General features: G+C 72.0%; 98 protein-coding genes, 1 tRNA gene, 1 other RNA gene, 1 pseudogene and 1 riboswitch (1 of these 102 only partly in view). Of the genes and pseudogenes, 52 read left to right on the plus strand and 49 right to left on the minus strand.

The window, feature by feature from the left end; translation table 11 throughout:
- The first annotated feature begins 175 nt into the window (after positions 1-175).
- The 6 genes from ACE1OC_RS27975 to ACE1OC_RS28000 all read left to right on the plus strand — a co-directional run bounded on the left by ACE1OC_RS27975 (position 176) and on the right by ACE1OC_RS28000 (position 4,727).
- Positions 176-601, plus strand: coding sequence for a DUF3052 domain-containing protein (locus tag ACE1OC_RS27975; protein ID WP_250745561.1), 426 nt, complete (start codon positions 176-178; stop codon positions 599-601).
- Between the two features lie 171 nt (positions 602-772).
- Positions 773-1,231, plus strand: coding sequence for a peroxiredoxin (locus ACE1OC_RS27980; RefSeq protein WP_250745560.1), 459 nt, complete (start codon positions 773-775; stop codon positions 1,229-1,231).
- Positions 1,232-1,392: 161 nt separating this feature from the next.
- Entirely contained in the window at positions 1,393-1,968 is a 576-nt protein-coding gene (locus tag ACE1OC_RS27985; RefSeq protein ID WP_112446263.1) for a TerD family protein, read from the plus strand.
- A gap of 161 nt (positions 1,969-2,129) precedes the next feature.
- Positions 2,130-2,705, plus strand: coding sequence for a TerD family protein (locus ACE1OC_RS27990; RefSeq protein ID WP_250745559.1), 576 nt, complete (start codon positions 2,130-2,132; stop codon positions 2,703-2,705).
- Positions 2,706-2,730: 25 nt separating this feature from the next.
- Entirely contained in the window at positions 2,731-3,846 is a 1,116-nt protein-coding gene (locus ACE1OC_RS27995; RefSeq protein ID WP_407841698.1) for a DUF475 domain-containing protein, read from the plus strand.
- A 140-nt stretch (positions 3,847-3,986) separates the two neighbouring features.
- A complete protein-coding gene (locus ACE1OC_RS28000) occupies positions 3,987-4,727 on the plus strand; it encodes a TerD family protein (protein ID WP_267039314.1) in 741 nt (246 codons plus the stop codon).
- A gap of 75 nt (positions 4,728-4,802) precedes the next feature.
- Here the strand turns inward: ACE1OC_RS28000 and ACE1OC_RS28005 are convergent, their stop codons facing one another.
- Entirely contained in the window at positions 4,803-5,543 is a 741-nt protein-coding gene (locus tag ACE1OC_RS28005; RefSeq protein ID WP_407841699.1) for a TerD family protein, read from the minus strand.
- A gap of 193 nt (positions 5,544-5,736) precedes the next feature.
- Here ACE1OC_RS28005 and ACE1OC_RS28010 point away from each other — a divergent pair, with 193 nt between their 5' ends.
- Genes ACE1OC_RS28010 through ACE1OC_RS28025 form a run of 4 tightly spaced genes read left to right on the plus strand, consistent with a single transcriptional unit; the run spans position 5,737 to position 10,937 of the window.
- On the plus strand, positions 5,737-6,903 hold the full coding sequence (locus ACE1OC_RS28010; RefSeq protein WP_407839331.1) for an HpcH/HpaI aldolase/citrate lyase family protein: 1,167 nt from the start codon (positions 5,737-5,739) through the stop codon (positions 6,901-6,903).
- A gap of 8 nt (positions 6,904-6,911) precedes the next feature.
- Positions 6,912-9,431 carry a phosphoribosyltransferase gene (locus ACE1OC_RS28015; protein WP_407839332.1) on the plus strand — a complete coding sequence of 840 codons (2,520 nt, stop codon included), beginning with the start codon at positions 6,912-6,914 and terminating at the stop codon, positions 9,429-9,431.
- A complete protein-coding gene (locus tag ACE1OC_RS28020) occupies positions 9,428-10,258 on the plus strand; it encodes an HAD family hydrolase (RefSeq protein ID WP_407839333.1) in 831 nt (276 codons plus the stop codon). Before ACE1OC_RS28015 ends, ACE1OC_RS28020 begins: the two co-directional genes overlap by 4 nt.
- A gap of 19 nt (positions 10,259-10,277) precedes the next feature.
- Entirely contained in the window at positions 10,278-10,937 is a 660-nt protein-coding gene (locus ACE1OC_RS28025) for an O-methyltransferase (RefSeq protein ID WP_407839334.1), read from the plus strand.
- Here ACE1OC_RS28025 and ACE1OC_RS28030 read toward each other — a convergent pair.
- From ACE1OC_RS28030 to ACE1OC_RS28060, 7 genes and pseudogenes are all read right to left on the minus strand, one after another.
- On the minus strand, positions 10,934-11,146 hold the full coding sequence (locus ACE1OC_RS28030; RefSeq protein ID WP_407839335.1) for an FmdB family zinc ribbon protein: 213 nt from the start codon (positions 11,144-11,146) through the stop codon (positions 10,934-10,936). The genes ACE1OC_RS28025 and ACE1OC_RS28030 overlap by 4 nt on opposite strands.
- Before the next feature lie 375 nt (positions 11,147-11,521).
- Positions 11,522-12,517: a sugar kinase gene (locus tag ACE1OC_RS28035; RefSeq protein WP_407841700.1), complete on the minus strand. Its 996-nt coding sequence runs from the start codon at positions 12,515-12,517 to the stop codon at positions 11,522-11,524.
- Positions 12,514-13,131: a bifunctional 4-hydroxy-2-oxoglutarate aldolase/2-dehydro-3-deoxy-phosphogluconate aldolase gene (locus ACE1OC_RS28040; RefSeq protein ID WP_407839336.1), complete on the minus strand. Its 618-nt coding sequence runs from the start codon at positions 13,129-13,131 to the stop codon at positions 12,514-12,516. Before ACE1OC_RS28040 ends, ACE1OC_RS28035 begins: the two co-directional genes overlap by 4 nt.
- Positions 13,132-13,426: 295 nt before the next feature.
- Positions 13,427-14,173, minus strand: a pseudogene (locus ACE1OC_RS28045) (enolase C-terminal domain-like protein); the annotation flags it as partial.
- Between the two features lie 183 nt (positions 14,174-14,356).
- Positions 14,357-15,049 (minus strand): FadR/GntR family transcriptional regulator, encoded by a 693-nt coding sequence (locus ACE1OC_RS28050; protein WP_407839337.1) that lies wholly within the window; start codon positions 15,047-15,049, stop codon positions 14,357-14,359.
- A 657-nt stretch (positions 15,050-15,706) separates the two neighbouring features.
- Entirely contained in the window at positions 15,707-16,252 is a 546-nt protein-coding gene (locus ACE1OC_RS28055) for a DUF4383 domain-containing protein (RefSeq protein ID WP_407841701.1), read from the minus strand.
- Between the two features lie 330 nt (positions 16,253-16,582).
- Positions 16,583-17,938: a hypothetical protein gene (locus ACE1OC_RS28060; RefSeq protein ID WP_407839338.1), complete on the minus strand. Its 1,356-nt coding sequence runs from the start codon at positions 17,936-17,938 to the stop codon at positions 16,583-16,585.
- A 4-nt stretch (positions 17,939-17,942) separates the two neighbouring features.
- Between ACE1OC_RS28060 and ACE1OC_RS28065 the strand changes: the two genes are divergently transcribed.
- A tRNA-Val gene (locus tag ACE1OC_RS28065) sits at positions 17,943-18,017 on the plus strand.
- 367 nt (positions 18,018-18,384) lie between these two features.
- On the opposite strand, the gene ACE1OC_RS28070 is transcribed toward ACE1OC_RS28065, so the two are convergent.
- Together ACE1OC_RS28070 and ACE1OC_RS28075 are read right to left on the minus strand one after the other, a co-directional pair.
- Positions 18,385-19,131, minus strand: a complete 747-nt coding sequence (locus ACE1OC_RS28070) for a nuclease-related domain-containing protein (RefSeq protein WP_407839339.1) — start codon at positions 19,129-19,131, stop codon at positions 18,385-18,387.
- Positions 19,132-19,475: 344 nt separating this feature from the next.
- On the minus strand, positions 19,476-20,048 hold the full coding sequence (locus tag ACE1OC_RS28075; RefSeq protein WP_407839340.1) for a response regulator: 573 nt from the start codon (positions 20,046-20,048) through the stop codon (positions 19,476-19,478).
- Positions 20,049-20,592: 544 nt separating this feature from the next.
- Between ACE1OC_RS28075 and ACE1OC_RS28080 the strand changes: the two genes are divergently transcribed.
- Positions 20,593-20,823, plus strand: coding sequence for a DUF2277 domain-containing protein (locus ACE1OC_RS28080; protein WP_407839341.1), 231 nt, complete (start codon positions 20,593-20,595; stop codon positions 20,821-20,823).
- A 17-nt stretch (positions 20,824-20,840) separates the two neighbouring features.
- Here the strand turns inward: ACE1OC_RS28080 and ACE1OC_RS28085 are convergent, their stop codons facing one another.
- The 6 genes from ACE1OC_RS28085 to ACE1OC_RS28110 form a co-directional block, all read right to left on the minus strand.
- The gene (locus ACE1OC_RS28085) at positions 20,841-21,743 is read right to left on the minus strand and encodes a universal stress protein (protein WP_407839342.1); all 903 of its coding nucleotides are present in this window, start codon (positions 21,741-21,743) and stop codon (positions 20,841-20,843) included.
- Between the two features lie 177 nt (positions 21,744-21,920).
- Positions 21,921-22,436 carry a hypothetical protein gene (locus tag ACE1OC_RS28090; protein WP_407839343.1) on the minus strand — a complete coding sequence of 172 codons (516 nt, stop codon included), beginning with the start codon at positions 22,434-22,436 and terminating at the stop codon, positions 21,921-21,923.
- 1,364 nt (positions 22,437-23,800) lie between these two features.
- Entirely contained in the window at positions 23,801-24,433 is a 633-nt protein-coding gene (locus ACE1OC_RS28095; RefSeq protein ID WP_407839344.1) for a DedA family protein, read from the minus strand.
- 158 nt (positions 24,434-24,591) lie between these two features.
- Positions 24,592-26,244 carry an alkaline phosphatase D family protein gene (locus ACE1OC_RS28100; protein ID WP_407839345.1) on the minus strand — a complete coding sequence of 551 codons (1,653 nt, stop codon included), beginning with the start codon at positions 26,242-26,244 and terminating at the stop codon, positions 24,592-24,594.
- 149 nt (positions 26,245-26,393) lie between these two features.
- Positions 26,394-27,065: an HNH endonuclease family protein gene (locus ACE1OC_RS28105; protein ID WP_407839346.1), complete on the minus strand. Its 672-nt coding sequence runs from the start codon at positions 27,063-27,065 to the stop codon at positions 26,394-26,396.
- Positions 27,066-27,501: 436 nt separating this feature from the next.
- A complete protein-coding gene (locus ACE1OC_RS28110; RefSeq protein WP_407839347.1) occupies positions 27,502-27,708 on the minus strand; it encodes a hypothetical protein in 207 nt (68 codons plus the stop codon).
- Positions 27,709-27,821: 113 nt separating this feature from the next.
- Here ACE1OC_RS28110 and ACE1OC_RS28115 point away from each other — a divergent pair, with 113 nt between their 5' ends.
- Positions 27,822-28,274 (plus strand): VOC family protein, encoded by a 453-nt coding sequence (locus tag ACE1OC_RS28115; RefSeq protein ID WP_407839348.1) that lies wholly within the window; start codon positions 27,822-27,824, stop codon positions 28,272-28,274.
- A 1,020-nt stretch (positions 28,275-29,294) separates the two neighbouring features.
- Here ACE1OC_RS28115 and ACE1OC_RS28120 read toward each other — a convergent pair.
- A complete protein-coding gene (locus ACE1OC_RS28120; RefSeq protein WP_407839349.1) occupies positions 29,295-29,975 on the minus strand; it encodes an HAD-IA family hydrolase in 681 nt (226 codons plus the stop codon).
- Positions 29,976-30,108: 133 nt separating this feature from the next.
- On the minus strand, positions 30,109-31,314 hold the full coding sequence (locus tag ACE1OC_RS28125) for a peptidoglycan-binding domain-containing protein (RefSeq protein ID WP_407839350.1): 1,206 nt from the start codon (positions 31,312-31,314) through the stop codon (positions 30,109-30,111).
- A 911-nt stretch (positions 31,315-32,225) separates the two neighbouring features.
- Between ACE1OC_RS28125 and ACE1OC_RS28130 the strand changes: the two genes are divergently transcribed.
- Positions 32,226-34,286: an MDR family MFS transporter gene (locus ACE1OC_RS28130; protein ID WP_407841702.1), complete on the plus strand. Its 2,061-nt coding sequence runs from the start codon at positions 32,226-32,228 to the stop codon at positions 34,284-34,286.
- Positions 34,287-34,349: 63 nt separating this feature from the next.
- Here ACE1OC_RS28130 and ACE1OC_RS28135 read toward each other — a convergent pair whose 3' ends face one another.
- Complete coding sequence (locus tag ACE1OC_RS28135; RefSeq protein ID WP_407839351.1) at positions 34,350-34,907, minus strand: GNAT family N-acetyltransferase; 558 nt, start codon at positions 34,905-34,907, stop codon at positions 34,350-34,352.
- A gap of 105 nt (positions 34,908-35,012) precedes the next feature.
- Between ACE1OC_RS28135 and ACE1OC_RS28140 the strand changes: the two genes are divergently transcribed.
- On the plus strand, positions 35,013-35,408 hold the full coding sequence (locus ACE1OC_RS28140) for a nuclear transport factor 2 family protein (protein WP_250745528.1): 396 nt from the start codon (positions 35,013-35,015) through the stop codon (positions 35,406-35,408).
- Positions 35,409-35,499: 91 nt separating this feature from the next.
- Here the strand turns inward: ACE1OC_RS28140 and ACE1OC_RS28145 are convergent, their stop codons facing one another.
- The gene (locus ACE1OC_RS28145; RefSeq protein WP_407839352.1) at positions 35,500-35,862 is read right to left on the minus strand and encodes an antibiotic biosynthesis monooxygenase family protein; all 363 of its coding nucleotides are present in this window, start codon (positions 35,860-35,862) and stop codon (positions 35,500-35,502) included.
- A gap of 221 nt (positions 35,863-36,083) precedes the next feature.
- Here ACE1OC_RS28145 and ACE1OC_RS28150 point away from each other — a divergent pair, with 221 nt between their 5' ends.
- The gene (locus ACE1OC_RS28150; protein ID WP_407839353.1) at positions 36,084-38,024 is read left to right on the plus strand and encodes a bifunctional glycosyltransferase 87/phosphatase PAP2 family protein; all 1,941 of its coding nucleotides are present in this window, start codon (positions 36,084-36,086) and stop codon (positions 38,022-38,024) included.
- A gap of 458 nt (positions 38,025-38,482) precedes the next feature.
- Here ACE1OC_RS28150 and ACE1OC_RS28155 read toward each other — a convergent pair whose 3' ends face one another.
- On the minus strand, positions 38,483-38,833 hold the full coding sequence (locus ACE1OC_RS28155; RefSeq protein WP_407839354.1) for a DUF6193 family natural product biosynthesis protein: 351 nt from the start codon (positions 38,831-38,833) through the stop codon (positions 38,483-38,485).
- Between the two features lie 180 nt (positions 38,834-39,013).
- Positions 39,014-40,258 (minus strand): cytochrome P450, encoded by a 1,245-nt coding sequence (locus ACE1OC_RS28160; RefSeq protein ID WP_407839355.1) that lies wholly within the window; start codon positions 40,256-40,258, stop codon positions 39,014-39,016.
- A gap of 275 nt (positions 40,259-40,533) precedes the next feature.
- Between ACE1OC_RS28160 and ACE1OC_RS28165 the strand changes: the two genes are divergently transcribed.
- Positions 40,534-41,703, plus strand: coding sequence for a steroid 3-ketoacyl-CoA thiolase (locus tag ACE1OC_RS28165; RefSeq protein WP_250745683.1), 1,170 nt, complete (start codon positions 40,534-40,536; stop codon positions 41,701-41,703).
- 186 nt (positions 41,704-41,889) lie between these two features.
- On the opposite strand, the gene ACE1OC_RS28170 is transcribed toward ACE1OC_RS28165, so the two are convergent.
- The 7 genes from ACE1OC_RS28170 to ACE1OC_RS28200 form a co-directional block, all read right to left on the minus strand.
- Entirely contained in the window at positions 41,890-42,294 is a 405-nt protein-coding gene (locus ACE1OC_RS28170) for a transglycosylase SLT domain-containing protein (protein ID WP_274551450.1), read from the minus strand.
- A 346-nt stretch (positions 42,295-42,640) separates the two neighbouring features.
- Positions 42,641-43,528 carry an ECF transporter S component gene (locus ACE1OC_RS28175; protein ID WP_407839356.1) on the minus strand — a complete coding sequence of 296 codons (888 nt, stop codon included), beginning with the start codon at positions 43,526-43,528 and terminating at the stop codon, positions 42,641-42,643.
- Positions 43,525-45,441 (minus strand): ABC transporter ATP-binding protein, encoded by a 1,917-nt coding sequence (locus ACE1OC_RS28180; RefSeq protein WP_407839357.1) that lies wholly within the window; start codon positions 45,439-45,441, stop codon positions 43,525-43,527. Before ACE1OC_RS28180 ends, ACE1OC_RS28175 begins: the two co-directional genes overlap by 4 nt.
- Before the next feature lie 9 nt (positions 45,442-45,450).
- The gene (locus tag ACE1OC_RS28185) at positions 45,451-46,773 is read right to left on the minus strand and encodes an energy-coupling factor transporter transmembrane component T (protein WP_407839358.1); all 1,323 of its coding nucleotides are present in this window, start codon (positions 46,771-46,773) and stop codon (positions 45,451-45,453) included.
- A complete protein-coding gene (locus ACE1OC_RS28190) occupies positions 46,770-47,495 on the minus strand; it encodes an SCO2322 family protein (protein ID WP_407841703.1) in 726 nt (241 codons plus the stop codon). Before ACE1OC_RS28190 ends, ACE1OC_RS28185 begins: the two co-directional genes overlap by 4 nt.
- Positions 47,492-48,760 (minus strand): prenyltransferase/squalene oxidase repeat-containing protein, encoded by a 1,269-nt coding sequence (locus ACE1OC_RS28195; RefSeq protein WP_407839359.1) that lies wholly within the window; start codon positions 48,758-48,760, stop codon positions 47,492-47,494. Before ACE1OC_RS28195 ends, ACE1OC_RS28190 begins: the two co-directional genes overlap by 4 nt.
- 142 nt (positions 48,761-48,902) lie before the next feature.
- Positions 48,903-48,983, minus strand: a riboswitch (cobalamin riboswitch).
- 79 nt (positions 48,984-49,062) lie between these two features.
- Positions 49,063-50,127: an MBL fold metallo-hydrolase gene (locus ACE1OC_RS28200; RefSeq protein WP_407839360.1), complete on the minus strand. Its 1,065-nt coding sequence runs from the start codon at positions 50,125-50,127 to the stop codon at positions 49,063-49,065.
- A gap of 181 nt (positions 50,128-50,308) precedes the next feature.
- Here ACE1OC_RS28200 and ACE1OC_RS28205 point away from each other — a divergent pair, with 181 nt between their 5' ends.
- From ACE1OC_RS28205 to ACE1OC_RS28215, 3 genes are all read left to right on the plus strand, one after another.
- On the plus strand, positions 50,309-51,787 hold the full coding sequence (locus ACE1OC_RS28205) for an aldehyde dehydrogenase (protein ID WP_407839361.1): 1,479 nt from the start codon (positions 50,309-50,311) through the stop codon (positions 51,785-51,787).
- Positions 51,787-52,020 (plus strand): ferredoxin, encoded by a 234-nt coding sequence (locus ACE1OC_RS28210; RefSeq protein WP_266958309.1) that lies wholly within the window; start codon positions 51,787-51,789, stop codon positions 52,018-52,020. Before ACE1OC_RS28205 ends, ACE1OC_RS28210 begins: the two co-directional genes overlap by 1 nt.
- A gap of 195 nt (positions 52,021-52,215) precedes the next feature.
- Complete coding sequence (locus tag ACE1OC_RS28215) at positions 52,216-52,590, plus strand: VOC family protein (protein WP_407839362.1); 375 nt, start codon at positions 52,216-52,218, stop codon at positions 52,588-52,590.
- A 31-nt stretch (positions 52,591-52,621) separates the two neighbouring features.
- Here the strand turns inward: ACE1OC_RS28215 and ACE1OC_RS28220 are convergent, their stop codons facing one another.
- The gene (locus tag ACE1OC_RS28220; RefSeq protein ID WP_407839363.1) at positions 52,622-53,311 is read right to left on the minus strand and encodes a TetR family transcriptional regulator; all 690 of its coding nucleotides are present in this window, start codon (positions 53,309-53,311) and stop codon (positions 52,622-52,624) included.
- Positions 53,312-53,585: 274 nt separating this feature from the next.
- Between ACE1OC_RS28220 and ACE1OC_RS28225 the strand changes: the two genes are divergently transcribed.
- The 3 genes from ACE1OC_RS28225 (at position 53,586) to ACE1OC_RS28235 (ending at position 56,867) form a co-directional block, all read left to right on the plus strand.
- A complete protein-coding gene (locus tag ACE1OC_RS28225; RefSeq protein WP_407839364.1) occupies positions 53,586-54,962 on the plus strand; it encodes a glycosyltransferase family 4 protein in 1,377 nt (458 codons plus the stop codon).
- A 61-nt stretch (positions 54,963-55,023) separates the two neighbouring features.
- Entirely contained in the window at positions 55,024-55,782 is a 759-nt protein-coding gene (locus tag ACE1OC_RS28230) for a class I SAM-dependent methyltransferase (RefSeq protein WP_338056963.1), read from the plus strand.
- Complete coding sequence (locus tag ACE1OC_RS28235; RefSeq protein WP_407839365.1) at positions 55,779-56,867, plus strand: prenyltransferase; 1,089 nt, start codon at positions 55,779-55,781, stop codon at positions 56,865-56,867. The genes ACE1OC_RS28230 and ACE1OC_RS28235 overlap by 4 nt, the downstream gene beginning before the upstream one ends.
- A gap of 71 nt (positions 56,868-56,938) precedes the next feature.
- Here the strand turns inward: ACE1OC_RS28235 and ACE1OC_RS28240 are convergent, their stop codons facing one another.
- The 4 genes from ACE1OC_RS28240 to ACE1OC_RS28255 form a co-directional block, all read right to left on the minus strand.
- The gene (locus ACE1OC_RS28240) at positions 56,939-58,627 is read right to left on the minus strand and encodes a hypothetical protein (protein WP_407839366.1); all 1,689 of its coding nucleotides are present in this window, start codon (positions 58,625-58,627) and stop codon (positions 56,939-56,941) included.
- Positions 58,628-58,659: 32 nt separating this feature from the next.
- Entirely contained in the window at positions 58,660-59,997 is a 1,338-nt protein-coding gene (locus tag ACE1OC_RS28245) for a hypothetical protein (protein WP_407839367.1), read from the minus strand.
- Between the two features lie 152 nt (positions 59,998-60,149).
- Entirely contained in the window at positions 60,150-60,344 is a 195-nt protein-coding gene (locus tag ACE1OC_RS28250; RefSeq protein ID WP_407839368.1) for a hypothetical protein, read from the minus strand.
- 213 nt (positions 60,345-60,557) lie between these two features.
- Positions 60,558-60,860: a hypothetical protein gene (locus ACE1OC_RS28255; RefSeq protein ID WP_274552129.1), complete on the minus strand. Its 303-nt coding sequence runs from the start codon at positions 60,858-60,860 to the stop codon at positions 60,558-60,560.
- Positions 60,861-61,133: 273 nt separating this feature from the next.
- On the opposite strand from ACE1OC_RS28255, the gene ACE1OC_RS28260 reads away from it, so the two are divergent.
- Both ACE1OC_RS28260 and ACE1OC_RS28265 read left to right on the plus strand, forming a co-directional pair.
- On the plus strand, positions 61,134-61,631 hold the full coding sequence (locus tag ACE1OC_RS28260; protein ID WP_375953430.1) for a hypothetical protein: 498 nt from the start codon (positions 61,134-61,136) through the stop codon (positions 61,629-61,631).
- A gap of 90 nt (positions 61,632-61,721) precedes the next feature.
- Positions 61,722-62,186: a hypothetical protein gene (locus tag ACE1OC_RS28265; RefSeq protein ID WP_407839369.1), complete on the plus strand. Its 465-nt coding sequence runs from the start codon at positions 61,722-61,724 to the stop codon at positions 62,184-62,186.
- 436 nt (positions 62,187-62,622) lie between these two features.
- On the opposite strand, the gene ACE1OC_RS28270 is transcribed toward ACE1OC_RS28265, so the two are convergent.
- The 4 genes from ACE1OC_RS28270 to ACE1OC_RS28285 form a co-directional block, all read right to left on the minus strand.
- Complete coding sequence (locus ACE1OC_RS28270) at positions 62,623-63,633, minus strand: LLM class F420-dependent oxidoreductase (protein ID WP_250745660.1); 1,011 nt, start codon at positions 63,631-63,633, stop codon at positions 62,623-62,625.
- 103 nt (positions 63,634-63,736) lie between these two features.
- On the minus strand, positions 63,737-64,549 hold the full coding sequence (locus ACE1OC_RS28275; protein WP_407839370.1) for a hypothetical protein: 813 nt from the start codon (positions 64,547-64,549) through the stop codon (positions 63,737-63,739).
- A 149-nt stretch (positions 64,550-64,698) separates the two neighbouring features.
- Positions 64,699-65,565 carry an N-acetylmuramoyl-L-alanine amidase gene (locus ACE1OC_RS28280; protein ID WP_407839371.1) on the minus strand — a complete coding sequence of 289 codons (867 nt, stop codon included), beginning with the start codon at positions 65,563-65,565 and terminating at the stop codon, positions 64,699-64,701.
- Positions 65,566-65,917: 352 nt separating this feature from the next.
- Positions 65,918-66,559 carry a class I SAM-dependent methyltransferase gene (locus tag ACE1OC_RS28285; RefSeq protein WP_407839372.1) on the minus strand — a complete coding sequence of 214 codons (642 nt, stop codon included), beginning with the start codon at positions 66,557-66,559 and terminating at the stop codon, positions 65,918-65,920.
- Between the two features lie 181 nt (positions 66,560-66,740).
- On the opposite strand from ACE1OC_RS28285, the gene ACE1OC_RS28290 reads away from it, so the two are divergent.
- Complete coding sequence (locus ACE1OC_RS28290) at positions 66,741-67,367, plus strand: hypothetical protein (protein ID WP_407839373.1); 627 nt, start codon at positions 66,741-66,743, stop codon at positions 67,365-67,367.
- Positions 67,368-67,641: 274 nt separating this feature from the next.
- Here ACE1OC_RS28290 and ACE1OC_RS28295 read toward each other — a convergent pair whose 3' ends face one another.
- Entirely contained in the window at positions 67,642-68,235 is a 594-nt protein-coding gene (locus ACE1OC_RS28295) for an AAA family ATPase (RefSeq protein ID WP_407839374.1), read from the minus strand.
- A gap of 320 nt (positions 68,236-68,555) precedes the next feature.
- Positions 68,556-69,440: a LysR family transcriptional regulator gene (locus tag ACE1OC_RS28300; protein WP_407839375.1), complete on the minus strand. Its 885-nt coding sequence runs from the start codon at positions 69,438-69,440 to the stop codon at positions 68,556-68,558.
- Between the two features lie 94 nt (positions 69,441-69,534).
- On the opposite strand from ACE1OC_RS28300, the gene ACE1OC_RS28305 reads away from it, so the two are divergent.
- Positions 69,535-70,332 carry a glutamine amidotransferase-related protein gene (locus ACE1OC_RS28305; RefSeq protein ID WP_407839376.1) on the plus strand — a complete coding sequence of 266 codons (798 nt, stop codon included), beginning with the start codon at positions 69,535-69,537 and terminating at the stop codon, positions 70,330-70,332.
- A gap of 30 nt (positions 70,333-70,362) precedes the next feature.
- Positions 70,363-72,030: a hypothetical protein gene (locus ACE1OC_RS28310; RefSeq protein ID WP_407839377.1), complete on the plus strand. Its 1,668-nt coding sequence runs from the start codon at positions 70,363-70,365 to the stop codon at positions 72,028-72,030.
- Positions 72,031-72,114: 84 nt separating this feature from the next.
- On the opposite strand, the gene ACE1OC_RS28315 is transcribed toward ACE1OC_RS28310, so the two are convergent.
- Positions 72,115-75,255: a DNRLRE domain-containing protein gene (locus tag ACE1OC_RS28315; RefSeq protein WP_407839378.1), complete on the minus strand. Its 3,141-nt coding sequence runs from the start codon at positions 75,253-75,255 to the stop codon at positions 72,115-72,117.
- Between the two features lie 600 nt (positions 75,256-75,855).
- Here ACE1OC_RS28315 and ACE1OC_RS28320 point away from each other — a divergent pair.
- Both ACE1OC_RS28320 and ACE1OC_RS28325 read left to right on the plus strand, forming a co-directional pair.
- Complete coding sequence (locus tag ACE1OC_RS28320) at positions 75,856-83,754, plus strand: polymorphic toxin-type HINT domain-containing protein (protein WP_407839379.1); 7,899 nt, start codon at positions 75,856-75,858, stop codon at positions 83,752-83,754.
- Positions 83,755-84,213, plus strand: a complete 459-nt coding sequence (locus ACE1OC_RS28325) for a hypothetical protein (RefSeq protein WP_407839380.1) — start codon at positions 83,755-83,757, stop codon at positions 84,211-84,213.
- A gap of 142 nt (positions 84,214-84,355) precedes the next feature.
- Here ACE1OC_RS28325 and ACE1OC_RS28330 read toward each other — a convergent pair whose 3' ends face one another.
- Positions 84,356-84,757 carry an ATP-binding protein gene (locus ACE1OC_RS28330; protein ID WP_407839381.1) on the minus strand — a complete coding sequence of 134 codons (402 nt, stop codon included), beginning with the start codon at positions 84,755-84,757 and terminating at the stop codon, positions 84,356-84,358.
- A 102-nt stretch (positions 84,758-84,859) separates the two neighbouring features.
- Between ACE1OC_RS28330 and ACE1OC_RS28335 the strand changes: the two genes are divergently transcribed.
- Both ACE1OC_RS28335 and ACE1OC_RS28340 read left to right on the plus strand, forming a co-directional pair.
- Complete coding sequence (locus ACE1OC_RS28335; RefSeq protein ID WP_407839382.1) at positions 84,860-85,255, plus strand: hypothetical protein; 396 nt, start codon at positions 84,860-84,862, stop codon at positions 85,253-85,255.
- A gap of 94 nt (positions 85,256-85,349) precedes the next feature.
- Positions 85,350-87,359 carry a serine/threonine-protein kinase gene (locus ACE1OC_RS28340; RefSeq protein ID WP_407839383.1) on the plus strand — a complete coding sequence of 670 codons (2,010 nt, stop codon included), beginning with the start codon at positions 85,350-85,352 and terminating at the stop codon, positions 87,357-87,359.
- Between the two features lie 41 nt (positions 87,360-87,400).
- Here the strand turns inward: ACE1OC_RS28340 and ACE1OC_RS28345 are convergent, their stop codons facing one another.
- Both ACE1OC_RS28345 and ACE1OC_RS28350 read right to left on the minus strand, forming a co-directional pair.
- Positions 87,401-88,087, minus strand: coding sequence for a response regulator (locus ACE1OC_RS28345; RefSeq protein ID WP_407839384.1), 687 nt, complete (start codon positions 88,085-88,087; stop codon positions 87,401-87,403).
- 4 nt (positions 88,088-88,091) lie between these two features.
- Positions 88,092-89,333 carry a sensor histidine kinase gene (locus ACE1OC_RS28350; protein WP_407839385.1) on the minus strand — a complete coding sequence of 414 codons (1,242 nt, stop codon included), beginning with the start codon at positions 89,331-89,333 and terminating at the stop codon, positions 88,092-88,094.
- A gap of 191 nt (positions 89,334-89,524) precedes the next feature.
- On the opposite strand from ACE1OC_RS28350, the gene ACE1OC_RS28355 reads away from it, so the two are divergent.
- The 4 genes from ACE1OC_RS28355 (at position 89,525) to ACE1OC_RS28370 (ending at position 94,173) form a co-directional block, all read left to right on the plus strand.
- Positions 89,525-90,172 carry a hypothetical protein gene (locus tag ACE1OC_RS28355; RefSeq protein ID WP_407839386.1) on the plus strand — a complete coding sequence of 216 codons (648 nt, stop codon included), beginning with the start codon at positions 89,525-89,527 and terminating at the stop codon, positions 90,170-90,172.
- Entirely contained in the window at positions 90,169-90,717 is a 549-nt protein-coding gene (locus tag ACE1OC_RS28360) for a hypothetical protein (RefSeq protein ID WP_407839387.1), read from the plus strand. The genes ACE1OC_RS28355 and ACE1OC_RS28360 overlap by 4 nt, the downstream gene beginning before the upstream one ends.
- Before the next feature lie 96 nt (positions 90,718-90,813).
- A complete protein-coding gene (locus tag ACE1OC_RS28365; protein ID WP_407839388.1) occupies positions 90,814-92,943 on the plus strand; it encodes an acyl-CoA dehydrogenase in 2,130 nt (709 codons plus the stop codon).
- 42 nt (positions 92,944-92,985) lie between these two features.
- Positions 92,986-94,173, plus strand: coding sequence for a thiolase C-terminal domain-containing protein (locus ACE1OC_RS28370; protein WP_407839389.1), 1,188 nt, complete (start codon positions 92,986-92,988; stop codon positions 94,171-94,173).
- A 430-nt stretch (positions 94,174-94,603) separates the two neighbouring features.
- On the opposite strand, the gene ACE1OC_RS28375 is transcribed toward ACE1OC_RS28370, so the two are convergent.
- Positions 94,604-95,725, minus strand: coding sequence for an amidohydrolase family protein (locus ACE1OC_RS28375; protein ID WP_407839390.1), 1,122 nt, complete (start codon positions 95,723-95,725; stop codon positions 94,604-94,606).
- Positions 95,726-95,981: 256 nt separating this feature from the next.
- On the opposite strand from ACE1OC_RS28375, the gene ACE1OC_RS28380 reads away from it, so the two are divergent.
- A complete protein-coding gene (locus tag ACE1OC_RS28380; RefSeq protein WP_407841704.1) occupies positions 95,982-97,220 on the plus strand; it encodes a cytochrome P450 family protein in 1,239 nt (412 codons plus the stop codon).
- 121 nt (positions 97,221-97,341) lie between these two features.
- Here the strand turns inward: ACE1OC_RS28380 and ACE1OC_RS28385 are convergent, their stop codons facing one another.
- Positions 97,342-97,710 carry a DNA-binding response regulator gene (locus tag ACE1OC_RS28385; protein ID WP_407841705.1) on the minus strand — a complete coding sequence of 123 codons (369 nt, stop codon included), beginning with the start codon at positions 97,708-97,710 and terminating at the stop codon, positions 97,342-97,344.
- Positions 97,711-98,006: 296 nt separating this feature from the next.
- Between ACE1OC_RS28385 and ACE1OC_RS28390 the strand changes: the two genes are divergently transcribed.
- The 3 genes from ACE1OC_RS28390 (at position 98,007) to ACE1OC_RS28400 (ending at position 101,002) form a co-directional block, all read left to right on the plus strand.
- The gene (locus ACE1OC_RS28390) at positions 98,007-98,879 is read left to right on the plus strand and encodes a MaoC/PaaZ C-terminal domain-containing protein (protein WP_407839391.1); all 873 of its coding nucleotides are present in this window, start codon (positions 98,007-98,009) and stop codon (positions 98,877-98,879) included.
- Between the two features lie 77 nt (positions 98,880-98,956).
- Entirely contained in the window at positions 98,957-100,033 is a 1,077-nt protein-coding gene (locus ACE1OC_RS28395; RefSeq protein WP_351378642.1) for a Zn-dependent alcohol dehydrogenase, read from the plus strand.
- Positions 100,034-100,057: 24 nt separating this feature from the next.
- On the plus strand, positions 100,058-101,002 hold the full coding sequence (locus ACE1OC_RS28400; RefSeq protein WP_407839392.1) for a 3-oxoacyl-ACP reductase: 945 nt from the start codon (positions 100,058-100,060) through the stop codon (positions 101,000-101,002).
- Positions 101,003-101,075: 73 nt separating this feature from the next.
- Here ACE1OC_RS28400 and ACE1OC_RS28405 read toward each other — a convergent pair whose 3' ends face one another.
- Complete coding sequence (locus tag ACE1OC_RS28405; RefSeq protein ID WP_407839393.1) at positions 101,076-101,705, minus strand: HAD family hydrolase; 630 nt, start codon at positions 101,703-101,705, stop codon at positions 101,076-101,078.
- Positions 101,706-101,742: 37 nt separating this feature from the next.
- Positions 101,743-102,873, minus strand: a complete 1,131-nt coding sequence (locus tag ACE1OC_RS28410) for a hypothetical protein (protein ID WP_407839394.1) — start codon at positions 102,871-102,873, stop codon at positions 101,743-101,745.
- A 230-nt stretch (positions 102,874-103,103) separates the two neighbouring features.
- Between ACE1OC_RS28410 and ACE1OC_RS28415 the strand changes: the two genes are divergently transcribed.
- The 10 genes from ACE1OC_RS28415 (at position 103,104) to ACE1OC_RS28460 (ending at position 111,089) form a co-directional block, all read left to right on the plus strand.
- Positions 103,104-104,165 carry an ABC transporter substrate-binding protein gene (locus ACE1OC_RS28415; RefSeq protein WP_407839395.1) on the plus strand — a complete coding sequence of 354 codons (1,062 nt, stop codon included), beginning with the start codon at positions 103,104-103,106 and terminating at the stop codon, positions 104,163-104,165.
- 125 nt (positions 104,166-104,290) lie between these two features.
- Positions 104,291-105,148 (plus strand): Nif3-like dinuclear metal center hexameric protein, encoded by an 858-nt coding sequence (locus tag ACE1OC_RS28420; RefSeq protein WP_382971606.1) that lies wholly within the window; start codon positions 104,291-104,293, stop codon positions 105,146-105,148.
- A complete protein-coding gene (locus tag ACE1OC_RS28425) occupies positions 105,145-105,888 on the plus strand; it encodes a zinc ribbon domain-containing protein (protein WP_407841706.1) in 744 nt (247 codons plus the stop codon). The genes ACE1OC_RS28420 and ACE1OC_RS28425 overlap by 4 nt, the downstream gene beginning before the upstream one ends.
- Positions 105,888-107,303 carry a bifunctional RNase H/acid phosphatase gene (locus ACE1OC_RS28430; RefSeq protein ID WP_407839396.1) on the plus strand — a complete coding sequence of 472 codons (1,416 nt, stop codon included), beginning with the start codon at positions 105,888-105,890 and terminating at the stop codon, positions 107,301-107,303. Before ACE1OC_RS28425 ends, ACE1OC_RS28430 begins: the two co-directional genes overlap by 1 nt.
- A 214-nt stretch (positions 107,304-107,517) precedes the next feature.
- A complete protein-coding gene (locus ACE1OC_RS28435) occupies positions 107,518-107,895 on the plus strand; it encodes a hypothetical protein (RefSeq protein ID WP_407839397.1) in 378 nt (125 codons plus the stop codon).
- 436 nt (positions 107,896-108,331) lie between these two features.
- Positions 108,332-108,520 carry a hypothetical protein gene (locus tag ACE1OC_RS28440; RefSeq protein WP_407839398.1) on the plus strand — a complete coding sequence of 63 codons (189 nt, stop codon included), beginning with the start codon at positions 108,332-108,334 and terminating at the stop codon, positions 108,518-108,520.
- A gap of 230 nt (positions 108,521-108,750) precedes the next feature.
- The gene (locus ACE1OC_RS28445; RefSeq protein ID WP_407839399.1) at positions 108,751-109,578 is read left to right on the plus strand and encodes an excalibur calcium-binding domain-containing protein; all 828 of its coding nucleotides are present in this window, start codon (positions 108,751-108,753) and stop codon (positions 109,576-109,578) included.
- Positions 109,579-109,584: 6 nt separating this feature from the next.
- Complete coding sequence (locus tag ACE1OC_RS28450) at positions 109,585-109,851, plus strand: hypothetical protein (RefSeq protein WP_407839400.1); 267 nt, start codon at positions 109,585-109,587, stop codon at positions 109,849-109,851.
- A 213-nt stretch (positions 109,852-110,064) separates the two neighbouring features.
- Positions 110,065-110,778, plus strand: a complete 714-nt coding sequence (locus ACE1OC_RS28455) for a hypothetical protein (protein ID WP_407839401.1) — start codon at positions 110,065-110,067, stop codon at positions 110,776-110,778.
- Positions 110,775-111,089 carry a hypothetical protein gene (locus ACE1OC_RS28460; RefSeq protein ID WP_407839402.1) on the plus strand — a complete coding sequence of 105 codons (315 nt, stop codon included), beginning with the start codon at positions 110,775-110,777 and terminating at the stop codon, positions 111,087-111,089. The genes ACE1OC_RS28455 and ACE1OC_RS28460 overlap by 4 nt, the downstream gene beginning before the upstream one ends.
- A 343-nt stretch (positions 111,090-111,432) precedes the next feature.
- Here ACE1OC_RS28460 and rnpB read toward each other — a convergent pair.
- Positions 111,433-111,834, minus strand: an RNA gene (rnpB, locus tag ACE1OC_RS28465) — RNase P RNA component class A.
- A gap of 78 nt (positions 111,835-111,912) precedes the next feature.
- Between rnpB and ACE1OC_RS28470 the strand changes: the two genes are divergently transcribed.
- Positions 111,913-112,704 (plus strand): MerR family transcriptional regulator, encoded by a 792-nt coding sequence (locus ACE1OC_RS28470; protein ID WP_407839403.1) that lies wholly within the window; start codon positions 111,913-111,915, stop codon positions 112,702-112,704.
- Positions 112,701-113,040: the start of a hypothetical protein gene (locus ACE1OC_RS28475; protein ID WP_407839404.1), read on the plus strand. It continues 497 nt past the right edge of the window; the window shows 340 of its 837 coding nt (coding positions 1-340); its start codon is at positions 112,701-112,703; the stop codon falls past the right edge of the window. The genes ACE1OC_RS28470 and ACE1OC_RS28475 overlap by 4 nt, the downstream gene beginning before the upstream one ends.

Genomic DNA, 113,040 nt, shown 5'->3' on the forward strand with positions numbered 1-113,040 from the left:
AGGGGTACATGCAGAAGGGCTGAAAGTTGCGGCGAGACGGCCGCAATCGTCACCGTTTCGACGGTCTCGACGGCCTGGTACTTGCGCGATCCGCCGCGCCCGTGTGGACTACGCCCATGCTGCGCGTACGCGCGCCGCCGAAGAACATTCACCGAACATGAGCAGGAGGCACCCCGTGAGCGCGACCGCGGACCACGCGGAGAACCTGGCCGCCAGGCTGGGTTTCCAGTCCGAACAGGTGGTCCAGGAAATCGGCTTCGACGACGACGTCGATCAGGAATTCCGTGATGCCGTAGAGGATCACGTCACCGAACTCGTCGATGAGGACTACGACGATGTCGCAGACGCGGTTCTGCTGTGGTTCCGGGAGGACGACGGCGACCTGACGGACGCCCTGGTCGACGCGACCGAGCTGGTCGAGGACGGCGCACTGATCCTGCTGGTGACCCCCAAGACCGGCAAGGACGGTTTTGTCGAGGCCAGCGACATCAGCGAGGCCGCCGAGACGGCCGGCCTCTCGCTGGCCAAGGGAGCCCCCGTCGGCAAGGAGTGGACCGCCACCAAGCTGGCGACTCCGAAGACGGCCAAGTCCAAGCGCTGAGCCGCGCCCCGCAGTCATGCGGACACACGCACCCCGCCCGCCGGAAGCTTCCCGGTGGGCGGGGTGCGTGCGTTTCGCGGGCGGGCCGGAGCCGGACGCGCGCGCAGGAGCCATAAGGTGAGATCACCCGAACAGCCCAACGCAGGGATGCGGGACGAAGGGATGCGACAGATGGCGATCGAGGTCGGCAGCAAGGCCCCGGACTTCGAGCTCAAGGACAACCACGGCAGGGTCGTGCGGCTCTCCGACTTCCGGGGGGAGAAGGCCGTCGTGCTGCTCTTCTACCCCTTCGCCTTCACCGGCGTCTGCACCGGCGAACTCTGCGAGCTGCGCGACCAGCTGCCGCGCTTCCAGAACGACGACGTGCAGCTCCTGGCGGTCTCCAACGACTCCGTACCCACCCTGCGCGTCTTCGGCGAGCAGGAGGGGCTGGAGTACCCGCTGCTGTCGGACTTCTGGCCGCACGGGGAGGCCTCCCGCGCCTACGGGGTCTTCGACGAGGAGAAGGGCTGCGCGGTGCGCGGCACCTTCGTCATCGACCGCGACGGCATCGTGCGCTGGAGCGTCGTCAACGGGCTGCCCGACGCCCGTGACCTGAACGAGTACATCAAGGCCCTCGACAGCCTCTGAGTCCGTGCCGCAGGCTCGTGGGCACGGTGCCGACAGGCACACGGGCCCGTTCGCCTGGAATAAGCCCGTACAGGCGGGAACCCGTCACTAGGATCGAAACGTTGATCCGGTAGCAACCGCACGACGGGGCCCCGCCCCACACAAAACCTTATGGAGGACCCGTGGGAGTCAGCCTCAGCAAGGGCGGCAACGTCTCGCTGACCAAGGCCGCGCCGAACCTGACGGCGGTCATCGTCGGACTGGGCTGGGACGCTCGCACCACCACCGGTGTCGACTTCGACCTCGACGCCAGCGCGATCCTGACCAACGACCAGGGCAAGGTCGCCAGCGACGCGAACTTCGTCTTCTTCAACAACCTGAAGAGCCCCGACGGCTCGGTCGAGCACACCGGTGACAACACCACCGGTGAGGGCGAGGGCGACGACGAGGCGATCAAGGTCAACCTCGCCGGCGTGCCCGCCGACGTGGCCAAGATCGTCTTCCCGGTCTCGATCTACGAGGCCGAGAGCCGCCAGCAGAGCTTCGGCCAGGTCCGCAACGCGTACATCCGCGTCGTGAACCAGGCCGACAACGCCGAGCTCGCCCGCTACGACCTGTCGGAGGACGCCTCGACGGAGACCGCCATGGTCTTCGGCGAGCTCTACCGCAACGGTGCGGAGTGGAAGTTCCGCGCCATCGGCCAGGGCTACGCCTCGGGCCTGCGCGGCATCGCGCAGGACTTCGGCGTCAACGTCTGAGCCTGCTCCGCCAGAGCAGTCGTTCCATCCGTCCGGCGCCGTGCACTCGTGTGTACGGCGCCGGACCGGCTTTACGGCCACACCCGCCGTACCGTCGCACCGCCGTACGGTCGCACCGCCACTTCGCCACATCGCCATCGTCGTCCGGGGAGGACCACAACATGGGCGTCACACTCGCCAAGGGGGGCAATGTCTCCCTCTCCAAAGCCGCACCGAACCTCACCCGGGTTCTGATCGGCCTCGGATGGGACGCGCGCTCGACCACGGGCGCCGACTTCGACCTCGACGCCAGCGCACTGCTGTGCAGCAACGGCCGGGTGCTCGGGGACGAGTACTTCGTCTTCTACAACAACCTGAAGAGTCCCGAGGGCTCCGTCGAACACACGGGGGACAACCTCACCGGCGAGGGTGAAGGCGACGACGAGTCGATCATCGTCGACCTCAGCAAGGTCCCGGCCGGCGTGGACAAGATCGTCTTTCCCGTCTCGATCCACGAGGCCGAGGCCCGCAGGCAGAGCTTCGGCCAGGTCAGCAATGCCTTCATCCGCGTGGTGAACGAGGCGGACGGCCAGGAACTCGCCCGCTACGACCTCTCCGAGGACGCCTCCAGCGAGACCGCGATGATCTTCGGCGAGGTCTACAGGTACGGGGGTGAATGGAAGTTCCGCGCAGTGGGGCAGGGGTACGCGTCGGGGCTCCGCGGCATCGCTCTAGACTTCGGGGTCAACGTTTCGTAAAGCCGTACAACACGATGGGATGCCAGTGGTTCTGAAAACCTTCGGCTGGTCGTTCGCAGTCACTGCGCTCGGACTGGTCGCAGCGGTGCTCTACGGGGGGTGGGAGGCCTTCGGGATCGTTGCGATCCTGTCCATCCTGGAGATCTCGCTGTCCTTCGACAATGCGGTGGTCAACGCCGGAATCCTGAAGAAGATGAATGCCTTCTGGCAGAAGATCTTCCTCACCATCGGTGTTCTCATCGCCGTGTTCGGCATGCGCCTGGTCTTCCCGATCGTGATCGTGGCGATCAGCGCCAAGATCGGGCCGATCGAAGCCGTCGAACTCGCGGTGCGCGACCAGGACATGTACAAGCAGCTCGTGACGGACGCCCACCCGTCCATCGCCGCCTTCGGTGGCATGTTCCTGCTGATGATCTTCCTCGACTTCATTTTCGAGGACCGCGACATCAAGTGGCTCGCCTGGCTGGAACGCCCGCTCGCCAAGCTCGGCAAGATCGACATGCTGTCGGCGTGCATCGCGCTGATCGTCCTGGTCATCACCTCGATGACCTTCGCCGTCAACGCCCACCAGCACGGCGGCACGCACGTGGACAAGGCGCAGACGGTCCTGATCTCCGGCGTCCTCGGCCTGATCACCTACATGATCGTCGGCGGCCTCTCCGGCTACTTCGAGAACAAGCTGGAGGAAGAGGAAGAGCACGAACACGAGATCGAGGAGGAGGCCAAGAAGAGCGGCAAGCCCGTCTCGGCCGTCGCCATGGCCGGCAAGGCCGCGTTCTTCATGTTCCTCTACCTCGAAGTCCTCGACGCCTCCTTCTCCTTCGACGGGGTCATCGGCGCCTTCGCCATCACCAGCGACATCGTGATCATGGCCCTCGGCCTCGGTATCGGTGCCATGTACGTCCGGTCGCTGACGGTCTACCTGGTCCGCCAGGGCACCCTCGACGACTACGTCTACCTGGAGCACGGCGCGCACTACGCCATCGGCGCGCTCGCCGTCATCCTGCTCGTCACCATCCAGTACGAGATCAACGAGGTCATCACCGGCCTCGTCGGCGTCGTGCTGATCGGATGGTCCTTCTGGTCCTCGGTGCGCCGCAACAAGCGCCTGGAACTGGAGGGTTCCACCGCCGAGGCATGATCGCGGCGGTAATGCGGAACGCTCAAGTGCGGGGCGGTCCGGCGGGTCCACGGACCCACCGGGCCGCCCCGTCCGCATGCCGGGACGTCGGCGTGCCGGCAGGGGGCCGAGCGCGCCAAGGGACAAGGGGGGTTGTGGGGATGGGATTCTTCGACGGCATCAGGGGCAGTCGCGGTACGCAGTTCCAGTCGGGCAGTGCCTCGTCGAACGCGATCGAGCTGACCAAACGCCATCCGACGGTGTCGCTCACCAAACAGGGGGCGGTGCACGGCAATCTGCGCGTGAACCTCTCCTGGCGGATGCGCACCTCGGACATCGGCGGCCGCAGCACCGGCCAGAGCGGGCAGCTCTTCCGGCATCCGTTCAAGCTGTTCAAGCCGGACATGGTGCAGGCGCACACCCAGGGCATGGTCAACGTCGACCTCGACATCGGCTGCCTCTACGAACTGACCGACGGAACCCGGGGCGTCGTCCAGCCGCTGGGGAACCTGCACGGGGACATCAACAGCCCGCCGTACGTGAAGCTCAGCGGGGACGACCGGTTCGGAGCGCCCTCCGGCGAGACGATCTTCGTCAATCTCGACCACGCCGAGGAGATCAAACGGCTGCTGGTCTTCGTCTACATCTACGACCAGACCCCGGCCTTCGACCGGACGCACGCCCTGGTCACCCTCTACCCGATCACCGGGCCGCGCATCGAGATCCCCCTGGAGGAGCGCCACCCGCACGCCCGCTCCTGCGCGGTCGTCTCCCTGGAGAACGTCAAGGGAGAGCTGATCGTGCGGCGCGAGGTCACCTTCGTGTACGGGTTCCAGGCCGAGCTGGACCGGCTGTACGGGTGGGGCCTCCAGTGGGGCCGTGGCTACAAGACCAAGACCTGACGGGGCCGGCCGGGGGCCCGGTCAGGCGGTCCGGGCGGTCCAGGCGGTCCGCCCGGTCCGGCCGCCGGCCGCCGGTCACCGGCGGATGAACTGCGGGCCCTGCGCCGGCAGCCGGAAGGACGGGTCCCCGCCCGGAGCCGGCACCGGGGCCTGCGCCACCGGCTGCGGGTAGCCGTAGGCGGGCTGGGCTACCGGCGGGGCCTGGGTGGGCGGCGCCGGGGTCGCCGGGGAGCCCGACGGGCCCTGGACCTGTTCCTGGGCCTCGGGGGCGTTCTCGTCCACGGAGATCCCGTGGTCGGTGGCCAGGCCGACGAGCCCGTTGGAGTAGCCCTCGCCGAGCGCGCGGAACTTCCAGGCGTCCGCCCGCCGGTACAGCTCGCCGCAGATCAGCGCCGTCTCGGCGCCCGTCTCCGGCCGCACGTCGAAGTAGGCCAGCGGTTCGGAGCCGCCGGTCGCGGTGGCGTCGTAGAGGAGGATCCGCAGGTCGTGGACCCGCTCGAAGGGGACGTCCTCGGCGGAGGCGACGACGAGGATCCGGTCCACGGCCGGGGTGACGGCCCGCAGGTCCGCCTGGACGGCGTCGGTGATCCCGTCGCCGAGCTGCTTCTTCCCGAGCCGCCAGACGGCCCCGGAGGGGTGCCGGGGCTGGTTGTAGAAGACGAAGTCCTCGTCCGAGCGCACGCGCCCGTCAGCCCCCACGAGCAGCGCCGAGGCGTCCACGTCGGGTACGTCGGGCCCCGCGGTCCAGCGCAGCACCGCGCGGACCGCCAAGGCGGCCACGGGGATGTTGGAGCCCTTCTGCATCGCGTGCGTCATGCCGGTCATCCTGCCCTCCCGGGCGGGACCGGGACAATGCGGCCCCCCGTAGACCTTGTCCGGATCGCGAGACCTGGGCATGGTGCAAGAGGGTTACCTGGATTTCATGTGCTTGAGGAATTTTTGACTCACGTTCGTACGTACTATTACCGGCCACGCCAGATCGGCCGCAGAGCCTGTACGGGGGAAGCACATGCGTCACTTCGGGCACATTTCGCCCACCGTCCGCAAGGACCTCTTCCACCAGGAGCCGGCAGAGTTCACCGCCGCCTCTCCCTCCGCCACGCTCGCGGCCGCGCTGGGAGCCACGCTCTACAGCCCGGCCACCCGTCCCCAGCTCGCCCGTGACATCCGCAAGCAGGCCGGACTCGGGGTCGTCTCCATGGTCCTCTGCCTGGAGGATTCCATCAGCGACGCGGACGTCGTGGGCGGCGAGGAGAACCTCGTCCGGCAGTTCGCCGCCCTCCACGAGGACCCGGCGGAGCTCCCGCTGCTCTTCATCCGCGTCCGGGAACCCGAGCAGATCCCCGACCTCGTGCACCGGCTCGGCGGCTCGGCGGCGCGACTGGCCGGATTCGTCCTCCCCAAGTTCAGCGAGAGCCGGGGGATCGCCTTCCTCGACGCCGTCGCGCAGGCGGAAGCCGCGAGCGGCCTGCCCCGGCTGTACGCGATGCCCGTCCTGGAGACCCCCGAGCTGCTCCACCTGGAGACCCGGGTCGAGGCCCTCGCCGGGATCTCCCGCACGGTCAACAAGTACCGCGAGCGGGTCCTGGCGCTCCGCCTCGGCGTGACCGACTTCTGCTCCGCCTACGGGCTGCGCCGCACCCCCGACATGACCGCCTACGACGTCCAGATCGTCGCCGGGGTGATCGCCGACGTGGTCAACGTGCTCAGCCGCGCCGACGGCACCGGCTTCACCGTCACCGGGCCCGTGTGGGAGTACTTCCGCAGCCAGCAGAGACTCTTCAAGCCGCAGCTGCGCCGCAGCCCCTTCCTGGAGGAGGGCGTCGAGGAGCTGCGCACCGCGCTGATCGAGCACGACCTGGACGGGCTGCTGCGCGAGATCGAGCTCGACCGGGCCAACGGGCTGCTGGGCAAGACCTGCATCCACCCCGCCCACGTCACCCCGGTCCACGCGCTCTCGGTGGTGTCGCACGAGGAGTTCAGCGATGCTCAAGACATCCTGCGCCCCGAGCGCGGGGGCGGCGGCGTCATGCGTTCCGCCTACACGAACAAGATGAACGAGGTGAAGCCCCACCGGGCCTGGGCCGAGCGCACCATGCTGCGCGCCGAGGTCTTCGGTGTGGCGAAGGAGGAGGTCGGCTTCGTCGATCTCCTCACGGCCGGGCTCCAGGTGTGAGCGGGCCGTTGACTGCGAAGAAGGGCAAGACGATCGAAGCGGTGTGGTCGGGAACGTGGGTCGCGGACCGGCTGGGCGTGAGCCTGGAGGACGGGACGGGTACCGGAACCGGCGGGCCGGCGCTGGAAGAGCTCCTCGGGCTGGCGCTGCGGCGCAACCCCAAGCGGGCGCACCTGCTCGTGTCGCGGGTGCTGGGCAAGCACGTCCCGCAGTCCCCGGCGGCCGTGTACGCCGCCGGGTACGGGCTCGGCGAGCGGGTCCGGGAGCTGCTGGGCGACGAGGAGGCTGCCTCGGCGGTGGTCCTGGGATACGCGGAGACCGCGACCGGGCTGGGCCACTGCGTGGCCGACGGCCTGGGCAGCGCCCCGTACCTGCACTCCACCCGCCGCCCCGTGCACGGCGTGGAGGCCGCGGGCGGCTTCGAGGAGGCCCACTCGCACGCCACCTCGCACCTGCTGCTGCCCGAGGACCCGAAGCTGCTGGCGGGCTCGGGCCCGCTGGTCCTCGTCGACGACGAGTTCTCCACCGGCAACACCGTCCTGAACACCATCGCCGACCTCCACGCCCGCCACCCGCGCGGCCACTACGTGGTCGTCGCCCTGGTCGACATGCGCTCCCCGGCCGACCGCGACCGCCTCGTCGCGTTCGCGGAGGGGCTGGGCGCCCGCGTGGACCTCATAGCCCTGGCCTCGGGCACGGTCTCCCTCCCGGAGGGGGTCCTGGCGAAGGGGCAGGCACTGGTCGAGCAGTACGAGGCGGCTGCCGCCTCCCGGGGCTCCGCCCCGGACCCCGCTCCTCAAAGGCCGGAGGGGCTGAATCCGGGCTGGACGCGGGTGGATCTGGACTGGCCGGCCGGGATACCCGACGGCGGACGCCACGGCTTCACCCCGGCCCACCGGGCAGCCCTGGAGGCCGCCCTCCCGGACATGGCCGCCAGGCTCACCGCCGCGCTGGGGGACCGCCCGACGAGGGTCCTCGTACTCGGCAACGAGGAGCTGATGTACGCCCCGCTGCGCCTCGCGCAGGCCCTGGAGGCGTCCGGCGCGGCGTCAGCGCCGGTCGAGGTGCGCTTCTCCACCACCACCCGCTCGCCGGTGCTCGCCGTGGACGACCCCGGCTACGCCATCCGCACCCGGCTGGTCTTCCCCGCCCACGACGCCCCGGCCGACGGGCCGGGGGACCGGTACGCCTACAACGTCCACAGCACGGCCGGCGCCGGCTTCGACGCCGTGGTCGCCGTCGTGGACTCGGCCGGGGACACCGCGGAGCTCCGTACCGGCCTGCTCGCGGCCCTCGCCCCGCACACCGGCCGGGTCCTGCTGGCGGTCATACCTTCGTACGTACCCGACCGGCAGGAGCCGATCATGACCGAGCCCCAGCACGGGCCCCTGGGTGAACCACTGCGCGGCCCCGCCTTCTCCTCCTACGCCGCCGAGGACGTCGGCTGGCTGCTCCAGGACCTCTCCGACGTCGAGCTGGAGGCCCCGACCGAGGAGCGCGAGGAAGCCATCCAGGCGGGCGGCGCCCACTACGCGGAATCGCTGCCGGTGGAGTTCCAGCCGTCCCCGGAGTACCAGCAGCTCTACCAGAGCGCGCTGACCGCCTCCGCCGCCCGGATGGCCCGCGCCGTCGGCACCGTCACCGAGACGGTCCTCGCCGAGCGCTCACCGTCTCCCGTCCTCGTCTCGCTCGCCCGCGCCGGCACCCCCGTGGGCGTGCTCATGCGGCGCTGGGCGCAGGCCCGGCACGGCCTGGACCTGCCGCACTACGCCGTCTCCATCGTGCGCGGCCGCGGCATCGACGCCAACGCGCTGCGCTGGCTGGCCGCCCACCACGACCCGGCCGACGTGGTCTTCGTCGACGGCTGGACCGGCAAGGGCGCCATCACTCGCGAACTGCGCGAGGCCCTGGGCGAGTTCGAGGGCTTCAACCCGGAGATCGTGGTGCTCGCCGACCCCGGCTCGTGCGTGGAGACGTACGGCACGCGCGAGGACTTCCTGATCCCCTCCGCCTGTCTCAATTCCACCGTTTCCGGGCTCGTCTCGCGTACGGTTCTCAGGTCCGACCTGGTCGGGCCCGCCGATTTCCACGGCGCGAAGTTCTACCGCGAGCTCGCCGGGGCCGATGTCTCCGTCGCGTTCGTCGACACCGTCTCCGCCCACTTCGAGGAGGTGGCCGAGGCCGTGGACGCCGAAGTCAAGGAGCTCCTCGCCGCCGACCGCACGCCGACCTGGGTGGGCTGGCGGGCGGTGGAGCGGATCAGCGAGGAGTACGGCATCCACGACGTGAACCTCGTCAAGCCCGGCGTCGGCGAGACCACGCGGGTGCTCCTGCGCCGGGTGCCGTGGAAGATCCTGGCGCAGCGCGGCGCCGGGGCCGACCTGGACCACGTACGACTCCTCGCGGAGCAGCGGGGGGTGCCGGTGGAGGAGGTCGACGGGCTCCCCTACACCTGCGTAGGACTCATCCATCCCCGCTTCACGCGCGGCGCCACGGGCGCCGACGGAAAGGCTGTGGCCGCCAAGTGACCGTCCTCGTAGCCAGTGACCTCGACCGTACGCTCATCTACTCGACGGCCGCGCTCGGCCTGACCATGCCCGACCCGGTGGCCCCGCGGCTGCTGTGCGTGGAGGTGCACGAGAGCAAGCCGCTGTCGTACGTGACCGAGACGGCGGCGGGCCTGCTGGCGGAGCTGTCGGCCGACCCGGGAGCGGTGTTCGTCCCGACCACCACCCGGACCCGCAAGCAGTACCAGCGCATCCGCTTCCCCGGCCGGCCGGCGAAGTACGCGATCTGCGCCAACGGCGGCCAGCTGCTGGTGGACGGGGTCCCGGACCGGGACTGGCGCCGCCAGGTCGCGGCGCGGCTCGCCGCGGAGTCCGTGCCGCTGGAGGAGATGAACGCGCACCTGCTGTCCGTGGCCGACCCGGCGTGGCTGCGCAAGGCGCGGGTGGCCGAGGACCTGTTCGCGTACCTGGTCGTGGAGCGGGCGCTGGTCCCCGCGGAGTGGATCAAGGCGCTGACGGAATGGTCCGAGGCGCGCGGCTGGACCGTCTCGCTCCAGGGCCGGAAGATCTACGCCGTCCCGCGGCCGCTGACCAAGAGCGCGGCGATGCAGGAGGTGGCCCGGCGTACGGGGGCCACGAGCACGCTGGCCGCCGGCGACTCGCTGCTCGACGCGGACCTCCTGCTCGCGGCCGACACGGCCTGGCGGCCGGGCCACGGCGAGCTGGCCGACGCGGGCTGGACGGCGCCGCACGTGACGGCGCTGGCGCAGGCGGGCGTGCTGGCCGGTGAGGAGATCGTGCGCGCGTTCACCCGCGAAGTGGCGCGACTCGGCACACCCGCCGCCTGATCGTGGGCACACTGGGCCCATGACCAAGGGCAACAGCACCAAGATCACAGACGAGCTCTACCAGTACATGCTCGCGCACAACCCCCCGCTGGACGAGGTCCAGCGGGGGCTGGTGGCGACGACGTACGAGGTGTTCCCGGACGCGGCCGGAATGCAGTCGGCGGAGGAGCAGGGGCCGCTGCTGGCCTTCCTGGTCCGGCTGACCGGCGCGCGGCACATCGTGGAGATCGGCACCTTCACCGGCTTCTCCTCCCTGTCGATGGCGCAGGCCATGCCGGCGGACGGCCGCCTCATCGCCTGCGACGTCTCGGAGGAGTGGACGGCGTACGCGCGCGAGGCATGGGCGAAGGCCGGGGTCGCGGACCGCATCGACCTGCGGATCGCGCCCGCGCTGGAAACGCTGCGCGCGATGCCGGCGGAGCCGCACATCGACATGGCGTACATGGACGCGGACAAGCAGAGCCAGATCGCCTACTGGGAGGAGCTCGTCCCGCGGCTGCGCCCGGGCGGCCTCCTGGTCACGGACAACACGCTGTACCACGGCCAGGTGCTGGACCCGGCGGCGACCGGTGGGGCGGCGGGGGTCCAGGCCTACAACGACCACGTCGTGGCGGACCCCCGCATGGAGTCGGTGCTGCTGGCGATCTCCGACGGCATCACCCTGTCCCGCAAGCGCTAGCCGCAGCCGCCACCGCCGCAGCAGCCTCCGCCACCGCCCATGGGCGCGGCGGGGGCTGCGCTGGTCCCGCCGACGGCGACGGCGGAGAGCAGCTTGACGGTATCGGGGTGCCCGGCGGGGCAGTCGGCGGGCGCGGAGGACTCGGCCATGGGCCGGCTGACCTCGAAGACGTCTTCGCAGGTCCGGCAGCGGAATTCATAACGGGGCATGCGGACAGGCTACGCAGTCCCGCCCGGCCACCGGAATCCCCCGCGCGCCGGATCCGCGGCGCGGGTGGGCCGGCCCTGCGGGGCTGGGTCCCCTACCCGCCCTTCCACCGTTCCCCGGGCTCCGCCCGGACCCGTTGCCGGGGGCCGGCCCCCGGACCCCCGCTCCTCACACGCCGGAGGGGCTGGATTTTCGCCGGCGGCGGGCACATCCAGCCTCGCCGGCGTTTGAGGAGCGGGGTCTGGGGCGGAGCCCCAGGGGGTCCGGGCAGCGCCCGGGGAACGGGCGAAGGGCGGGTAGGGGACTCTGCCCCGCAGGGCCCCCGGAACCGGCGGAGCCGGGACACACCCCCGTGTCGCCCCGACCCCGCCGGGGTCTCAGCGGACCACCGTGCCCGCAGGGGCGGACAGGAGGCCGAGTTCCGCGCGGGTCGGCGCACCCTCCCAGTCGCCCCGCGAGGCCACCGCGAAGGCGCCCGTGGTGACCGCGCGGTCCAGGCGGGCCTCCGCGGTCGACCCGTCGAGGAACGCCGAGAGGTAGCCCGCGACGAACGCATCACCCGCACCGACCGTGTCGACCGCACGGACGGCCCGCGCCGGGGCGTGGACCGTCCGGCCGTCGTCCGTGTAGGCCGTCGCGCCGGCGGCGCCGAGTTTGACGACCACCTCGCCGACTCCGAGGGCGAGCAGCTCCTTCGCCCGGAGGGCCGGGTCGGCCGGGGTCTCCGCCGGGAGGCACAGGGGGAGTTCGTCGTCGGAGGCGATGAGCACGTCCACCGACGGCGCCCACCCGCGCAACACCTCCGCAGCCTCCTCCGAGGACCACAGCCGGGACCGGAAGTTCACGTCCAGGCAGACCAGCGCCGAGTGCTCGGCCGCGAGGCGCAGGGCGAGGGTGCAGGCCGAGCGGGCCGAGCGGGAGAGCGCCGGGGTGATCCCGGTCAGGTGCAGGACCTTCGGCGGGGCCGCCGTGAAGGCCCGCTCCAGGGAACACGCCTTGAGGCGGGAGCCCGCCGAGCCCGCGCGGTGGTAGTGCACCCGCGTGACCTCCGGCAGCCTGGGCTCCGCGATCATCAGCCCGGTCGGGGCGCCGCCGTCGTCGCGGGAGGCTCCGGAGACGTCGACGCCCTCGGCACGCAGGGTCCGTAGGACCAGCTCGCCGGCTTCGTCCTCGCCGACCGCACCCGCCCAGCGGACCGCGTGCCCGAGCCGGGCCAGGCCGATCGCGACGTTCGACTCGGCGCCGGCGACGGAGACCTCCATGGACCCGCCGAGGCGCAGCGGGCCGCTGCCGCGCAGGGCGAGCATCGTCTCCCCGAAGGTGAGGACCTCGGGTGCGGTGACGGTCCCGGTCCCGGTCACGGTCCCGGTCACGCGCAGGCCGCCTTGAACTCCGCCGCCCGGCGCCGCAGCGCGAGCAGGTCGCCGCCGTCGGCCGCGTCGCCGATCAGCGGGGAGCCCACGCCGACGGCCACCGCGCCGGAGGACAGGTACTCGGCCGCGGCGGCCGCGTCCACCCCGCCGACCGGTACGAACGGCAGGTCGGGGAAGGGGGCGCGCAGGGCCCGGAGGTACGCCGGTCCGCCGATCGTGCCCGGGAACAGCTTGAGGGCGGAGGCCCCCGCCGCGTCGGCCGCCATGACCTCGGTCGGGGTGATGACCCCGGCCAGTACCGGCAGCCCCTGCCGGACGGATTCGTCCACGCCGGCGCCGAGGCCCGGGGTGACCATCAGGTTGGCTCCGGCGTCGGCGGCCCGCTGGGCGTCCTCGGCGGTCAGGACCGTACCGGCCCCGAGCCAGGCCCCGTCGCCGAGCTCCTTGCGGGCCCGGCCGATGACGTCCAGCGCGTCGGTCCCGCTGAGGGAGACCTCGATGAGCGGGACGCCCTCCTCGACGAGGGTCATGACGGTGCGGAAGGACGCCTCCGCGTCCCGGCCGCGGACGATGGCGACGAGCCGCTCCTGTCGCAGCGCTGCGCCGAACTCCATGGGAATGCCTGCCTTCTGATGTGGGGGGTGGGGGGAAGCTGTCGGTGGTGGGGGAGCTGCCGGTGGTGGGGGAGGCTGCCGGGTGGTGGTGGGGGCTCACCACTGGGCGAAGGAACCGTCTTCGTGGCGCCACACCGGGTTGCGCCAGGCGTGGCCCTTCTTGTCGGCGGCGCGGACGGCCGCCTCGTCGACCTCGACGCCGAGGCCCGGCCGTTCGGTGCGGACCAGGGAGCCCGACCTCGGCGAGGGAGGCGATGCGGCGCAGTTCCGAGATGCCGCCGGCGTGCGAGATGTCGGGCTGCAGGATCGCCACGCCGGCCTGCAGGGGGGGGCGAGGAACTCCCGCCGGGAGAAGAGCCGTTCGCCCAGTGCGAGGAGGATGTTGGAGGCGTTCACCAGATCGGGGACGGCCTGCATGTGCTCGGAGAGGACCGGCTCCCTCCTCGACGAACACCGGGTCGTGCGGGGCCAGCAGGGGCAGGATCCGGCGGGCGTTGGCGGGGGAGACCCGGCCGTGGAAGTCGAGCCCGAAGTCGCGTTCGTCACCGAGGACTTCGCGGGCCGTCTCGGCGCGCCGGAGGCATTCGCGGAGCTCGGAGCGGGTCGCGAGGGGGCTCATGCGGCCGCAGCCGTTCATCTTGACGGCCGTGAAGCCCGCCTCGATCTGCCGGAGCAGCGCGTCCTCGATCTCGTGCGGCTCGTCGCCGCCGACCCAGGCGTAGGCGCGGATCCGGTCCCCCACCGGCCCGCCGAGGAGCTGGTGCACGGGCTTCCCGTACGCCTTGCCCTTGATGTCCCACAGTGCCTGGTCGAGCCCTGCGACGGCGGAGGACGGCACAGGGCCGCCGCGGTAGAAACCGCCCTTGGTCATGACCTGCCAGTGGTCCTCGATCCGCATCGGGTCCCGGCCGACGAGGTGCTCGGACAGCACCTCCACGGCCGCGCGCACCGGCTCGGCGCACCCTTCGACCACGGGTTCGCCCCAGCCGACGACGCCCTCGTCGGTCTCTGCGCGGACGAACATCCAGCGCGGCGGGGCCATGAACGTCTCGATGCGGGTGATCTTCACGGCTGACGGTGTCCTCTCCTTGTGGGGTGGCAGGAGGGGATCTGATCTGCGGTAGTGCCGGGGCGGCGGACGGCGCTGCGGGCGCCGGCCGATACCCCGGGTCCTACGGGTCTTACGGGTCTTACGGGTCCTGCGGTCTTACGGGTCCTTGGGGTCCTACGGGTGGTCGCGCTGCGCCATGTCGAGGAGGTCGAGCACGGCCCGCTGCGCCCCGTCCGGGTTCCCGGCCCGGACCTGGTCGACCACGGCCCGGTGCACCGCGTGCGGGTGCTCGAAGTCCCCCTTGTGCACCGCGCGGTCGCGCTCCACGAGGGCCGGGATGATCACCCGGTACATCTGAGCGAAGAACAGGTTGTGCGAGGCGGTCAGCAGCGCCAGGTGGAACGAGGCGTCCGCCCGCACGTGCGGCATCGGGTCGGAGTCGCTCGCCGCCATCGCGGTCAGCGCCGCGTCCAGTGCGGCGAGGTCCTGCTCGGTGGCCCGTACGGCGGCCAGCGCGGCGGCGGCCGGCTCGATCGAGCGGCGCAGTTCGAGCAGGTCCGAGAAGAAGCAGTCGGGCGCGCCGGCCGCGAGCTTCCAGCGCAGCACGTCGGCGTCGAAGAGGTTCCAGTCGGTGCGCGGGCGCACGAAGGTGCCGCGCTTCTGCCGGGCGTCGACCAGCCCCTTGGCCATGAGCACCTTGATGGCTTCGCGGAGCACCGTCTGGCTGACGTCGAGCTCCTCCATCAGGAGGGGGAGGTCGAGGGTGGCCCCCTCGTCGTACGTGCCGTCGAAGATCCGGCGGGCCAGCTCTTCCACCGCCGCCTTGTGGACCCCGCGGCCGGCGTACGCGGCCTCGCTGCTGCCCATTCCGGTTTCCCCTCTCCCCGTCGGGGCTTTGGTCCCTACTTGCTCCCCTACGTGCCCCCCGGCAAGGCAAAGACTTGCACAAGTAATCGTTAATTAGCAATTATCGAGTCGCACTACCGGAACATCTGATTCCGGCCGCTCCGCGCAGCTTCTCCGCGCTGCTGGGCGCTCCTCACAAGCCCCCGGGGGACACCGATGCCCCTCAGCCACGACCCGGCCGCCGCGACCACGCGGCCGGGCACCGGTGCCCGGCCCGTCCGCCCCGTCGTCCGGCCTGCCGAAGCGCCGGATCGGCAAGTACCGCTTCGCGATCCTCGCCGTGCTCTTCGTCAGTACCGCCATCAACTAGCTGGACCGCAGCGTCGATCGTGGCGCCGGACGTCTCCAGGGACCTCGGCATCTCGCCCGAGACGATGGGCTGGCTCTTCTCGGGCTTCGCCTGGAGGTCTTCAACGTCTTCGGCAACCTCGCCGGCATCGTCGTACCGATCGTCATCGGCTACATGATCGGCGGCGGCGACGGCTCCTTCGCCCTCCCGCTGATGCTGATCGGCGGCATCACGATCGGCGGCGCCCTGTCCTTCCTCTTCCTCGTGGACAAGGTCGAACGCATCGAGGCGTAGGCCGTCGCACCGCGCCTACGCAGGCCTCACCGCGCCTATGCAGGCCTGCCGACGGGCGGCCTCCCGCTCGCGCTCGTACGTGCCCGCTGCTCCCGAGCCGCCTGCTCGGGGTGGCGGGCGCGCCAGTACGGGTTGTCGTGCGGCAGGGCGCTGCCCACCCGCCCGTACATCCCGAACCACATCAGCATCACGCCGACCACGAAGCTGAACAGCACGTTGGGGATGTGGAAGGCCAGGAAGTTCATCTTGGTGTCGAGCAGCGCGAGGTTCACGAACCCGCTCGCGATGAACAGCACGCCCAGCACGATGTTGAGCGTCGAGGCGAACGTGCCGCCGATGACCATCCCGATGAACAGCAACAGCCCGATGCAGATCGACAGCACGCTCAGCGCGCCGTTGGTGTTCAGCGCGAGCACGGTGTCCCCGCCGGTGTCGAAGAACCCGATCCGGTCGATGAGCCCGAGGATCCCGAAGGCCACCAGCAGGAGTCCGGTCAGCCCGGCGCCGACCCGGTAGACCTTGCTGAGCCGGTGATCTCCGGGCAGGTGCTCGTCGAGGCTCGCGTTCACGGGACGCATCATGCGGTACAGGATCCCGGGGGAGCTCCGGGGCGGTGCCGCCGTCGCGTACGGCTCGTGGGCCACGTAGGGCGCGTAGTGCTCATGGGGCTCGTGGCACCCGTAGAGGGCGTGTGGCGCGTACGACTCCTGCGGCGCATGGGGCACGGAAGACGCCTGGGGCGAACGGGAAGCCCGGGACCAACGGGGTCTGTGCGGCCTGCGCAGTCCGTGAGTCCTGTGGTGGTGTCCCTGAGAAGCGTGGGCGGCCATGGCGCCCTCCTCTGCTCCGTTCGTGGCCCCTCCAGCATCCGCCGGTGCCCCCACCCGGACAAGTCCGGACCGGGAACCCCCTCAGGCGTGGCCGCGCTCGGTCCGGATGTCCGTCACGACCCGCTGCACGGACGACCGTACGGCCTCCATCTCCTGGAGGAAGGCCCAGTAGTCGGGGTGGCGGTCCTCCAGCGCGGACAGCGCCCGGGCGACCCGGGCCACCGCGTCGTCGAGCGGGCGCGCGTGCCGGGCCTCGGGGACCGTACGGCCCTCCATCGCCAGGCGCTGCGCGTCCCGGATCGCGAACCGGGTCCGCTGCACCTCCGCCTGCGGATCCCGTGCCACCGCCTCCAGCCGGGTCAGCCGGTCCTGCGCCGCCGACACCGCCTCGTCGGTGGCGTCCAGCGAAGCCCGCACCGCCTCGACCAGGGCCGCCACGACGGCCCACTGCTGCTGGTCGCGGGCCCGGCCGGCCTCCGCGAGCCGGTCCTCCGCCTGCGCGACGTCCCGTACCGCCTGCTCCGGGACCTGCTGGAGGTCCTGCCAGCAGGCCGCGCTGAAACGCCGGCGCAGCTCGCTGAGCACCGGATCCACCCGGTCCGCCCGGTTGCGCAGGGCCTGCGCCCGGGTCCGCAGGCTCACCAGCCGCCGGTCGATCTCCGCGGCCCGCTCCGGGAGCCGCGCCGCCTCGGCCCGTATCCCCTCGGCGTCGCGCAGGATCCGGTCGGCGCGCTGCACGGTCTCCTGCACGCCGTGCTGCGCGGCGCCCTGGTTCAGCTTGGTCAGCTCCGGCCCGAGCGCGGCCAGCCGGGCGGCCAGGTCGTCGGCCCGGATCCCCTTGCCGCGCACCTCGTCCAGCGCCGTGCTCGCCGCGAGCAGCGCGGCCCTGGCCCGCTCCCGTGCGGGCGCCACCCGGGCCAGCTGGGTCTCGGCCCGGTCCAGCAGCGGCTGCAGCCCGTGTGCGAACCGGTCGAGCTCGCCCTTGACCCGTACCAGCTCTTCCTTGGCCCGCGTCAGCTCGTCCCGGGCGCGCGTCGCGGCGGACGCATCCAACTCCACCCGATCGAGATCGTGCGCGTCGACGGCATCGATATAGACATGACTCACCTGGTCGATCCGCTGCCCGAGCGCGGCGAACCCCTCACCGACCCGACGCGCCTCCGGCGACCCGTCCGCGGCCGCGATCGTCTCGATCGAGATCCGCAGATCCCGCTGCGCGGTGTCCAGCTCGTAGAACGCCGCCGCGGCAGCGTCCTTCGCCGCCTGCGCGTCCGCCCGCCGACTCTCGTCCCGCCCGCCGCCGAACCACCGCCGGGGTGCCGTCGTCACAGTCGCCTCTCCCGTACCCGGTCCGCATGTCCCCTGCCCCGGTCCATTCTCCCCCACAGGAACGGGTTTGCGTGGGGGGTGTGCCCTGCATGTAGGCTGTCCACTCATCCACGGGTGCGTAGCTCAGGGGTAGAGCGCTGCTCTTACAAAGCAGATGTCGGCGGTTCGAAACCGTCCGCGCCCACCAGCACAAAGGCCCCCAACCGATCATGGTTGGGGGCCTTCGACGTCCCCATCCGACACCAACGGGGACGGCCGGGAACGACCGCGCGGCGGGTCCCGAGCAGCCGATCCACGAGCCCGACCGCCTCGCGCACGACGGCCTGCCGCACCCTGTGCCGACGCTGGGGGAGCGCCACGGATCCGCCTCGGCGAGGGTTCGTAGGGCCAGGCCCGCCTCCTCGTGGACCTCGGCCGTCCCACGCCCAACGACGCCACTTCGGAGACGCCTTGGACAGCTTCCTGCGCGCCGAGGAACTCGCTCCCGAGAGGTCCCCACACCCACGTAGCCGCCGGGGCAGTCGTACGCGACCTCATCCTCGTAGCCGGCCGACCTACGAACCCAGCCGGGCTCCGCGATGCCGGGCCACGGCGTAGACGGCCTCGACCTGCTCGTGCGTGAGCTTGCCGGTGAGCGGCCCCAGGACGGAGACCTCCCGCTCCCGGTAGATCCGGACACCGAGCTGAGTCGGGACCCGAGGCAAGTCCTGCGCGCCGACGAAGACGAGCACGGGCTCGACCGGAACGGGAAAGGCGCAGTAGCGCTCCAGCACCCCGCGCACGTACTTCGCTTCGGCCCGACTCTTGGCCGGGTACGGGCGGGCCGGGCCGTGGTCCACCTTGACCACGTCGTCACCGATCCACACGGACTTCCCTTGCAGGTTCTTGGTGTTGATCGTGAACACCCCGCCAGGCCCGATGAGCAGGTGGTCTACGTCCCCTCCGCGTGAGAGCCGGATCGAGTGCAACACCTTCCACCCGTGCCGGGTCAGCCGCCCGAGCTCGGCGCCGGTCTTCCGCTCACCGACCAGGCCCCTGGACCACGAGTCCCACCGGTTCTTCCTTCGCAACAACCGGTTGACCACCGGCTCCACCGGCCTGGGCCCCTGAGCCGCCAGCAGGTCGCGCACCTCAGCCCCGGGCCGGTTCCGGGCTAGATCGTTCTCCTTGGTCAGCACAGGAAGCTCCGCCACGACCCGCGCCCGCGCTCCATCCGGGCGGCGTGGAGGCGCCTCCGGCTCGGGCGACTTGCCCGGCTGCTCCGGCACCTTGGGCTGCTCGGCGAAGTGAGCCCGAAGCACGGCCACCGCCTCAGCCCGCCGCTCCTCCACCAATATGGTCACCTTGCCGGTCCGAACGTCCGCCCACGCGACGGCGGTCCCATCCGGGAGGTTCACGTACCACCGGTCATGACCAGGCTTGCGCCACCGTGAAACCTTCAGCTCGCCCATGCCGCCCCCTGACATCGCGCCCCGAAGCCAATGGGAACGGTCAGGCCCAAGGGCTGGCCGAGTTGCCGACCAGCGTGCGGCCCCCTAATCAGGCTCGACCCCAACCCGGGCATGGCACAGGACAAAGCCGCTCTGCCGACCTTGTGCCGCGTGCGCTCCGACATCACGCTAATGGCACTTAACGGCGAGAATGGTCATCCAAGACTCATTCTGGCCCGCTCCATTAGGTCGATCACATAGTGAACAACGTCGCGAGGATCGTTCGTGCCTCCAAAGATCCGGCGGTCGACACCCAGCTCCGGATTGAATGACATCGCGTAAATTACCACTGGGGTCGGGATCTTATGAAGCTCCAGTTCCCGCAGCATCTTGATTCCTGCCTGCGGGTCGCCATTCCGCTTTATGTCACTGAGGATGATGTCGTATCCACCCTGCTCTACGTACGCAAGGGCATCCTCGGTTGACGGGGCCGTGTCTACGGTCATGCCAGCCGAGCGGAACAGTTTGATCAGTTCGCTGTTCCCTGGAGGGTTATCGTCAACCCAGAGGATTCTGCCACCGCGTAGGGATTCTGCCGCGTGATCCCATCGCCGGATTTCTCCCTTCCCGCCTCCCCCGCCGACAGTCGTCTCCATGCTCTCTCTGGGGCGGTCGAGGAAGCGCCGAATGATCGGCTTCCGAAGTGTCAGAAAGGCAAGGGTGGCGAATGCCACCCACATGGTTTCTGGAATTATGCTGATCAGTTCACTCCAGAATGAATGGGACACCCAGACATCATGGAGGCCTGTCCGATATCCTGCAACTTGCCCCAAGATCTCAGCCAGTGGCGGGGAGCCGAGCGGGCTTCGCGCCGGTTCGGCCTGGTCGAACCGCGAGCGGGAGGGACGGGGCGGGGCGGGGCGACGCAACCGAGGTGCGGCGCGGTGACCAAGCGCGGAGGTCGGTGTCGAAACAAGGCGATCGTCGGGAGCGGCCAGTGCGCCAAGCACCAGGGGCGCTGGACTCGACAGGGGAACGCGCAGGCGGAGGCAAAGCAAGCCAAGGCCAAGATGCAGGGGCCGCGGAAGAAGAAATGGGGCTGGTGGTGAGTGGCCTCTGACGTCCATGGGTGACATCAACGCGGGTGCACACTGACGGTTCCGGGTGGTCATGCAGGGGGTTCACGACCTCGGATCGGTCGGTGCGGGGCGCCTGGGTGAGCTTGCAGAGCGAAGGAGGCGATCAGCGGGACGGACGGCCGGAACGGGGGGCTCGGATCCCTTTCATGTTGTTGTTGCTGTGGTGGTATTCGTGGGGCGGGATAGTGGAGGTATGTGCCGATCGATCAAGACGTTGCGTCCGCCCGCCATTCCGGAGAAGGCGACCGAGGAGGAGATCCGGGCCGCCGCCCTGCAGTTCGTGCGGAAGGTGTCCGGCTTCAGGGCGCCGGCCGCGCACAACCAGGAGGTCTTCGACGCCGCCGTCGACGCGGTCGCGGAGGCGACGAGGGACCTGCTGGACGGGCTTCACGTCAGGGGGGCGGGGGCGGCCGCGGCCGGGTGAGGGGTGCCGGGCGGACGTCAGGCGGCTGCCGGGACGGCGTCCTCCTCCAGGGGGACCACCGCGACCGGGCAGCCGGTGTGGAGCAGTACCGCGTTGGTGACGGAGCCCAGGCGCGGGGAGAGCGGGCGCTTGCGGTGGCGGCCGAGGACGATCAGGTCCGCGGCCTGGGAGGCGGCGACCAGGTGGCCGGCCGCGTCGCCGGGCGCCGACAGCTGCTCGATCTCCACCTCCGGGTACTGCTCGGCGTACGGGCGCAGGTGCGCGGCGGACAGGGCCGTGACCTCGTGGGCGTTGGCGGTCTCCTCGTGCGCAGCCGAGGCGATGGCGCCAGCGGCGGTGAAGGTCCGGCCGGGCCAGGCGTGCGCGACGACGACCTGGAGCCGGGCCCCGCGCCGGGCCGCCTCGCGGAAGGCGAAGGAGGTGGTGCTCGCGTCGGGGGCCGCGCTGTTGAGGCCGAGTACGACCTGACCGTACGGGTCGTGCAGGGGCGGCTCGGCGCGCGGGACGACCACCACGGGGCAGGCGGCCCGGCTCGCGCAGGCGATGCCGTTCGAGCCGAGGAGCAGGCTGGCGAAGCCGCCGCGGCCGCGTGAGCCGAGGACCATCACCTGGGCGTCCTCGCCCAGCCGTGGGAGTACCTGGTCGGGGGCGCCGGGGTGCGAGGCGTACTCGATCGGGGGGAGGCCGGCGCGGCCGTCGAGTGCCTCGCGGACCCGGATCAGTACGGGGTCGTCGTCGAGGCCCGGCTCGGTGAAGGCGCCGGACAGGGCTGCACCGATGGTGTTCATGTAGAGGCGGGCGTGCACGATGCGCAGCGGGGTGGAGGCCATCAGCGCTTGGGAGATGGCCCATTCCAGGGCCCGGTTGCCGTTCGCGGAGCCGTCTACGGCGGCGATCACGGGGCGCGGGCTCTGGTCCATGGCGGGCTCCTTGAGGGGCAGCGGTGCGTGGACTCAGCCTTGCGGGAGGGGGCTCCGGGCGGGAGTGGGGAAGGTCCCGAGTGCGGCGGGACCATCGGCCACTCCCGTCGGGGGGAGGGAGGGGGAGGGGGAGTACGGGTTCGGGGTGGGGCGCGGCGGGTGGGGCGGCGGGTCGGGTCAGGAGGCGTGGCCCGTGCGGCGGCGCAGGATCCAGGCGCCGGCACCCAGCGCACCGGCTACGAGGGCGCCGCCGATGGCGATCTGGCCCGGGCTCATGGAGTCGACGCTGCCGCCGAGTCCGCCGCGGGCGGCGCCCGGGGTGATGTTCAGCGCCACGGTGACGCGTTCGCCGCCTGGGCCGCCGCACTCGAAGGTGACGGGATGTGAGCCGGCGCTGATGTTCCGGGAGGTGGTGGCGGAGCCGAAGAGGTTGGTGGCCTCGGCGTTGCCTGGGGTCAGCCAGACGTCGCCGAAGGCGCGGGAGGTGGCCTTGCCGGTGCGGGTGCCGCAGCCGGTGACGTTGAGGCTGACCCGGTCCCCGGGGGCGACGTTGGTCGGGGAGACGCTGCCGGAGGGCTGGGCCTGGGCGAGGGTCGGCGGCGCGCCTGCGGCGAAGGCGACGGTCGCCGCGGCGACGGCGAGCAGGCGGGGGAGGGGGCGGTACCGGCGGGGGCTGTGGGGGGTGGCGGGCATGGAGAGGACTCCTCGGGCTCCGGGAACTGCGCGGCGCGGATTCGGGTGCGCACCGTTCTCTGGACGCTAGGAGCCCGGCGCGGCCGGGGCGATCGCTGCCGGGTGAACGGGTGAGCCACTGCTCCGCCCGGGGGAGGTGGGGCGGAGCGGGTGGGGCCGGAACCGGGTTGCGGGCGAGGGAGTCGGGGGGGATCGGGGTGGGGCCGGCCCCGGGCTGGCCCGGGGTGCGTGGCCGCGGGGACCGCTGCGGGGCGAATGGCTGAGCTACCGGTCCACCGGGGAGGCGGCGGGGAGGAGCGGCGGGGAGGAATGGACGAGGGAGCGGGGTCCGGTTCGGGCCTCGTGCCCGGGGCACCGAGGCGGCGCGCCGACGGCGTGAGGCCGGGGCGTAGGAGTGAGCCGGGGGTGGTCCCGGGGTGCACCGCCGTGGAAATTGCTGCGGGTGAACGGCTGAGCCGCCGGTCCCGCCGGTCCCGCCGGTCCCGCCGGTCCCGCCGGTCCCGCCGGGGGCGGCGGAAGGAGCGGGTGGGGCGGCGCGGGCGGGCCGGGCGTGGTGCCCGGGCGGAGGGGTGAGCCGGGGCTGGGTGGCTGGGTTGCACGGGGGTGCATGGCCGTGGCGATCGCTGCGGGGTGAACGGCTGAGCTACCGATCCGCTGGGGAGGCGGGAGGAGTGGGTGGGGCGGTCGGGCCCTGGGCCCGGGATCCCGAGGGGTGCGTAGAGGGCGTGATGCCCGGGCGGAGGGGTGAGCCGGGGCTGGGCGGCTGGGCGGCTGGGTGGCGCGGGGGTGCATGGCCGTGGCGATCGCTGCGGGGTGAACGGCTGAGCTACCGATCCGCTGGGGAGGCGGGAGTAGTGGGTGGGGCGGTGGGGGCGGTCGGGCCCTGGGCCCGGGATCCCGAGGGGGCCGTCGAGGGCGTGGTGCCGGGCCGAAGGGGTGAGCCGCGGGCTGGCCGCTCGGTTGGCTGGCGGGGTGGGCGCGGGCCGGTCGGGGAGGCCGGGCTGGAGGGGCGCGGCGGGCGGCCGGGGTCTGGGACGGCCGGGGGTCGGGCCGGAGGGGGGAGTGAGGGCCGGTCGGGGGCCGGGCCGATGGTGCGAGTGGGGGACCGGTCCGGGTCTGGGCCGATGGTGCGAGTGCGGGCCGGTCGGGTCTGGCCGAGGTGTGGGCGGGAGTGGTGGGCGCGGACCGGCCGGGGTGTGGGCGGGAGGGGTGAGTGTGGACCGGTCGGGGGCAGCACGACAGGCACACGTGTGGGGTGGGGTGTCGGCGGTGGCTGCGGTGAGGCGCGTCGTTCCGTGGGCGGGCAGGGCGGGGCGTGCTTCGGGGCTGGCGGTGGTTGGTGCAGCGGCTGGCGGCGCGGTGGGTCAGGTGGTGGCGGTGGGGGTCGGGGTGGGGCGGCGGACTACGAAGGCTGCCAGGGAGCCTGCTGCGAAGAGGGCGATCAGGGAGATCGCGGTGCCGAGCCAGGTGGTGCCCAGCCACTGGGTGCCGAAGTAGCCGAGGGCGATGCTGTAGCCGGCCCAGGTGATGGCGGCCAGGACCGACCAGGGCAGGAACTCCCGGACCTTGCGGTGGGTCTTGCCCGCGCCGAGGGAGACCACCGAGCGGCCGGCCGGGGCGAAGCGGGCGATCACCACCAGGGCGCCGCCGCCGCGCGCGAGAGCGGTGCCGAGGCGCTCGTGGGCCCGGGTGAGCCGGCGGGAACGGGCGATGGCGCGGTCGAGGCGGGCCCCGCCCCGGCGGGCCAGCCGGTACGCGGCCATGTCACCCAGTACCGAGGCGGTGACGGCCGTCACCAGCAGCGCCAGGATGTCCGGCACCTGGGACTGCACGGGCACGGGTCCCGCCGCTCCGGCTGCCGCAGCGGCCGCCGCCGCAGCGGTGACCACCAGCACCCCGCTCGGCAGCACCGGGAGGAACACGTCGAGCAGGATGGACAGCGCCACGAGGGCGTAGATCCACGGGCTCGAAGTCATCGAGCCCAGAGTCTCAAGCAAAACGGGACTCCCCAGTCCGGTTGACGTGCCTCGGCGTGAGGCGCCGCGACGTCGCGGGGAGCGGCAGGGGCGGCTGACAGCGGAACAGCGTACGCCGGGTGTCCACGGACCGGACGCCCGGGTCGGTGCTCCGGCGTGACGGGTCGCCCCGCCGTGCGTCAGCGCGGCGGCGTGAGGTCGCGGTCCAGGACCGTCACCAGGCGGGGCCCCTTGCGGGCCTGGTCCAGGCGCAGCCGCGCCGAGCGCCCCGACAGCGCGAGCGTCATGAGCTGGTTGCCGAAGAACGGGCCGCCCGTACGCCGCCAGCTCAGCGGAGGCCGGCCCGTCCGGCCGTGCCGGGAGAAACCCCGGCCCAGCCACCGGCCGAGTCGTGACCAGCCCAGCCGGAAGCCCCATTTCACGGCGGTGTGGATGGAGTTGTGGACCGGGGAGCACGTCAGCTGGAACACCTGCGCCGTGCTGGGTATTCGGGGCTCGGCCACATACGCGTGGTGCACGTCTCCCGAGAGCACGCACACCGTCGCCGGCGCCCGCGGGCCCGTGCCCACCTCCTCGATCAGGTCGCTGAGCATCGCGAACGAGGCCGGGAACGCCGCCCAGTGCTCGAGGTCGCTCCGCCGGCGCAGGTTCTCCCCGATCCGGGCCCACCTCGGGCCCCGCTCCCCGCGGCACAGCGCGGCATTCCACACCTCCGCGTCGTGCACGAGCGGCGGCATCAGCCAGGGCAGCGACGAGCCGATGAGGAGGTGGTCGTACGCCCCGTGTCCGTCCAGGGCGTTCTCGCGGAGCCACTGCTGCTCCGCCGGGTCGAGCATGGCCCGCCCGTCCTCGGCGAGCACCCGGGCGGCCCGGGTGTCCACCATCAGCAGCCGGGACCGGCCGAAGTCGCGGCGGTAGCTCCAGCGCACCGTGGTCGGGTCGGCGTCCGCCGAGGTGGCGAAGGCCCGTAGCACGTCGGTGCCGTCGGGGGTCGCCCGTACCGCCTCGAACACGGGGTCGGCCGCCAGCTCGGCGGGGGAGAGGTTGCCGAGGTGCTGGTACACCCAGTAGGTCATGAGGCCGCTGACCACCCGCTCCTGCCACCACGGGGTGGCGCGCATCTCCGCCAGCCACGCGGCGCTGGTGTTCCAGTCGTCGATGACGTCGTGGTCGTCGAACATGTGCAGGCTGGGGACGGTGGAGAGCAGCCAGCGGATCTCCGGATCGAGCCAGGACTCGTAGTAGAGCCGGGTGTACTCCTCGAAGTCCGCGACCTGGGCGCCGGGGGCCTCGCGGAGGTCCCGCCGGGCCGCCAGCCACTGGCGGGTGGAGCGGGAGAGCTGGTCCGCGTACACCTGGTCGCCGAGGAGGAGCAGGACGTCGGGCCGCACCGCCGCCGGGTCGGCGGCCAGATCGGCGGCGAGGGTGTCGAGCGCGTCGGGGCCGTGCGGTCCGCGCCGGTCGGCCGGCGGGGCGGCCTGGCGGCAGGAGCCGAAGGTCAGGCGCAGGTCGGGAGCGGTCGTGGAGCCGCGCCGTCCCGCGGGCGGGGTGGTGATGGTGCTCGCGGGGAACGGGCTGTCGGGCAGCGGCCAGACCCGCAGGCCGTCGAGGAGGACCTCGTAGGCCGTGGTGGAGTCCGGGGTGAGGCCGGTGACGGTGATCAGGGCGTAGTGGTGGCCGGCTATCTGGAAGGTGTGGACGCTCCCGCCGGAACCGTCGGCGCACCGCACCTCGGCGGTGCACGGGCGGTCCGCCTCGATCCACAGCGTGGCGGAGTCGCCCGCGTCCCAGTCGACGTGGCGCAGCAGTGGTCCCAGGCGCAATGCCCCCATGTAACTCCCCCTCCTTCGTCCGGCGTTCGTCCGGCGTTGCCGTTCGATCACCGTACGACGGGGAGGGGGTGGTCCACCTCCCCCTGGCGGGGGAAAGATCCATGGCCAGGGGTGGGGCGGGGTGGGGCGGAATGGGCGTGCGTGGGGCGTCAGCAGGCGTTGAGGACGTTGACCAGGGCCGTCTTCTCCGTTGAGTCCATGCTCAGGGCCCAGTACTGCTTGACCTCGACCCACATGCGCGCGTACGTGCAGCGGTAGGCGGTGCGCGGCGGCAGCCACTTGCCGGGGTCGAGGTCGCCCTTGGCCTGGTTCACGTTGTCGGTGACCGCGATGAGCTGGGGGCGCGTGAGGTCGTTGGCGAACTGCTGGCGCTTGGCGGTGGTCCAGGAGTTGGCGCCGGACCGCCAGGCCTCGGCGAGGGGGACCATGTGGTCGATGTCGATGTCGGAGGCGGCCGTCCAGGTGGCGCCGTCGTACTCGGAGTACCAACTGCCGCTGACGGCCGCGCAGGCGGAGTCCTGGACCACGCCCGAACCGTCGCGCTTGAGGACGGTCTCGCGGGTGTTGCAGGTACCGGAGACGGTGCTCCAGTGGGGGAAGAGGTCGCGGCTGTAACCGCTGGTGGAGCCTTCGGTCTTCGGGGTGACGGTGGCGAGGTACGAGCGGGCGGCCGCGGCGCTGATGGGGGTGGGAGGGGAGGCGGCGGCGGTGGGGGCGCTGAGGAGGGTGGTCAGGGAGGCTGCCGCGAGTATGGAGGCGAGCGTGCCGAGTCGACGCGCGTAGACGGAGGGCGTGGAAGTCCTGGAGGGCGTGGAGGACATGGGGGCTCCTGGGTGGGGGCAGGGGTGGTGGGCGCGGGAGGCGCTGAGCGTGCGGGTGCGGGTGCGGGTGCGGGTGCGGGTGTGTGGTGTGGGCGTGTGGTGCGGCGTGGCCATGCTGGCCGCGCCGGGTTTCGGGGGGATGGGCGCGAAGTGACAGTCTGGAGGCATGAGCATGTCATGGCGAGGTTGGTGACGGGCCTGGGGGTGGGGGGAGTTGGGGTTCCGGGGTGGGTTGGGTGGGGGTGGGGCTAATGTTCCGCGTCCGGATCGAGGCCCGGGTCTGGTTCGGGGCCCGGGTCCGGGTCTGGGGCGGGGGCAGGGTCTGATCCGGGGCCTGCTTCTGTGCTCGTCTCGGTGGTGGTGAAGGTGGTGGCGGGAGTGGGCATGGCAACGGCGCCGCGCCCGGTCGTTCCGGGGGCGGCGCCGTGATCTGGAATCAGAGTCCGGTGGTGAAGGGGTTGTTGTGGACCGCGTTGGAGTGGTAGGTGATCCGGTCCTTGCGGAGTTGCTCGGTGCGCTGCAGCTCGATCAGGATTCCCTCCGACGCCACCGAGCGGCGGCGGTTCTCCCGGCGTAGAACCTTGGCGATGAGGTACAGCGCTGCGAGCCCCATCAGGCTGAAAAGGACGATCAGTTCGGTCATGACGTTTCCCCCGTGGTCACGCTCTCGGCCTGCGTACTCCGGTGATCCGGCGATCCGGTGCGCCACGGTCGACCGTACCTCCCGTTGTCAGACCTTCCTGCGAGGGTGAGGTCATGGAGACCACCTTGCAACTGACGATCGACTGCGCCGATCCGGGGGTGATGGTGACGTTCTGGGTCGAAGCGCTCGGTTACGTGCCGGAGCCGGCGCCGGACGGGCATGCGACCTGGCGGGCGTACTGGGAGGGCATGGGGGTGCCGGCGGAGGAGCTGCCCGAGGGGGTGGGGGAGTTGCCGGAGTCGATCGTGGATCCGTCCGGGCGGGGGCCCCGGGTGTGGTTCCAGCAGGTCCCGGAGCCCAAGGCCGGCAAGAACCGGATGCACCTGGATCTGAAGGTCAGCGGTGGGCGCGGGGTTCCGATGGGGCTCCGGAGGCGGCGGGTCGACGAGACGGTGGAGCGGCTCACCGGTGCGGGGGCGACTGTGCTGCGCGTGCTGGACGAGTTGGAGACGCACTACGCGGTGGTGATGCAGGACCCCGAGGGGAACGAGTTCTGCGTCGCCTGAGCCCGGGACTCGGGGTGGCCCTTGCGGTGGGCCGCGGGGTGGGGCGGCCGAGTGGGTTCGGCTTGGCCTGGCTGGTCGTGCCCGTGGAGGTGGGCCCGAAGGGTGGGGAGGGGCTCGGCTGATGGGGCTCGGCCGGGCGGGTGGGCCTGGGTGCGCTGGCTGGGTTGGGGATGCTCGGGCAGGGCGGTTGGGTCGGTGCGCGTCCGGCTGTCGAGGTTCGGACACCCCCTAGGGCGGGCGGGGCGAGTTTGGCCGCTCGGGGCTGGTGGCCCGGATCTGACTCTGGGGTGGGCAGGTCCGCAAGGCGGGGGCGGGGGTGGTGCTTGGCCGGGTGGGCCCGGTCTGCCTCTGGGTGAGCCCGAAGGCGGGGCGGGGCCTGGCCGGCGGGTGGCCCGGTGTGCTTGGTGGGTCGGTCCGCCTCGGCGCACGTCGCTTGGAGTGCGTCCGGCTGCTGAGGGCTGGTCCGTCTGGGCGGGCGGGGCGAGTTCGGCGGCCGGAGCCTGCCCGGCTGGGGTGGGCGGGGCAAGTTCGGCAGCCGGGGCTTGCCTGACCGGGGTGGGTTGGGCGAGTTCGGCGGCCGGGGGTTGCGCGGCTGGGGTGGGCGGGGTGAGTTAGGTGGCGGGGGCCTACCTGGCCGGGGCGGGCTGCTGCGCCTGGCGCCTTGGGGGGTGGCTGCCTGGATTGGCTGCCGGATCTGGCCACCAGGTTTGGGGCATCTCGGTCCGGCCGCCTTTCGGGCGCCGCGGGCCGCCGCGACCCTGAACCTGACCGTCGTGGGGTGGGGCCGCCATGGGGTGGGCCGTCTGGAGGATTGTCCGAGCAGGCCGTTCGTCCGGTTGTCCCCGGGTGGGGTGCCGGTCGGGTTGCCCGGAGAGGCCATCCGCCAGGTTGTCTGGAGCGGGGCGTCTGGTCGGTTGTCCCGGGGTGGGTCGCCTCTCGGGTTGCTCCGAGAAGGCCGCCTGTCCGGTTGTCCCCGGGGGCCGTCCTGCGGGCTGTTGGCCGTCCGGTGGGTGGGCTTGGTCAGGCCGTTTCGAGGGTGAGGGTGATGGAGTCGTCGGGGGAGGTGGTGACGGCGACGGCGGTGAGGTCGAGGACGTGGGCGGTGGGGCCGTGAGCGGCGGCGCGGGGGCCGACGCCGATGACCCGCATGCCCGCGGCCTGGCCCGCGGCGATGCCGGCGGCGGAGTCCTCGAAGACGATGCAGTCGGCCGGGTCCACGCCGAGGGCGGCGGCGCCCATCAGGAAGCCCTCCGGGTCGGGCTTGCTGGCCTGCACGGACTCGGCGGTGACCCGGACCTCGGGCATCGGCAGGGCGGCGGCCGTCATCCGGGCCGTGGCCAGGGCCGCGTCGGCGGAGGTGACCAGGGCGTGCGGGAGGGTGCTGAGGGCGGCCATGAAGGCGGGAGCGCCGCCGATCGGGACCACGCCCTCGGTGTCGGCGGTCTCGCGGGCGAGCATCACCGCGTTCTCGGCGAGGTTCTCCTCCATCGGGCGGTCCGGGAGGAGGATCGCCATCGTGGCGTAGCCCTGGCGGCCGTGGACCACCTTGAGGGCTTCCTCCGGATCCAGGCCGTGGGCCACGGCCCAGTCGTGCCAGCAGCGCTCGACCACCGCGTCCGAGTTGACGATGGTGCCGTCCATGTCCAGGAGCAGGGCCTTGGCGCTCAGGACGGCGGGGGCGGTGGTGGTGCTGGCCGGCATCGGAGGGGCTCCAGACGGGACGGGAAAAGAGAACAAGTGGTTCCGTCCACCGGTCAGGGAGTGAGGACGGAACCACTTTGTTCCTGAACAATACAAAACGTGGAGGGGTGCTCGCCACCTGATGCGGTGTGTTCTATCCCTCCAAGGCGCGACGGGTCGCCGGACCGTAGACGCCCCAAGGGTCCTCATCGATGCCGTTGTACGCCTGGAACGTCGAGACCGCCGATTCCGTACGGGCTCCGTACCGCCCGTCGTACTTGCCGTGGTAGATGCCCTGCGCTGCCAGCAGGCGCTGGAGCTTCTCCACCTCGGGGCCCGAATCCCCGTACCGGAGGGTCGGTGCCTGTGTGGGGGGCCGCGTGGTCGGTCGGGAAGTGCGGCTCGGGGTGGGGGACGGGGCGGCCGACGGGGTCGACGAACGGCTCGGGGTGGGGGAGGGCGAGGGGGACGCCGAGGCGGAGGCGGAAGTGGACCGGGAGGGGCTGGTGGTGGGGGCTGGCGACGGGGTCGGGCCGGTGCTCGCGGGGGCCTGTGACGGGGCGACCTGGGTGAGGCTGGTCAGGGGGGAGGAGGGTTTCGCGTCGGCGAGGGTGGCCTCCGGCGCGGCGGGTCCCGAGGTGGCTCGCAGGGCGAGGACGGCCGCGCCGATCACCACGACGGCGGCGGCCGCGATGACTGCGAGCGGGCGGATGCGGCGACGCGGGGGTCTGGGGGAGTGCGCCCCGTCCGCCCCGTCCATCCCGTGTGCCCCGTACGGAGGGCCGCCCATGCCCCCGGGGTGGGCCGCGGGTGACCCGTACGAGCTGTGGGGCCCGGGCGTGGCGTACGGGTCGTACGGCGGGACCGGGCGCAGCTGCATCGTTTCTTCGGGCAGGGACGCTACGGGTGTCCCGTACGCGGGAGTCTCAGCCCCGGGCGGCAGCGGCGCGGCGCGGGTCGGGCTGGTGGCGGGTGAGTGCGGCGACGCGGGATCCGCCGGGCCGGGGTAGGCCGGGAAGACGGCCGTCGGGCCGGAGTGCGCGGCGGTGCCCGCGGCCTCCGTGTGGGACGAACCGGAGTGCGCAGCCGTGCCTGCCGGGCTGCCGGGGTAGGGCGGCAGGTCGGCTGTCTGGCCCTGGCGGGCAGCGGTGTCCGTCGGGCTGGTGTGCGCTGGCGGGGCGCCGGCCGGGCCGGAGCCCGCCGAGGTGGCGTCCTCCGGGTCGGTGGGGGGTGCGGGGGTGTTCGCCTGGCCGGGGTGTGAGGGCAGGCCGGGCGCCCGGCCCGGGTGCGGAGCGGACCCGGGTGAGTCTTGCCGCGCAGTGGAGCCGGTCGAGTCGGAGTACGGCGATGCGGTGCCCATCGGTCCCGGGTAGGCCGGCAGGCCGGTCGGTCGGCCTGGGTGCGGTGCGGGGTGTGGGGAGACAGGGTGCGCAGGGGTGCCCGCCGGGTGGGTGTGCGGTGGCAGGCCGGCCGTCGGGGGCGTGTCCGCAGCGGTGCCAGCCGGGCTGGTGTGCGCCGTCGAGGCGTCGGCCCGGCCGGGGCCCGCGGACGCGGCGCCCGTCCCGCCGGGGTGCGGTGGAGTGGTGCCCGGGTTCGGCTGCGGAGCGGTGTCTGCCGGGCCGTGCGGCGGCGGAGTGGTGCCCGGTCGGGCTGCATGGGGAGGTGTCGTGGCCGCATGGCCGGGGTGGCGCGCCGGGATGGCTGACGGGCCGGGGTGTGGCGGGGTGGTGCTCGCTGGGCCGGGCTGCGACGGAGCGGTGTCCGGTATGCCTGCGTGCGGTGGTGTCGTGCCCGCCAGGTCGGGGTGGTGCGCCGTGGTGGCTGACGGGCTGGTGTGCGTCGGCGGGGCGGCGGCCGGGCCGGGGCGTGCGGAGGTGGTGCCCGTCCAGCCGGGGTGAGGCGGAGTGGTGTCCGGGCGGGCTATGTGGGGCGGTGGTGTGCGCGGCGGGCCAGGAGGTGGCGGAGTGGTGTCCGGTCCGGGTGTGTGGGGTGGGGTCGTGCCCGCCGGGCCGGGGTGTGGCGGCGGGGGCGGGGTGGGGTTGGGGAGGGTGATGTACGGGCGGACGCGCAAGGGCTGGAAGCCTGGTGTGCAGTCGCAGGTTCCTTCCGTCGTGCCGCAATCCGGACAGTGCTCAGTGCTCACTCGAATCCCTCCGCTGGCCGCTGCCAGCGATTATGCAGACCCCCGGTAACCCGCCCAACCCGCCCGAGAGGCCATAACGGGACACACCGCTCAGGATGGAGGAGACGATCAGGCCCGAGGAGGAGCCGATGGTGCAGGACGTGACCACGGAGCCCGACCCGCGCAAGCGGACATCCGGCCCCAGCGCCGAACACGCCTCACGTGAGGTGCTCGTCTCCATCGGTGCGCTGCTGCTGGGGCTGCTCATCTCTTCGCTCGACCAGACGATCGTGTCGACGGCCCTGCCGACGATCGTCAGCGATCTCGGCGGGATGTCGCACCTGTCGTGGGTGGTCACGGCCTACATGCTCGCTTCGACGGCCGCCACACCGCTGTGGGGCAAGCTCGGGGACCAGTACGGGCGCAAGAAGCTCTTCCAGTCCGCCATTGTGATCTTTCTGATCGGGTCCGCCCTCTGCGGGCTGGCGCAGAACATGCCGCAGCTCATCGGCTTCCGCGCGCTGCAGGGGCTGGGCGGCGGCGGGCTGATGGTGCTGTCGATGGCGATCGTCGGGGACATCGTCCCGCCGCGTGAACGCGGCAAGTACCAGGGACTCTTCGGCGCGGTCTTCGGCGCCACCAGCGTGCTGGGTCCGCTGCTGGGCGGACTGTTCGTGGACCACCTGTCGTGGCGCTGGGTCTTCTACATCAACCTTCCCATTGGGCTCGTCGCCCTCGTCGTCATCGCCACGAGCCTGCGCATCCCGGTACGGACCGAGAAGCACACCATCGACTACCTCGGCACCTTCCTCATCGCCTCCGTCGCGACCTGCCTGGTGCTCGTGGCCTCGCTCGGGGGTACGTGGGGCTGGAGCTCGCCCGAGATCGTCGGGCTCGCGGTGCTCGGGCTCGTCCTGCTGGTCTGCTTCGTCCTCGTCGAGCGGCGGGCCGTGGAGCCGGTGCTCCCGCTCAAGCTGTTCCGGATCCGGACCTTCACCCTCTGCTCGCTCATTAGTTTCATCGTCGGTTTCGCGATGTTCGGTGCGATGGTCTATCTGCCGACCTTCCTCCAGGTGGTCCAGGGCGTCTCCCCGACCATGTCGGGCGTCCACATGCTGCCGATGGTGCTCGGACTGCTGATCACCTCCACGGTGTCCGGCCAGATCGTCAGCCGTACCGGGCGCTGGAAGGTCTTCCCGATCGCGGGTACGGCACTGACCGCGGTCGGGCTGCTGCTCCTGCACCAGCTGGAGCGCACCAGCTCCACCTGGGAGATGAGCCTCTACTTCTTCGTCTTCGGCGCCGGCCTCGGACTGGTCATGCAGGTGCTCGTCCTGGTGGTGCAGAACTCGGTCGGCTACGCCGACCTCGGTGTCGCCACCTCGGGTGCCACCTTCTTCCGCTCCATCGGCGCCTCCTTCGGCGTCGCCATCTTCGGCACGATCTTCACCAACCGGCTCGACGACAAGCTGGCCGGTGCGCTCAAGGGGATCCCGCTGCCGCCGGGGGTCGATGCGAGCCGGCTGGAGGCCGACCCGCGCGCCATCGGTGGGCTTCCCGCGGTGCTGCGACCGCGCGTGCTCGATGCCTACTCCACCTCCATCACGGACGTCTTCCTCTACGCGGCGCCCGTGGTGCTGGTGGCCTTCGTCGTGTCCTGGTTCCTGAAGGAGGACAAGCTGCGCGGTTCGGTGACGGCGCCCGATGTCACCGAGACCCTCGCCTCCAACCCCGTCCAGCGCTCCTCGCGGGAGGAGGTCGCCCGCGCCCTGACGGTGCTCGGGACCCTCCAGGGCCGCAAGCACGTCTACGAGAAGATCACCGCGAAGGCCGGCTACGACCTGCTGCCCGCCGCCAGCTGGATGCTGCTGCGGATCAACAAGTACGGAACCGTCGATCCGGCCGTGCTGGCGGAGAAGACCATGGTGCCGCTGCGGGCCATCACGGACGCGGGCCGCCAGATCGAGGAGCGGGGGCTGGCCGTCCGCGAGGGGCTGCCGCTGGTCCTGACGGAGAAGGGCCGTGAGAGCGCGCTGAAGCTGTCCGCCGCGCGGGAGGAGTCGCTCGCCGAGCTGCTCGGCGACTGGTGGACCGCGGACCGACCGACGGACCTGTCCGAGCTCGTTGCGGAGATCAACTCGGAGCTCTGCGGTTCTGTCGACGAGGAGCCCTACGAGACCTTGCCCCGACGGGACCATTCCGCCAGGTGAACGGCCCCGCCAGGTGAACGGCCCCGCCAGGACCGCGAGGTGAACGGTCCGCCGACCTGCCGGTCAGACCAGGCGCTTCTCGAACCAGTGCTCGGCGTAGGGGCCGGAGCTGTACGCGGGTATCTCCGCGTACCCGTGGCGCGCGTACAACGCGCGGGCCTCCACCAGGTCGGACCGGGTGTCGAGCCGGACCCGCTCGGCACCCAGCGCGCGGCCCGCGTCCTCCAGGACCCGGAGCAGGGCCGCCCCGCCGCCCGTACCGCGGGCGCGCGGGTCCACGTACACCCGGGTGAGCTCGGCGGTGGCGGGGTCCAGGAGGCGTATCCCCCCGCACGCGAGGGGGCGGCCGTCGAGTCGGCCGACCACGAACCGGCCCGTCCGCCCCGTGAGCTCGTCGTCCGGGAAGTCCAGGAGGCCCTGGTCGATCTCGGCCTCGGTGACGGACCGCCCCCAGTACCGGCCGGCGACCTCCGCGTAGTACGCGCGGCGCAGCAGCGTGGCGTCCGGGGTGGTGAACGGTTCGGTGGCGACCTGCCAGCTCCCGGCCGGGGGAGTGGTGGTGGGAGTGGGGGTGGAGGAGGGGGTGGTCGTGGGGGTGGGGAGCGTCTCTCTGGTGGTCATGGCGTCATTGTGGGGCGCCGTCCCGCTGCCCGCGTTGGAATATCCACAGGACCGGGCCGATGATAGGGAAAAGGGCAAAACGTACCCACGAAGGGCGTGACCGTCATGTCGGAGCATCCTGACTGTGCCCTGATCCGCCGCGGCTACGAGGCTTTCGGCCAGGGCGACATGGAGAAGCTGAGCACGATGATGACGGCCGACGTCATCCAGCACATGCCCGGGAGCGGCCCCCTCTCGGGGCACCACAAGGGGCGGGAAGCCGTCTTCGACCTCTATCGCCGGCTCGGCGAAGAGACGAACGGAACGTTCAACGTACATCTGGACAAACTGCTCGCCGACGGCCGCGGCCACGTCATGAGTTTCCACACAGCACGCGCCGACCGGGGCGACCGCGGGATCGAGATCCACGAGGGAATCTTCTTCACGATCGTCGCCGGAAAGATCAGCGACCTCGACGTCTGCACCGAGGACATCGAGGAGAGCGACAGCTTCTGGGCGTAAGGCCCGAGACCTGAGGGTCCAAAGGGGCCTGAGGGGGAGCAAGAGGAATGCGAGAAGGGCCCGGAGCCGCGGCTCCGGGCCCTTCCGACGCTCAGCCCTGCTTCGGCGCCGCCTGCTGCACGACCTCGAACGACCACACCGACGAGCCCGTGGCAGCGGGCTTCGGCCGCTCCGCGCCGCCTTCGGCACCCGCCGGACCGCCTGCCGCGCCCGCCTGACCGCCACCCTGGTGGGCCGCCTTCATGGGCCCCTCCATCCACGCCTGGAAGTCCTCCTCGGAACGCCACCGCGTGTACACGAGATACTGGTCCGTGCCCTCGACGGGCCGCAGCAGCTCGAACCATTCGAACCCGTCCGAGCTCTCCACGGAGCCCGCACGGGAGGCGAACCGCTGCTCCAGAACCTCTCGCTGCGCGTCCGGGACGGTGAGGGCGTTGATCTTCACGATGCTCATGCCCGCCATCCTAGGTATCGCGCGGGAGATATCGTCGTCCGGGTAAATGAAGCGCGCGGTATGAAACGCAGTACGAAACGCGGCAGCCAGGCGAAGTCAGGGTTGCAGTCAACAGGGCGGGAGGCCGGCGAGGCGTGGCTAACGCGGCGGAGCACAGTGGTGCGAACGGACATGCCGGGGTCATAGGCGGTAGCGGAAGCAGACTCGGGGCGGCACGCCTCATGCTGTGGGCGCTGGCCCTGCTGCTCGCCGTCAGGCAGGCCGCGGTCGTGCTGCGCGTGCCACCGGGCGAGTGGCTCAGCGGCTTCCACCTCCCGAGCGGCCTCGCGGGCTCGCTCTACACGAACGGCCAGTTCACCGGGACCCCCTTCGCGGGGCTGGTCCTCAAGCCGCTCCTGGGCCTCGCCGCGCCCTCCCTGGAGGTGGCCTGGACCTGCGTGACCCTGCTGCTCGTCGCCGCCGTCGGGCTGGTCGCCGCGCGCGCCCTGCCCGACCCCGTGCCGCGGCGCACCGCGCTGCTGGCCGCGCCCGTGCTGGTCGCGCTGATGATGGTCTCGCTGCCCGTTCGCGAGGCCGCGCTGCCCGGGCAGACCGCCGTGCTGCCGGTGCTGCTGGTGCTCCTCGCCGTGTTCCGGGTCCCGAGCGAGCGCCCCTCCGGGTTCCTGATCGGCCTGGCCGCAGCCCTCCAGCCCGCGCTGCTGCTCTTCGCGCCCCTGCTGTGGCTGTCCGGACGCCGGGCCACCGCGCGCTCCGCCGCCGTGACCTTCGCCGGCGCCACCGCCCTGTCCTGGGCGGCCCTGCCCAGCGACTCGTGGACGTACTGGGTCCAGCACCTGGCCGGCACCGGCCTCGGCGGCGCACCCGACGGGCTCGCCAACCAGTCCGTGCACGGCGCCCTGCTGCGCCTGGGCCTCTCCGGCCCCGGCGAGGTCCTGCTCTACGTCGCCCTCGCGGCCCCGATCGTCTGGATCGGCCTGCGCCGCGCCGCCCGCTACGCCCGCGACGGCCAGCTGCTGCTCGCCGTCGCGATCACCGGCTGCGTGGCCGTCGCCGTGTCCCCGACGGGCTGGCGCCACCAGCTGCTGTGGGTACTGCTGGCGGTCGCGGGCAAGGTCGGCAAGCGGGCCGCGGACCGGCCGGTGTGGCCGGTGGCCGTGGTGCTCGCCATGACCTTGCCGAGCGACGTACTGCTGCCCAACCTCGTCGCGCTGGCCCCCGTACGGGACAACGTGCTGCTGCTGGCCGCCCTCGCGGCGGCCTGCGCGGTGCCGTTCCTGCCGCGCTCCTCCCCGTACTGGCGCGAGCCGGTCCCCACCGCCTACGGGCGGCCCGCGCCAGCGCGGTGGGCGCGGGTCCCGCTGCTGCCGTTCTGGCGGCGCGTGCTGTCGCGTCCGAACCTGCTGCTGGAACTGCTCCTGATACGAGTCGGGTACTCGCTGTACTCGCACATCCGGGCCGCGGCACCCACCAGCCGGAGTCTGGCGGAGGGCAACGGGAGCCAGATCCACGGGATCGAGAAGGCGCTCGGCATCGACATCGAGCACGCCGTGAACCACGCGGTGGTGAACACGCCCTGGCTGGAGGCGTTCTTCAACTTCTACTACACCTCCTTCCACTTCGTGGTCCCGCTCGGGATCCTGGCGGTGCTGTACTGGCGCCGGCCCAAGGACTACCGGTGGGCCCGCGCCTCGCTGGGGCTGGCGACGGTGCTCGCGCTCATAGGCTTCTGGCTGTATCCGCTGGCGCCGCCGCGGCTGATGCCGGGGCTGGGCTTCGTCGACACCGTGCACGGGGTGCAGGACCTGGCGAACCCGAGCTACGGGGCCATGACGGCGATCTCCAACCAGTACGCGGCGATGCCCTCGCTGCACTTCGGCTGGTCGCTGTGGTGCGGGGTCGTGATCGTCACGCTCGCGCCGAAGGGGTGGCAGAAGCTGCTCGGTGCGCTGCATCCGACGATCACCGTGTGCGCGATCGTGGCGACGGCCAACCACTGGGTGCTCGACGCGGTCGGCGGCGCGGTGGTCGTCGGGGCCGGGTTCGGGCTCGTCTACGTGCTGTCGGGGCCCCGGGGCGATGCGGTGCCCGCCGGGGTGGCCGTGCCGCGGCCTCGGAGGCCGGAGCGGGTCGGAGCGGGGTCCGCGGAGCGGACGAGGGCCTGATCGGGGTGGCCTGGGCTGCCTAGGCGGCCTGCGCGGCCTGCGCGGCCTGCGCGGCCTGCGCGCGGTGACGAAGGGGTGCCGGGGCGGTGTAGCAGCCCGCCCCGGCACCCCTTCGCGATGGATCGCCGCGTTCTGCCAGGATCCGCCCGCGGGGTGGCTTCCGCCACTCGGGGCGGGGGCCGGCGGGGCGGTGGGGTGTGGTGGGCCCTGCGGGGCTGTCCCCTACCCGCCCTTCGCCCGTTCCCCGGGGCTGCGCCCCGGACCCCTTCGGGGCTGTGCCCCGGACCCCGTCCGTGCGGCGCCCCGGACTCCTTCGGGGCTGTGCCCCGGACCCCGTCCGTGCGGCGCCCCGGACCCCTTCGGGGCTGCGCCCCGGGCCCCGCCCGTCGGTGCCGTTGCCGGGGGCCTGCCCCCGGGCCCCCGCGCCTCAAACGTCGGCGGGGCTGGGTTTGGCCGGGCTATTCGGCCGGCAGGTTGGCCACGACCAGGGCTATGGCCGCGCGGGCCGTGTCGGCTTCGCCGAGGACGGTGGTTTGGCGGGGGCCTCGGACGCGGAAGCGACCGTCGGGGAGGGGTTCCACGGCCGGGGCGGTCACGGCGAAGGGGTGGCCCGTGGAGGCGCTGAACCACAGGGTGAAGTGGCTGGTGTACGGGTAGAGCCGGCGGAGTTCCGGCTCCTCGCGGGCGGCCTCGATGAGGGCCAGGACGCCCTGGCTCATGGGCTCGGACCCGCCGCTGAGATCGACCATCCGCTGCCACGTCGTGGGCAGTCGCTGCCACCGTCTCGCGCTGGGGTCATCGAGGTTCATCCGGGCAGTCTGGGGTCCGGCCCGCCGCCAAGGCAATGATCCCAAAGGCGGCGAGACGGTAACGACCGGTGACCGGCGAGTAACAACCGAGGGACGGCAGGGGCCGGGCGTGGGAGGTGAGGCCCCTGCCGTCCTGGATCGCGGGTCAGACGTCAGCCGGCGGGTGTCGGCTGGTGGGCGTCAGCCGTGGCTGACCCGCAGTTCCTTGATGCCGTTCAGCCAGGCCGCGCGCAGCCGGCGCGGGCCCTCGCCGACGAGGCGCAGGTCGGGCAGGGCGTCGGCCAGGGCGTTGAACATCAGGTCGATCTCCATGATGGCCAGCGACTTGCCGAGGCAGAAGTGCGGGCCGCCGCCGCCGAAGCCCAGATGCGGGTTCGGGTCGCGGGTGATGTCGAAGACGTCGGGGTTCTCGAAGACCTCGGGGTCGTGGTTGGCGGAGGAGTAGAACATGCCGACCCGGTCGCCCGCCTTGATCTTCTGCCCGCCCAGTTCGGTGTCCTGGGTGGCGGTGCGCTGGAAGGACACCACCGGGGTGGCCCAGCGCACGATCTCCTCGGCGGCGGTGGAGGGCCGGGTGCGCTTGTAGAGCTCCCACTGCTCGGGGTGGGTCAGGAAGGCGTGCATGCCGTGGCTGATGGCGTTGCGGGTGGTCTCGTTGCCCGCGACCGCCAGGAGGAGGACGAAGAAGCCGAACTCGTCGGAGCCCAGGTTGCCCTGGCCCTCGGCCGCCACGAGCTGCGTGACGATGTCCTTGGCCGGACACTCCTTGCGCTCCGCCGCCAGGTTCATCGAGTAGCCGATGATCTCGGCCGCCGCGTTGCCGCCGACCTCGGCGGTGATCGCGTACTCCGGGTCGTCGTACGCGATCATCTTGTTCGACCAGTCGAAGATCCGGGACCGGTCCTCCTGCGGTACGCCGATCAGCTCGGCGATGGCCTGGAGCGGCAGCTCGCACGCGACCTGGGTGACGAAGTCGAAGCTGCCGTCCGCCGAGGCTTCGAGGGCTTCCGCGACGATCTTGCGGGCCCGGTCGCGCAGGGCGTCCTCCAGTCCGCGGATGGCCCGCGGGGTGAAGCCGCGCTGCACGATCTGGCGTACGCGGGTGTGTTCCGGCGGATCCATGTTCAACATGATCAGTCGCTGGGCATCTATCGCTTCGCGCTGGATGTGCTCGTTGAAGCGGATGATCGCCGTGTTCGTGGTGGAGGAGAACAACTCCGGGTGCGTGGAGATGTACTTGACGTCCGCGTGCCGGGTGACGGCCCAGTACCCCTCGTCGTCGAAGCCGGTGACGCCCCGCGGCTGCGGGCACCACCACACGGGTGCGGTCTGCCGCAACTGCGCGAACTCGGGGTAGGGGACCCGGTCTTGGAGGACGTCCGGGTCGGTGGCGTCGAAGCCTTCGGGCAGCGCGGGGCAGGTCATCGGGCGACTCCAAAGTCTGACGGCCCATCAGAAGTTGGCTTGAAGGTAGTAACGAGTTCTAGAAGTGACAAGGGGCCCCGCGCCAACTGTTGCGTGTGGAATCCGTGTAAGCCGCGTGCAAGACCCTTGCGTACCGGGTGTTCTGGTCATAAGACTGCGGGGAGAACTAGAACGCGTACTAGTTCGGGTGGGGCGCCGGGACGGCCTGCCCGTCAGCTGAGGCGCGCTAGCCGATGCGCGCTGTGCGCTACGCAGGAGCAGGAGAGGACGAGCTCATGGCCGCGGAACCCGTCATCGTCGAAGCCGTACGCACCCCGATCGGCAAGCGCGGGGGCGCGCTCGCCAATCTTCACCCCGCCTACCTCCTCGGCGAGACCTACCGCGAACTCCTCGCCCGCACCGGAATCCAGCCCGACTGCGTGGAGCAGATCGTCGGCGGCACCGTCACCCACGCCGGCGAGCAGTCGATGAACCCGGCCCGCAACGCCTGGCTGGCCATGGGCCTCCCGTACGAGACCGCCGCGACCACCGTGGACTGTCAGTGCGGCAGCTCCCAGCAGGCCAACCACATGGTCGCCAACATGATCTCCGGCGGTGTCATGGACATCGGCATCGCCTGCGGGGTCGAGGCCATGACCCGCGTCCCGCTCGGCTCCGGCTCCAAGCACGGACCGGGCAAGCCCTTCCCGGACGAGTGGAACGTCGACCTCCCGAACCAGTTCGAGGCCGCCGAGCGCATCGCCCGCCGCCGGGGCCTGACCCGCGAGGACGTGGACCGCCTCGGAGTCCTGTCCCAGGAGCGGGCCGCCGCCGCGTGGGCCGAGGAGCGGTTCAAGCGGGAGACCTTCGCCGTGCAGGTGCCCACCACGGAGGCCGAGCAGGCCGCCGGCCAGGGCATGTGGAGGCTGGTCGACCGGGACGAGGGCCTGCGCGACACCTCCATGGAGGGCCTCGCCCGGCTCAAGCCGGTCATGCCGACCGCCGTGCACACCGCCGGGAACTCCTCGCAGATATCCGACGGCGCCGCCGCCGTGATGTGGGCCTCGCGCAAGATGGCCCGCGCGCTCAAGCTGCGGCCGCGCGCCCGGATCGTCGCCCAGACGCTGGTCGGCTCCGACCCGCACTTCCACCTGGACGGGCCGATCGACGCCACGCGGGCCGTACTGGGCAAGGCCGGCATGTCCCTCAAGGACATCGACCTCGTCGAGATCAACGAGGCCTTCGCCTCCGTCGTCCTCAGCTGGGCCCAGGTCTTCGACCAGGACCTGGAGAAGGTCAACGTCAACGGCGGCGGCATCGCGATCGGCCACCCCGTCGGCGCGACCGGCGCCCGCCTGATCACCACCGCCCTGCACGAGCTGGAGCGCCGGGACAAGGAGTTCGCGCTGATCACCATGTGCGCGGGCGGCGCGCTGGCGACGGGCACCATCATCCAGCGGCTGTAGCACTGCTGCGCCGCCTTCGAACCCTGTGGGATGGGATCGCAAAGGCCCCGGTGGCCGGACCTGGGGAGGTCGGCTGCCGGGGCCTTCGCATGTGCTGTTTCGGTACTGCTGCGGTGCTGCTCTGATCCTGCTCCGGTCCTGCTCCGGTCCTGCTCCGGTCCTGCTTCGTCTGGTTCCGCTGGTGGTTTAGTACCAGTGGTTGTTCTGCCAGAACGTCCAGGCGCCGGCGGGGCTGCCGTAGCGGGAGTTCATGTAGTCCAGGCCCCACTTGATCTGGGTGGCCGGGTTGGTCTTCCAGTCCGAGCCCGCCGAGGCCATCTTCGACGCCGGCAGGGCCTGGACCAGGCCGTACGCGCCGGAAGCGGAGTTCGTGGCGGTGTAGTCCCAGCCGGACTCGTGGGACACGATGTTGTTGAACGCCGCGAACTGCGCCGGGTCCTTGATCATCTGCTGGGCGATCGCCTTGGCACTCATCGGGGCGGCCTGCGCGGGAACCGCGGCCAGCATGGAACCGGCAACGCCCAGGGCGAGGACGGTACCCGCGAGGGTCTTCTTCGAAGCGGCGATGCGGCGGATGACGGCGTTGGACACGGACGAACCTTCCGAAGGGAACAAGGGCAGTCGCAGACACGCCGAAGACGTGCGTGAGCCACTCACGCGAGGGAGAGGGGATCGTCGGCGGGAGCGGGAGAACCCGGGGGAACTCCGTCCGCCTTGCGACACATCCAGTTCTACGGGGGCAGAGCCCGCCTGGCAACGACCCCTCTTACTAGTGGCCCTCGCAGCCGAGGCGCAACGACCCCTCTGGGGGCGGGAGGGTATCGGTGCAGGTGGGGGGTGGCGTGAGGGGGTGGGTAGGGGCCGTTTAAGGACTACTATCCCGCCTCGTATGTGACCAAGGTCCTGTGGGGCGGGTCACCGCCGACAGCCCCGAATCTCACTGTGCGTGGCGGGTCATGTCCCTCTCAGGGGAAGGCGGGCGGGTCGATTCCGTCCCCGGATCGAAGGCCACGGGGGCGTCGAACGCCGCTTTCCGAGTGGCCCGCCGCAATGCCTTCAGCAGGGTCGCGCCGAGCGTGAGGGTCAGTACGACGGTCAGCGCGGCCCGGCCCAGGTCCCAGCCCAGCGAGGTCGCCAGGCAGTACGAGACGAAGCGCGCGAGGTTCGCCGGGAGCGGCTCCCCGGGGTGGAAGGAGATCCCCTGGCCCATGCCCTGAATGATCACCCAGCCCTGCAGGTTCATGATCGTGCCGTACGCGAACGAGCCGAGGAACCCGTACAGCGCGAGCATCGTCAGCTCGGCCCGCCCCCGGATCCGGTCCGGACCCGGCAGCAGCCCGGCCCCCAGCGAGAACCAGCCCATGGCCAGCATCTGGAACGGCATCCACGGCCCGACACCGCCCGTGAGCAGGGCCGACGCGAACATCGTGACCGCGCCCAGGACGAAGCCGAAGCCCGGGCCGAGGACCCGGCCGCTCAGCACCAGCAGGAAGAACATGGGCTCCAGGCCGGCCGTACCGGCGCCCAGCGGGCGCAGCGCGGCCCCGACGGCGGCCAGTACGCCGAGCATGGCGACGGCCTTGGCGTCCATGCCGTCGTCGGCGATGGTCGCGACGACCACGCCGACGAGGAGCGGGAGCAGGGCGGCGAAGAGCCAGGGGGCGTCCTGGGCGTGCGCGAAGCCGGACTGGCGGTCGGCGAGGAGCGGCCAGCCGAAGGCGGCGATGCCGATGAGGGTGACGAGGACCAGGGCGGCGGCGGCGCGGGGGCCGATGCGGAGGGGGCGGGGGGTGCGGGGGGTGGCCGCGTCGCCGCGGGGGCTCATGAGGCGCCCCGGGCGGAGAGGGCCGCCTCGACCTGGGAGACCGTGAGCCAGTGGCCCGGGGCCAGGATCTTGGCCACCTGTGGAGCGAAGGCGGGGGAGGAGACGACGACCTCGGCGGTCGGGCCGTCCGCGACGATCTCGCCGCCGGCCAGGATCACCACGCGGTGGGCCAGCTCGGCGGCGAGCTCCACGTCGTGGGTGGCCAGGACGATGGCGTGGCCGTCGGCGGCGAGCCCGCGCAGGATCTCCACCAGGCGGGCCTTGGCGGCGTAGTCCAGCCCGCGGGTCGGCTCGTCGAGGAGCAGCAGGGCCGGGCGGCCGGTCAGGACCAGCGCCAGGGCGAGGGCCAGGCGCTGGCCCTCGGACAGGTCGCGCGGGTGGGTGTCGTCGGGGACGTCGGGGAGGAGCGCGGCGACGAGGGCACGGCAGGTGCCGGGCGCCTGGCCGGCGTCGTGGTCGGCGGCGGTGCACTCGGCTGCGACGGTGTCGGCGTAGAGGAGGTCGCGGGGCTCCTGGGGGACGAGGCCGACGCGGGTCACCATCTCGGCGGGCGGCGTGCGGTGGGGGGTGCGGCCGCTGACGGTCACCTGGCCGGTGGTGGGCTCCAGCGTGCCGATGAGGGTGGCGAGGAGGGTGGACTTTCCGGCGCCGTTGCGGCCCATCAGGGCGATGGTCTCGCCCTGCGCCACGCTGAGGTTGATGTCGCGGAGGACTTCGGCGCGGCCGCGGCGGAGGGAGACGGCCTTGACCGTGGCCGGGACCTTGACCGTGGCCGGGGCCTCGCCGATTGCCCGGGTCGGCTGGGTCGGCTGGGAGGTGGGGCGGCCTCGGCGGCGCAGCCGGGCGAGCAGGCCGGGGCGGTGCGTGGGGCCGGGGCCGGTGCGGGGGCCCTGCGGGCGGCCGTCCCCTACCCACCCTTCGCCCGTTCCCCGGGGCTCCGCCCCGGACCCCTCGCGGGGCTCCGCCCCGGACCCCGCCGGGGGCTGCGCTCCGGGACCGGTCTGGGGCTGTGCCCCGGAGCCCGCCGGGGGCTCCGCCCCGGGACCGGCCGGGGGCTCCGCTCCGGACCCCGCCGGGGGCTCCGCCCCGGACCCCGCCTGGGTCAGGCGGGTGAGGAGGGGGGCTGTGCGGCGGCGGGCGTCGCGGATGGAGAGGGGGAGGGGGGACCAGTTCGCCAGGCGGCCCAGGGCCACCACCGGGGGGTGGACCGGGGAGACGGCCATGATGTCGGAGGGGGTGCCCAGGACGGCGGGTGCGCCCGGGGAAGGCAGGAGCAGGACCCGGTCGGCGTACTGGACCACGCGCTCCAGGCGGTGCTCCGCCATCAGGACGGTCGTGCCCAGGTCGTGGACCAGGCGTTGCAGGACGGCCAGGACTTCCTCCGCCGCCGCAGGGTCGAGGGCGGAGGTCGGCTCGTCCAGGACCAGGACCTTCGGGTGCGGGGTCAGCACCGAACCGATCGCCACCCGCTGCTGCTGGCCCCCGGACAGGGTGGCGATCGGGCGGTCGCGCAGGTCGTTGAGGCCGAGGAGGTCGAGGGTTTCCTCGACGCGGCGGCGCATGACGGAGGGCGCCAGGCCCAGGGATTCCATGCCGTAGGCGAGCTCGTCCTCGACGACGTCCGTCACGAAATGGGCCAGTGGATCCTGGCCCACCGTGCCGACCACGTCCGCGAGTTCCCGCGGCTTGTGCGTGCGGGTGTCCCGGCCGGCGACCGTGACCCGGCCCTTGAGGGTGCCCCCGGTGAAGTGCGGGACCAGGCCCGAGACCGCCCCGAGGAGGGTGGACTTGCCGACGCCGGAGGGGCCGACCAGGAGGGTCAGCTCACCCTCCGGGAGGGCGAAGTCGGCGTGGGCGAGGGAGGGGGCGGCCGCGCCCTCGTACGTCACCGATACGTCTTCGAAGTGGATCATGGGGGCTGCTTACGCCTCCTGAGAGGGGAGCGAAGGGGGGAGCGGGGCCACCAGGGCCGGGAGGAGGCCGATCAGGATCGCCGCCGCCGGCCAGAGCGGGAGGGTCGGGGCGACGAGGGGGACGACGCCGGGGCGCAGGGCCTCCGGGTCCAGGGACGCGGCCCGGATCAGCAGCGCCGCGACCGCCGCGCCCGACCCGGCGACCAGCCAGGCCCGTACGCCCCACCGGTCCGGCCGGTACCGGGTCCGGATCGACCGGCGGCCGCCGAGGCGCAGCCCGGCCAGGGCCAGGAGGAGGGAGACGAGGAGGAGGGTGAGGCCGTAGCCGGCGCCCTCCGCCGCCAGCAGCCCGTACGTCCCCGCGCACATGCCGAGCAGCCCGCCGAGGGTGAGCACGTTGGTGGTGTGCCGGACGGCGGCGGGAACCCGTGCGGTGCGGCCGTAGCCGCGGGCGTCCATCGAGGCGGCGATGGCCACGGAACGTTCCAGCGCGCCCTCCAGGACCGGCAGGCCGATCTGGAGGACGGCCCGGATCCCGCCCGTGGGACGGCCGCGCAGCCGGCGGGCCGTACGGAGGCGGACCACGTCCGCGACCATGTTCGGCGCGAAGGTCATCGCGACGACCACGGCGACCCCGACCTCGTACAGGGCCGCGGGCAGCGACTTCAGCAGCCGCGCCGGGTTCGCGAGGGCATTGGCGGCGCCGACGCAGATGAGGAGCGTGGCCAGCTTCGCGCCGTCGTAGAAGGCGAAGACGAGCTGCTCCGCGGTGACCCGGCCACCGAGCCGGATGCCCTGCGCCCAGGCCGGGAGCGGGACCTCGGGGAGGGTGAAGAGGGTGTGCACGCCGGGGATGGGGGAGCCGAGGAGCATGGAGAAGACGAGGCGCAGGCCGATGACGAAGAGGCCGAGCTTCACGAACGCCCCGTAGGAACGCGCCCAGGGGGCGTCCGTACGGCGGGCCGCGACCACGTAACCGGCGACGCCGACGATCAGGCCGAGGAGGAGGGGGTTGGTGGTGCGGGAGGCGGCGGTCGCGAGCCCGAGGGCCCACAGCCACCAGGCACCCGCGTGCAGGGCGTTGCCACGCGTGGCCTCGGGAGCACGCCATCTTTTGTACGTCGGCACCCGCGGGCTCCCGGTTGCCCGGTCGGCGGCGTTCGGGCCGGCCGGGGTGGGGACGTCGCGTGCCGCGCCGTGGTGGGTGCGCCCGGCCTGCGGCCGGGCGGGGTTCCCACCCGTACCACCCGTGCGGGGGGAGGGGCGGGTGGCCCCGGTGGGCGGTTGCCCGCCGTCGGCGCCCGTCCCGCCGCTCCCGCCCACCACCGTCATCGGGTGCGGCGGCGGCGGGACTGCCAGAACGTGGCCGCGCCCAGGGCGGCCACCGCTGCGATGCCCGCGAGGAGGCCCGCCGACGGCCCGCCGCCGTCGGAGCCGGCGGCCGCGTCGGCGGCGGGCTCGGCCGGGGCGGTCGCCGTGCCCGTGGGCGTGACGGTGTCCGCGAGGGGCTCGCCGCAGCCCTGCTTCGGGTAGCCCGAGATCGCGCACAGCAGTGCCGCGCTGTTGTAGCGCAGCGGCTTGGCCACCTCCGCCAGCGCCTCGGCCGCCGTGGCGTCCGGGCCGACCTGCGCGCACGCCGTACGCGGAGCGTCCTGCGGCGGGGTTTCGCCCGCCTGGGCTTCGGCGGGCGTGCCGAAGTCGATGACGAGCGCGATCCGCTTCTTGCCCGCCGCCGGTGCGGTGGCCGAGCAGATGGACGCGAAGTCGGGAGCCGTGCGCGGCGGGGCGGCCTGGTCGGCCGCGTCCTTGCTCACCACGAAGTGGAAGCCCTGCACGGAGCCGTCCGCCGGACGCAGCGAGGAGGGGCCCTGGGTGGCGTACGCCCAGGTGCCGCCCGACCCGTCCCAGAACGACCAGTAGCGGTAGGTCGATGCCAGGGCGGGGGACGCGGCGAGCAGGGTCACGGCCAGGGCCAGGACGATGCCGATGACGCCGGCGACGGGGGCGGGCCGGGCCGACAGGGCCGGACGGACCGGGCGGGGACCGCGCATCAGAGCTGGTTCTTCTTCCGGCGGCCGCTCAGCACGATGCCGATGCCCATGCCGGCCGCCGCGCCCGCGAGGATCATCCACCAGACGTTGCCGCCGCCGGAGTCCTCGTCCTTCTTCTCGTCCTTCTTCTCCGCCGGCTGCTCCGACGCGCTCGCGGACGCGCCCTGCGGGGCCGGGCCCGTCGCGTTCAGCGCCGCCACCAGGTCGGTGCCGCCGAAGGACTTCGGGTCGGTGCCGGTCGCGTGCGCGGCCAGGATCAGGGTGGCGAGACCGGCCGGGTTGCCCTTGGACCACTCGGCGGAGTTGGTCTTCAGCCACTCCAGGGCGCCCGCCGCGGACTGCTTGTGCCCGGCCGCGGCCAGGGCGATGACCGCGTCGGCGGTGTTGCCGTGGTCCGCGGTCGACTGGTCGGCGCCCGGGGTCAGGGCGGTGAGGTGGCCGTCCTTCTTCAGGGCCTCCGCCAGGTACCCGGCGCCGCCCTGGGCCGCCGCCACCGGGTCGCCGGCGGTCGCCGGGCAGGCGAGCGGGGCCGCGGGGGTGTCCGTGCGGGAGGGGGCGACGACCGGGCCCATGCCGAGTCCGGCCACCACGACGGCGGCCGTCGCGTCGGCGCTGGCGGACAGCTTGCCGCCGGCCGGCTGGAACGCGAAGGCGCCCCGGTCGGCCGCCGGTTCGGCCGAGCAGCCCAGCTGGAAGGTGAGGAGGGCCTCGTACGGAGACTTGCCCGCCTTCGACTTGACCTCGGCCGGCTTCTCGCCGGCCGCCTCCAGGGCGCGGATCACGAGGGCGGTCGAGTTGGCGTCCGAACCGTTGTCCATGGCGCCGCCGGGGTTGCTGCTCCAGCCGCCGTCGTCCTTCTGTACGGACTTCAGCCAGCCGACCGCCTTCTTCACCGTGTCGGTGTGCCCGCCGACCGCGGCCAGGGCCTGCACGGCGACCGAGGTGGCGTTGGAGTCGATGTACGCCGAGGCGTCGCAGGGCTTGGCGGTGTCCGCGCGGAAGGCGGCGAAGGAGCCGTCGGCGCACTGCTGGCCGACCAGCCAGTCCACGGCCTGCAGGGCGGGCTTCTCGCCCACCGTGGTCTGGGCGAGCAGCGCGAACGACTGCCGCCACACCCCGTCGTACGTGGGGTCGCCCTTGCCGAAGAGACCGGAGGGGACGACGGGCGAAGGGGACGGCGTGGCGACATCGGCGAGGGCCGCGGGGGCCGAGCCCACGCAGAGCACGGCGGAGACGGCGAGCGTGGCGGCGCTGCGGCGGACGTTCATGCGGGGCGGGTGCCTCTCGTGCTGGGGAACCGGGAGGCAGGCAGCACAGCGATGGAGGCTGGTACCGGGCTCCGGCTCCGTTTACCTCGACGGTGCCGGCCGCCGGAGGACCCGGCGGCACGAGCCGCGCACCTCCGGCACGGGGCAATCCGGCTCCCCGCCCCCGATGCTGCCGGGGCGGGTCACGGTTGCGGGTCAGCGCCGGATTCGCACCGGCTTCCCCCCGTACGGAAGTGTGGACGACGCCCATACTCTACCGGCCCGTAGCTCCGGTGCCGGGTGGCGCCGCCCACCCGCGCCCCTTACACGGCGCGGTACGTCACGGGGTCGCTGCCCGGCACCGCCTCCGCGCGCCCCTGCTTCACCAGACGCCGCAGGTGGGCTTCCGCTTCGGAGACGGCGATGTTGCGGGAGCCGTACGGGATCTGCTCCCAGGGCCGGTTCCACTCCATCCGCTCCGCCAGCGCCCACGGGGTCAGCGGCTCGGCGGCGAGCAGTTCCCGCAGCCCGGTCAGCCGTTCCTCGTGGTGGTCCAGCAGTTCCCGTACGCGGCCCTGCGCGTCGGTGAAGGCGTACTGGTGGGCCGGGAGCACCTCGGCGGGCTGGAGGCGGCCGATGCGTTCGAGGGAGTCGAGGTAGTCGCCGAGGGGGTCGGTGACCCGCTCGGAGGAGGGGTCCTCGTAGAGGCCGATGTGGGGGGAGATCCCGGGCAGCAGGTGGTCCCCGGAGAAGAGGCGGCCGTTGCCGGGCAGGTTCCCCGGATGCTTCTCCTCCAGGTGCAGGCAGACGTGGCCGGGGGTGTGCCCGGGGGTCCAGATCGCCCGGAGCCGGCGCCCGGCCAGCGGCAGCAGCTCGGCGGGCACGATCTCCCGGTCGGGGACGGCGGCGCGCAGCCCGGGCAGGGTGCGCATGCGGCCGCTCGCGCGGGCGGCCCGCAGCGGGGCGATGTGCTCCTCGGGGGCTCCGGCGGTGGCCAGCTTCTCGCTCATGTAGTCGAACCAGACGCCGGGTTCGGAGGCCCGGGTCCGTACGACGACCTCGGTGTCGGCGGCGTGCATGGCGATCCAGGCGCCGGAGGCCTCGCGGACCTGGCCGGACAGGCCGTGGTGGTCGGGGTGGTGGTGGGTGATGACCACGCCGTGCACGTCGGCGATGGCGAGGGAGAGGGCGCCGAGGCCGGCGACGAGGGTGTCCCAGGACTCGGGGTCGTCCCAGCCGGTGTCGATGAGGACCGGGCCGCGGTCGGTGTCGAGGACGTGGACGAGGGTGTGGCCGAGCGGGTTGTCGGGGATGGGGACCTTGATGCCCCACACGCCGCCGCCGTGATCGGTGACGTGGGGGGTGCCCTGTGTCGTGTCCTCTGCCATGAAGGGCTCCACTCTCACGAGAACGTGTTGCATTAGTAGCCCAAGTCGACCATCTTCGGGGCGATCTGACTAGTCGTTGGATCTTCGATGTGTTGTACGAGGCGGTTCGGTCAGCTCCGTGGACTCCTAGAACTAGAACTGGTATCAGTTCTGGAACGCCAAGCCGCAGGAGGCATCAGCCATGACCGAGCTCGTGGAACACGGAAAACTGTTCATCGGCGGTGAGTGGACGGATCCGCTGGGCACCGACACGATCAAGGTCGTCTCGCCCCACACCGGGCAGGTCATCGGCAGCGTCCCGCACGCCTCGAAGGCGGACGTGGACCGGGCCGTCGCCGTGGCCCGCAAGGCCTTCGACGAAGGCCCCTGGCCGCGCACCACGCTGGAAGAGCGGATCGCGGTGGTGACCAGGATCAAGGACGCCATAGCCGTCCGCCACGAGGAGATCGCCCGCTCGATCAGCTCCCAGAACGGCTCCCCGTACTCCTGGAGCATCCTCGCTCAGGCCCTCGGCCCGATGATGGTCTACGACGCCGCGATCACCGTGGCGCGCGACTACCCGTACGAGGAGTACCGCCAGGGCGTCCTCGGCCCGATCCTCGTCCGGCGCGAGGCCGTCGGCGTGGTCGCCGCCGTCATCCCGTGGAACGTCCCGCAGTTCGTCGCCGCCGCCAAGCTGGCGCCCGCGCTGCTCACCGGCTGCACGGTGATCCTCAAGCCGTCCCCCGAGGCGGTCCTCGACTCCTACATCCTCGCCGACATCGCCCGCGAGGCCGGGCTGCCCGAGGGCGTGCTGTCGATCCTGCCCGCCGACCGCGAGGTCAGCGAGTACCTCGTCGGCCACCCCGACGTGGACAAGGTCGCCTTCACCGGCTCCGTGGGCGCCGGCCGGCGGGTCATGGAGGTCGCCTCCAAGAACCTCACCCGCGTGACCCTCGAACTCGGCGGCAAGTCCGCGGCCGTCATCCTTCCCGACGCCGACCTCGACACCGCCATCGCCGGCATCGTCCCCGCGGCCTGGATGAACAACGGCCAGGCCTGCGTGGCCCAGACCCGCGTCCTCGCCCCGCGCAGCCGCTACGAGGAGATCGCCGAAGCGCTCGCCGCCGCGGCCTCGGCGCTGGTCGTCGGCGACCCGATGGACCCCGCCACGCAGCTCGGCCCGCTGGTGGCCAGGCGGCAGCAGCAGCGCTCGCTCGACTACATCCGGATCGGCCAGGAGGAGGGCGCCAAGGTCCTGTCCGGTGGCGGGCGTCCGGCCGCCTCGGACCTGGACCAGGGCTGGTACGTGGAGCCGACCCTCTTCGGCGACGTCGACAACTCGATGCGGATCGCCCGCGAGGAGATCTTCGGCCCGGTCGTCTGCCTGATCCCGTACGGGGACGAGGCGGAGGCCGTACGGGTCGCCAACGACTCGGAGTTCGGGCTCAGCGGCAGCGTCTGGACCGGCGACGTGGAGCACGGCATCGACTTCGCGCGACAGGTGCGGACCGGCACCTTCAACGTGAACACCTTCAGCCTGGACATGCTCGGGCCGTTCGGCGGCTACAAGAACAGCGGCGTCGGGCGGGAGTTCGGCCCGGAGGGGCTGAGCGAGTACCTGGAGCACAAGATGATCCACCTCCCGGCAGGGTACGTACCCCCCGCGGCCGGTGCGTGATGGGTGACCGCTGGCACGTCGAGGTGGACCGCGGCGTCTGCATCGGCTCGGGGATGTGCGTGAACCACGCCCCGGACGGCTTCGCCCTCGACTCGGCACGGCAGTCGCATCCGCGGGCGGCGGAGACGGACGCGAGCGAGCCGGTGCTCGCGGCGGCGGAGGGATGCCCGGTCGAAGCGATCGCGATCACCCTCCTGGGCAGCGGCGAGGCGGTGTTTCCTCCGGAGGAGTGAGCGGGCCGGACCGGCGTCGGGACCGGCGTCGGGACCGGCGTCGGGGCCGGGGGAGCGATCCCCGGCCCCGGCTCCGCGTGCGGTGCCGCTCCCGGGACCGCCCCGGACCTCTTCGAGGCCGTCGTGCTTGCGCCTTGCTCAGGCGGGTACGAGCAGGCACGTACGGGAGTGCCTCATGGCGGAGGAGTGGCGGAAGTGATTCGCAAGCTGCAGGCCGTCGCGTTGGACTGTGCCGATCCGGTGCGTCTCGCGCGGTTCTACGCCGATCTGCTCGGTGGCAGGATCGTCGTGGATGCCGAGGATTCCGGCTGGGTCGAGGTGCACGGCTTCGAGGGGATCCCGATCGCCTGTCAGCGGGTGGACGGCTACCGGCCGCCCGAATGGCCCGGCCGGGAGCGTCCGCAACAGCTCCACCTCGACTTCGACGTGGACGACCTCGACGGCGAAGAGGCGCGGGCGCTCGCCCTCGGGGCGACCGTGCTGGAGCGGACGGACCAGCTCCGTCCGGAGGCCAACTGGCGGGTCTACGCCGACCCGGCCGGGCATCCCTTCTGCCTCTGCGTGCACTGAGCCCGCAGGCCCTCCCGGGCGAACAGCCAGATCAGGACTTTTTCGCGGGCGGCGGAGGCGGCTGCGGAGAGGGCTCGGCCGGGGACTGCGGGGACTGCGGGGCCGTGAGGTCGATCAGGCGGCAGACCGTTTCGATGTCGATCTTCACCTGGGCGATCGAGGCGCGGCCCGACAGCCAGGTGATCAGGGCCGAGTGCCAGGTGTGCTCGATGACGCGGACCGCCGACAGCTGTTCCGCCGTCGGCGGGGCCTCCAGTCCCATCGCGTCCAGGATGATCGCCGTCGTGAGGCGGGACACCGTGTCCACCTCCGGGCTCACGCTGCGGTCCGCGAAGGTGAGGGCCCGGACCATCGCGTCCGCCAGGTGCGGCTCCCGCTGGAGCGCGCGGAAGGCGCGCATCAGGGTCTCCGCGACGCGGGCCGCGGGCTCGTCCCCGGCCGGCGGGCGCTTGCGCAGCGTTCCGTGCATGTGCTGGAGCTGGTCCTGCATGGTCGCGACGAGCAGGTGCACCTTGGAGGGGAAATACCGGTAGAGGGTGCCCAGGGCCACGCTGGAGGACTCCGCCACCTCCCGCATCTGCACCGCGTCGAAGCCGCCCCGGCTGGCCAGCTGGGCGCTGGCGTGCAGGATTCGCCTGCGCCGTGCCTCCTGGCGCTCCGTCAGGGGCGGAGACGCCGGTGTGGTGACGGCTGGGGGCACGGCCTTCGCTTCCGCTGTCATCTGTCCCGTTCCGGTTCCGAGGCGTTCCAGTTCCAAGGCGTTCATGTCTGTGGCGCTCATGTCTGTGCCGGGGCGGCCGCGGGAGTCGCCCCGGGCCGTCGCGCGCCCAGCATGGCAGGCGCCCGATCCGTGGCGCGAATCACCTGCCACCCCTCTTACGGTGTGGTTTCCGGCCGGTAGATTCAATGCTCTTCAGCGGATCAAGTCTGAAACTTGTTCTACATTATCCGAGCGGTTACGCTCCGGCGAAAGTGCAGGGAGAAGGGGGCCGAGAGTGACCGCAGAGGCCATGGTGACGAGCCCTCTCACGGGGTCCGAAGCCGACGACAGCCGCCCGTTGCGGATCGCACTCCTCACCTATAAGGGGAACCCGTTCTGCGGTGGCCAGGGCGTCTACGTCCGCCACCTCGCGCGCGAGCTCGTGAAGCTGGGCCACTCCGTCGAGGTCATCGGCGCGCAGCCCTACCCGGTGCTCGACACCGACGCCCTCACCGGCGCCGGCGCCACCCTCACCGAACTGCCCAGCCTGGACCTCTACCGCAGCCCCGACCCGTTCCGCACCCCCAAGCGCGACGAGTACCGCGACTGGATCGACGCCGTCGAGGTCGCCACCATGTGGACCGGCGGGTTTCCCGAACCGCTGACCTTCTCGCTGCGTGCGCGCAGGCATCTGGCGGCGCGGGCGGGCGAGTTCGACGTCATCCACGACAACCAGACGCTCGGCTACGGGCTGTTGGCCGACCTCGGCGCCCCGCTGGTCACCACCATCCACCACCCCATCACCGTCGACCGCAAGCTGGACCTGGCCGCCGCGAAGGACCGCAGGAAGCGGGCCTCCGTACGGCGTTGGTACGGGTTCACGCGCATGCAGGGCCGCGTCGCCCGGCGACTGGCCTCCGTGCTCACCGTCTCCGGCTCCTCCAAGAAGGAGATCGCCGAGCACCTCGGCGTGCGGGACGAGCGCATCCACGTCGTCCACATCGGCGCCGACACCGACCTCTGGTCGCCCGACGCCTCCGTGGCCGAGGTGCCCGGGCGGATCGTGACCACGTCGAGCGCCGACGTCCCGCTCAAGGGGCTCGTGCACCTCGTCGAGGCGCTCGCGAAGCTCCGTACCGAACAGCCCGACGCCCATCTCGTCGTCGTCGGCAAGCGCGCCGAACAGGGCCCGGTGGCCCGCGCGATCGAGACGTACGGACTCCAGGACGCCGTCCGCTTCGTCAAGGGCATCACCGACACCGAGCTCGTCGACCTGGTCCGCAGCGCCCAGATCGCCTGCGTCCCCTCCCTGTACGAGGGCTTCTCGCTCCCGGCGGCCGAGGCCATGGCCACCGGCACCCCGCTGGTCGCCACCACCGGCGGCGCGATTCCCGAGGTGACCGGTCCGGACGGCGAGTCCTGTCTCGCCGTGCCGCCCGGCGACGCGGGCGCGCTGGCCGCCGCGCTGGGCCGGCTGCTGGGCGACCCCGAACTGCGCACCCGGCTCGGCGCCGCCGGCCGCGAGCGGGTGCTGTCCCGCTTCACCTGGGCCAAGGCCGCCGAGGGCACCGTCGTCCACTACCGCGCCGCCATCGAGCGGGCGGCAGCGGCGGGCGGGAAGGCCCCGCGGAACCGGCAGACCCCGACGGCCGCAACGACCACGACCCGGTGACCTCCACCTTCCGTCCGATGCATTTCCCCTCCCCACCCCGCGACCGCGAAGGCAGGACCACGTGCTGACCGTCGATTTCTCCCGGTTCCCGCTCGCCGCAGGCGACCGCGTACTCGATCTGGGCTGCGGCGCAGGCCGGCACGCCTTCGAGTGCTACCGGCGCGGCGCCCAGGTGGTCGCCCTCGACCGCAACGGCGAGGAGATCCGCGAGGTCGCCAAGTGGTTCGCCGCGATGAAGGAGGCCGGCGAGGCCCCGGCCGGCGCCACCGCCACCGCGATGGAGGGCGACGCCCTCGCGCTGCCCTTCCCCGACGAGTCCTTCGACGTCGTCATCATCTCCGAGGTGATGGAGCACATCCCCGACGACAAGGGCGTCCTCGCCGAGATGGTCCGCGTCCTGAAGCCCGGCGGACGCATCGCCATCACCGTGCCGCGCTACGGCCCCGAGAAGATCTGCTGGGCGCTGTCCGACGCCTACCACGAGGTCGAGGGCGGCCACATCCGCATCTACAAGGCGGAGGAGCTCCTCGGCAAGATGGAGTCCGCGGGCCTCAAGCCGTACGGCACCCACCACGCGCACGGCCTGCACTCGCCGTACTGGTGGCTCAAGTGCGCCTTCGGCGTGGACAACGACAAGGCGCTGCCCGTCAAGGCGTACCACAAGCTCCTGGTCTGGGACATCATGAAGAAGCCGCTGGTCACGCGGCTCGCGGAGCAGGCCCTGAACCCGGTCATAGGCAAGAGCTTCGTCGCCTACGCCACCAAGCCGCACCTTCCCGTGGACGCGGCCGCGGCCGAGCCCGTGGGCGCCGCGCAGTGAGCTCTCCCGGGCGCACCGCACCCGAACACCTGGTCCTGGACGGTGTGCTGACCGCCGATCAGGCCGCCGCCACCGTCGCCGGGATCCTCGCCGCGCAGCGCGCCGACGGGGCCATACCCTGGTTCCGCGGGCACCACCTCGACCCGTGGGACCACACCGAGGCCGCGATGGCCCTCGACGCGGCCGGCGAGCACGAGGCCGCCGAGCGGGCCTACGACTGGCTGGTGCGCCACCAGAACGACGACGGCTCCTGGTACGCGGCCTACGCCGACCGCGAGGACGGCGTCGACACCCGCGAGCCGCAGGACGCGAGCCGGGAGACAAACTTCGTCGCCTACCTCGCCGTCGGCGTCTGGCACCACCACCTGTCCACCGGGGACGACGCCTTCCTCGACCGGATGTGGCCCGCCGTGTACGCGGCCGTCGAGTTCGTCCTGCGGCTCCAGCAGCCGGGCGGCGAGATCGGCTGGAAGCGCGAGGCCTCGGGCGAGGCCGTCGCCGACGCGCTGCTGACCGGCTCCTCCTCCATCCACCAGGCGCTGCGCTGCGCGCTGGCCATCGCCGAGTACCGGGGCGATCCGCAGCCGGACTGGGAACTGGCCGCGGGAGCCCTCGGGCACGCGATACGCCGGCACCCGGAGCGGTTCCTCGACAAGTCCCGCTACTCCATGGACTGGTACTACCCGGTCCTCGGCGGGGCGCTGACCGGCGCGGAGGCCAAAGCCCGGATCGAGGAGCGGTGGGAGGAGTTCGTCGTCCCCGACCTCGGCGTGCGGTGCGTGCTGCCGAACCCGTGGGTGACCGGCGGGGAGTCCTGCGAACTGGCGCTCGCGCTGTGGGCGACGGGGGAGTCCGACCGGGCCCTGGAGATCCTGCGCTCGATCGGCCACCTGCGGGCCGACAACGGCATGTACTGGACCGGGTACGTCTTCGACGACCGTCAGGTCTGGCCCGTGGAGCAGACCACCTGGACGGCGGGCTCGCTGCTCCTCGCGGTGGCCGCCCTGGGCGGCGACGAGGCCACGGGCACGGTCTTCGGCGGGCTGACCCTGCCGTCCGGCCTGGAACCGGACTGCTGCGGCTGACGGTTGAAGCTCAAAGGGAGTGGGCACGGGCGCCAACGCGGCCCGTGCCCACTCCCGTTTCACGACCTGCTCTACATCACTTCGACGTAGTCCTCGCGTCCGATGGCGACGTAGTACGGCGCGGTGACGTCGAGGTAGCGGATCTGCCAGGAGCCGTCGCTGCGGGCGGTGACCTTCGTGCTGAACGAGCCGTTCGCGGCGGTCGTCGCGGCGCCCTGGTAGGTCCAGGCGGAGCCGGGAGCCTTGGCCTTGAAGTAGACGCGGACCTTCTGGCCGGCGAGCGGCAGCCAGGCGGCGGTGATGGACTCCTGCTGGAGGACTCCGCTGGCAGTGATCCTGGTCCCGGCGGGGACCTGCTCGGGGGCCAGGTTGTCGCGGACGATCCGGGTCGTCTTGCGGGTCAGCCGGACCGTCGGGGCGGCGGGACCGATGTCGGCGGTGCCGGCGTAGCGCAGGCGGACGTAGTGGCCGTCCTGTTCGGGCGTGTGCTTCAGCTGCTGGCTGAAGGCCGTCCCGAAGGGGGTGGTGAAGGTCTTCACCGTCTTCCACCCGGTCTTGCCGTCCGCGGAGAGCTGCACGTCGACCGTGGCCTTGGCGCCGGCGGGGGCGGACCCCTGCTGGACGGCCAGCTGGCCGAGGACGGTGATCGTCCGGTTCTGGTCCGCAGTCACCTTCAACGGGGAGAAGAGGGTGGTGTGCGTGGCGTCCACGGACAGGCGGGTGGAGAGGCTGCCGGTGAACCACCCGTTGTTGGAGTCGGACGGCAGTTCCACGCGGGCGTATCCGTCCCGCTTGACGGAGTGGGGGACGTCGAAACCACCGGTGGTGTCACTGTTCCGGCTCAGCCCGCACCCGTACGCCTCACACCCCTCGGTGGACACGGTCACCCTTGCGTCCGGCAGCGGCCGGACGGTGCCGTCGGAGGCGGTCCAGGTCACCGCTCCCTTGACGGGTACCGTGCTGCCGTAACGCCCGACGATCCCTCCGGCGGGCTGCCGGACGGTGACCTGGGCGGGCGTCGCCCGCACGTCGAGGTCCAGTGTCCGTTGAGGCAGGACACCGGCCATGCTCCACTGAGGGTCGACCGTGACCTGGAGGTTGGGCTTCGGTTCGAAGCCCTCGTACTGGAAGAGGGCTGCGAAGCGGCCCGCGCCGTCGGTGGTCAGGCGCTCCGTCGCATGGCTGCCCCAGGCGGACCGGCGGACCAGGTGCACCGGGGCGTCCGCCAGCGGCTTCACCTCGTGGGTACGGGGGTGCTCGGCGAGCAGGGTGCCGGAGGCCTTCCCGCCGCGCCGCTCGTAGGAGAGCACCGGGTTGCTGGACTCCAGAGAGCTGAACCGGGGGTTGAGCGCGTAGGCGAAGTTCCGTCCGGCTTCCACGTACTCCTTCTCGTCCTCGCGTCCCTTGCGGAGGACGACGTCGAGGTCGTACATGCCCATGTCGTCGAGGACGAACGGGGCGGAGTCGTTCTGCACGGACGGGCAGGGGTACTCGTCGTCGGGTATGCACGTCCAGTCGCCGAACCCGCCGACCTCGGCCACGGCCGTCTCGCCGTTCTTGGGGCGGATCCGGACCACCGTGTCCCCTCCGGGCACCTGATCGGCCACGACCCGAACGCGGAACTCACCGCCGGACTGGATCACCCGGACCCAAGGCGGGGAGTCGGTGTCATCGGCCTGCGCCACGGACCCGAGCCCGAGGCCGGACGCGGCCGCGGTGACGGCCAGCGCGATGCCGAGCGACGTCATCAACTTGTTCAACGATCCCCCAGGAGGCGGCATGTGTGTGGGTGTCACGGGGTCACCACGGTGAAGGTGGGGCTGGTGACGGGCTCGAGTCCCTTGGCGCCCTCGAAGTGGATGCGCCAGGTTCCGCCCTCGGGGAAGGTGCCCGGCTCCAGCGTGCGAAGGATCGGCCCGGTGCGCCGGAGGAGGGAGCTCCGGTACGTCTTCCAGCCCGTCTTGCCGTCGGCCGAGTGCTGGATGCGGTACACGTCCTCCTCCATGTTCGTGCCGTACCCGAGCCGCTTGCTGCCCTCGATGGTCAGACGGCCCTTCGCGTCCTTGGTGGCCTTCAGACCCCAGAAGGCCACGGTCCGGTCGACCTTCACGGTGATGGGGGCCCGGGTGACACCGTCGAGCAGTGCTCCGGGCTGGTGGGTCACCGCCAGCACGGTGTCTCCGTGCAGGGTGTACCGGTCCCAGACGAACGTGCGTTCCCCATACGGCGTGACGATGCGTCCGCACTTCGAGCCGTTGACGTCCCAGCCTTCGCAGGGGTCCGCCGCTCCCATGAGGCCGCTGTCATCGAGGGGGTGCAGTTCGCCGTCCGCGCCCCGGTAGAAGACCTTGCCCGAGATGCGGAAACGGCTTTCGTATCCCGGCGCCACCGTGGACGGCGTGTCCAGGGCGATGACGACCTTGCGCTTTTCGACGGGAAGTTCCGTTGCGACCTGGGCGGCACCCGCGGCCTCCACCTTCACGGCCGTGCTGGTGTTCCGCGCGCCGTAGGTGAAGGAGGCGGAGAACGTGCCGTCGCTCCCGGCGACCACCCACCGCGGTATCTCCTGGAAGGAATGGCCGGCGAATGTGAGCTCCACTTGGCGGCCCTTGAGCGGGGTCTCGACGCGGGTGCGGGGATTGCGCAGGGTCAGCTTGCCGGTGACGGTCGCCGTCGGCTTCTCCAGGGAGACCGGTGCGGTCGCCGGGTCCAGGGCGATGACGGGGTGCGGCAGGTAGCGCAGCTCGCCGCTGTCGGCGCACGTGACGGCCTTGCCGGCGGCATCGGTGTACCGGACGTCGAGGGCGTAGCGGCCGAGGGACGCGAGTGCGGGCAGCGCGGCGGAGCGGTGTCGCACGCCGAAGCCGGGCCGCGCCGTGGACTCGAAGCCCCCCGCGGTGGCCAGCACCTGCGTGGTGCCCGGCGCGCGCACGTCGACCCGGAGGTCCTTCAGGGCGCCGAAGGCGTCGACCTGTACCCGGGCCGCGTCCGCGAGATCGGTCACGGCGACCACGTCACAGGCGTCGGCGGCCGTGGCGGCGACGCTTCCCGGTGCGGCGGCGACCATGGTCGCCGCGATGCCGAAGGCGGCAACGAGAGCCGTTGCCGTACGAGTTGTCCTGGCGGACATCGGTGGATGCCCTCCCGTCTCATGATGGTCCGAGGGCAGGGTCGGCTCGGCCCTGCCCGGTGTCCTGTTCTGTCTTCGCTTCTGCGGGGCGGGCATGGCGGGACCCCCGTACCGGCCTCGCCCGCCCCGCATCCGTCCGTGCGGCGCAGGAGTCAGCGCACGGGGGCGTAGTCCTCGCGGTGGTGCGTCCGCTCCTCGGTGGAGAGGGTGAACCGGAAGACGCCGCGGGGCTCACCCGGGGCCGCGGGCACCTGGGCCGGTGCGGCGGCTGAGCTGGCGGCGGGCGCCGCCAGATGGGGCGCGGAGTGGGCGGGCACAGCCGCCTGCGTCGCGGTGTTCGTGTTCAAAAGAGCCCCCCCGGGCGAAGTCCAATCGATCAACTCTCGCCCGTACGACCCGCGGCCGGCACGGATGGTTGCCCTCGCATGCCGGAATTTCTGAAAGAAGGAAGCGCACGGCCGCTGACGACATGGCGACGCTCGCCCTCCGGTCGACGGGAGGGCGAGCGATGGATGACGTGCGCGGGGCCCACCGGCCTCGGCGACTGACGGGAAGACGGCCTAGCGGCGGTAGAGGCGGCCCGCCACGGCGTGGCCGATGACCAGGTAGGCGACGGCCGCGATGCCGTAGCCGATCACCACCTGGACCCAGTCGCGGTGGAAGGTGAACAGGTCGTAGGACCAGCCGGCCAGCCAGCTCGCCGCGTCGTGGATGAAGTCGACCAGTGCGTTCCCCTGGTTGGCGTCCAGCAGGTACAGCAGGATCCACAGGCCGATCACGAAGGCCATGACGTCCGCCACGACCGCGACGGCGCGGCCCGCCTGGCTGCTTCCTCTGGTGCGTGCTCGCGTGTGTGTGGGCATGCCGCGCTTCTGGCCGCTTTCCGGCCGGATAAACCCACCGGGTAAACCCGAACGGGTCCCCCGGGTGGCGGAGCCGGATGACCGGGGTGAGGCTGCGGAGGACGCCTCAGTCCCCGGAGGAAACCCGTGTCCCTACCCACCACAGCCGTCCGCTTCCGCCGTGCCCTCACGGCGGTGCTCCTGTCCTGCGCCCTGCTCGGCGGTGCCACCGCCTGCGGCTCGGGCGGTGGCGACAAGGTCGCCGCCGGTCAGGCCGACGAGGTTTCGGTGGCCATGGCCGCGTTCGCCGAGGCCGACGCGGCGGCCTCCGCAGAGGACGCGGAAGCGGCCGCCGCCACTCCCTCGCCCAGTAGCCCGGAAGAGAAGCAGAAGTTCGCCAAGACCCGCTTCGTCGCCAACGCGGGGCTCGCGGCCGGAGCCACGTACCAGTGGATCATCAAGCCTTACCGCGACGGCAAGTTCAAGAAGGGCGCCAAGGGCCGCACCTTCGCCCTGGTCAAGGCGGGCCTGGCGGGCGCCTTCGCCTACAACCGGCTGAAGGCGGCCAGCGAGAACGCCAAGGGCGACCCGCTGCTGTCGAAGGCCGTGGGCCCGCTGACGGCGGGCATCGACTCCCTCAAGGGGCTCGGCACCAAGCTGCGCAAGGGCCAGGCCGGCGACGCCGACATCGGCGCCTTCGAGAACGTCATCAACAGCGTCAAGGAGGCCGGCAAGAGCGCGGGCGCCACGGTGACCGACAAGGTCCCGAGCGCGGGCCAGCTGACCGGTTGACCGGCTGAGACCCCTCTTCTCGCAGCAGGCCGGACCGGAGCATTCCGGTCCGGCCTGCTGCGTGCCCGTTTCACCTGTTTGAATGGGTGGGTGATCGAGTACGTGGTCCTCGCCGGCGCCGGCGCCGCAACCGCCTGGCTGATGCGCCGCAAGCACCGCAGCCGCCAGGCCGGCGCGCCCGTGCCCGGGATCCCGTGCATGGCGCGACGGCCCGCGGGCAGCGGCCGCTGGCGCAGCGGCCGGGTGTACGCCGACCAGGGCGCGGCCCGCTGGGTGCCCGGCCGGGGCGAGCCCGTGGCCTTGACCGGAGCCCGGGCCACCGGCGTACGGGCCCCCTCCGTGAAGGAGGGCATCTCCATCAACCCGGGCTCGCGGATCGTGACCTGCGAGTTCCCCGAGGGCAGCGGCGACGGCGGCGACGGCGCCGGCGGCGCCATGGAGATCGCCGTGATGCCACTGGACCTGCGGGAGCTGCTGGCGGCCCTCCCGGAGACGCCTCCGGCATCCCTCCCGGAGCCGCTTGCGGAGGAACCCCCGGGCGCCGAGCCGCGATAGCCCCGACGCACCCCGGCGGACCGGGCCGCGGGCCGCCGGTCCGGGGGCTCCGGGGTTCCAAGGGACGCGCCCTGCGCAAACCTTCGGCCCAGCCCGACAATGGGCGCCATGGCCGACAACACACTCTGGGTGGGCGTGCTCACCGCGGGCACGGCGGTGGTCGCGAGCTGGGTGACCAGCCGGGGTACGGCCCGGGCCGCCCGGATCCAGGCCGAGACGACCGCCGCCGTTCAATCGGGGGCGATGCCGACGCGATCCAGCGGTTCAACGAGTGCTACGCCCCGTTCTGGGCGGCGGTGGTCGCCCTCGTGGCCGTCGCGCGGGAGGTGCTCCAGGAGGGCGCCGTCCCCGTCCCCGTCCCCGCCCCGCGGACCCGGACGCGCCGGCCGGGAGTGCGGCGGCGGCCGGGGCCGGGGCCGGAGGGGGAGCGGGTCCGCTAGCTGTTCAGCTCCGCCAGGACCCGCAGGGTGTGCGGGTCGGGGGCGGTCAGCAGGAGGTCGGTCACCGGGCCCTTGCGCCACAGTTCGAGGCGCTCGGCGATCCGCTCCCGCGGCCCGACCAGGGAGATCTCGTCCGCGAACGCGTCCGGGACGGCCATGACGGCCTCTTCCTTGCGCCCGGCCAGGAACAGCTCCTGGATCCGGTGCGCCTCCTCCTCGTAGCCCATCCGGCCCATGAGGTCGGCGTGGAAGTTGCGTGCCGCGTGGCCCATGCCGCCGATGTAGAAGCCCAGCATCGCCTTCACCGGGAGGAGTCCCTCCGCGACGTCGTCGCAGACCTTCGCGCGCGCCATCGGGGCGATCATGAACCCCTCGGGGAGCTCGGACAGCGAGGCCTGGTAGACGTCCGTGCGGGTCGGCGACCAGTAGAGGGGGAGCCAGCCGTCCGCGATGCGGGTGGTCTGGGCGATGTTCTTGGGCCCCTCCGCGCCGAGCAGGACCGGCAGGTCGGCCCGCAGGGGGTGGGTGATGGGCTTGAGCGGCTTGCCGATGCCGGTGCCGTCCGCGCCCCGGTACGGGTGGCTGTGGAAGCGGCCGTCCAGCGCGACCGGCGCCTCGCGGCGCAGCACCTGGCGGATGACGTCCACGTACTCCCGGGTCGCCGTCAGGGGGCTGGAGGGGAAGGGGCGCCCGTACCAGCCTTCGACCACCTGCGGTCCGGACAGGCCGAGGCCGAGCATCATCCGGCCGCCGGACAGGTGGTCCAGGGTCAGGGCCTGCATGGCGGTGGCGGTCGGGGTGCGGGCGGCCATCTGCGCGATGGCGGTGCCCAGGCGGATGCGCGAGGTGTGCGCGGCGATCCAGGTGAGCGGGGTGAAGGCGTCCGAGCCCCAGGCTTCGGCGGTCCAGACGGAGTCGTAGCCGAGGTTCTCGGCTTCGGCGGCGAGGTCGAGGTGGTCCGGATTGGGGCCGCGGCCCCAGTAGCCGAGTGCGAGTCCGAGGCGCATGTGACGGTCCCCTCCACGAATCTGACGATGCGTCAGGTGACTGTAGGGCAACGGCCCCCCACCCGGAAGGGTGGGGGGCCGTTGTGCGTGAGCGTGCCCGGGATCAGCCGCGCTGGATGCCCGAGGTGTCGTTCAGGACGCCGCGGCGGCCGTCCTGGGTCTGGGCGATCAGGGTGGCCGGACCGCGCTGTTCCACGGCCAGGTACCAGGTGCCGGGCGCGAGTTCCGCGATCGGGGCGGGGCTGCCGTCCTCGGCGAAGAGGGGGCGGGCCACCGGAACGGCGAACCAGAACGGCGTGAAGTCCGCCGCCGGGGCCGGGGCCGGGGTCTGGTCCTGCGGAGCCTGGGCCTGCTCCTGGCCGCCGCCGTAGGGCGGGACCGGCTGCGGGGCGGCCCCGTACGGCTGCGGCTCCTGGCCGCCCGGGTATCCGTACCCGGCGCCCGGCTGCTGCTGGCCGTACGGCGGGACGGCGGTGGTGGCGGGCTTCGGGTCCGGCACGAGCTGCCCGGCGAGCGCCGGGACCTTCGCGCCGAAGAGGGTCACGCCGGCCAGCGCCGCGGTGGCGAGGAAGGCGATGACGGCGCCCGCGCCGAGGTCGGCCCCGGTCGGGCAGGTGATGAGTCCCCAGAGCGCGGACCAGGCGGCCGCGACGGAGAGGACCGTGCCCCAGGCCTGGAAGGGCAGGCCCAGGAGCTGGCGCCCGGCGGGCTGCAGGCGGGCGGCGACGAGCAGGCCGACGGCGATGAACGCGAGCAGGAAGATGCTCGGCAGCGCCAGCCGGTACACGTCGGTGTCCCATGCGCTCGGTGCGTCGACACCGGGCGCGGAGTAGAAATCGAGGAACGAGGCGATGAACAGCAACGCCGCTGCTCCGATCACCACGCCGTCGCCTCGAGTGAGGGATCGGATGTTCACGTCTTAGGTGTCCTTCTCGGTCTCGTCGTCTCGTGGTGCCGTGGGTGCCCGCCGTGACGCAGGTGGCGGGCGGGCACCATCGTACGGAGCTTCGCCGCGGCCGAGAGGATCGGGGCTGCGGGCCGTCCGGAGGGACGGTCCTGGTGGCCCTACCCGCCGAGGAAGCCGACGATGCCGTCCGCGATGCCCTGGGCCGCTTTCTGGCGCCACTCCGGACTCGACAGCTGTGCCGCGTCCTTGGCATCACGCATGTTGCCGCATTCGATGAACACCTTGGGGCGGGTCGAGAGGTTCAGTCCGCCCAGATCGTCGCGGACCACCAATCCGGTACCGCTGCCGAGGTAGTTGGCTGGGGCGGAACCGGTGGTCCGGGCGAAGTTCCCGGCGATCCGCTCGCCGAGCTGCCGGGACGGTTCGATGATCTTCGCGGTGTCGGCGCCGCCGCCCTTGACCTTGGCGGGGAGGATGACGTGGAAACCGCGGCTGCCGGCCGAGACCCCGTCCGCGTGGACGGAGACCACGGCGTCGGCGGCGGCCTCGTTGCCGATGCGCGCGCGCTCGTCGATGCAGGGGCCGAAGGGGCGTTCCTTGCCGGCCTCGTGCGTGAGGACCACCTTGAGGCCCTTGGCCTCCAGGACGGTGCGCAGGCGGCGGGACACGTCCATGCTGAACTCGGCTTCCATGTAGCCGGAGTTGGTGGTCGTGCCGGTGGTGTCGCACTCCTTGCGGTTGGTGCCGATGTCCACCTGGCGGTTGATCTCGGTGGTGTGCTTGAAGTTGCCCGTGTTGTGACCGGGGTCGATGACGACGGTACGGCCGGCGAGGGCGTTCGCCCCGGCGGGGGCGGTCCCTCCGGGGGTCGCGCCGGGGGTGGGGCCGGTCGGGCTCGCGGCGGGGTTCGCGGCCGTGTCGGCGCCGCGGAGGGCAGCTGTGCCGACGTCGAGAGCGGCATCACGATCCGGGGCGGCCGCGAGTCGTCGCTCGCGCCCCCGCCCAGCACCTCGGTCAGGACCCATCCGGCCAGGCAGGCCGGGGCGATCGCGGCCGCCGCGACGACCAGGGTCGACCGGCGGGCGTACCAGGGCCGGTCCGGACTGATGGAGCTCGCGGACTCGGGGAGCGGCGGGGAGCTTTCGTCGTAGCGCACCCGGCGATGCTAGACCGGAGGTCGGTCGGGTGTACGGACCGTGGGCCATCCGGGGGCGCGGTGCGGTTATATGCTCCGCTGACCTGGTGCACCCCCGGGGCGTGAGCGCCGTGTGCGGGTGCGGCGCCGTTGCCGGGGGCGCTGCCTACGGACCCCCGCGCCTCACGCGCCGGCGGGGCTGGACATGGCTGACGCCGACGGGTTCCGGAGGCTGGCTGGGGTCAGATGCCGGTGCCCGTGCGGCGCAGGACGCGCAGGGAGTCGGTCACCGAGACCTCCTCGAAGGCGCCCGAGGCCAGGGCGCGCAGGTAGATGCGGTACGGGGCCTGGCCGCCGTCGGCCGGGTCGGGGAACACGTCGTGGATCACCAGCGTGCCGCCCTCGGCGACGTGCGGGGCCCAGCCCTCGTAGTCGCCGGTGGCGTGCTCGTCGGTGTGGCCGCCGTCGATGAAGACCAGACCGAGCTTGCCGCCCCATGCCGCGGCGACCTGCGGGGAGCGGCCGACGATCGCGATGACGTGCTCCTCCAGACCGGCCTTGTGCAGGGTCCGGCGGAAGGTGGGCAGGGTGTCCATCAACCCGATCTCCGGGTCCACGACGCTCGGGTCGTGGTACTCCCAGCCGGGCTGCTGCTCCTCGCTGCCCCGGTGGTGGTCCACGGTGAGCGCGCTCACCCCCGCCTCGCGGGCGGCGTCGGCGAGCAGGATCGTGGAGCGCCCGCAGTAGGTCCCGACCTCCAGCAGCGGCAGCCCGAGCCGCGCCGCGGAAGCGGCCGCCTCGTACAGCGCGAGGCCTTCCCCCACGGGCATGAACCCCTTGGCGGCCTCGAAGGCGGCGAGGGTCTCCGGCTTGGGGCTGGCCATGGTGTTCCTCCTGCGGATTGGGCGGCATGCGGGATGCGGCGTACGTCGGCGCACGTCGGCGGCCCATGCTGCCTTACCCGCTGGTAGGACGCCATGCCCGGGGCCGCGGGCGATGAGCGACCCACCCGGCCTGTTGACAGTTTTACTTGTCATTCAGTCTCTCGACAGGTAGACATGTCACATGAACGATTCGGCATCGATCCCGACCCCCGACAGGAACGACGAGGACTTCTGGGCCACCGTCACGGCCCTGGTGGAGCCGGCCTGGAGCGAGCCCGCCGAGGACGAGGCGTTCGCCATGGACGACCAGGTGCTCGACGCGGTCCGGCCGCTGGCCCAGCGCATCTCGACGCGCGCACAGGCCTACCGCACCGCCGGCAAGCCCTTCGACGCCGCCCTCATGGCCGCGCCCGACGTGCAACTGGCCCTGCTGCGGGCGCTGTACGAAGCCAAGCGGTCCGTCGACCGGATGGCGGAGAGCGCCGCGACCGTCGCCGGCCGCAGCGGAGCCAGTTATGCGCAGCTGGGCGCGGCCTGGGGCGGCATCAAGCGCCAGTCCGCCCGCCTCAAGTGGCCCCACGCGGTGGCGAAGCGCTCCACCAGCGAGTCCATCCCGCTGCGCTACGCGGGAGGCACCGCCGTCATCCACCACGACCCGGACGCCGACGCCTGGTGGTACACCGCCGAAGCCGCGGACGGACGGGAAGAGGAGTCACAGGCCGTGCACCCCACGTACGCCGAGGCCATCGCCCGGGCCACCGAATTCCTCCTGGGCAGCCCCGAACCCACCGGTCCGGCGGCTTCCTGAGGGCGCGTGCGTCGCCCGCTCAGCCGGGGCAGCCGCAGGAGGGCTTCGGCGACCTCCCTCGCCCGCTCCACCGGATCCACGGGCTGCCGGTCCTCCGGCAGCCCGGGTGTCCGCGCGCCACTCGACACCGGGATCCCGGTCACGAGGACGGCGCGTGCGGTGCGGACACCCCCTAGGTCCTGTCGTCAAACTCCCGTCTGCCGCGCGACGCCTGGCACGCACCAGACGCCGCGCGGCCGCCCTTCGGGCGACGACGGGATTTTGACGACAGGCCCTAGCGGGCGAGGCCCTCGGCGCTGTCCGCGGGGCGGACCTCGGTCCCGAGGCCGGTTGCGGAGAGGATCGTCTCGACGGTCTCCTCGACCGATTGCGCGGCGTTGTCGATCCACGTCCCCTCTTGCCCGAGTTCGGCGCGCAGCGCCTCGTCCAGCGGGGACCAGTCCACGGAGAGGGCCTTCTCGCGGGCCTGGTTGCGCTGCCACGCGACCGCCGGGCCGGGGGCCAGTACGACGACGTGCAGCGGCACGGCCGTCAGCGTCGCACGGTAGAAGTCCAGGTGGGAACGGCGCACCACGACGTCATCGAGCACCGGGACGAAACCGGCCCGGGCGAAGCTGCCCGCCAGGAGGCAGGCGTTGCGGGCCCGCAGGAAGATCTGCCGGTCGGCCTCCGCGTTCCCGTCCGGGGACGGCCACTGCCCACCGCTGACGATCATTTCCTGGAGTGCGTCCACCTCCACATGGGCCGACATCCGCAGCCGAGCGGCCAGCGCGGCGGCCACGGTGGACTTCCCGCTCCCGGGGATACCGGTCAGGAGCAGGGCTCCCGCGGCCGGTTCACGGTCGACGGGCATCTGCTGCAAGGTCATGGAGTTCTCCGGTCGATCACTGGGGCCGGGGGCTGTCCTGGAGCCCCTGCGGTCATCCCCCGCACTCTACGATCACGTCGATCTTGACGGGCCGACGGGGGAGCGGGGGCTGGTCGTCCGTGGGCGTGGGCGTGGGCGGGAGTGGGGTGCGTGCAACGCAGCTTCTCCTACCGGCCGGTGGGGGAGGAGCTGCCGGTGTTCCGGCTGAAGGGCGGCGGCTCCCTGGTCGCCTGCACGCTCGAAGGAACGCACCGGGACCGGGGCCGCACCGCAGCGAATCCCCGCCGCGGCCCCGGAGAACCCGTCCGGACGGGCCGGGGCTACCCCGCGCCCGTGAGGATGGACGCCAGCCCCGTCGTGTGCGGGGTCGGGTCCGTGGGGTGGAGGAGTTCCGTGCGGTGGACCAGGCGGGGGGCGTGGACCGGGACCGCCGTGGTGCCGGGGAAGGTGGTGGCCAGGGAGAGGGGGAGGGCGGTCAGGCCGTGGCCGGCGGCGGCCAGGGCGGCCAAGGCGTGCGGGTCGGTGCCGTGGTGGCGGATGCGGGGGTGGAAGCCGGCGGTGTGGCTGACCTCGCGGAGCCGGGCGAGGGGGACCGCCGCGTCGGGAGCGTCGATCCACTGCGCCTGCGCGAGGTCGGGCAGCCGGACCGAACGGCGCCGCGCCAGGGGGTGGGCGTGCGGGAAGAGCACGGCCAGGGGCTCCTCGGTGACGGCGAGGGTGACGGTGGGGCCGAGGTCCGGCAGCGGGAGGGGGTCGCTGGGCGCGGCCACCCCGTCCACGAGGCCGAGGTCGGCGCGGGAGGTCAGGACCGCCTCGACCACCGCCTCGCGCCCCAGGACGTGGAGGTCGATCTCCACCGGCCCCGCGGCACGGAGCCCGGCCAGGGCCCGCGCGAGTTCCGGACCGAAGGCCGCGGGGGAACAGGCCAGCGTCAGCCGGGCGTCCGGGGCCCGGCGCAGGCGGGCGATGTCGGCGCGGGCCGCGTCCAGGCGCAGGAGCAGCGCGGGGGCGTGTTCCATCAGCCGGACCCCCGCCCCGGTGGGGGCGACGGGCCGGCGTTCGACCAGCCGGGCGCCCAAGTCGGCCTCGAGCGCGGCGATGTGCTGGGAGACGGCCGACTGCGTGTAGCCGAGGACCGAGGCGGCGGTGGAGAAGGAGCGGTGTTCGAGGACCGCGACGAAGGTGCGGAGGAGATGCGGATCCATGGGCATCAGTATCGCTCAGGCATCAGCATCGCTTATACGGGTAGTGCGGATCATCGTTGGACGTGATGGGCAGGCGGCTCGGAGGATGGTCGTCATGAACGCGAACCACACCGCCGCACCCACCGCCCGCATCGCCCTGATCGCGGACCGCTCCGACGCCGTACGGTCCCACGCCCGCGTCCCCGGCCTGCTGGAGGCGCTGCGCCTGCGCGAGGGCCTGGACCTGGACGCCTACTGGATCCCCACCGAGGAAGCCGGCGAGGGCATGGACGGCTTCGACGCCGTCTGGGTGCTGCCCGGCAGTCCCTACCGCAGCGAGGGCGGCGTGCTCACGGCGATCCGGGACGCCCGCGAGAACGGCATCCCCTTCCTCGGCACCTGCGGAGGCTTCCAGCACGCCCTGCTGGAGTTCGCCCGTACGGTCTGCGGCCTGGACCGGGCCGCCCACGCCGAGAACGACCCCGCGACCGCCGGGGCGGACGCCGTGGTCGTCCCGCTGGCCTGCTCGCTCGTGGGACACGAGGGGACCGTACGGGTCACCCCCGGATCCCGCGCCGCCCGGCTGCTCGGCGCGGACCGCACGCAGGCCCGGTACCACTGCAACTACGGCCCGAACCCGCTCCACTTGGACCTGCTCCGGGCCCACGGCATGACCTTCACCGGCACCGACGAATCCGGCGACATCCGCATCGCCGAACTGGCCGAGCACCCCTTCTTCCTGGCCACCCTCTTCCAGCCCGAACTGGACGGCGACGGCACCCGCGCCCACCCGATCGTCACGGGCCTGGCCGCGGCGGCCGTCGAGCACGCGCGCACCCGGGAAGGCGCGCAACCCCGTCCGCATTCCCAAACCCGCCCGTACAACCTCCGGGCGGGTCTGGGGGTCCTCTGAGTGTTCGCTGAACGAATCACGGGGGGATCGATGAACAAGCGCATCAGTGCTGCGCTCTGCACCATGACGGCGATGACGGCCACGGCTGCCGTACTGGCCGTGCCCACGGCCGCCCACGCCGCGGACCCCTTCCCGAGTGGGGTCGCCGCGAGCGCGGGGAACGAGACGGTGGACGTGTACTTCGGTGCGGAGGACACCCTGCCCGAGAACCTCAAGGTCCACCTGCGCAGGAAGGGCGGGACCGCCCGGGTGGCCACCCTCACCAAGTTCGAAGAGCTCACCTCACTGGACCGCTGCGCGCCCGCCTGCGGCCCCGACGTCCACTACGCCCTCCGGGCCGACGTGCCCAAGCTCGCCGCGCTCGGCGAGTACACCGTGGACGTGGAGTACACCGGCACCCCGGCCGAGCGGATCCTGCACAAGGACAGGGCGACGCTCAACTACCAGGTGCGGCCGGTCTTCTCCAGCCTGAAGTCCGCGAACGCGGTTTCGTTCGACCGGCGGGACACCGCCATCTCCGGTGACATCAAGCTCTACGACCCGCGTGACGGCTCGCAGAAGCCGTACGCGGGCGGCGCGTTCAGGGTCGAGAGCGGCGGTGTCACCACACCGCTGGTCGCCGACGCGCAGGGTCACTTCGAGTCCAACGTGACGGTCCCCGGTATCGCCGGCACGGAGGTCGCGGACCCCAGCGGCGAGAACGCGCCCGTGCGGGAGACGGCCATCAGCCTCTCGACCGAGGCGAACGGTAAGAAGGAGCAGGGGAGGGTAGCCGTCCCGATAGCGGCGGTGGAGGCACGTATCGCGCTGGATGCACAGACCGTGACGGGCCCGTACGCGACGCAGGGCAAGGTCAGCGGCTCCTTCACCTGGAAGGCAGCGGACGGCACCTGGAAACCGGTACCCGCCGGAATGCCGATCGCCATCGACGGCGACCGCGTCGAAACCGACACCGTGGGCCGGTTCACCTGGTCCGGCGAGTTGACGCAGGACACCTCGTGGGGCATCAACGAGTGGAACGCCTGGGTGTCCGCGGCACGACAGGACGTGAAGGTGGACGTCACGGGCGGGACCTCCTTCCCCTCGTTCAACGCCAGGGTGGACCACAACAGGATCATGAGGCTGGGAGGTGAGTTCAAGCGCGGTCAGATCCCGGCCGGCATCACCTCGATCACGTTGGAGGTCCAGTACTCGGCGGACGGCAAGAGCGGCTGGACCACTCGCCAGAAGGTGCAAGACTTCATCGCTCACCCCGTGAACGGCGTGCACAGCATCAGGACCGCGCTGCCCTACCCGGGACCGGGATTCGTCCGGATGCGGTACGCGGGCACCCCGGCCATCAACGGTTCGGTCTCGGCCACCGTCAAGGTTGCGCCGCGCACCGAGACGGCGATCCCGGGGTTCAACGCCGCGCCCGAGCCGGTCAAGAAGGGCAAGCCGATCACGCTGACCGGGAAGCTCACCCTGGCCGACCCGGCCCGTAAGCCCCTCGCGGGCCAGTACGTCCACTACTACTTCCGGCCCGCCGGCAGCACGGAGTGGAAGCCCGTGGGCTACTCGATCACCGGAGCCGACGGCACCTTCACCAGGAAGTACACCGCGACGCAGAGCGGCTCCTGGTCCGCCCGCTACCAGCTCACGGACGCGGCGCACTACGTCTCGTCGAGCCGCGTGGACGACGTCGTCGTCACCCCGTGACGACGAGGAACGAAGAACGCCGCCCTCCAGGACCACGGGAAGGTCCTGGAGGGCGGCGTCATGCGGGCCGGGCGGCCCCCGGCGTCAGCCGAAGGACTTGATGCCGCGCCAGTCCACCGCGAGCACCGTCTTGACGGCTGCGTTCGTGTTGGTGGCGGACGGGTAGTACAGCTTCATGTTGCCGGTGTCGGCGTAGCGGACCCACAGGTCGGGGATCCGGTCTCCACTGACGTCCGGGATGGCGATGATCGCCGTGATGTTCGTCGTCGTCCAGTTCGTCCCGTACGGGGTGTCGGCACCCTCGCGCGAGTTGGCCGCGACCTTCAGCGAGTTGATGTCGACGCTGCCCGCGACGGATCCGGGCTTGCCGTGGCGGAGGTAGAGGGTGCCGGAGTCCAGGCTGCGCCACAGCAGGTCGGGCGTGTTGTCGAGGTCGATGTCGGCGATGTTGACGATCTCACGGGGGCCCCAGGCGGAGCCCTCCATCAGCGTCGCGGTCTGGAAGGTGGCTCCGGTGTAGCCGGAGAGCAGCCAGAACTGGGTGCCGACCTTCACGGTGACGTCGGTCAGCTTGTCGCCTGTGATGTCGCCGATCGCCTTCATCGACACCCAGGTGCTCGGGGCGGGGGTGTTGGACGGGAGGCGGATCGCGAGCCGCTGGCCCACGTTGAAGGTGCCGTAGCCGTCGCCGGGGTAGAGGTAGAACGTGCCGTCCGGGTCGACGGCGAACAGGTCGGTGGACCCGTCGCCGGGGTACACGTCCGCGTAGTGGGAGATCAGTGCGGCCTTGGTGCCGTTCCACCACGGGGTCTTCGGCGCGAGAACGGGCTTGCCGTCCGGGCCCATGGTGTAGGAGCCGGTCAGGCCGCCGTACAGCTCGCCGCCCGGGCTGCCCGGGTAGGAGAACAGGTTGGCGTTCGCGTCGATGATCATCAGGTCGGCGATGCCGTCGCCGCCGACGTCGCCCGGGCCGTCGGCGGAGTCCCGCGGCGGCACGTAGGTGGCGTAGTCGGTGCGGGCGCTCACGTTGCCGAGCGAGTCCAGCGAGAAGATGTGCAGCCAGTTCGGGCCGGCGTGCGGGGGCTTGAGCGCGGGGACGGTGAAGGCGCCGTTGACCGCGTTGACGTCGACGTAGACGCCCTCCCAGCCGTAGCGGAACTTCGCGGCGCCTTCGGAGGCGAAGGTCAGGGGACCGGTCTCGCCGAACTTCACGGTCGCCCACGTGGCGCCGTCGGACGTGGCCCGCTTGAACGGCGTGGTCGCCTCGTCCACGGTGGGCGGCGGGGGCGCGGACCCGTCGACGGTGACCCGGCAGGGCTCCGTACCGGGCGGGAAGACCGACGAGGTGGCACCCACGGCGTCCTGCGCCATGGCGTCCCAGGAGTACGTGACCTTGTCCTCGAGCGGGAACGTGACCGGGATCGTCAGTGAGACGGTGCCGCCGCCCGCGGGGGCGGAGACGAGGGTGCCGGCCGGGACGGTGCCGCCGGTCTTCCAGAAGCGGAAGCGCACCTTGGACAGGTTGCCGTCGTCGTCCTTGGCCGTGGCCTTCAGGACGATGTTCGTCTTGCCGATCGTCACACCGCCGCCCGGACCGGGCACGCAGGCGCCGCCGGGTGTGGAGCTGCCGGCGGTCGGCTCGGAGGGCGGGCGGTTGTAGTCGACCACGAACGTGGCGGAGGTGGCACGGAACTTGCGCCAGGTCTGCGTGTCCGACTCGCTGGTGGCGCGCATGCCGAAGGTGATGTTCGTCCAGCCGTTGTCGGCGCCCTTCTGGGCGGCCCCGAGCACACCGGAGTTGTCGAACGCCTCGTACTCGTCGGGGCAGGACGTGGACCAGCCGTGCGCGAAGGACTTCTTCTGCAGCAGCGTCGACCACGAAGGCTGCGAGTTCCACGTCGTACCGGAGGAGATGGAGCCGGTCAGGTAGAACTGGAACTCCCGGTCGGTACAGGACCAGGAGTGGTTGTTCTGCACCTTGAAGGTCGCGCTGGTGACCTTGGCGCCCTTCATCTTCGGGTCGAAGCCCATCCGCCAGAACGAACGGCCCAGACCGCCGGTGTCCGACTCGTAGCCCACGCGGGCGTCGGAGGTGCCGGAGGAGAAGTTGGTGCCGTTGTAGAAGCTGGAGTTCGGGTACGGGCGGTACGCCGTCGTCCACGCCTGCCAGCCGGCGTTCATGGTCGGGTCGATGAAGACCGGGTACTTCACAGCCTGGTCGGCGAGCAGGCCCGTGCCGGCGACGTTCAGTGCGATGTGCGCGGCCCCGGTCTTGTCGCCCTCCAGGGCGATGGGCAGCTGGGCGGACTTCGCGCCGGGCTCGATGCCGCTCAGACCGGACAGCTTCAGGACGTCCGCCGACGTGGAGGCGGCGGTGCGGGAGGCGGTGCCCTCGGGCAGCTCGGGATCGCGGCCGCTGGAGTCCCAGGCGAAGGGGGTCGGTATGGAACCGACTTCGGCGGCGTCCTTGTCGAGGACCGCCACGCGGTTGCCCTCGGTGTCGTGCTGGAACGTGGCGGTCGCCGAACGCAGCCCGTAACGGACGTCGGCGAGGGCCTTGTTCTGGGCGGCCTGCGGGGTCTTCACGATGAGGACCTGGGCGAAACCACCCTCCTCGCGGGCCACGAGCAGCAGGTCCACGCCCGGCAGCACCTCGGAGTAGAGGGCGCGCGGGCCGTCGAGCACCGGTTCGGGCAGAGCGCCCGGCCAGGTGTAGGCGATCGTGTGACCGCCGAACTCGACCTCGGCGAGCAGCGATTCACCGGGCACCTCGGCCCGGGCGAACGAGCGGTCCGCGCGCGCCTTCTGGGCACTGCCGCTCGCGAAGCGCACCGGCAGGGCCGCGTTGACGGGCGAAACGCCGAGCCCGCGCGGGGCCTTGGCGGAACGCTTGAGCTCGTTGTCGATCGGCGCCCACCGGCCCTCCGCGTCCTTCGCGCGCTGCGCGACGGCGTGGGTCTCGGAACGCAGCTGGCCGTTGGGCAGCGCCCAGGTCAGCGAGGTGGCCGTGGTGACGGTGTCTATGAGTACCTGCTTGCCACTGCGAACGGCCTCGTCCACCGCGGTGGCTTCGTCCTTCGGGCGGGTGGACGCCTGTTGGGCGTCACCCGCCTTGCCGCCGGCCGTCGCAGGAGCGGAGTCGGGCTGCCACCAGGTCAACAGGGCAGCTGTGAGGGAGGCCAGCAAGAGGCCGATGGTCAAAGACAGCCGCGTGCGCGTGCGCACGAAGGGGCTGATATAGGGCGACGCGGGCACGGCGGTCTACTCCCGTGGGAACCAGACGGACTGAGGGCAGCACAACCAGCCCCTGACGACAGGCCGCGGGGCAGAGAGCGGAGACACGATCACACAGTCCCCGCGGAGCGTCCATTGATGAGAATTTTATAAGACCGTTACTCGGTATGGGGATTTCCTTGACCATCCGTCACCCATGCCCCGGCTTGCGGTCTTTTAGGGCACCTTGGGAGCCGTGGATGTCCGGATTGACCACTGTTCCCGGATGGTGCTCGCTGGTCCCCGTTCATGACGGCATGGTGCGTGAGTCAGTTCACTTCGCGGATGCACAAGCGGAAGCAAACGTTCTTGCCTCTGTGTGACCCATGACGGAGAGTTCGCACGCACGCGCCTGAGCCAGGCGTGTGCCTTTTGGTTTTCCGCACCTCACTGGTGTCTGAATTGTCAGGGTGGGAGTCGACGCACATGCGTGCTTCAGGTCCGCTGTCATGGCTGGGGCGGGGACGCCCAGCCGTGACGGAGTCACAACGACTGCGCCGGCGGCGAAGCCGCACGGCGACCGTCATCTTGCTGTCATCGGTATTGACGGTGATGAGCCTGGGCGGGGAGGCGCTCGCCATCCCGGGGCCGGGCATGGACCGTGAGGAGTCGACCACGACGGTCGACCTCCCGGACCTGCCGAAGGCGACCGAGCTCGACGGGGACGGCGGGGCGCAGAAGGCGCTGACCACGGCGCGCGAGGTGCCGGTCGACCCCTACGACCCGAAGGCCACCGCCGCGTGGGCCGCGGGCACGGGCAATGCGACGCTGTCGGCGGCCACCCAGCCGGGCGCCACCGTCCCGGTCACCAACGGCCTGCCGATCGCCCTCGGCGTCCCCGAGGGCACCGACCCGGCCACCGTCGCGGGTGACTGGAAGGTCGAGCTCGCCTCTCCGGCCACCTCGCAGGACGCGGGTGTGTCCGGTCTGGTCATGAAGGTGACCCCGCCGGCCACGGTCGACCCGGCCGCCGAGGTGTCCCTCAGTGTCGACACGACCGGCTTCGCCGACCTCTACGGCCCGCAGGCCGCCGACCGCTTCGGCCTGGTGCTGCTGCCCGAGTGCGTCTACTCCTCCCCGAACGCGGGCGAGTGCGCGGACGACGGCGGCATGCAGGCCATGTCTCTCACGTCGGACCCGGACAAGGCAGGCGAGGCAGACAAGATCGAGCGTCTGAGCTCCACCGTGGAGACGGTGCCGGCGAAGGACGCTCCGACCAAGACCACGGCGGCGAAGGGATCCCCGACCCGCAAGGTCCTCACCGGCACCCTGCCAGTGGCGCGCCTGCTCGGCGACGGCTCCGGCTCCGCCAAGCCGGTCAACGCCTTGCTGGGCGAAGACGGCCGACCCGTTGTCAACGCCTCGCTGAGCGAGGGCGTCCAGCCCGTCGCCAATGCCGCCGGCGGTTCGGCGGTCGGCATGCTCGACACCGGTTCCTCGGTGCAGGGAGACTTCACGGCCTCCCCGCTGCTGTCCTCCGGTGACTGGTCCGCCGGTTCCTCCTCCGGCGCCTTCACCTACGGGTATCAGGTGCAGACCCCGGAGACGGCCGGCGGCCTGATGCCGAAGGTCAACCTGTCCTACTCCTCGCAGTCGGTCGACGGCCGCACCTCCTCGACCAACAACCAGGCCTCCTGGATCGGTGACGGCTGGGACTACAACGCGGGCTCCATCACCCGCACGTACGCCAACTGCCGCGAGGACTCGAAGAAGGCCGGCTCCAACAACGCCACGCACCGCACCGCGGACCTGTGCTGGGGCTCGGACAACGCCACCCTCTCGCTGGGCGGCATGACCACCGAGCTGGTGTGGGACGCAGCCAAGGGCACGTGGTTCACGTCCAACGGCGACGGCTCGAAGGTCGAGCGCCTCACCGGCCAGGCCACGGGCAACGGCGCGAAGGACGGCGAGTACTGGGTCGTCACCACCAAGGATGGCACCAGGTACCACTTCGGCCTGAACAAGCTGCCCGGCTGGTCCGACCACGGCTCCGCCGCCGACGACCCGACCACGGACTCCGTCCTCACGGTTCCCGTCTACGGCAACCACCCGGGCGAGGACTGCTACAAGGCGGGCGACTGGGCCAACTCCTACTGCACGCAGGGCTGGCGCTGGAGCCTCGACTACGTCGAGGACCTCCACGGCAACGCCATGTCGCTGTGGTGGAAGAAGGACCAGAACTACTACGCCCGCAACTTCAACTTCAAGGCGCCGGTCGTCTACGACCGCGACGGCTACCTGTCGCGCATCGACTACGGCCAGCGCCGCGACACCATCTTCAGCACCGAGGCCCCGGCACGCATCGGCTTCAGCGTCGCCGAGCGCTGCTACACCGTCGGCAGCGTCGCCTGCACCGAGGACAACTTCAAGTCGAAGGACCCCGGCCAGTACCGGCCCTGGTTCGACACCCCGGCCGACCTGCGCTGCGAGTCCGGCAAGAAGTGCTGGAACGCCGGTCCGACCTTCTGGACCCGCAAGCGCCTCGACAAGATCACGACCTCGGCCCAGCGCCGTACCGACACCACCGCCCGACAGGTCGTGGACGTGTACCAGCTGAAGCAGAGCTTCGCCGAGCTGAAGACCGGTCCCAATACGGCCCTGTGGCTGGAGTCCATCCAGCGCACCGGCTACGCCCGCAACGGCTCCACCGACGCCAGCGTGGCACTGAGCCCGGTCCGGTTCGAGTCGAACACCGAGGACATGCCGAACCGCGTCCTCGCGGTCAACCCGCAGCGCCCCGGGTTCTCCCGGCTGCGCATCGCGCGCGTCATCAACGAGTACGGCGGCGAGACCGTCGTCACGTACAAGCCGATCGAGGGCTCCTGCCTCTCCGGCCCGCTGCCCGGCAAGACCGATACGGCGGCGCTGAAGTCCAACGACCGCCTGTGCTACCCGTCCTTCTGGAACCCGGACCCCGAGGTCGAGGACATCGACTGGTTCCACAAGTACGTGGTCCAGTCCATCGAGGAGCTCCCGAACGTCGACGGCGCGTACGGGACGAAGACTGCCTACACGTACAAGAACCCGGCCTGGAAGCTCGCCGACACCGAGTTCACCAAGAAGTCGACGCGTACGTACTCGCAGTTCGCGGGTGCCGAGCAGACCACCGTCATCACCGGTACCGAAGATCCGGCCATCGGCAGCAAGCAGTCCAAGGCCGTCACCCGGTACTTCCGCGGCTTGGGCGACGCCGTCCCGGTCAAGGACGTCCACGGCAACGTCGTCAAGGGGGCGGACGGCTCGACCGTCTACGACCGTCAGGCCTTCGCCGGCCGCGTCTCCGAGGAACTCAGCTACAGCACCGCGACCGACGCCGACACCGACTGGCTGTCCCGGAGCATCACGATCCCCGAGGCCACGGAGCTGGCCAAGCGGAACCGCGACGACGGCCTGGACCCGCTGAAGGCCTGGCGGGTCACGGAGCCGGAGGAGATCGCGTACACGAAGTCCTCGGGCACCAACGAGGACGACCCGCGCACCCTCCGCGAGGTCCGTACGAAGACCACCTACGAGTCGGCGTACGGCCTGCCGACTCTGGTGGAGTCCTTGGGCGACACCGGCAAGCCCGGTGACGAGTCCTGCACCAAGTCGGAGTACCTGCACCAGACCGCGAAGAACATCATCGGTCTCTCCAAGCAGGTCCTGGTCTCCCCGACCACCTGCGCCGCGGCGAACTTCACCGACCTGTCGACGCTGAGCGGCGCCTCCCGCACCTCCTACGACGGCACGGCCTACGGCACCGCCCTGGCCGGCACCACCCGTGGTCTGGCGACCGAGTCCTGGTCGCTGAACGGCGCGGGCACCGGCTTCCAGAGCAGCGGTACGAACGGCTTCGACGCGATCGGCCGAGTCATCCGGGGGACCGACCCGGACGGCAAGTCCTCCACGATCAGCTTCGACCCGCCGACCGGCCAGGTCTTCAAGGTCACGCAGTCGAACAGCCTCGGCCACACCCAGGTGCAGGAGCTGGAGCCGGGCCGCGCGGTCACTCTGAAGACGACCGACGCCAACGGCCTGGTGAGCGAAGCCGCGTTCGACCCGCTGGGCCGGATCTCCGAGGCGTGGGCCGCGGGCCGCACTCCCTCCGCGTCCGCGGTGCCCGACTTCCGGGCCGAGTACACGATCCCGCCGGAGGAGACCGACCCGCAAGACTCCACCCTCAAGATCCGCAAGCCTCCGTTCGTCACCACGTACTCCCGGGGCGACGGGGGCCGGATCGAGACCTCGGTGACGCTCTACGACGGCCTCGGCCGCGAGCGTCAGTCCCTGGAGGAGCCGGAGAGCGGTGACGGCTACCTGGTCACCGACACCCTGTACAACAGCTCCGGCGAGGTGTGGCAGACCAACAACGCCTACCTGACCAAGGAAGCGAAGATCGGCGAGCTGTTCACGCCGCTCGCAGACACCGCGATACCCAACATCACCCGTTACACCTACGACGGCCTCGGCCGCGTCCTGGCGGAGACCCCGTACATGAAGTACGTGGACCCCCAGACCCAGCAGACCTCCTCCAAGGCGTACCCGGAACGAGCCACCCGCTACGAGTACGGCCAGGACTGGTCAAAGATCATCAATCCGGCGGGCGCCTCGTCCTACCGGGTCTACACCGACGCCCTGGGCCGTACGGTGCGCACGGACAGCTTCAACTCCGCCGCACCCAAGGGCTACACGTCCGTCTCCTACGAGTACGACGCCCGCGGCCAGCGGGTGAAGGCCACCAACTCGGCCGACCCGACGCACCCGTGGACCTGGACGTACGATCACCGCGGCCGGATGGACTCCACGACCGACCCGGACGCCGGTGTCAGCCGCACCGAGTTCGACCACCTCGACCGGGTCGTCACGAGCACCAACGCCCGCGGCGTCAAGGTGTGGAACGAGTACGACCAGCTGTCGCGGCCGAAGCAGCAGCGCATGAACGACGCCAACGGCACGCTGCTGGCCGACTTCTCGTACGACAGCGCCCCGGGCGGCAAGGGAATGCCCGCCGGCGCCACCCGCTACACCGATGGCCTCGCCTACACCCAGAAGGTCAACGGCTACACGAAGGACTACCAGCCCACCTCGACCACCCTGTCGCTCCCGCAGCAGATGGTCGACACCTGGGGCTTCGCCAAGGACTACAACTACAGCTACAACTACAGCGACACGGGCAGGCTGGAGGACGCGCAGCTCCCGGCGGTCGGCGCGCTGGACGCCGAGAAGCTGGTCGTCCGCTACGACAAGAACGGGCAGCCGCTCTCCGTCTCCGGCAAGGACTGGTACGGCGCCGAGACGGTCTACTCCCCGTACGGCCAGGTGCTCCGTTCGACCCTGGGCGCCCAGCCGTACCGCGTCTGGACGCAGAGCTCCTTCGACGAGTCCAGCGGTGAGCTGAAGGAGCAGGCGGTCTACCGGGAGCAGAACACCGCCAGTCTCGTCGGCGGCAACCTGGTCTCCAACCGGGCGTACAGCTACGACCCGGCCGGCAATGTCACCTCGGTCCAGGAGAAGTCCGTCGGGATCGAGGAGCGCCAGTGCTTCTCCTACGACCCGCTGGGTCAGCTGAAGTCGGCCTGGACCTCCAAGGACCAGACCGCCTGCACCACCCCGAAGAAGACCGACGGCACCATGAACGTCGTCGCGGGCAAGGACGGCTCCGGCTACTGGCAGGAGTACGAGTACGACCTCCTCGGCAATCGCACCAAGCTGACCGAGCGGAACCTCGCGGGTGACACGGCGAAGGACGCCGTCAGCACCTACGAGTACGGTAAGAACGCGGCGAAGGACCAGCCGCACACGCTGACCAAGGTGACGAAGAAGTACGTCACGCCGGCCGGCGCGCAGATCACGGCCGAGGCCACGCGCCTGTACGAGCTGACCGGCGAGACCAAGTCGGTCACGTCGGTCCAGAACGGCGACAAGCAGGACCTGACCTGGACCTACGACGGCAAGGTCGACCGGATCACGGGCCAGGGCTCGGGCGGCAAGAGCCCGTACGTGGGTCTCGGCCAGAAGTGCCTCGACCTCAAGTCCGGGCTCGCGAGCGCCGGCAACGCCATCCAGCTGTACCAGTGCAACGGCACCGTGGCCCAGGCATGGCACTTCGACCCGGTCCCGGGCCAGGCGGACGCCAAGCTGGGCACCCTGGAGGTCTACGACACCTGGTGCATCCAGCCGGCCTCGAACACGGCGGGCGCTGCGGCCCAGGTGCAGAAGTGCGACGGCTCCGCCGCGCAGCAGCTGAAGCGCAACGCCTCGGGTCAGCTGACCCACGCCCCGTCCGGTCTGTGCCTCGCGGTCCAGGGCGGGACGAACGCCAACTCGACGCCGATCGTCCTGGCCACCTGTGACGCGGCGCAGGCCGCCCAGCAGTGGCTGCCGCAGAACGACACCCGTCACATCTACGGTCCCGACGGTTCGAGCCTGCTGACCATCCAGGGCAAGCAGGCGACCCTGAACCTCGGAGAGGCACAGGTCACCGTCCAGCCGGGCGGCGTCCTCGTCCGCACCGAGCGCACCTACTCCGCCCCCGGCGGCGCGGTGCTGCGCTACGCCAATGGCAGCGCCGGCGACTCCCTGACGGCCCTGGCGATGGATCACCAGGGCAGCATCTACGCCGAGGTCGCCCTCACCGCCGGCCAGCCGGTCCGGGTCCGCAAGCAGGACCCGTTCGGCAACCAGCGCGGTGCTGACACGGCGGGGCAGAACGTCCAGAGCCACAAGGGCTTCCTGGGCAAGGACCGCGACGACGCTTCCGGCTTCCAGCCGCTGGGCGCCCGTCTCTACGACCCGCTCGTCGGCCGTTTCCTTTCGGCCGACCCGATCCTCGATCTGAACGACCCACTGCAGTCCAACGGGTACGCCTACGCGCACAACAACCCGATGACGTTCTCGGACCCGACGGGTCTGTCGATCAGCCTGACCGCCAGCGAGCGCGCGGCGGCCCTCGCGGGCGCGGGTCTGTCGGCGGCGCAGGTTTCCCAGGCCGAGGCGATGCAGGGCAAGTCCCTCACCTCCGTCATCCTCGCCGTGGCGTGGGACACGCTGAAGGACTTCATCGGGATCAACGACGCCATGGGCTGCTTCGGCGGTGACATGTGGTCCTGCGGCAGCCTCATCATCGGGGCCATTCCGTGGACGAAGCTCGGCAAGATCCCCTCGGTCATCAAGGCCGTCAACCGCACCATCAACGCCATCCAGGCGTTCAAGGCGGCGAAGAAGGCCGCCGAGATGGTGCTGAAGGCGGCGAAGGCCGCCGAGGCGGCAGCGCTACAGGCCAAGAAGGCCGCGATCGAGAAGGCCAAGAAGGAGGCCGCGCAACGGGCCAAGAAGAAGGCGGCCGAAGCCGCCAAGAGAACGGCCGACGCGGCAGCCGCGGCGAAGAAGAAGACGGGTAACGCCGTCCAGAAGAAGGCCCAGGTCAAGGCTGCCCCGAAGGCTTCCACCCAGTCCGGTGGCAAGGGCGGCGGAAGCAAGGCCGGCGCGGCCAAGCCGGGAGGTTCCTCCGGCGGTTCCGCCCGAAGCAAGGGCGGATCCAGCGGCAGCGGCGGCTCGGGCAAGACCGAGGGCGGCAGCGGCGGATCCTGCTCCACCGCCGGCAACAGCTTCGCGCCCGGCACGAAGGTGCTGATGGCCGACGGCTCCGCGAAGGCGATCGAGAAGGTCAAGACCGGCGACAAGATCCTCGCGACCGACCCCAAGACCGGTGAGACCCGCGTCGAGACGGTCAGTGCGGAAATCAAGGGCGAGGGCCTCAAGCACCTCGTCAAGATCACGATCGACGTCGACGGTACGTCGGGCTCCAAGACGGCCGAGGTCACCGCGACCGACGGGCACCCGTTCTGGGTCCCCGAGCTGCGCGAGTGGATCGACGCCACCGACCTGGAGCCCGGTCAGTGGCTCCAGACCGGCGCGGGCACCCGCGTACAGGTCACCGCAGCCGAGCCGTGGACCGCGGCGAACGCCACCGTCCACAACCTCACGGTGTCGAACCTCCACACGTACTACGTGGTGGCGGAGGCCACGCCGGTCCTCGTTCACAACTGTGGATCGCGTGGTGGTGACGATGATCTGGTCACGGTCTATCGAGGCACCGACCAGGGACTGGAAAACATGATCGCGGAAGAGTCGGGTCACCTCATGAGTGATGCTGCGCGCAGCACTTATGCGGGAACCGGTTCGATGGACGAAGCGATGAGGGCGTCGCAGCAGGCTCACGGCGATGCGCTCGCCGCCTGGGGCTCTCTTGACGACTATGTTCAGGCGCACGGGTCATTCGGTACGGAGATGGCGCAGATCGGCCCTCGGTCGATGATGTCGTTCACCACGGACATCAATGTCGCGCGGGGCTTCGGTGGCACCATTTACGCGGCGAGGATTCCGAGAAGCCAAATGATCATGCAGACATTGCCGGGTGCGGGTGAAGCAGAGGTGCTTGTCCCGCACATGATTGCCGTGACGAGGCTGTAGATGTACGTAGAGATTGTTCTCGGCCCGCTTCCGGTGCGCTATTACCCTCGGTCGGGCGCACTGGGCAAGGGGGATCTCCTCCCCGGCCAGGACGAGGGCCGGGAGCAGTCTCTCGTTCGGTCCGACCGGCTGCGGCGCATCGTCATGCCGCTTCCGAGTGGCAGGTCCTACCGGCTGTTCCTGCACTGGAGCGACGGCACGGATCTGGAGGACCTCGACAGGAGGATCGCCGAGGGCGAATCCTGTGAAAGGGCCTTCGACGGCGCACTCGCCGGCGGTGACATGGATCTTCGCTGCCGGACGTGCGGTACGGACTTCCTCGCGGTCGTGGCCGACGCGGGGACCCCGCTGCTGGGGGACATCGCGAACCGGCTCCGCGAACACGAGTTCGTTGATGCGTGTCCGGTCTGTGGTGCCGGATGGCAGCCCCATGTAATGCATGCAGTCGAAGCCGCTTAGCGGCGGAGGCCCGCTGGATGTGATTCCAGCGGGCCTTTTGCCGTCCCGCCCGCGCGGGGCCGGGGGGCGACCGCCCCGGCCACCCTCACGAAGAAGGAGCCCGTGCGGCTCGGAGATCACGACGGGCCCGTACGCGTCGTCGTCACCCCGTGACGGGCCGACGGGCATCGCACTCGAACCAGACCGTCTTTCCGGTGGAGTTCGGGTGCGTGCCCCAGCGGTCGGTCACCGCCTCGACCAGGAGCAGGCCGCGCCCGCCCTCCTCCAGAGGGCCGGGGACCCGGGCCGCGAGCGGGGGCGCCGGACAGCCGTCCGAGACCTCCACGCGCAGCCCCGCGGGCCGGCACAGGATGAGGACCGTGCAGCCCCGCCCGGGGACGTGACGCACGACGGTGGCGACCAGTTCGGTGAGCGCGAGCTCCGCGGCATCGGCCTGGGCGTCGAGCTCCCACGTCGCGCCGGACGCCTTCGCGGAGTTCGTGCGGAGCCTCTGAGGAGGGGGCGGCTCCTCGGGGGTCGGGTCACTCGTTCGGCATGCGCACATACGTTTCTTCCTGCGCCGGACGAGTGGCCGGGTGGATCGCCCCGCGGGATCGGGGGGAAGTCCAGGGCTGACCCGGACCCGCGTGTGCAAAGGAAGGCCGACATGAAACCCGCCCGCTCCCTCGCCCTGGCCGCCGTGACCTCGATCGTGCTCCTCGCCGGCAGCGCGTTCTCCGCCAGCGCGTGGGATTCCGGAGACGATCCGCCCAAGCCCGCGCCCCCCACCGACCCCGGTGTCGTCGCGCCGCAGAGCGCGCACCCGCAGTACCGGGGCGACAACGTCTCCATCCCGGCCGGCGGTTTCGCCTTCGCGCACGTGAGCTGTCCGGCGGGCATGGTGCCCACCGGTGGAGGCGGTCAGACCGGCAGCACGCTCACGTTCCTCACCGACTCCCTGCCCAGTCCCTCGGGTTGGACGGTGGGGGTGAAGAACACCGACACCGGCCAGAGCAACACCGCTTCGGCCTGGGTCGTCTGCACCGCCGCCGTCGGGGCGTAGCTTCATCCTGAACGTAACTGCCCTTACCCTGATGCGGGTTCGGCCGGACACGCCCGTCCGGCCGGCCGCGGCGGACCATCGGGGGACGGGCAGTATGAGCAGCGCGCGCAAGGGTGACGACGACAACGCCGACGGGGGCATAAAGCCGCTCGCGGCCGGTGATCCGAGCCGGATCGGGCCGTACCTGCTGCTCGGGCGCCTCGGTGCCGGCGGGATGGGCCGGGTGTTCCTGGCCCGCTCCGAGGGCGGACGCACCGTCGCGGTGAAGGTGGTCCACGAGGAACACGTGGCCGACGCGCAGTTCCGTGCCCGCTTCCGCCGCGAGATCGACGCCGCGCGGAAGGTCGGCGAGCGGTACACCGCCCCCGTCCTGGAGGCCGACCCCGACGCCGAACGGCCCTGGGTGGCCACCGGATACGTACCCGGGCTCTCGCTGGAGCAGATCGTGCGCCGGTACGGCCCCCTGCCCGTGGACTCCGTCCACGCCCTCGCGGACGGGCTGCTGCACGCGCTCAAGGACATCCACACCGCCGGGATCGTGCACCGCGACCTCAAGCCGTCGAACGTGATGCTGACCGTCGAAGGCAGCCGGGTCATCGACTTCGGGATCTCGCGCGCCCTGGAGACCTCCGTCGAATCGCTGCTCACCAGCACCGGCATGGTCGTCGGCTCCCCCGGGTTCATGTCGCCCGAGCAGGTGCGGGGGCTGCGGGCCGGGGCGAAGAGCGACGTGTTCACGCTCGGCTGCGTCCTGATGTACGCGGTCACGGGCGAACTGCCCTTCGGGCACGGCGCCAGCAACCAGCACGCGGTGATGTTCCAGATCGTGGAGGGCGAACCGGCCCTGGAGCGGGTGGCGGACGCCTCCCTGCGCGCGCTCATCGGCCGCTGCCTGGTCAAGGGAGTGGAGGAACGGCCGGGCGTGGACGAGCTGCTGGCGGACCCCGAGCGGGTCCTCCCGGCGGCGCGCGGCGGGGCGTGGCTGCCGCCCGGCGTGGTGGAACGGCTGGCCCGGCAGGCGGCGCGACTGCTCGACGCGGAGGCGGCACCGGCGGCCGAGGCGCCCGTACCCGTACCCGTACCGGTGCCCGCGCCCGCGCCCGCCGCGGCGCAGACCCCCGACCGGGGGACGCTCGGTCTGCGCCCGGAGGCGGGAGCGGCGGGGGCGGCAGGAGCGGCGGGGGAGTCCGGCGAGCAGGTCGTCGAGGCCGTCGAGGGCGCTGATCCGGCGACCGGGCCGGCAGCCGGGCCGTCCACCGCAGGCGGTGCCGCGCCGCGGGAACGGCGCCGGGCGCGGCGGCGGTTGACCGTCGCGGTGCCGGCCGTCCTGGTGTTCACCGTAGGCGGGGGCACGGTGGCCCTGCTCCAGCCGTTCGGCGGCGACGGCGGCGGGCGGTTGGCTTCGCCCCCGGCGAGCAGTGCGCCCGTGGTGCCCGGCGCCTCCGCCGGCTCCCCTTCGGCGGCGAGCGGTTCACCGGCGCCGGGCGCGCCGAACTCCGAGAGCCCCCAGGCCCCCCAGAGCCCGCCCGTACCGGCGCTGGACGGCCAGGTCGCCGCCGGACAGGGTGCGGCGGCGGGCGCGGGGACCCCCGGCGGGGGCGCCGGCACCCCGGGCGGCAGCAGCGCGACCCAGGGCGGAGGCGGGGGCCCGGCCGGCGGAGGCACCGGTACGGGCACCAGCCCGGGCGCCACCCCGGGGGGCTCGGGCTCTCCGAGCGGCGGCGGTTCCCCGAGCGGCGGCGGCTCGCCCAGTGGCGGCTCCGGCGGCGGCGACGCGGTGCCCGCGTACTTCGCCGGGACCTGGACCTACAAGGGCGATTTCAACATCGGCCAGCCGGGCACGGTGATCATCACCCGGTCCGGGGCGGTCCGCCTGATCAACGACTCCCAGATGGGCCACTGCGAGAACATCGCCAAGGTGACCTCGCTGGCCTCCGGCGGGACCCGGATCAACATCGGCGCGGCCGCGGTGGACAAGTCCAAGTCCACCAGCCAGTTCTGCGGGGTCCTGGACCCCTCCTTCTTCACCAAGAGCCTGCCGGCCGGCCTCCAGCACAACGTGGGCCCCTCGCACGGCGAGGGCTACTACTACGAGAAGTCCTGACGCCCGTGCGGTGTCGGGCACCGGATGTCGGGCACCGGGTGTCAGGTGCCGTGCGCCAGGCCGGTCTCCCAGGCCCACGCGGCGATGCCCACCCGGTTGCGCACCGCCAGCTTCGCCTGGATGTTGGCGACATGGGTCTTGGCGGTGCCCGGCGAGATGAACAGTTCGGCGCCGACCTCGGCGTTGGTCAGCCCGCGTGCGACGAGCAGGGCGATCTCGCGCTCCCGCGCGGTCAGGGGGTCCTCGGTCGCGGTGCGCGGCTCGGGAACGGGCTGCGGCAGGGTCTGCGGCCGGGGTTGCGGCGCGGACAGGCTGCGCAGCAGCCGGACCGTGAGCTGCGGGCTGATCAGGGTGTCCCCGGCCATCGCGGCCCGTACGCCCTCGATCAACAGGTTGGGACCCGACCGCTTCAGCAGGAAACCGCAGGCGCCGTTGCGCAGGGCGGTGTGCACGTAGTCGTCCAGGTCGAAGGTCGTGACGACGACCACGCGGACGGGGTGTTCGGCGGCGGGGCCCGCCAGGATCCGGGTCACCTCCAGGCCGTCCAGGCCCGGCATCCGGATGTCGGTGAGTACGAGGTCGGGCCGCAGCGAGCGGGCGAGTTCCACCGCGGTCGCGCCGTCGGCGGCCTCCCCGACGACGGTCATGTCCGGCTGCGAGTCGAGGATGAGGCGGAAGCCGTTGCGCACGTCTTCCTGGTCGTCGGCTATCAGGATGCGGGTGGTCACGGGATCATGATGCCGTGGTCTGTGGCCCGGCGTCGTGCGGTCCGGCGGCCTGTGGTGCCGTGGCCTGCGGTCCGGCGGCGGGAAGGGTAGCGGTCACGCGCCAACCGTCCCGGTGGGGGCCCGAGGCGAAGGTGCCGCCGCCGGCGCGGACGCGCTCGGCCAGCGCGAGCAGTCCGCCGCCGCCCCTGGGGCCCCGGTCGAGGCGGGGGAGTGCGGGCAGGTGCGAAGAGCGGCCGCGGCCGCCGTCGTCGGTCACGCTGACCTCGACGGTCGTACGGTCGGTGCTGAGCGCGACGTGGACGGCGGCCGCCCCCGGGGCGTGACGGCGTACGTTGGTGAGCGCCTCCACCACGACCCGGTGGACCGTGGCGGCGCCCTCGCGGGAGAGCGCGTCGGTGACGCCCGGGGCCAGGTCGAGCCGGGCCCGGACCTGTCCTGTTTCGCCGAACCGGTCGACTACCTCGCCGAGTTGGCCGACGCCGGGGAGGACCGTACGGGCGCCGCGGTCATCGTCGCCGTTGCCGCCGCCAGTGCTCTCGTCGGCGGCGTGCAGCATCCCGACCGTGCGGTCGATCGAGGCCAGTGCCGCGAGTCCGGCCCGCTCGATCCGTTCCAGCGCCCGGACCGCCGCCGCCGGATCGTGCTCGGCCACGAACCGGGCCGCCTGGGCCTGGACGACGATGCCGCTCACGTCGTGGGCGATGAAATCGTGCAGGTCATGGGCGAGTTCGAGCTGTTGGGCGCGGCGCGCGGCAAGGACCGCCTGCCGGCTGCGGTCCTCCATCAGGCGCGGATAGCCGCCGACGACGACCGACACGAGGACCGGAGCCGACCAGAACGCCATCAGGCCGAGCGATTCGAAGAAGGAGACGTCCGGTACGAGGGGGACGGTCCATACGGCGACGGCCGCGGCGCCGAGCCCGCCGCCCGCCAGGAGCCGGTGCCGGGGCGACCAGCGCACCGCGGCAGCCAGGAGCAGCAGTACCGCTCCCACGGCCAGCAGGTGCCACTTCGACCCCCCGGCCGTTCCGTGTCCGGGCCAGGCGAAGGTGGCCAGCAGGAGCAGGACACCGGCGGCGCCCGTGGCGGCCCCGGTCCACCGGCGCGACCGGGGCAGGCAGCCGAAGGTGCCGAGGGCGATTCCGGCGGCGACGAGCGTCGGTAGCGGCCGTACGCCCAGGAAGGCCGTGGCGGCGCAGCAGGCTGCGATCACGATGCCGATGACGGCCCGGTCCTGGTGTGCCATGCCCATGATCTTCACCTCCACGACCTTAGGCGCCGTCCCGGGCGGGAGTCCTCTGCCGAACGGCATAGAGGGGTTCGCCAGGCCCCGAGTGGATCTCCCGATCGGCCGATGGTCGTGGACCGGGCCGGTGGCGGAGGCTGATGCCACACCGAAGAGCGGCTCAACCAGCCGCCAGGAACTTGGAGTTCACCATGCTTCGCAGCACCACTCTCCGTACGTCCTTCGTCGGTCTCACCGCACTGGCGGTCATCGGCGGCCTTGCCGTCTCCGCCTCCGCATCCACCTCGGACGAGGCGAGGAAGGCGCCGAAGGAATCGAGTCTCACCGGCTTCGCCAAGATGTACCGGGCGGACGGCCAGCAGGTCCGCTTCTCCTTCGACGCACACGGCTTCGCCCCGGCCGAGCCCGACGAGCCGGACGCCCCGGCCGGCACCTCGCGCGGCACCTTCCGGTTCAGCCACTACACCGCCGACGGAAAGCAGGGCGCCTACGCCGAAGGCCGTATCGACTGCCTTCTGACCGGCGGCCCGGTCGCGACCGCCACCGGCATCATCACGAGCTCGGATCTGCCCCCGGGTGTCATCGGCAAGCGCGTCGGGTTCACCGTCTACGACGGGAAGGGCGACGGGAAGAAGGACCGGGTCGGCTACAGCTGGGCCGTGTCCGGCTTCGACGGGCTGGAAGTGCCGAAGTGCCTCAGCGCCGCGCCGTACGAGACCGTCGAGAGCGGCGACTTCAAGGTCGTGCACGTGCTCCCGCCGAACCCGTCGGCGAACACGCAGAGCGCCGAGAACACCGAGAACACCGAGAGCGCCGAGAGCGCCGAGAGCGAGGCATGAGAGCCGTCGTGGAGCGCGAACCGAGCCGCCGCGTGGTGCGTCTCGCCCACCTCGCCGCGCTCGCCCCGCTGCCCACGGCGCTGTGGCGGATCGCCGGAGCGCTCGGAGTGCCGCTCGGCTTCTCCGGGGACGATCCACTGACGGACGTCAGGTTCGGCAGCGGGTTCTCGCTCTATCTGATCGGCCTGAGCGTGTTCGCCGAGATGCTGGGATTCCTCGCCCTGGGTCTCGTGAGGCGCTGGGGCGAAGTCGTCCCGCGCCGGCTGCCGTTGATCGGCGGCAGGGCCGTCCCGCCGCTCGCCGCCGTGATCCCCGCCGGTCTGGGGGCCGCCGCGCTGACCCTGCTGGGTGTTCTGGGGGTCATCGGCTGGAACGACCCGGGGAACATGGGTGCCCCTGGCTCCCCCACGGGCGTGGCGTACTGGGTGATGACGGCCTGCTACCTGCCCCTGGTGGCGTGGGGGCCGCTGCTGGCGGTCGTCACCGTGGCCTATCACCGCCGCCGGAGTGCCGCCGCGCCCGACCGCCGGCTCGTCGCCGCCTGACACCCGCTCCGGCCGGGCGGCGGCGCCGCGCCAAAGTGAGAACACGTTCCAGTTATGACCTTCCGTCAGAATGCAACGTGTTCTACTCTGCCGCGCATGGGCATCGGAATCACAAAGGAACAGCGGGAGTTGGCCGAAGCCGTTCGCGGCTGGGTCGCGCGGGCCGTGCCGCCCGAGGAGGTCCGCAAGCTCCTCGACACCCCGCCGCAGACGGGCGCGCGGCCCGCCTACTGGGACGGGCTGCTCGCCTCCGGGCTTTTGGAACCGCACCTGGAGGGCGGCACCCTGCTCGACCTCGCCGTCGTGGTGGAGGAGGCCGCACGGGCGGCGCTGCCCGGGGCGTACCTGCCGAGCGTGCTGGCCTCCGTCCTCCTGGACCGGGCCGGGGCCGAGCCCCTCGGCGGGCGGGTCGGGGCCGTGGCGCTCGGACCCGGGGACCTCACGGCCGTCGCCGTGGAGGGCGGCTACCTCCTCGACGGGACCGCCCCGCCGGTGCTGGGCGCGGGCGAGGCCGACCTCGTGCTGCTCGCCGCCGAGACCGCGCACGGGACCCGCTGGTTCGCCGTCGACGCCGCCGCGCTGGACGTCCGTACCCAGGACAGCGCCGACCCCACCCGGCCCACCGCCGAGGTCCGCGCCCGCGGAGTCACCGCCGGGCCGGGGGCCCTGCTGGAACTCGACGCCGCGCTCGTACGGGACCTCGCCTGCGTGCTGTTCGCCGCCGACGCCTGCGGCACCGCCGCCTGGGCGCTGCACACCGCCGCCGAGTACGCGAAGGTGCGCGAGCAGTTCGGGCGGCCCATCGGGCAGTTCCAGGGGATCAAGCACCTGTGCGCCGACATGCTGGTGCGCGTGGAGCAGGCCCGGGCGCTCGCCTGGGACGCCGCCCAGGCCACCGAGGAACCGGCCGAGGTGCGCTCGCTGGTGGCCGCGCTGGCCGCCGGCACCGCGCTCGACGCCGCGTACTCCTGCGCCAAGGACTGCGTCCAGGTGCTCGGCGGCATCGGCTTCACCTGGGAGCACGACGCCCACATCTACCTCCGCCGGTCCCTCGTCGCCCGCCAGCTCCTCGGCTCCGGCGACGGCCACCGGGTCCGGGCCGTACGGCTCGCCGCCGCGGGCGCCCGGCGCGAACTGCGCCTGGAGCTGCCCGCGCGGGCCGAGACCCACCGCGCGAAGGCCCGTACCGCCATCGCGGACGCGGCCGGGCTCGACCCCGCCACCGCGCGCCGGGTGCTGGCACCCACCGGGTACGCGGCCCCGTATCTGCCGGCCCCGTACGGGCTCGGCGCCGGTCCCGTCGAGCAGCTCGTCGTCCAGCAGGAACTGAAGGCCGCCGGGGTCAAGGTCGCCGACCTCGGGATCGCCACCTGGGTGGTGCCCTCGCTCCTGGCCTACGGGACCCCCGAGCAGCAGGAGCGCTACCTGCTGCCCACGCTGCGCGGGGACGTCACCTGGTGCCAGCTCTTCTCCGAGCCGGGGGCGGGCTCGGACCTCGCCTCGCTGCGGACCAAGGCGGAGCGCGGCCCCTCCGGGGACGGCTGGATCGTCAACGGGCAGAAGGTGTGGACGAGTTCCGCGCGGAGCGCCGACTACGGGATCCTGCTGGCCCGCACCGACCCGGACGTCCCCAAGCACAAGGGGCTCGGCTACTTCATCGTGGACATGAAGACCCCCGGGATCGACATCCGGCCCCTCAAGGAGATCACCGGCGAGGCCCTCTTCAACGAGGTCTACTTCGACGACGTGCCGCTGCCGCCGGACGCCCTGGTGGGCGCGGAGGACGGGGGGTGGAAGGTCGCCCGCAACACCCTCGGCAACGAACGCGTCCACATGGCCGACCAGATGACCTTCGACACCGGCCTGGAGGCGCTACTCGCCCGCTCCGCCGATCTCGAAGGCGGGTACCGGGTCCGGATCGGGGCCCTGGCCGCCGAGGCACACGCCCTGGCCTGCATCGGGCTGCGCACCACGCTCCAGCAGGTCTCCGGACTGGAGCCGGGCGCGGGCGCGTCCGTACGCAAGCTCGTCCAGACCCCGCACCAGCAGAAGACCGCCGAGCTCACGCTCGAACTGCTCGGCCCGGCGGGTGCGGTGAGCGAGGGGGCGGGGAAGCGGGCGGTGCACGGCATGCTCATGTCCCGCTGCCTGACCATCGCCGGCGGCACCACGCAGGTCCAGCTCAACGTCGTCGCCGAGCGGATCCTCGGCCTTCCCAGGGACTGACCGAACCGAACCGAACTGAACCGAAGGGCAGTGGGGACACGCATGAAGTCGTACATCGTGGGCGTCGGCATGACGAAGTTCGAGAAGCCGGAGTCGAGGGACTGGCAGTACTGGGACATGGCGAAGGAGGCCGGCGACGCGGCGCTCGCGGACGCGGGCATCGACTACGGGCTGGTCGAGCAGGTACCGGTGGGCTACTGCTTCCAGGCCTCCACGGCAGGCCAGCGGGCGGCGTACGAACTGGGGCTGAGCGGGGTCCCCGTCTACAACGTCAACAACAACTGCGCGACGGGCTCGACGGCGCTGATGATGGCGCGGCAGTTCGTGGAGGGCGGGATCAACGACTGCGTGCTGGCGCTGGGCTTCGAGAAGATGAAGCGCGGCGCGCTGGGGGGCGGAGCCGACGGCGGGGACTTCAAGACCTCGCCGGTGGCCCGGCACTACGGGATCATGGCCGCCGGGCACGGCTTCGAGATGTCGCCGCCGACCGCGCAGATCTTCGGGAACGCGGCGCGGGAACACATGAAGCTCTACGGGACCACGGCCGCGCAGCTCGCGGCGGTCGGGGCGAAGAACCACCGGCACTCGGCGAACAACCCGAACGCGCAGTTCCAGGACGTCTACACGGTGGAGGAGATCCTCGCGGCGAAGACGATCCACGAGCCGCTGACCAAGCTCCAGTGCTCGCCGACCTCGGACGGGGCCGCGGCGGCGGTGGTCGTATCGGAACGCTTCGTGGAGCAGCACGGTCTGGGGGAGAGGGCGGTGGAGATCGTCGCCCAGTCCATGACCACGGACACGGAGGCGTCCTTCGCCTCCGGCTCCTGCATCGACGTGGTCGGCAAGCCGATGACGGCGGCGGCGGGGCGGGCGGTGTTCGCGGCGTCGGGACTCGGGATCGGGGACGTGGACGTCATCGAGCTGCACGACTGCTTCTCGATCAACGAGCTGCTGACGTACGAGGCGCTGGGCATGTGCGAGGACGGCGGCGCCGGGGCACTGGTGGAGTCGGGCGCGACGACGTACGGCGGCCGGTGGGTGGTGAACCCCTCGGGCGGCCTCATCTCCAAGGGCCACCCCCTGGGCGCGACGGGCCTCGCGCAGGCGGCCGAACTCGTCTGGCAGCTCCGGGGCACGGCGGGCCCCCGCCAGGTCTCGGGAGCGAGGGTCGGCCTGGCGCACAACATCGGCCTGGGCGGCGCGGCGGTGGTCACCCTCCTCCGGCGGTAGCCCTGGCGGGGTTGGGTTGGGTTGTGGCCGGCGGTCGGCGGCCGGCGCTGGCTGCGGGTGGTGGGTCGGTGCAGGGGGCGGGGTGGGGTGTCGGCCTGGACTGCATGATTTAGGCGCCCCCTGCTCTACTCCGACAGGGCGAAGGGTGTTCTCGCGCCACAAATCACGCTTTACGTCCCGGCCAACACCCCACCCCGCCCCCGTCCCCACCCCGCCCCCGTCCCCACCCCGCCCCCGTCCCCGACCCGGGCCGATTCCGGCCCCGTCGGCGGTACTTCAGCCGTCCCGTGATCCTTCAGCCGTCCGGCGTTTGAGGACCGGGGTCTGGGGCGGAGCCCCAGAAGGGGTCCGGGCAGCGCCCGGGGAACGGTGGAAGGGCGGGTAGGGGACTCGGCCCCGCGCAGCGGCCGGGACGCTCGGGCGGCGTGCCTCAGGCGCGGACCGGCGCCGGAGCCGAGGCGGCCAGGGCCGGCATCAAGCGCACCGCGTTGTCCCGGTTGATCGCCCGCTGGTGCGCCGGTGTCAGCGCGGGGTCGTCCGCCAGCGCCGGCAGGGCGATGTCCGCGACCATCTCCGAAGGACACGCCGGCCAGTCGCTGCCGAAGAGGATGCGGTCGGGCGATGCCATCGCCAGCAGGGTCCCCGCCGGGGACATCGGCCCGGCCGTGTCGTAGTAGAAGCGGAGCAGGTGGTCCCGGACCATCGCCGGGTCGACGGGCGGGGTGAGCGCCCCCGCGAAAGCCTGGACCCGGGTGGCGATGTGGGGGAGGAAGCCGCCCGCGTGCGGCAGGATCACCGACAGGTTCGGGAAACGGTCCAGCGTGCCCTTGTGGATCATGTTCAGCGCGGCCCGCGTGGTGTCCAGCAGGAAGTCGCACAGAAAGTGCGGGATCCCGGGAACGGCCACCGCCCCGGGTCCGCCTCCGGGGCCCGGTCCGTGGCCCGCGCCGGGCCCGGCATTCGGCCCCGGCCCGCCGCCTGCTCCGGGCCCCGCCCCCGGGGGCGTTCCCCCGGCGAGGCCCACCCCAGGGAGGTTGTGCGGGTGCGTGTCCACGACGGCGGAGCGCTCGTCGAGCTCGGCGAAGAGGGGGTCGTAGGAGGGGTCGCCGAGGTAGATGCCGCCGTAGTTCGCCGTCACGTTCACCCCCACCGCTCCCAGCTCGTCGAGCCCGCTCCGCAGCGCCCAGCGCGCGACCTCCGGGTCGTCGAGGAAGAGCGGGGCGTGGAACGCGAAGCGGCCCGGATGCGCGTCCGCGACCTCCGCCGCCGCCCGCAGGGTGATGGCCGTGGCCTCGCGCAACTGCGCGGACGTCGCGTAGCGCGCCGGCAGCATCGGCTTGAGCACGGCGGTGGCGATCCCCGCCCGGTCCATCAGGTCCAGGGCGGCCGCGGCATCCCAGCGCGCCCACGGCGGCAGGGCCTTGCGGTGCGCCAGGCCCTGGCCTTCGGCCCACTCCAGCCACTCCGGGGCGCAGAAGTGGTGGTGGACGTCGATCCTGCTGCGGCTGCCGTCGTCCGGCGGGGCGAGGTCGAGGTGTGCGATGTCCGGCATGAGGCGGACCCTAGGGCGGGTACCGCGCGGGTGGCCGCGGGACGGCTCGGGGATCCGGCCGATCCGCTCAGGAGGGCGTAGTTTCGGGCCCGAACGGGGTAACGGAGGTTACGCGGGGCGCGGGCCGAGGGAGTGAGGTGGCTGGACAGTCGAGCCCCCACGAGAGGTCTGAGCCGTGACGACCGAACCCGCAGTGGCAGTGAGTGACGGGGTTCCCGTCGGCCTTCCCGTAGCCGAAGCCGTGGCGGCCGTGTCCATGGGCACGCCGGAGTACCGTACGTGCCCCTACCCGGTCTACCAATCGCTGCGCGAGCAGGCCCCCGTCTGCAAGCTGACCACGCGCCACGGGGTGGACACGTATCTCATCACCCGGTACGAGGACGCCCGGCTCGCGCTGTCCGATCCGCGCATCGGCAAGGACATGCACGAGGGCATCGAGATCTACCACGCGGTCTTCGGGGACACCTGTGACGCCCTCGACGACAACCTGATCTTCGCCGACCCCCCTCGGCACACCCGGCTGCGGCACATCGCCCACGAGGCCTTCACCCCGCGCCACGTCAAGCTGCTGCGCCCGCGCATCGAGCAGCTCGCCGACGAACTGCTGACCAAGTGTCCGACGGACACCCCCGTCGACCTGATGACCGCCTTCGCCCTGCCGCTGCCCGTCATGGTCATCTGCGAGCTGCTCGGCATCGTCGGGGACGAGCGGAACGACGTCCTGAAGTGGTTCGGGCAGGTGACGCGCTCCCGGTTCAGCAAGGAAATGGGCGACGAGCTGGCCGAGGCGGAGCACTGGCTGCGGAACTACTTCCTCGGCCTGGTCGCCCGTAAGCGTGCGGAACCCGCGGATGACTTCCTCACCGTGCTGATCCAGACGGAGCACGAGGACGGGGCCCTGACCGACGACGAACTCGTCTCGATGATGTGGGTCCTGCTCTTCGCGGGCCACAAGACCACCACGTACCAGATCGGCAACGCGGTCTACTCCCTGCTGTCCCACCCCGACCAGCTGGCGCTCGTCCGGGCGGACCGGGGGCTCCTGCCCCAGGCGGTCGAGGAGCTCGTCCGGTTCGAGTGCTCCGTGGAGACCTCCACGTTCCGCTACGCCCTGGAGGACGTGGAGATCGGGGGAGTGGCCATCCCGCAGGGGTCCCTGGTCCAGATCGCGATCTCCTCCGCCAACCGGGACCCGGAGAAGTTCGCGGAACCGGACACCCTGGACGTGACGCGCAAGGGGCTGCAGAGCACCCACCTCGGCTTCGGTCACGGGCCCCACTACTGCCTCGGCGCCCCGCTCGCCCGGATGGAGCTGGAGACCGCGCTGACGGCCCTGCTCGACCGGTTCCCCGAGATGGTCCTGGCGACCCCGGAGACGGGCCACGAGGAGTGGCTCAAGGGGCCCTTCCCGGCCTTCCGCGGGCTGGAGAAGCTGCCCGTCGCCCTGGACCCGTCGCGGACGGTCGACGACTGGACGGCGACCGCCTCCGGCTGACGTCCGGTCCGCACACCACGCCCGCCCCGCGGATCCTCCCGAAGGATCCGCGGGGCGGGCGCATGTCCGGTGCGGTTCACGGGAATCAGGGGCCTTACGTGGCCTCCGGGCCCTACGTGGCCTACGGGCCGCGCGGGGCCTCCAGCGCCGGGTCGACCACCGATTCCCCCCGGGAGGCGCGGCGGATGCCGTCCGCGAGGTCCTCGACCGGGCCGTCCCGCAGGACCAGGCCGGCCGCGCCGGCGGCGAGGGCGGCCTCCGGCAGGCCCGGATGGGCGGAGCCGGTCAGCACCAGGATCCGGCATTCCGGATCCTCGGCCAGGAGCTCGGGGACGCGGTCCACCGACTCCGTCAGCGCCACCGCCGGGCGGGCCAGCGGCGAAGCCACGACCTCGATGTCCGGCTGGAGGCCGAGGAGGACCGCCAGAGCCGGGTTCGGCGGGTCCAGGAGCACCCGCAGGGATCGGGCAGGGCGCTGGGGAACGGGCATCTCATCCACCCGGCCAGGGTAGGGGCGAAGCGTCCCGCACCCGCGCAACGCGCCGCGGATGAAGTGAGTCTGACAGATAGTCAGGAGTCTTCCCAAGTGCTGGGGCGTGCGTTATACATTCCTTCACCGGGCAACCTAGAACGCGTTCTAGAGTGCCGGGTCCCGCATACGACCTCGGTGCGGCCGACGGTGCGGACGGCCGCGCCGAGGTCTTCCAAGGCACCGCGCTTCCACAGCCGGTGCTTCACAGCAGGTGCCCCGAAGACGGTGTTTCCAACACAGGGAGCAGCACGCCCATGCCGATCGATGCCGCCAAGGCCCTCGCCGCCGAACCCCGCAAGGGGAACATCGCCTGGGACCACAAGGACATCCAGCTCTACCACCTCGGACTCGGCGCGGGGACCTCCCCGAACAACCCCGGGGCCGCCACCGACCCCGACGAGCTGCGCTACACCCTGGAGTCCAAGCTCCACGTGCTCCCCAGCTTCGCGACGGTCGCCGGCGCCGGCATGGCCATGATGGGCGGCCTCGCCGCACCCGGCATCGAGGTCAACCTCGCCAACGTGCTGCACGGCAGCCAGTCCATCGAGCTGCACCGGCCCATCCCGGTCAAGGGCGAGGCCGCCTCCACGGCCACGGTGGCCGCGGTGTACGACAAGGGCAAGGCGGCGGTGATCGTCCTGCGCACTGAGGTCGCGGACGCCGACGGGCCGCTGTGGACCTCCGACGCGTCGATCTTCGTACGCGGTGAGGGCGGCTTCGGCGGCGACCGCGGCCCCTCCGTCAAGGCCGAGCAGCCCGAGCGGGCGCCCGACCGGGTGGAGGAGCGCAAGATCCGCGAGGAGCAGGCGCTGCTGTACCGCCTCTCCGGCGACTGGAACCCGCTCCACGCGGACCCCGAGTTCGCCAAGCTGGCCGGCTTCGACCAGCCGATCCTGCACGGCCTGTGCTCGTACGGCATGACCCTGAAGGCCGTGGTCGACACCGTCCTGGACGGCGACGTGTCCCGCGTCCGCGCCTACCGCACCCGCTTCGCCGGGATCGTCTTCCCCGGCGAGACCCTGCGGATCCGGATGTGGCAGGAGCCCGGCCGCGTCCTCGTCACGGTGAGCGCCGCCGACCGGGACGACGCCCCCGTCCTCGCCGACACCGTCGTCGAACACGGCTGAGCGGACGCAGCAGCAGAAGCCGCAGCCGGAGCACGCGAGATACCCCGCAGCCGCAGACACACAGAAGGAGCCGCACCGTGCGCGCAGCACTCCAGAGCGAGATAGGCCAGGACAAGCTCGAAGTCGTCGAGGACATGCAGGCCGTGGGCTTCGGCCCCGGCAAGGTGAAGATCCGCATCAAGGCCACCGGCCTGTGCCACTCCGACCTCTCCGCGATGAGCGGCGTCCTCCCGCAGCCCGCCCCCTTCATCCCGGGCCACGAGGGCTCCGGCGTGATCACCGACGTCGGCGACGGGGTCACCAGCCACAAGATCGGTGACCGGGTCCTGGTCTGCTGGCTCCCGCCCTGCGGGCACTGTCCCTCCTGCAAGCGCGGCCAGGGCCACCTGTGCCTGGAGGCCTTCGGCAACGTGGCCACCCCCAACTTCCAGCGCGGCGACAGCAGCATCTTCGGCTTCGCGGGCACCGGCACCTTCGCCGAGGAGATGGTGGTCCCGGCGGGATGCGCCGTACCCATCCCCGACGACGTGCCCTTCGACATCGCCGCCCTGATCGGCTGCGGAGTCACCACCGGCCTCGGCGCGGCCATCAACACCGCAAACGTGGAGGCCGGTTCCTCGGTCGCGGTCATCGGCTGCGGCGGCGTCGGCATCTCCGTCATCCAGGGCGCCAAGGTGCAGGGCGCGGCGCAGATCATCGCCGTCGACCCGGTCGCCTCCCGGCGCGAGGCCGCGCTGCGCTTCGGCGCCACCGAGGCGGTCTCCCCGGAGGAGTTCGCCGACGCCAAGAACCGGATCACCGCCGGCGAGGGCTTCGACTACGTCTTCGAGGTCGTCGGCAAGTCCGCGACCACCAAGACCGCCTACGACATGACCCGCCGCGGCGGCTCCGTCGTCGTGGTCGGCGCCGGCGCGCTCGACGACAACTACTCGATCAACATGTTCTCCCTCTTCTTCGACGAGAAGAAGATCCTGCCGTCGATGTACGGCGGCGGCGACGTGCTCCGCTCCTACGAGCGCACCATCGCGCTGTGGCGGGCCGGCCGGGTGGACCTGGCGGGCCTGATCACGCACCGCGTGCAGCTCGCCGAGATCAACGACGCGCTCGACCAGATGCGTACGGGCGTGGCCCTGCGCACCTGCATCGAACTCTGACCCGTTTCGAGAGGAACCGTACGGATGTCACTGCCACTTGAGGGACTCGTCGCCATCGTCACCGGGGCGGGCCGCGGCCTCGGCCGGTCCGAGGCGATCGAACTCGCCCGGCTCGGCGCGAGCGTGGTCGTCAACGACTTCGGGCAGCCCGGCCGCGACGGCTCCGGCGAGGCCTCGGCCGCACCGGCGGAGGAGGTCGCGGCGGAGATACGCGCCGCGGGCGGACAGGCGGTGGCGCACCTGGGCGACGTGGCCGACTTCGAGCAGGCGCGCGAGCTGGTCGAGCTGGCGGTGAACAGCTTCGGCAAGCTCGACATCCTGGTCAACAACGCGGGCATCCTGCGCGACCGGATGGTCTTCTCGATGTCGGAGTCGGAGTGGGACTCGGTCATCCGGGTCCACCTCAAGGGCCACTTCAACACGACCCACTTCGCCTCCGTGCACTGGCGCGAACGCTCCAAGGCGGCCGGCGGGCCGGTCTACGGCCGGATCATCAACACCTCCTCCGAGGCCTTCCTCGGCGGCTCGGCCGGCCAGCCCAACTACGCGGCGGCCAAGGGCGGCATCGTGGGCCTGACCACGTCCACCGCCCTGGCCCTGGCCAAGTACGGGGTGACGGCCAACGCCATCTGCCCGCGCGCCCGTACCCGTATGACGGAGGACGTCTTCGCGGGCTTCCAGGTCCCGGAGGAGGGCAAGCTCGACGCCCTCGCCCCCGAGCACGTCTCCCCGCTGGTCGGCTACCTGGCCTCCCCGGCCTCGGCGAAGGCCAACGGGCAGCTGTTCGTCGTCCACGGCGGCATCGTGGTCGTCATGGAACGCCCGAAGGTGGCGGCGAAGTTCGACACCACCAAGGAGTCCTTCTCCTACGAGGAGCTGGATGAGCTCCTCACCCCGCACTACGACTCCCGCCCCGCGAACGAAACCTTCGCGGCGGTGGAGGTGCTCGGCCTCAAGCACGACGGCTGACCTGTACGAACAACCCCGGTGGGGGCGGCGGACCTTCGGGCCCTCCGCCCCCACCGGCTTGCCCGGACGGCCCTCACCGCGCGAGGGCGAAGGCCAGCGGCTCGTGCAGGTCGGCCGGCTCCCGAAAGTGCACGCCGGTCATGCCCAGCGCGACGGCTGCCTCGATGTTCTCCAGCCGGTCGTCGATGAACAGGCACCGGTCCACAGCGGCACCCGCGCGCCGGGCCGCGATCTCGTAGATCTCCCGGTCGGGTTTGGCCACGCCGACCCGGGCACTGCTGACCACGTGATCGGCGAGGTCCGTCAGCCCCAGCGCTTCCAGGTCGTCCTCGAGGTCGAGGGTCGCGTTGGTGACCAGGACCAGCGGCGTGCCCGATTCCCTGACCCGGCGCAGCATCGCCACCACCGTCCCGTCGGCCGAGAACGGCGACCCGGCGAAGGCCCGGGCCAGTTCGTCCGCACGGGCCGGGGACAGCCTGCCGTCCTTCGCGAGCTCGGCCGCGACCGCGTGGACCCACTGGTCCGGAGTGGTGAGCCCGAGCAGCAGCGGCCCGTCCAGGGCGGGAGCGAAGGCGACGGCCGAGGTCGTGCCCCGGGGAAGGCCGGCCGAGGCCTCCAGTGCGGTCACGTGTGCCGTGTCGTAGAAGCGGATCACGTTATCGAGGTCGCAGAGGACCGCGTCGTAGGGCTTGGAGTTCGTCACCCGGCCTGGATAGCAGACGTCCGGAAGCGGGAGCCGCTCACCCCAGGGGGGCCTGCTGCAAGGGGACCGGGCGGGCCGGGGCCGGTGGGAGGGGGATGGGGTCCAGGCGGATGGGCGGCGGCGGGGAGACCGGGAGGGTCATGCCCAGGAGGCCGCACGGTACTTCGGGGGTGGCGTACGGGAGGTGCAGGCGGCCCTCCTGGGTCCAGCGGCCCGTTCCGCCGAGCCAGCCGGCCGGGGCGCCGAGCCGGAACACGTGCCGGTCGGCGGGGCGCCACAGGGCCAGCCCGGCCACGGAGCCGCCGTAGCCGTCGCCGGCCTCGTCCACCCGCAGCGCCACCCCGCAGTTCTCCGGCATCAGCACCTGCCCCGGCTGCACCGCGAACGGCGTCGCCGTCGCCCCGACGGCCCGCAGGCACTCCGGGAACCGCACCGGGCGGGAGCTGCCCAGCACCCCCCAGCCGAGCCGGGTTTCGCCCGGCGCGTCCGAGCGGATCAGCAGCAGTCCGCTGTCGGTGTCGGCCAGCAGCAGCCGGTCGTTGCTGGCCTCCGCGATCTGGAGCAGCGGTGACACCTCCCCGGCCCGCCGCAGGTCCACGGCCACCGCCTTGGTCACCGGCCCGTCGGGGCCGTCCAGTTCGCGGTCCAGGGCCAGCAGCCGGCCCGTGCGGTCCAGCCAGACCCCGCCCGAACAGCGCCCCGGGATCCGGGCGACCCGCTCCGGCCCGAAGGGGACCCCGGCCACCTGCCACACCGTGGTCGAGGCGGGCCCCACGGCCAGGGCGAAGGCCCCGTGCCCGTCGGGGGACGGGGGCAGCAGGGTGACCCGTACGCCGTCGGCCGCCGGGATCCCGCCGAGCTGCAGTTCGCCGGTCCGGGGCCCGGCGCCCGCTTCGCCGCCGCCCGTCGGGTACAGCAGCGCGAAGGCGTGCCGGTCCGCGACCCGCCGGTGGATCAGGACCCGCCCGTCGGTCAGCGGCAGCACCTCGCTGGCGGCGTCCTCGGGCTGGGCGAGGGGCAGGGGCACCGCGTACGGCTCGGGACCGGTCAGCGTCCACCGCTCCGGATAGCGGGCTTCGCCGTCCCCGGCGAGCCGGGCGGCGTAGGACCCGTCCGCGGCGATGGTGAACGGGGTCGCGCTGGTCTTCTCGATGGCACAGGCAGTCATCAGCGGATACCTCCGCCGAGGAACGTAGTGATCGCGCTTCCCTCCGGACAACGCGACAATCCCCGCTTCACACATACGGGTGGCGGGGCGGCGATTCGGCTGTGGAGGAGGAGGCGATTGTGCTGTGCGATATCAGGGCGTTTAGGGTGAGGAGCCTGGTTAGGTGCACCTAACCCGCTTTTTCTGATCTTTTAGTGTTTCGCCCGCTCCCCACCCTCAGGAGACGTTCCATGTCCCTCCGACGCCGCACGCCCCGAGGTGGCTCCCTCGCCGCCGTCGCCCTGGCCGCTGCCGCCGCACTCGTCCTCACCGCCTGCGGGGGCCAGGACGACAAGGCCGCGAAGCCCGGCAAGGAGGCCCCGGCCGGAGGCACCGAGAAGAAGACCGCCGCCCAGGGCGGCAAGGACTTCTCCGACGCGGCGAAGAAGACGGCGGCCTTCGGGACCACCGCGGCTGCCGGGCAGTTCCCGCGCACGGTCACCCACGCCATGGGCTCCACCGAGATCAAGACCGCGCCCAAGCGGGTCGTCGTCCTCGACGTCGGCGAGCTCGACAACGTGGTCTCGCTGGGCATGCAGCCCGTCGGCTACGCGCCCACCGAGGGCGACGAGGGCATCCCCGGCTACCTGAAGAAGGACGCCGGCGAGCCCAAGTCCGTCGGCACCATCAACAACCTCAACCTCGAAGCGATCAACGCCCTCAAGCCCGACCTGATCCTCGGCAGCCAGCTCCGCTCCGCGGACAAGTACGACGCGCTCTCGAAGATCGCCCCGACCGTCTTCTCCATCCGCCCCGGCTTCCCGTGGAAGGAGAACTACCTCCTCAACGCCGCCGCCCTCGACAAGACGGCCGAGGCCAAGGCCGAGCTCGACGCCTACCAGGCCAAGGCGGCGAAGCTCGGCGCGGACCTCGGGGAGAAGAAGCCGACCGTCACGATGCTGCGCTACATGCCGGGCAAGACCCGGCTCTACGCCGGCGCCTCCTTCATCGGCACGATCCTGAAGGACTCCGGCATCCCGCGCCCGCAGAACCAGCAGGTCGAGGACCTCGCGGTGGAGATCAGCCCGGAGCGCATGGACGAGGCCGCCGCCGACTGGATCTTCACCGGCGTCTACGGGGCCAAGGACAAGACCAAGCGCGACTCCGCCGAGGACAACCCGCTGTGGAAGGGCCTGGAGGCCGTCAAGCAGGGGCAGGCCAAGGACGTCCCGGACGAGACCTGGTACCTGGGCCTCGGCGTGACCGCCGCCGACAAGGTCCTCGACGATCTGCGCACCTTCCTGGTCAAGTAGGGGACTGATCGAGCAAGGGCCCGGCGAAGCGGCCCGGCGGGCCGTACCGACCGCCCCGCGAGCCCGCCCGTGATCGGGCGGGCTCGGAGCGTCTGGCCGGTCGCCACGGACGGTAGCCTTGGCCTGTGCCCCGTCTCTCTGAAGTCATCGCCGCGCTGGACGCTCTGTGGCCCCCCTCGCGGGCCGAGGAGTGGGACGCCGTCGGCACCGTCTGCGGCGACCCCGACGCCGAGGTCACCCGGGTCCTGTTCGCCGTCGACCCCGTCCAGGAGATCGTCGACGAAGCGGTGAAGCTGGGTGCCGACCTGCTCGTCACCCACCACCCCCTCTACCTGCGGGGCACCACCACCGTCGCCGCCGGCACCTTCAAGGGCCGGGCCGTGCACACGCTGATCAAGAACGACATCGCGCTGCACGTCGCCCACACCAACGCCGACACCGCCGACCCAGGCGTCTCCGACGCCCTCGCCGGCGCCCTCGACCTGCGCGTCACCGGCCCGCTGGTCCCCGACCCGACCGACCCCAAGGGCCGCCGGGGCCTGGGCCGGCTCTGCGAGCTGGACCGCCCCGAGACGCTGCGCGAGTTCACCGCGCGCGTCGCCGCCTGGCTCCAGCCGACCGCCCAGGGCATCCGGGTGGCCGGTGACCCCGACGCGATGATCCGAACCGTCGCCGTCAGCGGCGGCTCCGGCGACAGCCTCTTCGCGCAGGTCCGGGCCGCCGGTGTCGACGCGTACGTCACCGCCGACCTGCGCCACCACCCGGTGTCCGAGGCCCGCGAGCAGAGCCCGCTCGCCCTCGTCGACGCCGCCCACTGGGCCACCGAATGGCCCTGGTGCGAGCAGGCCGCCGCCCAGCTCGACGCCATCTCCGAGCGCAACGGCTGGGGTCTGCGGACCCACGTCTCGCGCACGGCCACCGACCCGTGGACGGCGCACGCGCCGTCCGTGACATCCCCTTCTCACCCTGGAGCCCCCAACTGAACGCCGAGCCCGCCGACCAGATCCGACTTCTCGACGTCCAGGCCCTGGACGTCCGGCTGTCTCAGCTGACCCACAAGCGCAAGATGCTCCCCGAGCACGCCGAGGTCGACGCGCTGACCAGCGACCTCGCCCAGCAGCGCGACTTCCTCGTCGCCGCCCAGACGCAGGCCACCGACGCCGCCCGCGAGCAGACCAAGGCCGAGCAGGACGTGGACCAGGTGCGCCAGCGCGCCGCCCGCGACCAGGCCCGCCTCGACTCGGGCGCGGGCATCTCCGCCCGCGACCTGGCCAACCTGCAGAGCGAGGTCGTCTCCCTCGCCAAGCGCCAGGGTGACCTGGAGGACGTCGTCCTGGAGGTCATGGAGCGCCTGGAGGGTGCGCAGGAGCGCGTCACCGAGCTCACCGACCGGGTCGCCTCGCTGGAGACCAAGCTCGTCGACGCCACCGCGCGCCGCGACGCCGCCACCGGTGAGATCGACGCCGAGGTCGCGGGCATCGCCAAGGACCGCGAGGTCATCGTCACCACGATGCCGGCCGCGCTGATCGCCCTGTACGAGAAGATCCGCGTGAAGCAGGGCGGCGTCGGCGCCGCCCGCCTGTCGCAGCGCCGCTGCGAGGGCTGCCGCCTGGAGCTCGACCTCGCCGAGGTCAACGAGATCAAGGCCGCCGCCCGCGACCAGGTCGTCCGGCACGAGAGCTGCGGCCGCATCCTGGTCCGCATGGCCGACTCGGGCATCTGATGCCGAAGTTCGTTGTGGAAGCCGACGGCGGCTCCCGGGGCAACCCGGGGCCCGCCGGCTACGGCTCCGTCGTCCTCGACCCGGCCACGGGCGAGACGCTGGCCGAGCGCGCGGAGTACATCGGCGTCGCGACGAACAACGTGGCCGAGTACAAGGGCCTCATCGCAGGGCTGAAGGCCGCCCGCGAGCTGGACCCGGACGCGGTGGTCCTCGTACGCATGGACTCCAAGCTCGTCGTCGAGCAGATGTCGGGCCGCTGGAAGATCAAGCACCCGGACATGAAGCCGCTCGCGGCGGAGGCGGCGAAGGTCATGCCGCGCGCGCAGGTGACGTACGAGTGGATCCCGCGCGAGAAGAACAAGCACGCGGACCGGCTCGCGAACGAGGCGATGGACGCGGGCAAGCGGGGCGAGCGTTGGGAGCCCGCGAACTCCTCGGCCGCCCTGGACGCCTCGGCGGCCCGCACCCTTGCGGCCCCGCAGGGCCCTCCGGGCGACGCGGCGAAGGGGGCCGCGGCGGTGCGCGCCGCGCTGGCCTCCGGCGGTGGTACGCGGACGCGTGCAGGCACCGCTGCGGCTGCCCGGGCCGGCTCCGCGCAGGCCGGGGCCGACACCCTGTTCGCCGACCCGGCGGACCTCGCCGGCCCGGCGGCTCCGGCGGACCTCGCCGACGAGGCGGCCCCGGCGGGCTCGCCGGCCCCGGCTTCCGGGCCGGGCACGGCAGCGCCCACGATCACCGGCGCCGCGCCCGCGGCCGCCCCCGCGGCGGGGCAGGGCTGGGGACCCGACATGGGGCCCCCGGCGACCTTCGTGCTGCTGCGTCACGGAGAGACCGCGCTGACCCCGCAGAAGCGGTTCTCCGGCAGCGGCGGCAGCGACCCGGAGCTCTCCGAGGCGGGCCGCCGCCAGGCCGCCGCCGTCGCGGAGTCGCTCGCTGCGCGCGGCACCATCGAGACGGTGGTCAGCTCGCCGCTGCGCCGCTGCCGGGAGACCGCGCAGGCCGTCGCCGACCGGCTCGGGCTCACCGTCACGGTCGAAGAGGGGCTGCGCGAGGTCGACTTCGGGGCGTGGGAGGGGCTGACCTTCGCGGAGGCGCGCGAGCGCCACCCGGAGGACCTCCAGGCGTGGCTGGACTCCCCGAAGGCCGCCCCCACGGGCGGCGGCGAGAGCTTCGCCTCGGCCACCCGCCGGATCTCGGCGACCCGGGACCGGCTGCTCGCCGAGCACGCGGGACGCACGGTCCTGCTGGTCTCGCACGTGACGCCGGTCAAGATCCTGGTCCGGCTGGCGCTGGGCGCCCCGCCGGAGGCGCTGTTCCGCATGGAGCTGTCGGCGGCCTCCCTGTCGGCGGTCGCCTACTACGCCGACGGCAACGCCTCGGTGCGCCTCCTGAACGACACGTCCCACCTGCGCTGAGCCACCGCGCCCGGCCGCACGACAAGGCCCCCCGCCCCGACCGGGCGGGGGGCCTTCCGTAATCCCCGGGCCGCGGCGCGCCGCCGGTCGGTAGAAAGGGGGCACGTGAGGACAGGCCGAGGAGGACAGGAGGAGGGATCCGCCGTGCCGCCGTACCCGTCCGGCTTCCGGTAGCACCCCCAGGAAGGCCCTGGGGTGCGACTGGAGGCTCTCCGTGTCCCGCACCGCCCACCACATCCCCGCCCCGCGCACCCCGTTCGACGCACGGCGGCGCGAGGAGCTCGACGTCCTCGGCCGGAGCCCCTACGGCGGTCCCTGGCGCCGGGTGGACCTGCGCAGCCTGCGCTACTCCGCCGCCGAGCTCCGCACCGCGGCGAAGGAGGTCCGCCGCCCGCAGCCGCGGGAGGTCCGCCGCGCCTTCGACAGCTGGAGGTACTGCTGTGCCTTCGGGGGCTCCCTCTCGGAACCCGCCCGCCTCGCGGAACGGGCCGCCCGCGCCCGGTCCCGTGCGGCCTGCCGCGCCGCGCTGAACGCCCCGGAGACGGCCATCGAGCCCTACCGGCCCCGCTACGGGGCCCACTGGGACTGCTGACCGCCACCGCGGTACGACGAAGCCCCCGCCCCGAACGAACGGGTCAGCGGGGGCTGTTCGCCGACAGACGAGCCGGCCTGTACGCCGGGTTCTTAAGCCGCCCCCGCATTGAGCGGCACAAACGGGAAGCAGACCGGGTGTGACCTGCAAGGACAGGTCACAGAGGCGCACAGAGGCGCACGGAGGATCACGGAGGTTCACACCCCCGAATGCCCCCGAACGCCCCAGGGTTGTAGCTCACGCGGAAGGCGACGGGACCGCCCGGACAAACGAAAAGGCCCCCGGAGGACTGCCCTAGCTGCGACTGTCACACCAAGCGCACGTGTGACTCCCTGGCCTGGGACCAGGCCGCCCGGCCCACCTACAGCGACGGCACGCCGTACACCGAGCCCTGCCCGTGCGAGCAGGCCGCAGTCTGACTGCGCAAGAAGGAAACGTGAACGGCACCAAGGTCACCTTCAACCCCGACGGCAGCATCACCGGCCTCCATGCGAAGTTCCGCTGGGACCCGAAACACGAAGCGGCCCACAAGCGCGTCCAGGAGCTCCGCAACTCTCCCGAGAGGCAGATCAAGAGCCGGCTGAGCATGGCCGACCTGCACGTCCTGACCCTGCTGACCAAGTAGACCCCCGAACAGATCAAGGAGTTCGGCGGCATCGACCGGGTAAGGGATCTGAGGGACCATACGGACGCCCTGCTGCTCGTCCTGGAATCCGAGTAGCGACGACGAAGCCCTCGCCCCCGGCAACACCGGGCCGGCGGGGGCTGTTTCACGTTCTGGACCTGTCTAGATTGATCGACGTTCAAGGTCTACTCTTCGCGGGCCCCCGACACATTTTGCTAGAAGGACACCCCGTGACACACCCGTACTCCTACCCACCCGCACCCGCCGAACCCCGCCCCTGGTGGACCCACCCGGCGCTCATCGTCACCCTCCTGGTCATCCTGCCGCCCGCAGGAATCGTCCTCGCCTGGCTGAGCAAGTGGACCACCGGCAAGAAGATCCTCGCCACCGTCCTCGCCGGACTCTGGTTCCTGCTCCCCTTCATGACCAGCAGCGGCCAGAAGGGGTACGCCGACGGCAAGGCCGCAGCCACCGCCAAGCCGCAGCCCACAGTCAGCGCGGAGCCCACCACCCCGGCGTCTTCGCCGACCACCGCGACGCCCACCCCCACGCCGACGCCGAGCGAAGAACCGAAGATGCCCAACCTCTACGGCAGCTCCCTCGCGGACGCCGAGAAGCGCCTTCCCGGCCGCTCGATAACCGCCGTCAGCGCCTACCAGGACGTCAAGCTCGGATGGGGCTACGGCAGCTGGACCGTCTGCTTCCAGAGCGTGGCACCCGGCGAGCCGCTACCAGTGACACCGATGGCGGTGCACCTGGCCGAGCGGGGTGTGCCGTGCCCCACGGTCAAGGATGCAATCCTTCACCCGCCGACGCCGACGCCGACGCCGACGCCGACGCCGGAGCCGACGCCCCCGCCCGCCCCGGAGCCCGAGCCCGAGGACGATGACGACTCCGGCAGCTCCTCCGGCGGATCCTCCTCCACCGGCGGTGGCGGCAGCGCCTACTACAAGAACTGCGCCGCTGCCCGCGCGGCCGGTGCGGCTCCGGTCCGCCGCGGTGACCCCGGCTACGGCCGGCACCTCGACCGCGACGGCGACGGCGTGGGCTGCGAGTAGAGCACCGTGGCCCTGAGACTTCGCGTACCGCTGCCCGGTCCGTTCAGCTACAGCGCAAGGATCGGAGGCCGCCGCCGCTACCGCGGGCGCTCGTCCGGATCACTGACGCTCCTCTTCACCGGTGGCATCCACCTGATGTTCTACCTGCTCGTGGCCGAGGCATGGGTGTGTTGGTGGATGTTCAAATCCTTCTACGTCGCGGGCGTGCTCATCTATCGACACCGGACGGGCAGGCAAGTGCCGATCTGGAGGAGCCGGAACGGTTGGTGGTGACCCCGACCCAGAAACTCCCGCCCCCGGCAACAGTCCGGCCGGCGGGGGCTGTTTCACGTACTGGACCGACCTAGCTTGACCTTCGTTCAAGATCTATAGTTCGCGAGCGCCCCGCCGAAGGATCGCCTCCTGGACGCCCCCGCTGACCTCTGTACGGCGGGTGGACTCCCGCTGTGCGGTGAGCGCCATTCCCACGCCCCAGGAGACTTCGTCATGTCCGAGTACCCCGAGCCCCACAAGCCGAAGATGAAGACCGGTAAGAAGATCGGCATCGGCTGCGGCGGCTTCCTCGGCCTCATCATCATCCTCGGCGCCTGCCTGCCCGACGCGCCCAAGGACGAAAAGGCCGAGGCCGACGCCCCCAAGGCTGCCACCACCGCGCCCGCCGTCGCCAAGACCACCGAAGCGCCCAAGTCCGAGGCCGAGGGGCCCAGCAAGCTGCCGCGGCTCGTCGTCCCGCTCCCCGGCGGCGACGTCCCCGCCTGGGAGACCGCGATGCTCGCGCAGGGGATCAAGTTCGAGGACAAGGGGTCCGTCTTCACCCCGCCCGGCGGACAGACCGAGGACATGAAGGACTGGAAGGGCGAGAACCGGCGCCCCTCCCAAGGAGACGGCATCTTCCTCAAGGCGCAGGTCGGTACCTACGCCAGTGACGGCGCGATTCGCAGCGTCCGCTGCAAGGTCCAGAAGTCCGCGGCCGAGGAGTCGAAGGCCATCGCCTTCTTCAAGGCCTGCACCACCGCCATCAACGTCTCCGGCCTCGACGCCGCCAAGCTCAACGCGTTCATCGACCAGAACGCACGCACCCTGCTCGAGTCCACCGCCGGGAACAAGCCCGCCGTTCTGGACGCCGGACCGATCCGCGTCCGGATCAGCGACCTGTCCGAGGCCAACGCGGCCGAGATCACAATCGAGGCTCAGAAGTGACGACGCCCCCTCCCCGCCCGACCCGTCCGCCCGTCCCGCGGGTCTACGACCCCGAGAAGCACTCCAACGAGCTGATCCGCAACATCGCCCTCACCGGCGGCGCGCTGGTCGTCATCGGCATCTTCATAGCCTTCGCCGGGAACGACGACGGCGGCACCACCACCCTCGACTACGACGACACCTACGACCCGGCCGCCGGATTCATCGGCGGTGGACTGATCAGCTTCGGGATCTTCTGCCTCCTGCTGACCGTCCTCACCCGCGCCATCACCATAGCGATCTTCGCCGCCAACAAGAACGGCGACCAGTAGTCGCCTGACCACGCAAGGAGCCCCCGCTCCGGCGCCCCAGCCGGCAGCGGAGGCTTCTCCGTTTTTCGGACCCAGACAGCCGCACTGCACGCAGTGGTAGCTGTCGAAGGTGTTCGGGGGCGGAGGGGCCCGAGATCGGCGGTCAGCTGGCCGTTGGTGGCGCTGGCGGTTCATGCGGCGATGTAGAGCTGGGGCAGATCGGCGAGGGTGGCGAGGAGGTCGCGGGGACGCTGCCGCCGCGCCAGCTCAGCCGCGCCGCACGTACCGGAGACGCCCCCGAAATGCCCCCGCCGTGCCGGGAAGAGTGGGTCCCCCGCTCTGACCAGGGCCAAAGCGGGAGCGGCAGACGAGCCGGCCTGTACGCCGGGTTCTGTCACCCGGTGACCTCGCGGTCGCCGGGGAGACGGCCATCCATCTAGGACCGGCGTTGCCGCCGGCCTCGTGCGGTCTACCCGCGAACTCGGGCGAGCAGCCCTCGAACGTTCGCGCAGGGCCGTCCGAGAACGACCCCTCTTGACCTTGCTCCGGGTGGGGTTTACCTAGCCGCCTGAGTCGCCTCAGGCGCTGGTGGTCTCTTACACCACCGTTTCACCCTTACCGGGGGCCGAAGCCCCAGGCGGTCTGTTTTCTGTGGCACTGTCCCGCGGGTCACCCCGGGTGGCCGTTAGCCACCACCCTGCCCTGTGGAGCCCGGACGTTCCTCGGCGGGATCCGGGGACCCCGACGCGGCCGCCCGGCCGACTCGTCTGTCGTGCCGCCCATCGTACCGGCTGCGTCATCACGGCTTGACCTTGACGCAACGGCAGGGTTTCTACTGGAACCCATGCGGATCGGAGAGATCGCCGCGCTCGTCGGGGTCACCACCCGGGCGATCCGGCACTACCACCACGTCGGCCTGCTCCCCGAGCCGGACCGGCGCCCCAACGGCTACCGCGCCTACAGCGTGCGCGACGCCGTCCGGCTGGCCCGGGTGCGCCGGCTGACCGAGCTCGGGCTGAGCCTCGACGAGGTGCGCGACGTGCTCGCGGACGACGCGGGGCGCGAGCTGGCCGAGGTACTGGCCGAGCTCGACGCCGACCTCGCCCGCCAGCAGGCCGAACTGGCCGAGCGCAGACGGCGCCTCGCCGTCCTGCTCGCCGCCCCGCCCGGGGAGGCCGAGCCGGTCTCGCCCGCACTCGCGGAGCTGCTCGCCAAGGCGCCCGCGACGAGTTCGCCGTCGGCCGCGCTCGACCGGGAGCACCTGAGCCTGCTGGACGCCTCGGGCGCCGTGGGGGAGGAGCTCTACGCGGTGCTCGGCACGGTCGCCGCCGATCCGGCCGTGCTCGCGCTGTACGAGCGGCTCGACGAGCTCGCCGACGCGGACGGGGACGATCCCCGGATCGGGCCGCTCGCCGCGGAACTGGTGGCCGCGGTGCCCGCCGAGGCGTTCGCGGCGATGGCGACGGCGGCGGCCACGGAGGGGGCCGGCGGGCCGCAGGAGCTGCCGGGCTTCCTGGAGGCCCTGCTCGCCGAGTACGCCCCGGCGCAGGCGGAGGTCGTCCGCCGGGTGACGGAGGCCTTCACGGACACGTGGGCCGCGCAGACGAAGGTGCAGACGAGGAGGGGCCGGGAATGAGCGCGATACGCGCGGCACGGATCGGGGTGGCCGCCGTGCTCCCCATGGAGCTGGCGCTGGTGGTGTGCGTGGCCGCCGGAGTGCGCCCGCCCGGCTGGGCCCTCGCCGTCGCCGAGGTCATGGTGCTGGGCGTCCTCCTCCTGGAGGCCCGCGTCCTGTACTCCCTGTACGCCGCCGCCCGCGCCCGCGGCGCCGCCCCCGCCGCGGCCCGCCGCGAGGCCGTACGGGCCGTGGTGCCCGTGCCCGTACGCCGCCTCGTGCTGCACGAGCTGCGCGCGTCCGCGGCGCTGGCCCGTTGGGCGCTGCGGCGGCCCCCGCACGGGGTGCGCCCCGGAG

The organism is Streptomyces stoeckheimensis, from assembly GCF_045822005.1.
GTDB lineage: Bacteria > Actinomycetota > Actinomycetes > Streptomycetales > Streptomycetaceae > Streptomyces > Streptomyces stoeckheimensis.

What these genes read in the sequence shown, in the direction of transcription:
- ACE1OC_RS27980 (WP_250745560.1), top strand. Translation starts at nt 773, where the DNA reads ATGGCGATCGAGGTCGGCAGCAAGGCCCCGGACTTCGAGCTCAAGGAC.
- ACE1OC_RS27990 (WP_250745559.1), top strand. Translation starts at nt 2,130, where the DNA reads ATGGGCGTCACACTCGCCAAGGGGGGCAATGTCTCCCTCTCCAAAGCC.
- ACE1OC_RS28000 (WP_267039314.1), top strand. Translation starts at nt 3,987, where the DNA reads ATGGGATTCTTCGACGGCATCAGGGGCAGTCGCGGTACGCAGTTCCAG.
- ACE1OC_RS28005 (WP_407841699.1), bottom strand. Translation starts at nt 5,543, where the DNA reads ATGACGCACGCGATGCAGAAGGGCTCCAACATCCCCGTGGCCGCCTTG.
- ACE1OC_RS28010 (WP_407839331.1), top strand. Translation starts at nt 5,737, where the DNA reads ATGCGTCACTTCGGGCACATTTCGCCCACCGTCCGCAAGGACCTCTTC.
- ACE1OC_RS28025 (WP_407839334.1), top strand. Translation starts at nt 10,278, where the DNA reads ATGACCAAGGGCAACAGCACCAAGATCACAGACGAGCTCTACCAGTAC.
- ACE1OC_RS28030 (WP_407839335.1), bottom strand. Translation starts at nt 11,146, where the DNA reads ATGCCCCGTTATGAATTCCGCTGCCGGACCTGCGAAGACGTCTTCGAG.
- ACE1OC_RS28040 (WP_407839336.1), bottom strand. Translation starts at nt 13,131, where the DNA reads ATGGAGTTCGGCGCAGCGCTGCGACAGGAGCGGCTCGTCGCCATCGTC.
- ACE1OC_RS28050 (WP_407839337.1), bottom strand. Translation starts at nt 15,049, where the DNA reads ATGGGCAGCAGCGAGGCCGCGTACGCCGGCCGCGGGGTCCACAAGGCG.
- ACE1OC_RS28055 (WP_407841701.1), bottom strand. Translation starts at nt 16,252, where the DNA reads ATGATGCGTCCCGTGAACGCGAGCCTCGACGAGCACCTGCCCGGAGAT.
- ACE1OC_RS28060 (WP_407839338.1), bottom strand. Translation starts at nt 17,938, where the DNA reads ATGAGTGGACAGCCTACATGCAGGGCACACCCCCCACGCAAACCCGTT.
- ACE1OC_RS28080 (WP_407839341.1), top strand. Translation starts at nt 20,593, where the DNA reads ATGTGCCGATCGATCAAGACGTTGCGTCCGCCCGCCATTCCGGAGAAG.
- ACE1OC_RS28085 (WP_407839342.1), bottom strand. Translation starts at nt 21,743, where the DNA reads ATGGACCAGAGCCCGCGCCCCGTGATCGCCGCCGTAGACGGCTCCGCG.
- ACE1OC_RS28090 (WP_407839343.1), bottom strand. Translation starts at nt 22,436, where the DNA reads ATGCCCGCCACCCCCCACAGCCCCCGCCGGTACCGCCCCCTCCCCCGC.
- ACE1OC_RS28100 (WP_407839345.1), bottom strand. Translation starts at nt 26,244, where the DNA reads ATGGGGGCATTGCGCCTGGGACCACTGCTGCGCCACGTCGACTGGGAC.
- ACE1OC_RS28105 (WP_407839346.1), bottom strand. Translation starts at nt 27,065, where the DNA reads ATGTCCTCCACGCCCTCCAGGACTTCCACGCCCTCCGTCTACGCGCGT.
- ACE1OC_RS28110 (WP_407839347.1), bottom strand. Translation starts at nt 27,708, where the DNA reads ATGACCGAACTGATCGTCCTTTTCAGCCTGATGGGGCTCGCAGCGCTG.
- ACE1OC_RS28115 (WP_407839348.1), top strand. Translation starts at nt 27,822, where the DNA reads ATGGAGACCACCTTGCAACTGACGATCGACTGCGCCGATCCGGGGGTG.
- ACE1OC_RS28120 (WP_407839349.1), bottom strand. Translation starts at nt 29,975, where the DNA reads ATGCCGGCCAGCACCACCACCGCCCCCGCCGTCCTGAGCGCCAAGGCC.
- ACE1OC_RS28125 (WP_407839350.1), bottom strand. Translation starts at nt 31,314, where the DNA reads ATGGGCACCGCATCGCCGTACTCCGACTCGACCGGCTCCACTGCGCGG.
- ACE1OC_RS28130 (WP_407841702.1), top strand. Translation starts at nt 32,226, where the DNA reads ATGGTGCAGGACGTGACCACGGAGCCCGACCCGCGCAAGCGGACATCC.
- ACE1OC_RS28135 (WP_407839351.1), bottom strand. Translation starts at nt 34,907, where the DNA reads ATGACCACCAGAGAGACGCTCCCCACCCCCACGACCACCCCCTCCTCC.
- ACE1OC_RS28140 (WP_250745528.1), top strand. Translation starts at nt 35,013, where the DNA reads ATGTCGGAGCATCCTGACTGTGCCCTGATCCGCCGCGGCTACGAGGCT.
- ACE1OC_RS28145 (WP_407839352.1), bottom strand. Translation starts at nt 35,862, where the DNA reads ATGAGCATCGTGAAGATCAACGCCCTCACCGTCCCGGACGCGCAGCGA.
- ACE1OC_RS28150 (WP_407839353.1), top strand. Translation starts at nt 36,084, where the DNA reads ATGCTGTGGGCGCTGGCCCTGCTGCTCGCCGTCAGGCAGGCCGCGGTC.
- ACE1OC_RS28155 (WP_407839354.1), bottom strand. Translation starts at nt 38,833, where the DNA reads ATGAACCTCGATGACCCCAGCGCGAGACGGTGGCAGCGACTGCCCACG.
- ACE1OC_RS28160 (WP_407839355.1), bottom strand. Translation starts at nt 40,258, where the DNA reads ATGACCTGCCCCGCGCTGCCCGAAGGCTTCGACGCCACCGACCCGGAC.
- ACE1OC_RS28165 (WP_250745683.1), top strand. Translation starts at nt 40,534, where the DNA reads ATGGCCGCGGAACCCGTCATCGTCGAAGCCGTACGCACCCCGATCGGC.
- ACE1OC_RS28175 (WP_407839356.1), bottom strand. Translation starts at nt 43,528, where the DNA reads ATGAGCCCCCGCGGCGACGCGGCCACCCCCCGCACCCCCCGCCCCCTC.
- ACE1OC_RS28180 (WP_407839357.1), bottom strand. Translation starts at nt 45,441, where the DNA reads ATGATCCACTTCGAAGACGTATCGGTGACGTACGAGGGCGCGGCCGCC.
- ACE1OC_RS28185 (WP_407839358.1), bottom strand. Translation starts at nt 46,773, where the DNA reads ATGACGGTGGTGGGCGGGAGCGGCGGGACGGGCGCCGACGGCGGGCAA.
- ACE1OC_RS28195 (WP_407839359.1), bottom strand. Translation starts at nt 48,760, where the DNA reads ATGAACGTCCGCCGCAGCGCCGCCACGCTCGCCGTCTCCGCCGTGCTC.
- ACE1OC_RS28200 (WP_407839360.1), bottom strand. Translation starts at nt 50,127, where the DNA reads ATGGCAGAGGACACGACACAGGGCACCCCCCACGTCACCGATCACGGC.
- ACE1OC_RS28205 (WP_407839361.1), top strand. Translation starts at nt 50,309, where the DNA reads ATGACCGAGCTCGTGGAACACGGAAAACTGTTCATCGGCGGTGAGTGG.
- ACE1OC_RS28210 (WP_266958309.1), top strand. Translation starts at nt 51,787, where the DNA reads ATGGGTGACCGCTGGCACGTCGAGGTGGACCGCGGCGTCTGCATCGGC.
- ACE1OC_RS28220 (WP_407839363.1), bottom strand. Translation starts at nt 53,311, where the DNA reads ATGACAGCGGAAGCGAAGGCCGTGCCCCCAGCCGTCACCACACCGGCG.
- ACE1OC_RS28245 (WP_407839367.1), bottom strand. Translation starts at nt 59,997, where the DNA reads ATGTCCGCCAGGACAACTCGTACGGCAACGGCTCTCGTTGCCGCCTTC.
- ACE1OC_RS28255 (WP_274552129.1), bottom strand. Translation starts at nt 60,860, where the DNA reads ATGCCCACACACACGCGAGCACGCACCAGAGGAAGCAGCCAGGCGGGC.
- ACE1OC_RS28260 (WP_375953430.1), top strand. Translation starts at nt 61,134, where the DNA reads ATGGCCGCGTTCGCCGAGGCCGACGCGGCGGCCTCCGCAGAGGACGCG.
- ACE1OC_RS28270 (WP_250745660.1), bottom strand. Translation starts at nt 63,633, where the DNA reads ATGCGCCTCGGACTCGCACTCGGCTACTGGGGCCGCGGCCCCAATCCG.
- ACE1OC_RS28280 (WP_407839371.1), bottom strand. Translation starts at nt 65,565, where the DNA reads ATGGGTCCTGACCGAGGTGCTGGGCGGGGGCGCGAGCGACGACTCGCG.
- ACE1OC_RS28285 (WP_407839372.1), bottom strand. Translation starts at nt 66,559, where the DNA reads ATGGCCAGCCCCAAGCCGGAGACCCTCGCCGCCTTCGAGGCCGCCAAG.
- ACE1OC_RS28290 (WP_407839373.1), top strand. Translation starts at nt 66,741, where the DNA reads ATGAACGATTCGGCATCGATCCCGACCCCCGACAGGAACGACGAGGAC.
- ACE1OC_RS28295 (WP_407839374.1), bottom strand. Translation starts at nt 68,235, where the DNA reads ATGACCTTGCAGCAGATGCCCGTCGACCGTGAACCGGCCGCGGGAGCC.
- ACE1OC_RS28300 (WP_407839375.1), bottom strand. Translation starts at nt 69,440, where the DNA reads ATGGATCCGCATCTCCTCCGCACCTTCGTCGCGGTCCTCGAACACCGC.
- ACE1OC_RS28305 (WP_407839376.1), top strand. Translation starts at nt 69,535, where the DNA reads ATGAACGCGAACCACACCGCCGCACCCACCGCCCGCATCGCCCTGATC.
- ACE1OC_RS28310 (WP_407839377.1), top strand. Translation starts at nt 70,363, where the DNA reads ATGAACAAGCGCATCAGTGCTGCGCTCTGCACCATGACGGCGATGACG.
- ACE1OC_RS28320 (WP_407839379.1), top strand. Translation starts at nt 75,856, where the DNA reads ATGAGCCTGGGCGGGGAGGCGCTCGCCATCCCGGGGCCGGGCATGGAC.
- ACE1OC_RS28325 (WP_407839380.1), top strand. Translation starts at nt 83,755, where the DNA reads ATGTACGTAGAGATTGTTCTCGGCCCGCTTCCGGTGCGCTATTACCCT.
- ACE1OC_RS28330 (WP_407839381.1), bottom strand. Translation starts at nt 84,757, where the DNA reads ATGTGCGCATGCCGAACGAGTGACCCGACCCCCGAGGAGCCGCCCCCT.
- ACE1OC_RS28335 (WP_407839382.1), top strand. Translation starts at nt 84,860, where the DNA reads ATGAAACCCGCCCGCTCCCTCGCCCTGGCCGCCGTGACCTCGATCGTG.
- ACE1OC_RS28340 (WP_407839383.1), top strand. Translation starts at nt 85,350, where the DNA reads ATGAGCAGCGCGCGCAAGGGTGACGACGACAACGCCGACGGGGGCATA.
- ACE1OC_RS28350 (WP_407839385.1), bottom strand. Translation starts at nt 89,333, where the DNA reads ATGGCACACCAGGACCGGGCCGTCATCGGCATCGTGATCGCAGCCTGC.
- ACE1OC_RS28355 (WP_407839386.1), top strand. Translation starts at nt 89,525, where the DNA reads ATGCTTCGCAGCACCACTCTCCGTACGTCCTTCGTCGGTCTCACCGCA.
- ACE1OC_RS28360 (WP_407839387.1), top strand. Translation starts at nt 90,169, where the DNA reads ATGAGAGCCGTCGTGGAGCGCGAACCGAGCCGCCGCGTGGTGCGTCTC.
- ACE1OC_RS28365 (WP_407839388.1), top strand. Translation starts at nt 90,814, where the DNA reads ATGGGCATCGGAATCACAAAGGAACAGCGGGAGTTGGCCGAAGCCGTT.
- ACE1OC_RS28370 (WP_407839389.1), top strand. Translation starts at nt 92,986, where the DNA reads ATGAAGTCGTACATCGTGGGCGTCGGCATGACGAAGTTCGAGAAGCCG.
- ACE1OC_RS28375 (WP_407839390.1), bottom strand. Translation starts at nt 95,725, where the DNA reads ATGCCGGACATCGCACACCTCGACCTCGCCCCGCCGGACGACGGCAGC.
- ACE1OC_RS28380 (WP_407841704.1), top strand. Translation starts at nt 95,982, where the DNA reads ATGGGCACGCCGGAGTACCGTACGTGCCCCTACCCGGTCTACCAATCG.
- ACE1OC_RS28385 (WP_407841705.1), bottom strand. Translation starts at nt 97,710, where the DNA reads ATGCCCGTTCCCCAGCGCCCTGCCCGATCCCTGCGGGTGCTCCTGGAC.
- ACE1OC_RS28390 (WP_407839391.1), top strand. Translation starts at nt 98,007, where the DNA reads ATGCCGATCGATGCCGCCAAGGCCCTCGCCGCCGAACCCCGCAAGGGG.
- ACE1OC_RS28400 (WP_407839392.1), top strand. Translation starts at nt 100,058, where the DNA reads ATGTCACTGCCACTTGAGGGACTCGTCGCCATCGTCACCGGGGCGGGC.
- ACE1OC_RS28410 (WP_407839394.1), bottom strand. Translation starts at nt 102,873, where the DNA reads ATGACTGCCTGTGCCATCGAGAAGACCAGCGCGACCCCGTTCACCATC.
- ACE1OC_RS28415 (WP_407839395.1), top strand. Translation starts at nt 103,104, where the DNA reads ATGTCCCTCCGACGCCGCACGCCCCGAGGTGGCTCCCTCGCCGCCGTC.
- ACE1OC_RS28430 (WP_407839396.1), top strand. Translation starts at nt 105,888, where the DNA reads ATGCCGAAGTTCGTTGTGGAAGCCGACGGCGGCTCCCGGGGCAACCCG.
- ACE1OC_RS28455 (WP_407839401.1), top strand. Translation starts at nt 110,065, where the DNA reads ATGTCCGAGTACCCCGAGCCCCACAAGCCGAAGATGAAGACCGGTAAG.
- ACE1OC_RS28470 (WP_407839403.1), top strand. Translation starts at nt 111,913, where the DNA reads ATGCGGATCGGAGAGATCGCCGCGCTCGTCGGGGTCACCACCCGGGCG.